This is a genomic window from Pelagibius sp. 7325 (assembly GCF_037652055.1).
GTDB lineage: Bacteria > Pseudomonadota > Alphaproteobacteria > Kiloniellales > Kiloniellaceae > Pelagibius.
The window spans coordinates 1-109,882 of the sequence record NZ_JBBKAH010000008.1 but is presented as its reverse complement, the minus strand read 5'-3'; the positions used below and the strand labels follow the sequence as shown (position 1 = coordinate 109,882).

Annotated in this window: 119 protein-coding genes and 1 riboswitch (1 of these 120 cut by a window edge); of the genes, 49 read left to right on the top strand and 70 right to left on the bottom strand. The window is 67.0% G+C overall.

The window, feature by feature from the left end:
• Together WDC82_RS17830 and WDC82_RS17825 are read left to right on the top strand one after the other, a co-directional pair.
• A protein-coding gene (locus WDC82_RS17830; RefSeq protein ID WP_340118728.1) for a hypothetical protein crosses the window boundary here: on the top strand, positions 1-128 show its final stretch. The gene continues 262 nt to the left of window position 1, outside the view; only the last 128 of its 390 coding nucleotides appear in the window; its start codon lies beyond the left edge, outside the window; its stop codon occupies positions 126-128.
• A gap of 45 nt (positions 129-173) precedes the next feature.
• Positions 174-1,421 (top strand): adenylate/guanylate cyclase domain-containing protein, encoded by a 1,248-nt coding sequence (locus tag WDC82_RS17825; RefSeq protein ID WP_340118727.1) that lies wholly within the window; start codon positions 174-176, stop codon positions 1,419-1,421.
• A gap of 86 nt (positions 1,422-1,507) precedes the next feature.
• Here WDC82_RS17825 and WDC82_RS17820 read toward each other — a convergent pair whose 3' ends face one another.
• From WDC82_RS17820 to WDC82_RS17810, 3 genes are all read right to left on the bottom strand, one after another.
• Positions 1,508-1,885: a cupin domain-containing protein gene (locus WDC82_RS17820; RefSeq protein WP_340118726.1), complete on the bottom strand. Its 378-nt coding sequence runs from the start codon at positions 1,883-1,885 to the stop codon at positions 1,508-1,510.
• Positions 1,886-1,937: 52 nt separating this feature from the next.
• A complete protein-coding gene (locus WDC82_RS17815; RefSeq protein ID WP_340118725.1) occupies positions 1,938-2,123 on the bottom strand; it encodes a hypothetical protein in 186 nt (61 codons plus the stop codon).
• 68 nt (positions 2,124-2,191) lie between these two features.
• On the bottom strand, positions 2,192-2,932 hold the full coding sequence (locus WDC82_RS17810) for a sulfite exporter TauE/SafE family protein (protein WP_340118724.1): 741 nt from the start codon (positions 2,930-2,932) through the stop codon (positions 2,192-2,194).
• Between the two features lie 145 nt (positions 2,933-3,077).
• Between WDC82_RS17810 and WDC82_RS17805 the strand changes: the two genes are divergently transcribed.
• The 5 genes from WDC82_RS17805 to WDC82_RS17785 all read left to right on the top strand — a co-directional run bounded on the left by WDC82_RS17805 (position 3,078) and on the right by WDC82_RS17785 (position 7,941).
• Positions 3,078-3,743: a trimeric intracellular cation channel family protein gene (locus tag WDC82_RS17805; protein ID WP_340118723.1), complete on the top strand. Its 666-nt coding sequence runs from the start codon at positions 3,078-3,080 to the stop codon at positions 3,741-3,743.
• 97 nt (positions 3,744-3,840) lie between these two features.
• A complete protein-coding gene (locus WDC82_RS17800) occupies positions 3,841-4,365 on the top strand; it encodes a hypothetical protein (RefSeq protein ID WP_340118722.1) in 525 nt (174 codons plus the stop codon).
• Positions 4,366-4,581: 216 nt separating this feature from the next.
• Positions 4,582-6,408 (top strand): DNA helicase RecQ, encoded by a 1,827-nt coding sequence (gene recQ / locus WDC82_RS17795; RefSeq protein ID WP_340118721.1) that lies wholly within the window; start codon positions 4,582-4,584, stop codon positions 6,406-6,408.
• Between the two features lie 236 nt (positions 6,409-6,644).
• Positions 6,645-6,932 (top strand): hypothetical protein, encoded by a 288-nt coding sequence (locus WDC82_RS17790; RefSeq protein ID WP_340118720.1) that lies wholly within the window; start codon positions 6,645-6,647, stop codon positions 6,930-6,932.
• Positions 6,933-7,056: 124 nt separating this feature from the next.
• Complete coding sequence (locus tag WDC82_RS17785) at positions 7,057-7,941, top strand: ABC transporter substrate-binding protein (protein WP_340118719.1); 885 nt, start codon at positions 7,057-7,059, stop codon at positions 7,939-7,941.
• A gap of 154 nt (positions 7,942-8,095) precedes the next feature.
• On the opposite strand, the gene WDC82_RS17780 is transcribed toward WDC82_RS17785, so the two are convergent.
• The 3 genes from WDC82_RS17780 to WDC82_RS17770 are packed head-to-tail and all read right to left on the bottom strand — an operon-like array spanning position 8,096 to position 10,554.
• The gene (locus WDC82_RS17780) at positions 8,096-8,791 is read right to left on the bottom strand and encodes an aspartate/glutamate racemase family protein (protein ID WP_340118718.1); all 696 of its coding nucleotides are present in this window, start codon (positions 8,789-8,791) and stop codon (positions 8,096-8,098) included.
• Between the two features lie 29 nt (positions 8,792-8,820).
• A complete protein-coding gene (locus tag WDC82_RS17775; RefSeq protein ID WP_340118717.1) occupies positions 8,821-9,393 on the bottom strand; it encodes a suppressor of fused domain protein in 573 nt (190 codons plus the stop codon).
• A 15-nt stretch (positions 9,394-9,408) separates the two neighbouring features.
• Entirely contained in the window at positions 9,409-10,554 is a 1,146-nt protein-coding gene (locus tag WDC82_RS17770) for an aminotransferase class V-fold PLP-dependent enzyme (RefSeq protein ID WP_340118716.1), read from the bottom strand.
• Positions 10,555-10,830: 276 nt separating this feature from the next.
• Here WDC82_RS17770 and WDC82_RS17765 point away from each other — a divergent pair, with 276 nt between their 5' ends.
• Positions 10,831-11,649, top strand: coding sequence for a PEP-CTERM sorting domain-containing protein (locus WDC82_RS17765; protein WP_340118715.1), 819 nt, complete (start codon positions 10,831-10,833; stop codon positions 11,647-11,649).
• A gap of 66 nt (positions 11,650-11,715) precedes the next feature.
• On the opposite strand, the gene WDC82_RS17760 is transcribed toward WDC82_RS17765, so the two are convergent.
• From WDC82_RS17760 to WDC82_RS17750, 3 genes are all read right to left on the bottom strand, one after another.
• Positions 11,716-12,366, bottom strand: coding sequence for a PEP-CTERM sorting domain-containing protein (locus WDC82_RS17760; protein WP_340118714.1), 651 nt, complete (start codon positions 12,364-12,366; stop codon positions 11,716-11,718).
• Between the two features lie 284 nt (positions 12,367-12,650).
• Positions 12,651-13,331, bottom strand: coding sequence for a PEP-CTERM sorting domain-containing protein (locus WDC82_RS17755; RefSeq protein WP_340118713.1), 681 nt, complete (start codon positions 13,329-13,331; stop codon positions 12,651-12,653).
• A complete protein-coding gene (locus tag WDC82_RS17750; RefSeq protein ID WP_340118712.1) occupies positions 13,328-14,053 on the bottom strand; it encodes a PEP-CTERM sorting domain-containing protein in 726 nt (241 codons plus the stop codon). The genes WDC82_RS17755 and WDC82_RS17750 overlap by 4 nt, the downstream gene beginning before the upstream one ends.
• A gap of 285 nt (positions 14,054-14,338) precedes the next feature.
• On the opposite strand from WDC82_RS17750, the gene WDC82_RS17745 reads away from it, so the two are divergent.
• Positions 14,339-15,145: a class I SAM-dependent methyltransferase gene (locus WDC82_RS17745; protein WP_340118711.1), complete on the top strand. Its 807-nt coding sequence runs from the start codon at positions 14,339-14,341 to the stop codon at positions 15,143-15,145.
• Between the two features lie 139 nt (positions 15,146-15,284).
• Here the strand turns inward: WDC82_RS17745 and WDC82_RS17740 are convergent, their stop codons facing one another.
• Together WDC82_RS17740 and WDC82_RS17735 are read right to left on the bottom strand one after the other, a co-directional pair.
• Positions 15,285-16,115 carry a PEP-CTERM sorting domain-containing protein gene (locus tag WDC82_RS17740; RefSeq protein WP_340118710.1) on the bottom strand — a complete coding sequence of 277 codons (831 nt, stop codon included), beginning with the start codon at positions 16,113-16,115 and terminating at the stop codon, positions 15,285-15,287.
• A gap of 273 nt (positions 16,116-16,388) precedes the next feature.
• On the bottom strand, positions 16,389-16,607 hold the full coding sequence (locus tag WDC82_RS17735) for a DUF2934 domain-containing protein (protein ID WP_340118709.1): 219 nt from the start codon (positions 16,605-16,607) through the stop codon (positions 16,389-16,391).
• 193 nt (positions 16,608-16,800) lie between these two features.
• Here WDC82_RS17735 and WDC82_RS17730 point away from each other — a divergent pair, with 193 nt between their 5' ends.
• Both WDC82_RS17730 and WDC82_RS17725 read left to right on the top strand, forming a co-directional pair.
• A complete protein-coding gene (locus tag WDC82_RS17730) occupies positions 16,801-17,253 on the top strand; it encodes a hypothetical protein (protein ID WP_340118708.1) in 453 nt (150 codons plus the stop codon).
• 273 nt (positions 17,254-17,526) lie between these two features.
• Positions 17,527-17,988, top strand: coding sequence for a hypothetical protein (locus tag WDC82_RS17725; protein ID WP_340118707.1), 462 nt, complete (start codon positions 17,527-17,529; stop codon positions 17,986-17,988).
• A gap of 67 nt (positions 17,989-18,055) precedes the next feature.
• Here the strand turns inward: WDC82_RS17725 and WDC82_RS17720 are convergent, their stop codons facing one another.
• The 5 genes from WDC82_RS17720 to WDC82_RS17700 form a co-directional block, all read right to left on the bottom strand.
• Positions 18,056-18,895 carry a DUF3883 domain-containing protein gene (locus WDC82_RS17720; RefSeq protein ID WP_340118705.1) on the bottom strand — a complete coding sequence of 280 codons (840 nt, stop codon included), beginning with the start codon at positions 18,893-18,895 and terminating at the stop codon, positions 18,056-18,058.
• Between the two features lie 63 nt (positions 18,896-18,958).
• Complete coding sequence (locus WDC82_RS17715) at positions 18,959-19,294, bottom strand: hypothetical protein (RefSeq protein ID WP_340118704.1); 336 nt, start codon at positions 19,292-19,294, stop codon at positions 18,959-18,961.
• Positions 19,295-19,379: 85 nt separating this feature from the next.
• Complete coding sequence (locus WDC82_RS17710; RefSeq protein ID WP_340118703.1) at positions 19,380-19,889, bottom strand: hypothetical protein; 510 nt, start codon at positions 19,887-19,889, stop codon at positions 19,380-19,382.
• A 98-nt stretch (positions 19,890-19,987) separates the two neighbouring features.
• Positions 19,988-22,495 (bottom strand): FAD-dependent oxidoreductase, encoded by a 2,508-nt coding sequence (locus WDC82_RS17705; RefSeq protein ID WP_340118701.1) that lies wholly within the window; start codon positions 22,493-22,495, stop codon positions 19,988-19,990.
• A 298-nt stretch (positions 22,496-22,793) separates the two neighbouring features.
• On the bottom strand, positions 22,794-23,393 hold the full coding sequence (locus WDC82_RS17700; protein ID WP_340118700.1) for an XRE family transcriptional regulator: 600 nt from the start codon (positions 23,391-23,393) through the stop codon (positions 22,794-22,796).
• Between the two features lie 175 nt (positions 23,394-23,568).
• Between WDC82_RS17700 and WDC82_RS17695 the strand changes: the two genes are divergently transcribed.
• The 4 genes from WDC82_RS17695 to WDC82_RS17680 all read left to right on the top strand — a co-directional run bounded on the left by WDC82_RS17695 (position 23,569) and on the right by WDC82_RS17680 (position 27,289).
• Positions 23,569-24,765 carry a fumarylacetoacetate hydrolase family protein gene (locus tag WDC82_RS17695; RefSeq protein WP_340118699.1) on the top strand — a complete coding sequence of 399 codons (1,197 nt, stop codon included), beginning with the start codon at positions 23,569-23,571 and terminating at the stop codon, positions 24,763-24,765.
• Between the two features lie 98 nt (positions 24,766-24,863).
• On the top strand, positions 24,864-25,316 hold the full coding sequence (locus tag WDC82_RS17690; RefSeq protein ID WP_340118698.1) for a GNAT family N-acetyltransferase: 453 nt from the start codon (positions 24,864-24,866) through the stop codon (positions 25,314-25,316).
• Positions 25,317-25,347: 31 nt separating this feature from the next.
• Positions 25,348-26,799: a RimK family protein gene (locus WDC82_RS17685; RefSeq protein WP_340118697.1), complete on the top strand. Its 1,452-nt coding sequence runs from the start codon at positions 25,348-25,350 to the stop codon at positions 26,797-26,799.
• A 112-nt stretch (positions 26,800-26,911) separates the two neighbouring features.
• Positions 26,912-27,289 (top strand): DUF427 domain-containing protein, encoded by a 378-nt coding sequence (locus WDC82_RS17680; RefSeq protein WP_340118696.1) that lies wholly within the window; start codon positions 26,912-26,914, stop codon positions 27,287-27,289.
• 132 nt (positions 27,290-27,421) lie between these two features.
• On the opposite strand, the gene phnE is transcribed toward WDC82_RS17680, so the two are convergent.
• From phnE to phnC, 3 genes are all read right to left on the bottom strand, one after another.
• The gene (gene phnE / locus WDC82_RS17675; RefSeq protein WP_340118695.1) at positions 27,422-28,270 is read right to left on the bottom strand and encodes a phosphonate ABC transporter, permease protein PhnE; all 849 of its coding nucleotides are present in this window, start codon (positions 28,268-28,270) and stop codon (positions 27,422-27,424) included.
• Between the two features lie 67 nt (positions 28,271-28,337).
• Complete coding sequence (gene phnD / locus WDC82_RS17670; protein ID WP_340118694.1) at positions 28,338-29,342, bottom strand: phosphonate ABC transporter substrate-binding protein; 1,005 nt, start codon at positions 29,340-29,342, stop codon at positions 28,338-28,340.
• A 40-nt stretch (positions 29,343-29,382) separates the two neighbouring features.
• Complete coding sequence (gene phnC / locus WDC82_RS17665) at positions 29,383-30,279, bottom strand: phosphonate ABC transporter ATP-binding protein (RefSeq protein ID WP_340118692.1); 897 nt, start codon at positions 30,277-30,279, stop codon at positions 29,383-29,385.
• A gap of 189 nt (positions 30,280-30,468) precedes the next feature.
• Between phnC and WDC82_RS17660 the strand changes: the two genes are divergently transcribed.
• Positions 30,469-31,074 (top strand): HutD family protein, encoded by a 606-nt coding sequence (locus tag WDC82_RS17660; protein WP_340118691.1) that lies wholly within the window; start codon positions 30,469-30,471, stop codon positions 31,072-31,074.
• Between the two features lie 27 nt (positions 31,075-31,101).
• On the opposite strand, the gene WDC82_RS17655 is transcribed toward WDC82_RS17660, so the two are convergent.
• Positions 31,102-31,923 carry a hypothetical protein gene (locus WDC82_RS17655; protein WP_340118690.1) on the bottom strand — a complete coding sequence of 274 codons (822 nt, stop codon included), beginning with the start codon at positions 31,921-31,923 and terminating at the stop codon, positions 31,102-31,104.
• Complete coding sequence (locus tag WDC82_RS17650; RefSeq protein ID WP_340118689.1) at positions 31,920-32,324, bottom strand: helix-turn-helix domain-containing protein; 405 nt, start codon at positions 32,322-32,324, stop codon at positions 31,920-31,922. The genes WDC82_RS17655 and WDC82_RS17650 overlap by 4 nt, the downstream gene beginning before the upstream one ends.
• Positions 32,325-32,482: 158 nt before the next feature.
• Here WDC82_RS17650 and gstA point away from each other — a divergent pair, with 158 nt between their 5' ends.
• From gstA to WDC82_RS17635, 3 genes are read left to right on the top strand one after another with little or no spacing between them, the layout of a single operon-like run.
• Positions 32,483-33,094 (top strand): glutathione transferase GstA, encoded by a 612-nt coding sequence (gene gstA / locus WDC82_RS17645; RefSeq protein ID WP_340118688.1) that lies wholly within the window; start codon positions 32,483-32,485, stop codon positions 33,092-33,094.
• Positions 33,095-33,104: 10 nt separating this feature from the next.
• A complete protein-coding gene (locus WDC82_RS17640; protein WP_340118687.1) occupies positions 33,105-33,500 on the top strand; it encodes a nuclear transport factor 2 family protein in 396 nt (131 codons plus the stop codon).
• Between the two features lie 4 nt (positions 33,501-33,504).
• Entirely contained in the window at positions 33,505-33,723 is a 219-nt protein-coding gene (locus WDC82_RS17635; RefSeq protein ID WP_340118686.1) for a 4-oxalocrotonate tautomerase family protein, read from the top strand.
• Positions 33,724-33,846: 123 nt separating this feature from the next.
• Here the strand turns inward: WDC82_RS17635 and WDC82_RS17630 are convergent, their stop codons facing one another.
• A complete protein-coding gene (locus WDC82_RS17630; RefSeq protein ID WP_340118685.1) occupies positions 33,847-35,019 on the bottom strand; it encodes an SRPBCC family protein in 1,173 nt (390 codons plus the stop codon).
• A 227-nt stretch (positions 35,020-35,246) separates the two neighbouring features.
• Between WDC82_RS17630 and WDC82_RS17625 the strand changes: the two genes are divergently transcribed.
• Positions 35,247-36,221 carry a hypothetical protein gene (locus WDC82_RS17625; protein ID WP_340118684.1) on the top strand — a complete coding sequence of 325 codons (975 nt, stop codon included), beginning with the start codon at positions 35,247-35,249 and terminating at the stop codon, positions 36,219-36,221.
• Positions 36,222-36,286: 65 nt separating this feature from the next.
• Here the strand turns inward: WDC82_RS17625 and WDC82_RS17620 are convergent, their stop codons facing one another.
• Positions 36,287-38,692: a transketolase gene (locus WDC82_RS17620; RefSeq protein ID WP_340118683.1), complete on the bottom strand. Its 2,406-nt coding sequence runs from the start codon at positions 38,690-38,692 to the stop codon at positions 36,287-36,289.
• Between the two features lie 140 nt (positions 38,693-38,832).
• Between WDC82_RS17620 and WDC82_RS17615 the strand changes: the two genes are divergently transcribed.
• The 4 genes from WDC82_RS17615 (at position 38,833) to WDC82_RS17600 (ending at position 40,787) form a co-directional block, all read left to right on the top strand.
• A complete protein-coding gene (locus WDC82_RS17615) occupies positions 38,833-39,309 on the top strand; it encodes an Lrp/AsnC family transcriptional regulator (RefSeq protein ID WP_367576133.1) in 477 nt (158 codons plus the stop codon).
• Positions 39,310-39,470: 161 nt separating this feature from the next.
• A complete protein-coding gene (locus WDC82_RS17610) occupies positions 39,471-39,950 on the top strand; it encodes a hypothetical protein (RefSeq protein ID WP_340118681.1) in 480 nt (159 codons plus the stop codon).
• Between the two features lie 351 nt (positions 39,951-40,301).
• Entirely contained in the window at positions 40,302-40,475 is a 174-nt protein-coding gene (locus tag WDC82_RS17605; RefSeq protein ID WP_340118680.1) for a hypothetical protein, read from the top strand.
• A gap of 84 nt (positions 40,476-40,559) precedes the next feature.
• On the top strand, positions 40,560-40,787 hold the full coding sequence (locus WDC82_RS17600; RefSeq protein ID WP_340118679.1) for a hypothetical protein: 228 nt from the start codon (positions 40,560-40,562) through the stop codon (positions 40,785-40,787).
• A 280-nt stretch (positions 40,788-41,067) separates the two neighbouring features.
• On the opposite strand, the gene WDC82_RS17595 is transcribed toward WDC82_RS17600, so the two are convergent.
• The 14 genes from WDC82_RS17595 to WDC82_RS17530 all read right to left on the bottom strand — a co-directional run bounded on the left by WDC82_RS17595 (position 41,068) and on the right by WDC82_RS17530 (position 53,037).
• Positions 41,068-41,427, bottom strand: a complete 360-nt coding sequence (locus WDC82_RS17595; protein WP_340118678.1) for a DUF1636 domain-containing protein — start codon at positions 41,425-41,427, stop codon at positions 41,068-41,070.
• Positions 41,428-41,440: 13 nt separating this feature from the next.
• A complete protein-coding gene (locus WDC82_RS17590) occupies positions 41,441-42,208 on the bottom strand; it encodes a CbtA family protein (protein WP_340118677.1) in 768 nt (255 codons plus the stop codon).
• 25 nt (positions 42,209-42,233) lie between these two features.
• On the bottom strand, positions 42,234-42,422 hold the full coding sequence (locus WDC82_RS17585) for a CbtB domain-containing protein (RefSeq protein ID WP_340118676.1): 189 nt from the start codon (positions 42,420-42,422) through the stop codon (positions 42,234-42,236).
• Between the two features lie 124 nt (positions 42,423-42,546).
• Positions 42,547-42,764: riboswitch (cobalamin riboswitch) on the bottom strand.
• A gap of 62 nt (positions 42,765-42,826) precedes the next feature.
• Positions 42,827-43,618: a ZIP family metal transporter gene (locus tag WDC82_RS17580; protein WP_340118675.1), complete on the bottom strand. Its 792-nt coding sequence runs from the start codon at positions 43,616-43,618 to the stop codon at positions 42,827-42,829.
• A 55-nt stretch (positions 43,619-43,673) separates the two neighbouring features.
• Positions 43,674-44,330 (bottom strand): dihydrofolate reductase family protein, encoded by a 657-nt coding sequence (locus tag WDC82_RS17575; RefSeq protein ID WP_340118674.1) that lies wholly within the window; start codon positions 44,328-44,330, stop codon positions 43,674-43,676.
• Between the two features lie 313 nt (positions 44,331-44,643).
• Positions 44,644-46,083 (bottom strand): gamma-aminobutyraldehyde dehydrogenase, encoded by a 1,440-nt coding sequence (locus tag WDC82_RS17570; RefSeq protein ID WP_340118673.1) that lies wholly within the window; start codon positions 46,081-46,083, stop codon positions 44,644-44,646.
• Between the two features lie 26 nt (positions 46,084-46,109).
• Positions 46,110-46,922 carry an ABC transporter permease gene (locus WDC82_RS17565; protein WP_340118672.1) on the bottom strand — a complete coding sequence of 271 codons (813 nt, stop codon included), beginning with the start codon at positions 46,920-46,922 and terminating at the stop codon, positions 46,110-46,112.
• On the bottom strand, positions 46,912-47,880 hold the full coding sequence (locus tag WDC82_RS17560; protein ID WP_340118671.1) for an ABC transporter permease: 969 nt from the start codon (positions 47,878-47,880) through the stop codon (positions 46,912-46,914). The genes WDC82_RS17565 and WDC82_RS17560 overlap by 11 nt, the downstream gene beginning before the upstream one ends.
• 13 nt (positions 47,881-47,893) lie before the next feature.
• Entirely contained in the window at positions 47,894-48,943 is a 1,050-nt protein-coding gene (locus WDC82_RS17555; RefSeq protein ID WP_370661564.1) for an ABC transporter ATP-binding protein, read from the bottom strand.
• 84 nt (positions 48,944-49,027) lie between these two features.
• Complete coding sequence (locus tag WDC82_RS17550) at positions 49,028-50,188, bottom strand: ABC transporter substrate-binding protein (RefSeq protein WP_340118669.1); 1,161 nt, start codon at positions 50,186-50,188, stop codon at positions 49,028-49,030.
• 179 nt (positions 50,189-50,367) lie between these two features.
• Entirely contained in the window at positions 50,368-51,267 is a 900-nt protein-coding gene (locus tag WDC82_RS17545) for a LysR family transcriptional regulator (protein ID WP_340118668.1), read from the bottom strand.
• A 66-nt stretch (positions 51,268-51,333) separates the two neighbouring features.
• Positions 51,334-51,468 carry a hypothetical protein gene (locus WDC82_RS17540; RefSeq protein WP_340118667.1) on the bottom strand — a complete coding sequence of 45 codons (135 nt, stop codon included), beginning with the start codon at positions 51,466-51,468 and terminating at the stop codon, positions 51,334-51,336.
• A gap of 163 nt (positions 51,469-51,631) precedes the next feature.
• Entirely contained in the window at positions 51,632-52,102 is a 471-nt protein-coding gene (locus WDC82_RS17535; RefSeq protein WP_340118666.1) for a PAS domain-containing protein, read from the bottom strand.
• A 524-nt stretch (positions 52,103-52,626) separates the two neighbouring features.
• A complete protein-coding gene (locus WDC82_RS17530) occupies positions 52,627-53,037 on the bottom strand; it encodes a flagellar basal body rod C-terminal domain-containing protein (RefSeq protein ID WP_340118665.1) in 411 nt (136 codons plus the stop codon).
• A gap of 217 nt (positions 53,038-53,254) precedes the next feature.
• On the opposite strand from WDC82_RS17530, the gene WDC82_RS17525 reads away from it, so the two are divergent.
• The 3 genes from WDC82_RS17525 to WDC82_RS17515 all read left to right on the top strand — a co-directional run bounded on the left by WDC82_RS17525 (position 53,255) and on the right by WDC82_RS17515 (position 58,267).
• Positions 53,255-53,797, top strand: coding sequence for a PadR family transcriptional regulator (locus WDC82_RS17525; protein ID WP_340118664.1), 543 nt, complete (start codon positions 53,255-53,257; stop codon positions 53,795-53,797).
• A 139-nt stretch (positions 53,798-53,936) separates the two neighbouring features.
• Positions 53,937-55,040 carry an efflux RND transporter periplasmic adaptor subunit gene (locus WDC82_RS17520; RefSeq protein ID WP_340118663.1) on the top strand — a complete coding sequence of 368 codons (1,104 nt, stop codon included), beginning with the start codon at positions 53,937-53,939 and terminating at the stop codon, positions 55,038-55,040.
• A complete protein-coding gene (locus tag WDC82_RS17515) occupies positions 55,037-58,267 on the top strand; it encodes an efflux RND transporter permease subunit (protein ID WP_340118662.1) in 3,231 nt (1,076 codons plus the stop codon). The genes WDC82_RS17520 and WDC82_RS17515 overlap by 4 nt, the downstream gene beginning before the upstream one ends.
• A 6-nt stretch (positions 58,268-58,273) precedes the next feature.
• On the opposite strand, the gene WDC82_RS17510 is transcribed toward WDC82_RS17515, so the two are convergent.
• From WDC82_RS17510 to WDC82_RS17500, 3 genes are all read right to left on the bottom strand, one after another.
• Positions 58,274-58,864 (bottom strand): hypothetical protein, encoded by a 591-nt coding sequence (locus tag WDC82_RS17510; protein ID WP_340118661.1) that lies wholly within the window; start codon positions 58,862-58,864, stop codon positions 58,274-58,276.
• Positions 58,865-59,026: 162 nt separating this feature from the next.
• On the bottom strand, positions 59,027-59,824 hold the full coding sequence (gene pssA, locus WDC82_RS17505) for a CDP-diacylglycerol--serine O-phosphatidyltransferase (RefSeq protein WP_340118660.1): 798 nt from the start codon (positions 59,822-59,824) through the stop codon (positions 59,027-59,029).
• Positions 59,825-59,838: 14 nt separating this feature from the next.
• Positions 59,839-60,531, bottom strand: coding sequence for a phosphatidylserine decarboxylase (locus WDC82_RS17500; protein ID WP_340118843.1), 693 nt, complete (start codon positions 60,529-60,531; stop codon positions 59,839-59,841).
• Between the two features lie 151 nt (positions 60,532-60,682).
• On the opposite strand from WDC82_RS17500, the gene WDC82_RS17495 reads away from it, so the two are divergent.
• Positions 60,683-61,225: a hypothetical protein gene (locus WDC82_RS17495; RefSeq protein ID WP_340118659.1), complete on the top strand. Its 543-nt coding sequence runs from the start codon at positions 60,683-60,685 to the stop codon at positions 61,223-61,225.
• A gap of 39 nt (positions 61,226-61,264) precedes the next feature.
• Here the strand turns inward: WDC82_RS17495 and WDC82_RS17490 are convergent, their stop codons facing one another.
• The 3 genes from WDC82_RS17490 to WDC82_RS17480 form a co-directional block, all read right to left on the bottom strand.
• Positions 61,265-62,398, bottom strand: coding sequence for an Ig-like domain-containing protein (locus tag WDC82_RS17490; RefSeq protein WP_340118658.1), 1,134 nt, complete (start codon positions 62,396-62,398; stop codon positions 61,265-61,267).
• A gap of 131 nt (positions 62,399-62,529) precedes the next feature.
• Positions 62,530-63,486 (bottom strand): cytochrome c, encoded by a 957-nt coding sequence (locus WDC82_RS17485; protein ID WP_340118657.1) that lies wholly within the window; start codon positions 63,484-63,486, stop codon positions 62,530-62,532.
• Between the two features lie 8 nt (positions 63,487-63,494).
• Positions 63,495-64,022, bottom strand: a complete 528-nt coding sequence (locus WDC82_RS17480; protein ID WP_340118656.1) for a cytochrome c — start codon at positions 64,020-64,022, stop codon at positions 63,495-63,497.
• 246 nt (positions 64,023-64,268) lie between these two features.
• On the opposite strand from WDC82_RS17480, the gene WDC82_RS17475 reads away from it, so the two are divergent.
• The 3 genes from WDC82_RS17475 to WDC82_RS17465 all read left to right on the top strand — a co-directional run bounded on the left by WDC82_RS17475 (position 64,269) and on the right by WDC82_RS17465 (position 66,794).
• On the top strand, positions 64,269-64,850 hold the full coding sequence (locus WDC82_RS17475) for a TIGR00730 family Rossman fold protein (RefSeq protein WP_340118655.1): 582 nt from the start codon (positions 64,269-64,271) through the stop codon (positions 64,848-64,850).
• A gap of 120 nt (positions 64,851-64,970) precedes the next feature.
• Positions 64,971-66,185 (top strand): NADP-dependent isocitrate dehydrogenase, encoded by a 1,215-nt coding sequence (locus WDC82_RS17470; RefSeq protein WP_340118654.1) that lies wholly within the window; start codon positions 64,971-64,973, stop codon positions 66,183-66,185.
• Positions 66,186-66,275: 90 nt separating this feature from the next.
• Positions 66,276-66,794 (top strand): peptidylprolyl isomerase, encoded by a 519-nt coding sequence (locus WDC82_RS17465; protein ID WP_340118653.1) that lies wholly within the window; start codon positions 66,276-66,278, stop codon positions 66,792-66,794.
• 108 nt (positions 66,795-66,902) lie between these two features.
• On the opposite strand, the gene alaS is transcribed toward WDC82_RS17465, so the two are convergent.
• Positions 66,903-69,566 (bottom strand): alanine--tRNA ligase, encoded by a 2,664-nt coding sequence (alaS, locus tag WDC82_RS17460; protein ID WP_340118652.1) that lies wholly within the window; start codon positions 69,564-69,566, stop codon positions 66,903-66,905.
• Between the two features lie 295 nt (positions 69,567-69,861).
• Here alaS and WDC82_RS17455 point away from each other — a divergent pair, with 295 nt between their 5' ends.
• Positions 69,862-70,515 (top strand): invasion associated locus B family protein, encoded by a 654-nt coding sequence (locus WDC82_RS17455; RefSeq protein ID WP_340118651.1) that lies wholly within the window; start codon positions 69,862-69,864, stop codon positions 70,513-70,515.
• Between the two features lie 121 nt (positions 70,516-70,636).
• On the opposite strand, the gene recA is transcribed toward WDC82_RS17455, so the two are convergent.
• The 9 genes from recA to flgB form a co-directional block, all read right to left on the bottom strand.
• Entirely contained in the window at positions 70,637-71,728 is a 1,092-nt protein-coding gene (gene recA, locus WDC82_RS17450) for a recombinase RecA (RefSeq protein WP_340118650.1), read from the bottom strand.
• A 237-nt stretch (positions 71,729-71,965) separates the two neighbouring features.
• The gene (locus WDC82_RS17445) at positions 71,966-72,346 is read right to left on the bottom strand and encodes a hypothetical protein (protein WP_340118649.1); all 381 of its coding nucleotides are present in this window, start codon (positions 72,344-72,346) and stop codon (positions 71,966-71,968) included.
• A gap of 21 nt (positions 72,347-72,367) precedes the next feature.
• Entirely contained in the window at positions 72,368-74,740 is a 2,373-nt protein-coding gene (locus WDC82_RS17440) for a PAS domain S-box protein (RefSeq protein WP_340118648.1), read from the bottom strand.
• 243 nt (positions 74,741-74,983) lie between these two features.
• A complete protein-coding gene (flhB, locus tag WDC82_RS17435; RefSeq protein ID WP_340118647.1) occupies positions 74,984-76,069 on the bottom strand; it encodes a flagellar biosynthesis protein FlhB in 1,086 nt (361 codons plus the stop codon).
• An 18-nt stretch (positions 76,070-76,087) separates the two neighbouring features.
• Positions 76,088-76,816 (bottom strand): flagellar biosynthetic protein FliR, encoded by a 729-nt coding sequence (fliR, locus tag WDC82_RS17430; protein WP_340118646.1) that lies wholly within the window; start codon positions 76,814-76,816, stop codon positions 76,088-76,090.
• 40 nt (positions 76,817-76,856) lie between these two features.
• Entirely contained in the window at positions 76,857-77,123 is a 267-nt protein-coding gene (gene fliQ / locus WDC82_RS17425; protein ID WP_340118645.1) for a flagellar biosynthesis protein FliQ, read from the bottom strand.
• 70 nt (positions 77,124-77,193) lie between these two features.
• Positions 77,194-77,502: a flagellar hook-basal body complex protein FliE gene (fliE, locus tag WDC82_RS17420; protein ID WP_340118644.1), complete on the bottom strand. Its 309-nt coding sequence runs from the start codon at positions 77,500-77,502 to the stop codon at positions 77,194-77,196.
• 125 nt (positions 77,503-77,627) lie between these two features.
• A complete protein-coding gene (gene flgC, locus WDC82_RS17415) occupies positions 77,628-78,035 on the bottom strand; it encodes a flagellar basal body rod protein FlgC (RefSeq protein ID WP_340118643.1) in 408 nt (135 codons plus the stop codon).
• Positions 78,036-78,064: 29 nt separating this feature from the next.
• A complete protein-coding gene (gene flgB / locus WDC82_RS17410) occupies positions 78,065-78,469 on the bottom strand; it encodes a flagellar basal body rod protein FlgB (RefSeq protein WP_340118642.1) in 405 nt (134 codons plus the stop codon).
• 191 nt (positions 78,470-78,660) lie between these two features.
• On the opposite strand from flgB, the gene csrA reads away from it, so the two are divergent.
• The 5 genes from csrA (at position 78,661) to fliP (ending at position 81,019) form a co-directional block, all read left to right on the top strand.
• Positions 78,661-78,921 (top strand): carbon storage regulator CsrA, encoded by a 261-nt coding sequence (csrA, locus tag WDC82_RS17405; protein ID WP_340118641.1) that lies wholly within the window; start codon positions 78,661-78,663, stop codon positions 78,919-78,921.
• Between the two features lie 216 nt (positions 78,922-79,137).
• Positions 79,138-79,503 (top strand): EscU/YscU/HrcU family type III secretion system export apparatus switch protein, encoded by a 366-nt coding sequence (locus WDC82_RS17400; RefSeq protein ID WP_340118640.1) that lies wholly within the window; start codon positions 79,138-79,140, stop codon positions 79,501-79,503.
• Positions 79,500-79,826 carry a hypothetical protein gene (locus WDC82_RS17395; protein WP_340118639.1) on the top strand — a complete coding sequence of 109 codons (327 nt, stop codon included), beginning with the start codon at positions 79,500-79,502 and terminating at the stop codon, positions 79,824-79,826. Before WDC82_RS17400 ends, WDC82_RS17395 begins: the two co-directional genes overlap by 4 nt.
• Positions 79,827-79,889: 63 nt before the next feature.
• Complete coding sequence (locus WDC82_RS17390) at positions 79,890-80,267, top strand: flagellar biosynthetic protein FliO (RefSeq protein ID WP_340118638.1); 378 nt, start codon at positions 79,890-79,892, stop codon at positions 80,265-80,267.
• Positions 80,264-81,019, top strand: a complete 756-nt coding sequence (fliP, locus tag WDC82_RS17385; protein WP_340118637.1) for a flagellar type III secretion system pore protein FliP — start codon at positions 80,264-80,266, stop codon at positions 81,017-81,019. Before WDC82_RS17390 ends, fliP begins: the two co-directional genes overlap by 4 nt.
• A 21-nt stretch (positions 81,020-81,040) precedes the next feature.
• Here fliP and WDC82_RS17380 read toward each other — a convergent pair whose 3' ends face one another.
• Positions 81,041-82,246 (bottom strand): patatin-like phospholipase family protein, encoded by a 1,206-nt coding sequence (locus tag WDC82_RS17380; protein ID WP_340118636.1) that lies wholly within the window; start codon positions 82,244-82,246, stop codon positions 81,041-81,043.
• Positions 82,247-82,620: 374 nt separating this feature from the next.
• On the opposite strand from WDC82_RS17380, the gene WDC82_RS17375 reads away from it, so the two are divergent.
• On the top strand, positions 82,621-83,364 hold the full coding sequence (locus WDC82_RS17375; protein WP_340118635.1) for a 1-(5-phosphoribosyl)-5-[(5-phosphoribosylamino)methylideneamino] imidazole-4-carboxamide isomerase: 744 nt from the start codon (positions 82,621-82,623) through the stop codon (positions 83,362-83,364).
• Between the two features lie 104 nt (positions 83,365-83,468).
• Positions 83,469-84,371: a DMT family transporter gene (locus WDC82_RS17370; RefSeq protein WP_340118634.1), complete on the top strand. Its 903-nt coding sequence runs from the start codon at positions 83,469-83,471 to the stop codon at positions 84,369-84,371.
• Positions 84,372-84,377: 6 nt separating this feature from the next.
• Here the strand turns inward: WDC82_RS17370 and WDC82_RS17365 are convergent, their stop codons facing one another.
• The 9 genes from WDC82_RS17365 to WDC82_RS17325 all read right to left on the bottom strand — a co-directional run bounded on the left by WDC82_RS17365 (position 84,378) and on the right by WDC82_RS17325 (position 93,546).
• A complete protein-coding gene (locus tag WDC82_RS17365; RefSeq protein WP_340118633.1) occupies positions 84,378-87,863 on the bottom strand; it encodes a tetratricopeptide repeat protein in 3,486 nt (1,161 codons plus the stop codon).
• Positions 87,863-88,726, bottom strand: coding sequence for a flagellar motor protein MotB (locus WDC82_RS17360; RefSeq protein WP_340118632.1), 864 nt, complete (start codon positions 88,724-88,726; stop codon positions 87,863-87,865). Before WDC82_RS17360 ends, WDC82_RS17365 begins: the two co-directional genes overlap by 1 nt.
• Complete coding sequence (locus WDC82_RS17355; protein ID WP_340118631.1) at positions 88,716-89,390, bottom strand: flagellar motor protein MotB; 675 nt, start codon at positions 89,388-89,390, stop codon at positions 88,716-88,718. The genes WDC82_RS17360 and WDC82_RS17355 overlap by 11 nt, the downstream gene beginning before the upstream one ends.
• 7 nt (positions 89,391-89,397) lie before the next feature.
• On the bottom strand, positions 89,398-90,057 hold the full coding sequence (locus tag WDC82_RS17350) for a protein phosphatase CheZ (RefSeq protein ID WP_340118630.1): 660 nt from the start codon (positions 90,055-90,057) through the stop codon (positions 89,398-89,400).
• Positions 90,058-90,100: 43 nt separating this feature from the next.
• Positions 90,101-90,490 (bottom strand): response regulator, encoded by a 390-nt coding sequence (locus WDC82_RS17345; RefSeq protein WP_340118629.1) that lies wholly within the window; start codon positions 90,488-90,490, stop codon positions 90,101-90,103.
• Between the two features lie 115 nt (positions 90,491-90,605).
• Positions 90,606-91,295, bottom strand: coding sequence for a magnesium transporter MgtE N-terminal domain-containing protein (locus WDC82_RS17340; protein ID WP_340118628.1), 690 nt, complete (start codon positions 91,293-91,295; stop codon positions 90,606-90,608).
• A gap of 26 nt (positions 91,296-91,321) precedes the next feature.
• Positions 91,322-91,864: a DUF6468 domain-containing protein gene (locus WDC82_RS17335; RefSeq protein ID WP_340118627.1), complete on the bottom strand. Its 543-nt coding sequence runs from the start codon at positions 91,862-91,864 to the stop codon at positions 91,322-91,324.
• Complete coding sequence (fliM, locus tag WDC82_RS17330; RefSeq protein WP_340118626.1) at positions 91,864-92,934, bottom strand: flagellar motor switch protein FliM; 1,071 nt, start codon at positions 92,932-92,934, stop codon at positions 91,864-91,866. The genes WDC82_RS17335 and fliM overlap by 1 nt, the downstream gene beginning before the upstream one ends.
• Before the next feature lie 93 nt (positions 92,935-93,027).
• Positions 93,028-93,546, bottom strand: coding sequence for a flagellar basal body-associated FliL family protein (locus WDC82_RS17325; RefSeq protein ID WP_340118842.1), 519 nt, complete (start codon positions 93,544-93,546; stop codon positions 93,028-93,030).
• 322 nt (positions 93,547-93,868) lie between these two features.
• Between WDC82_RS17325 and flgF the strand changes: the two genes are divergently transcribed.
• Genes flgF through flgH form a run of 4 tightly spaced genes read left to right on the top strand, consistent with a single transcriptional unit; the run spans position 93,869 to position 97,241 of the window.
• A complete protein-coding gene (gene flgF / locus WDC82_RS17320; RefSeq protein ID WP_340118625.1) occupies positions 93,869-94,597 on the top strand; it encodes a flagellar basal-body rod protein FlgF in 729 nt (242 codons plus the stop codon).
• Between the two features lie 16 nt (positions 94,598-94,613).
• Entirely contained in the window at positions 94,614-95,399 is a 786-nt protein-coding gene (gene flgG, locus WDC82_RS17315; RefSeq protein WP_340118624.1) for a flagellar basal-body rod protein FlgG, read from the top strand.
• 13 nt (positions 95,400-95,412) lie between these two features.
• Entirely contained in the window at positions 95,413-96,423 is a 1,011-nt protein-coding gene (flgA, locus tag WDC82_RS17310; protein WP_340118623.1) for a flagellar basal body P-ring formation chaperone FlgA, read from the top strand.
• A gap of 14 nt (positions 96,424-96,437) precedes the next feature.
• Positions 96,438-97,241, top strand: coding sequence for a flagellar basal body L-ring protein FlgH (flgH, locus tag WDC82_RS17305; RefSeq protein ID WP_340118622.1), 804 nt, complete (start codon positions 96,438-96,440; stop codon positions 97,239-97,241).
• Between the two features lie 157 nt (positions 97,242-97,398).
• On the opposite strand, the gene dksA is transcribed toward flgH, so the two are convergent.
• Both dksA and WDC82_RS17295 read right to left on the bottom strand, forming a co-directional pair.
• The gene (dksA, locus tag WDC82_RS17300; RefSeq protein WP_340118621.1) at positions 97,399-97,815 is read right to left on the bottom strand and encodes an RNA polymerase-binding protein DksA; all 417 of its coding nucleotides are present in this window, start codon (positions 97,813-97,815) and stop codon (positions 97,399-97,401) included.
• 117 nt (positions 97,816-97,932) lie between these two features.
• A complete protein-coding gene (locus tag WDC82_RS17295; protein WP_340118620.1) occupies positions 97,933-98,346 on the bottom strand; it encodes a flagellar assembly protein FliX in 414 nt (137 codons plus the stop codon).
• A 271-nt stretch (positions 98,347-98,617) separates the two neighbouring features.
• On the opposite strand from WDC82_RS17295, the gene WDC82_RS17290 reads away from it, so the two are divergent.
• From WDC82_RS17290 to fliW, 6 genes are all read left to right on the top strand, one after another.
• Positions 98,618-99,796: a flagellar basal body P-ring protein FlgI gene (locus WDC82_RS17290; protein ID WP_370661563.1), complete on the top strand. Its 1,179-nt coding sequence runs from the start codon at positions 98,618-98,620 to the stop codon at positions 99,794-99,796.
• Positions 99,797-99,799: 3 nt separating this feature from the next.
• Positions 99,800-100,105, top strand: coding sequence for a rod-binding protein (locus WDC82_RS17285; protein ID WP_340118619.1), 306 nt, complete (start codon positions 99,800-99,802; stop codon positions 100,103-100,105).
• On the top strand, positions 100,102-100,563 hold the full coding sequence (locus WDC82_RS17280) for a hypothetical protein (protein WP_340118618.1): 462 nt from the start codon (positions 100,102-100,104) through the stop codon (positions 100,561-100,563). The genes WDC82_RS17285 and WDC82_RS17280 overlap by 4 nt, the downstream gene beginning before the upstream one ends.
• Positions 100,564-100,634: 71 nt before the next feature.
• Complete coding sequence (gene flgK / locus WDC82_RS17275; protein ID WP_340118617.1) at positions 100,635-102,503, top strand: flagellar hook-associated protein FlgK; 1,869 nt, start codon at positions 100,635-100,637, stop codon at positions 102,501-102,503.
• A gap of 15 nt (positions 102,504-102,518) precedes the next feature.
• Entirely contained in the window at positions 102,519-103,439 is a 921-nt protein-coding gene (locus tag WDC82_RS17270) for a flagellin (protein WP_340118616.1), read from the top strand.
• A 95-nt stretch (positions 103,440-103,534) separates the two neighbouring features.
• Complete coding sequence (gene fliW, locus WDC82_RS17265; RefSeq protein WP_340118615.1) at positions 103,535-104,023, top strand: flagellar assembly protein FliW; 489 nt, start codon at positions 103,535-103,537, stop codon at positions 104,021-104,023.
• A 74-nt stretch (positions 104,024-104,097) separates the two neighbouring features.
• Here fliW and WDC82_RS17260 read toward each other — a convergent pair whose 3' ends face one another.
• The 5 genes from WDC82_RS17260 to WDC82_RS17240 form a co-directional block, all read right to left on the bottom strand.
• Complete coding sequence (locus WDC82_RS17260) at positions 104,098-106,248, bottom strand: tetratricopeptide repeat protein (protein WP_340118614.1); 2,151 nt, start codon at positions 106,246-106,248, stop codon at positions 104,098-104,100.
• A gap of 178 nt (positions 106,249-106,426) precedes the next feature.
• Positions 106,427-106,894 carry a flagellar export chaperone FliS gene (fliS, locus tag WDC82_RS17255; RefSeq protein ID WP_340118613.1) on the bottom strand — a complete coding sequence of 156 codons (468 nt, stop codon included), beginning with the start codon at positions 106,892-106,894 and terminating at the stop codon, positions 106,427-106,429.
• Between the two features lie 67 nt (positions 106,895-106,961).
• On the bottom strand, positions 106,962-108,689 hold the full coding sequence (fliD, locus tag WDC82_RS17250) for a flagellar filament capping protein FliD (RefSeq protein ID WP_340118612.1): 1,728 nt from the start codon (positions 108,687-108,689) through the stop codon (positions 106,962-106,964).
• A gap of 80 nt (positions 108,690-108,769) precedes the next feature.
• Positions 108,770-109,120 carry a flagellar protein FlaG gene (locus WDC82_RS17245; RefSeq protein WP_340118611.1) on the bottom strand — a complete coding sequence of 117 codons (351 nt, stop codon included), beginning with the start codon at positions 109,118-109,120 and terminating at the stop codon, positions 108,770-108,772.
• 83 nt (positions 109,121-109,203) lie between these two features.
• Positions 109,204-109,882 (bottom strand): flagellin (locus WDC82_RS17240; protein WP_340118609.1); only part of this gene is annotated, 679 nt, incomplete at its 5' end.

Sequence of the window (109,882 nt, the reverse complement as noted above, 5' to 3'; positions counted from 1 at the left end):
TGGAGCCGGTCGGCAACTGGTTCCTCGACCGCTCCGGAGAGGACCTGACACTCGTCCACTGCTACACGCGACGCTCGACGATGGTCGGCGGCGCGCGGCGGATCCTCTGCACAGCGCGCCGTTTCTAGCGCCCCACGCTGTGCTCCGCCCCGCCGCGTGCTATAGTCTGCTTCATGCTGGAATCGCCCGACCTCGCCGCGCTCCCCCTACCCGCCCTCGCCGACATCGCCGAGTGGCTGGAGCGCGCCGCGCTCTGCGGCGAGTCCTCCGAGGCGCTGGTCGCCGGGCTGAGTGAGCGCCTGGTCGCCGCCGACATCCCCTTGTCGAGGATGACCGCCATGGTCGACACCCTGCACCCGGTGCACGAGGGCTCCGTGTTCCGCTGGGTCGCCGGTGAGAGCAGCGGCGAGGAAGGCACGAGTACCTTCACCTACGACCGCGACTACGACGAGGCGGGCTGGCAGGCGACCACCTACTACCACCTCGACCGCACCGGCCTGCCGGCCTACCGCGAACGCCTCGGCCCGGACAGGGAGCCCGCCCTTGCCGCACTGCGATCGTTCCGCGACGACGGCTACCGCGACTACATCGTGGTGGTCGAGCGCTTCGAGGATGCCGGCAGCATCGGCGAGATGAACTGCATCTATTCCTCGTGGATGACCCGCGCGCCCGATGGCTTCTCCGACGCCGCCATCGCCACCATCCTGCGCCTCTCGCCGGTGCTCGCCCTGGCGCTGAAGTGCCAGGGCCTGCACGGCATCTCCACCACCATCGCCGAGACCTACCTGGGCCGCAACGCCGCCGGCCAGGTGATGCGGGGCAGCATCCTGCGCGGCGTGGCCAGCGAGATCGAGGCGGTGCTGTGGTCCAGCGACCTCATGGGCTTCACCGCCCTCAGCGAAGCGCTGCCGCCGGCCGAGTTGATCCCCTTCCTCAACGCCTACTCGGGCGCCCAGGTCGAGGCGATTCACGGCGCCGGCGGCGACGTGCTGAAGTTCATGGGCGACGGCCTGCTGGCGATCTTCCCCGTGGACGGCGATCCCGCGGCCGCCTGCCACGCCGCCCTCGGCGCCGCGCGCGAGGCGCGCCGCCGCGTCGCCGAGGTGAACCGGGGCCGCGCCGAGGCCGCGCTGCGCACCACCGACTTCTACCTCGCCCTCCACCTCGGCCGCGTCTACTTCGGCAACATCGGCAGCCCCGACCGGCTGGATTTCACGGTGATCGGCCCGGCGGTAAACGAGGCCAGCCGGATCATGGCGCTCTGCGGCTCAGTGCGCCGCCCGCTCCTGATGTCGGCGCGCTTCGCCGAGACGGTGACCGGCCCAGATGGGACGGCAGGCGCCGACCTGCCGCTCGCCTCGGTCGGCCGCTTCGCCCTCAAGGGCGTCTCCCAGGCCCAGCACCTCTATACGCTGGCGTAATCGGCGTCAGCCTGACTGACAAGTTGGCTGTCGTCCCGGCACGGGATGCCGAGATCAAGACCCGCAACGACAACCACGTTTTCGTGCTATGCCACGATCATGTAGAACTTGCGCAGCGTCTCGGTGATCTCCCAAACGCACTTGGTGCCCTTGGCGATGAAGAGGCTGTCGCCGGCGGTGAAGGTCTCGGCCTTGCCGTCCGCCGTGGTCACGGTCACCGAGCCCTCGATGATGGTCATCATCTCGTGAACCGGAAAGCTCTCGATCTCGCAGCGGCAGGGCGCGCAGAGCCACACGCCGGTTGAAATCGTGCCGTCCCCCTTCCCTAGGGGCGTTTCGAAGAAAGTCGCGTTCAGTTCGGTGGTGTCGGCGCCGGTGAACTGCTCCGGCGCGGTGACGTCGGAAGGCGCCATCCCGCCCGCCGTCTCCCCGCCGGCCAGAAGCCTGTACACGGTGTCGTTCATCGCTGACTTGCCTCCTGCGGCCGGAACTCGGGAGCGTTCGGACAGGCCTGGGTTAGGGTTTGCCCTGGCCGAACTTGCCGCGGGTGCGCCGTTCTTCCGGCAGATCCTTGCGGGCACCGCAGGCGGTGACGGCAACGGCCGGGATAACGAAACAGCTGCGCACCAGAAGCCGCAGCAGGCGGCGCCGCCCGCGCAACGGTGAGAGCGCCGCGGGGGCGGCGGAGACGGCAGGGGTCATGACGAACATCTCCATTCAGGGGATCGGCCATTCTTGAGATCGGCTGCGCCCCCCGCCGCCGGCTCACCTCAGGTAACAACACTTAGTACCAGCCTTGCGGCGATCAACGCCAGCAGGACCAGAATCAGGCGGTCGAAGAAGATCTTCGACATGCGCTTGGCGAGGAAGGCGCCCAGCGGCATGCCCGCGATCAGTGGCAGGATCGCCAGGGCGCTGAGCAGCACCCGGGGCGGCGTCAGCACGCCCCAGGCGGCAAGCAGCGGGATCTGCACCAGCGACATCGCCGCGAAGAACACGGAGATGGTGGCGATGAAGGCCAGGCGATCCATCCGCGTCGCGTTCAGGAAACTGATGGAGACCGGTGCGGAGATGCCAACGGCGCCTTGCAGGATGCCGCCGACAAAGCCGGCCGGTGCCGCCAGACGCGCCGCGAGGCCGAGATCCAGGGTCCAGTCGGGCCGCGCCAGGCGAAAGCTGATATAGAGGAAGACCGCGCCGGCGACCCCCAGCATCAGCAGGTCGGAGGAGAGGCTCACCAGGATCGCCGAGCCGACGCCGGCCCCGGCGGCCCCGGCCAGGGCGAAACTCCAGGTCAGCATCGGGCCCAGCTGGTGCGCGCGAAAGCGCCAGCCCTGCCAAAGGTTCGACATCAGGTTCGGCAGCGTGAACAGCGCCACCGCCAGCGGCACGTCGTAGAACATCGCCAGCAGCGGTATGGCGACGATCGGCGCGCCGGCGCCCGTCGCGCCCTTCAGCACGCCCCCGAGGGCGAGGCCGAGCGCGCCCAGAATCAATCCGGTTGGTTCCATGCGCTCCTTATCCGATACCGCGCTGCAAAGGTCTACAAGACCGTTGGCCAGCCTTGTAGCGCCCGCGGCGGGCCATCGGCTAGCATGACGGTCGCGCCCCGGGCCGGGGCGACCCCTGGACTCCAGCCGACGGGACAGGCTCACCATGCCGCTGCCAGACGCCCCTGCCCATCTGATACTCACGACCGACATTCTCGCGGCGGTCGTCTTTGCGGTATCCGGCGCCCTGGTGGCCTCGCGAAAAGGCCTCGACATCGTCGGATTCATGTGGCTCGCCGTGCTCACCGGCGTCGGCGGCGGCACGGTGCGCGACCTGCTGCTGGACGTTCCCGTGTTCTGGATGGTCGACCCGATCCATATCGTTGCCTGCCTGATCACGGCGATCGTCGTCCACTTCACCGCCCATCTGGTCGAATCCCGCTACAAGCTGCTGCTGTGGTTCGATGCGCTGGGTCTCGCCCTGGTGACCGTCGCCGGCACCGCCAAGGGCCTGGATACCGGCACGGGCCCGATGGTCGCCGTCGCGATGGGCGTGATCACCGGCACCGTGGGCGGCATCGTCCGCGATCTCGTCGGCAATGAACCCTCGGTCATTCTGCGCCGGGAAATCTATGTGACCGCCTCGGCGCTCGGCGCCGCGGTCTATGTGCTGCTGACCCTGCTCGCGGTCCCCGGGTTGGCGGCCGGAATCGCCGGGATCCTCGCCACCTTGGCGGTGCGATGCCTGGCGATCACCTTCAACTGGTCGCTGCCGGCCTATCGGCCCAGGCCCGGCCGCAGCATCGAGGAGATCGAAAAGGCCCGGCGGTGAACGCTGCGGCGCCTTGCCGCTTGGCGGGGCCCGACGGCCTGCTTTAGCATTGCCTGAAGCCTTCGGACCCGAAGCGTTCGTGAGAGGATTGGACGTGATGAGCTATACCCTGGAGCAGCTGGCCGCCGACTGCCACGCCGCCATCGCCGCCAACCCCGGCCCGGCCGGGCGCGAAGCGGTGCGCCGCCACCTGGAGCGCGCCCTGAAGGACGCCGAATTCGTCGACGCGCACCTCGGCGACCACGCCACCGCCGCGCGGTCCTTGCTGTACGAGGATCCCGACTTCCACTTCTGCATCATGGCGCACGTCTATGAGGGCGCGAAGGAGGCGCCGCCGCACGACCACGCCGATACCTGGGCGATTTACGGCCAGGCCAAGGGCGTGACCGAGATGACCGAGTGGCGCAAGGTCCGGGCTCCGGAGGGCGAGAAGCCGGGCAAGGTCGCGGCGGAGAAGGTCTACGAACTGAAACCCGGCATGGCGGTCGTCTATAACGAGGGCGTGCTTCACTCCCCGCGCCGCGAGGGCCCGACCCGCCTCATCCGCATCGAGGGCCGCAATCTGGACGGCGTCACGCGCGACCTCTACGAGCCGGCGGCGGACGGCGCCGCGGCGAAATAGGAAACGGCCCAACAAGAACCATTCGCCCTTTTTCTTGCGGCCTTTTCCAAACCGTCCCCCCGGACCGCGCCCGCAAGCTCGCTTGGCCGGGATGATATCCTGGATGGATACAGGCGTTATGTGAGTCCGATGGCCCCGCTGGCGAGATGGCCAGGGCGAGCGGAAATCGACCCTGCCCCCTGGACCCGACTCTGCCCGGCATGGCAGAAACAGCCCATGTCCCTCCCCGCGCCGTCCCTGCCCCCCGATTCCCCCGCCTACCGTATCCTGAAAGAGGTTTTCGGCTACGACAGCTTCCGGCCGGGCCAGGAGCCGGTCATCGCCTCGATCCTGGAGGGCCGCAGCGTCCTTACCGTGATGCCGACCGGCGCCGGCAAGTCGCTCTGCTTCCAGCTGCCGGGGCTGGTGAAGCAGGGCCTGACCCTGGTGGTCTCGCCGCTGGTCGCTCTCATGGAGGACCAGGTGGCGGCCCTGAAGCTGGACGGCGTCGCCGCCGAGACCATCAACTCCTCGCGCGACCGCGCGACCAACGTGGCGGCCTGGCGCCGCGCCGCCGGCGGCGAACTGCGCCTGCTCTACATCTCGCCCGAGCGCCTGATGACCGAGCGCATGCTGGCCGCCCTGGCGCGCCTGCCGCTGGCGCTCATCGCCATCGACGAGGCGCACTGCATCTCGCGCTGGGGCCCCTCGTTCCGCCCGGAGTACGAGGCGCTCGCCCGCCTGCCGCAGGTCTTCCCCGGCGTGCCGCTGGCCGCCTTCACCGCCACCGCCGACGAGGCGACGCGCCAGGACATCGCGGCGAAGCTGTTCCCGCAAGGCGGCCGCAGCTTCGTCACCGGCTTCGATCGTCCGAACATCAGCCTCGCCGTCGCGCTGCGCAACGACTGGAAGCGCCAGCTGCTCGACTACGTGAAGGCGAGGCCCGGCGAGAGCGGCATCGTCTACTGCCTGTCGCGCCGCAAGACCGAGGAAGCCGCCGCCCTGCTGGTGCAGAACGGAATCCGCGCCCTGCCCTACCACGCCGGCCTGGACAGCGCGACGCGCGCCGCCAACCAGAATGTCTTCATGACGGAAGCCGGCGTCGTCATGGCGGCGACCATCGCCTTCGGCATGGGCATCGACAAGCCGGACGTGCGCTACGTCTTCCACGCCAACCTGCCCTCGAACATGGAAGCCTACTATCAGGAGCTCGGCCGCGCCGGACGCGACGGCCGCTCCGCCGAGGCCTTCATGCTCTACGGCCTGGACGACATCCGCCAGCGCCGCATGTTCATTGAGCAGGATGAGGGCGGTGATGAGGATCACAAACGCCGCGAGCACAAGCGCCTCGACGCCCTGGTCGCCTACTGCGAGACGCCGCAGTGCCGCCGCCAGGTGCTGCTGTCGTATTTCGGCGAAAGCAAGGTCCCTTGCGGCAATTGCGACGTCTGCCTCGATCCGCCGGTCACCGAGGATGGCTTCGAGCAGGCGCGCAACGCGCTGGACGCTGTCGCCCTCACCGGCGAGCGCTTCGGCGCCGCCCACATCGTCGACATCCTCTGCGGCGCCGACACCGAAAGAATCCGCACTCTGCGCCACGACCGCCTCGCGGCCCACGGCCGCGGCCGCGGCGAGACCAAGGAGACCTGGCGCTCCATCCTGCGCCAGCTCGTGGCCTCCGGCTTTCTGAGACTCGACATCACCGGCCACGGCGGCCTCAGCCTCACCGAAGCCGGTGCCGCCCTGTTGCAGGGCCACGGCAGCTTCCGCTTCCGCCGCGATGCCGGCAGGAAAGCCACCGCACGGACCCGCAAAGCGCAGGCGGCCGCCGAGCTCACCGGCGCCGAGGGCGAACTGCTCATCGCCTTGAAGGAACTGCGCCTCTCCGTCGCCAAGGAGCGCGGCGTGCCCGCCTATGTTATCTTCGGCGACCGATCTCTCGTCGAGATGGCACGCTTGAAGCCTGCCGATCGTATCGATTTCGCCCGCGTCTTCGGCGTCGGCGAAGCCAAGCTGCGCGACTTCGCCGAGCCCTTCCTGCAAAGGATTGCGCAGTTTCGCTGAAGGTCAGGCGACTCTGCCAAGCACTCGTTTGACACGAAAAATTGCGCCGTCCCCTTCGCCTCTTCTCGTTGAAGCGGGCCGCAAAGTTGTATCTGTACGTAAAGAGTTGAACTTTTAAGGCGAGTGACGCGTTGAAAGCCGGACATTTAATGTCGGCAAACACCAAAGTTGATCCTTGAAGTTTTCAAGTTCACACGCAATAACGCACACCCGTCTAAAAATTCAGAGGTCCTTCAATGGCCAAGAAATCGCCGAAAGTTGATGAAAAATCCCTGACCAAGGGTGAATTGCGCAAGCTGAACGCACTGCGCAAGTCGATCGGGCCGGAGCTTGCCGACGACGCCTTTGCCAAGTGGTACGCGCAGCAGGACAGGTCTAACGGCAGCGAAGATCCCAATGTCGAACTCATCGCGGCTGCGCTCGATCCGCTGATCGACAAGGTCCGCATCCCGCGTGGCAGCGCCTATGCGGTGCGCCGCGGCCGCGGCCGCTTCATTGTCGAACCGATCGAACTGAAAGACTGATTGCCGCGCAGCACACGGCCGGCCTGGGTTATCTCCGGCCCCACCGCTTGAATTGGAACCATCGTCGCGCCTACCCTGACAGCAGCGCCCGCCAGCAAGGCGGGCAATGAACGGGGGATGTGCCGTGGAAAAGATATCGATCCAGTTCACCCTGTTCTCCGCCTTCTACTCGCCGCTGATCTCCACCATGTCCGGCGGCTTTTTGAAGGCGGAGGGCCTGGCCCCGGATTGGTCGGTGTCGCCGCCCGGCGTTTCCGCGATCGAGGCGCTGCAGAACGGCACGGCGCATGTGGTGCAGTCGGCGCTCAGTCAGGCCTTCACCCCGCTGAACGAAGGCCGCAGACCGCCGGCCGTGCATTTCGCGCAGGTGAACGAGATGGACGGCTTCTTCCTCACCGGGCGCGACGCCGACCCGGATTTCTCCTGGAAGAAGTTGGAAGGCGCCGAGGTGGTGATGTTCAAGGGCGGCCAGCCGCGCGCCATGTTCCGCTACGCCTGCCACAAGGCCGGCATCGACTTCGACAGGATCACGCCGATCACCCCGGGCGGCGCCGCCGAGATCGACAAGGCCTTCCGCGACGGCCAGGGCGCCTACGTGCAGCAGCAGGGTCCCTTCCCGCAGCAGCTGGAGGCCGACGGCATCGGCCGCATCGTGGCGCAGGTCGGCAAGCAGATCGGTCCCTGCGGTTTTTCCAGCCTGGCGGCGACGCGCGCGTGGCTGCAGACCGATATGGCCAAGGCCTTCGTGCGCGCCTACGGGAAGACCCGCGCCTACCTGAACGAGACGCCGGCCGCCGAGATCGCCAAGGCGGAAAAACCCTTCTTCCCGAAGATCGGTGAGGCGGTGCTGGCCGACTGCATCGCGACCTACCAGCGGCTCTGCTGCTGGACGCCGCACGTGGAGATCACCAGGCCGGCCTACGAGGCGACCCTCGACGTCTTCGCATACAACGGCCTCATCAAAGAGCGCTTCCCCTACGACGCCGTCTGCGCCGCCCCGCCGGCGTAAGCCCCTCAGCCGGCAGCAAGCTGCCACTTCACCCCCTTCCCTGCCTTCCCCCATCAAGGGGGAAGGGGAACAAACTGAGCTGCCGCAACAAGCAATCCCCTCCCCCTGGATGGGGGAGGGTTAGGGTGGGGGTGGCGCTCGATGACCGCGCCTTTCACGCTCCCAGCGCGAAGTCCAGCGCCGCGCGGGCGTGCAGCTCGGTGGTGTCGAAGGACGGGATGTCGAAATCCTCGGCCGAGACCAGCAGATCGATCTCGGTGCAGCCGAAAATGACGCTGTCGGCGCCGTCCGCCACGGCCTGTTGCACGATCGCCAGGTAGCGCGCCTTGGACGGCGCCGAGACGATGCCCTGACAGAGTTCGTCGTAGATGATGTCGTGCACCAGCTTGCGGCCCGCGGCATCGGGCACCCGCACGTCGATGCCGTGCTTCGCCTTCAGGCGCCCTTTGTAGAAGTCCTGCTCCATGGTGTAGCCGGTCGCCAGCAGCAGCGGCGCCTTCACACCCGCCGCCTTCACCGCCGAGGCCGTGGCATCGGCGATGTGAATCAGCGGCAGGCCCGCCGCCGCTTCGACGGCCTCGGCCATCTTGTGCATGGTGTTGGTGCAGATCACGATGCAGTCGGCGCCGCCGCGCGCCACCGCCGCGGCCGCCGCCGTCATGCGCGCGGTCGCCGCTTCCCAGTCGCCGGCGGCCTGCAGCGCCTCGATCTCCGCGAAGTCGAAGGACCACAGCAGCAGCTCGGCCGAGTGCAGCCCGCCCAGGCGCTCGCGCGCCATGCGGTTCAGCAGCTGGTAGTAGACGACGGTGCTCTCCCAGCTCATGCCGCCGATGAGCCCGATGGTCTTCATGCCCTCTCCTTAGTCAGCCGGCCCCGCCGTTACAGCTTGGTGATTCCTGGCCGGGTCACGCTAAAGGGGTCGAAATTTTCGTGATGCCAGAAGGCCTTGAGGCCCTCAGCCCTGATAACCTTAACTTCGGGGGGATAGATCGGATACATTCCCGCGAGGCTCAAAGTTTGCGGACCGCCCACGTCAATATTCAGGAAATCCTCACGTTCCAGAATGGATGGCGCGAAAACAAAGAACGCTGCCATCTCCGATTCCGGTGAAATGGGCTCACCGAAGTTGATGACATCGCCGTAGGCGAACGGGCAATCTCCCCGCAGTTGGTTGGCCAGTTCGCCAACCGCCAGCGGCCAGCGAGTGTCGGTCGACTCCACCGAGATGATCAGTTCCGGCCGGCCAAGGCGCCACTCCGGATGCTGTACCTCCGACAGGCCGTAGGTAACCCCGGTAATGTAACCGGGTTCCGGGACGTCGTCGTAGACCATGACCGCCACCTTCGGGGCACCTGGGATCAGGGAGTCGAAGGGGTAAAACTTTGGCTCACGCCCGAAGATGCCGTCGAGCCGTGCGAGAAACCGCTTCAGTCGGTCTTTTGATGTCGTCATCGCCGGCGCCGGAAGCTACCGCACGTTCGCGGTGCCGACCACCTTGTCGAGCGCCTTTGCCAGGTTCTGCACGGTGCGCTCGACGTTGTGCAGCTTGTCGAGGCCGAAGAGGCCGACGCGGAAGGTCTGGAAGTCGTTGGGCTCGTCGCACATCAGCGGCACGCCGGCCGCGGTCTGCAGGCCCTCGGCGGCGAACTTGGCGCCGGTCTTGATGCCCGGGTCGTCGGTGTAGCAGACGACGACGCCCGGCGCCTCGAAGCCCTCGGCGGCGACCGACTTGAAGCCGCGCGCGGCCAGCAGCTGGCGCACCTTCTGCCCCAGTTCCTCCTGCTCGGCCTTCACCTTGGCAAAGCCGTAGGCTTCCGTCTCCTTCATGGCGTCGCGGAAGCCGCGCAGGGCATCGGTCGGCATGGTGGCATGATAGGCGTGGCCGCCTTTCTCATACACTTCCATGATTTCCAGCCACTTCTTCAGATCGCAGGCGAAGGAAGAACTGGCGGATTCCTTCACCGCGGCGACCGCCCGCCCGCTCAGCATGACCAGGCCACTGCAGGGCGAGGCGCTCCAGCCCTTCTGCGGCGCGGAGATCAGCACGTCGACGCCGGTCGCCTGCATGTCGACCCAGATGGTGCCCGAGGCGATGCAGTCCAGCACGAAGAGGCCGCCCGCCTTGTGGGTCGCCTCCGCGATGGCCGCGAGGTAGCCGTCGGGCAGGATCATGCCGGCGGCCGTCTCCACGTGGGGCGCGAAGACCACGGCCGGCTTCTGCTTTTCGATGACCGCCACGGCCTCCTCCAGCGGCACCGGCTGGAAAGCCTGCTGGTGACCGGGCGATACCGGCCGCGCCTTCAGGACGATCTCCTGGGCCGGGATCCTGCCGGCCTCGAAGATCTGCGACCAGCGGTAGGAGAACCAGCCGTTGCGGATCACCAGCACCTTCTTGTCCGTGGCCAGCTGGCGCGCCACCGCCTCCATGGCGTAGGTGCCGCCGCCCGGCACCACGGCCACGCCTTCGGCTTTGTATGCCGCTTTCAGAGTGCTTGAGATATCCCGCATAACACCCTGGAAAGCCTGAGACATATGGTTCAGGGCGCGGTCGGTGAAAACCACGGAGTATTCAAGCAGCCCATCGGGATCGACGGTCGGCAGCAGGGCGGTCATGGCGGCTCCGGTTGGATGGCACTCGGGGGGATTTGGAGGCCGCACCTTAGCGGAATATCCCTCGAGGGGAAGGCTGGAAATTCGTCGCAGGCGCGCCCGGCTCGCCCGCCACCCCCGGCGGAAACGTCCCGATGCGCGAATTTCGGACAATCTTGCGCGGATTTCGGACAAACCCGGATTTGCCGTTCAGCGCGCCCGCCGCAGCGGTTCTACTCGGCCCTGACGGGGGGCACGGCATCACCCGGAGAGAACCGACTTATCAAGGGGAACCGAGGCATGAAAATTCTGAAAGCATCCGGCCCGGCGCTCCGGCTCGCCCTGGCGCCCGCCGTCTTCGCGCCTTTCTTCCTCGCGTCCTCTGCCGCCGGCGCCGCGGTCATCTTCACGGACGTCTACATGGACAGCAACGCGACGATCTACGGCCCCTCCGGCGATTCCGACAGAAAGGTCTATCGGGATCCAACGATGCCCGCGCAGACGACCCTGACCGGGTCGGTCGATGACGCTTCCGCGGAACTCCAGGTCAGCTTTCAGCAAAGCGGCCCTGTGGCCAGCCTGTCCTACGCCTTCGATCACCGCTATGCCGGCGACAACGCCGCGTTCCTCTACGGCGGCACCGACTCCACCCTCTTCTCGGTCGACGTCGACAGCACCTACAGCATCTCGGGCCAGTACCAGGTTACCGGTGTCGGGGAGCCGGAATGGGTTGCCTTCACCGTGGGGCTCTTCGACTACACCACCGACGTGTCACTGGTGTACAGCGATCACTACACCGAAAATGCGCTGAACCAGAGTTTCACGTTCGGCGTGCTGGGCGACGGAACGGATGAATCCTTCGAGGGTTCGCTGAGCGGCATTCTGCTGGCCGGCCACGTGTACCAAATCTATCTCGCCGCAATGACCGCGACCGGCGCCACCACCGGCACCACGGCGACGGCCAACACCCTCTTCACGATCACGGATATCTCCGTCACGGCCGTGCCGGAGCCGGCCAGCCTCGCCCTCTTCGGGTTCGGCCTCGCCGGCCTCGGCGCCGCCGCCACGCGGCGCCGGCGCGCCGGCCCCCACCGCAGCAACGGCTCACCCCCATCCTGACCCTCCTCCACCAAGAGCGGTGCCCGAGAGCGGTGGCGAGTCCGTTGCCCGAGAGCGAGGACCGTGTCAGCCGCGCCGGCGGCGCCGCAGGACGCCCAGCCCTGCCAGCCCGGCCGCGAAGAGGCCCAGCGTCGCCGGCTCCGCCACCTCGGTGACGGCGGCCAGGGGGTCGACCAGGCTGTTGATCCACGCGCCGTGCAGCGGGTCCAAGTCGACCTGAGTCTGGTAGCTGGTGTAGCCGATCACCGTCAGATCCGACGCCAGCGGCGTCCTCGTCAGCAGGGTGCCGACGATCCAGCCGTTCGGGTTGGCGACGATGCAGGCCCCCAGCGGGCAGAGGCCGTCGTAAAAGCCGATCCAGCTCCGCCCGACGGCCGCGGTGCCGTCCGCGAAGATCGCCGGCCGGAATTGTTCCCTTCCGATGATCTCGTCCAGCGGCACGCCGCCCAGCGAGATCTGGCCGTTCAGCGCCTGCAGCTGCTGGTAGGAGGCGTATTGCCAGTCCGTGTTGGCGGCGACATAGGCGTCGATCTCCGCCTTCGACTGGTTCACGAAGGCGGCCGGGTCCCACCAGTAGAGCCCGGTCTCGGTATCGTAGAAGTATTCGCCGCCGGTGCCGTGGTTCATCAGCACCGCCTGGGCCGGCGTGGCCAGCGGCACGGCCGCGACCGTCAGCGCGGCGCCGAGCGCCAGCGCCGTCAAACAATTCTTCAGCATGGGTTGATGCCCTCCCCGTTTGTTCCCGGCGGGAAGCTGCGCCAGCGCCGGCCCTGGCGCAACCGCAGATTATGCATCGAAGTCCTTGATCACGCATTCGTTACACGCCGTGAACGGCACGACGCGCCGCGCCCTGTTCTACCGGCGCGTTCGGCAGCGCCGGTGCGTCAGCGCCGCAGCTGACGCCGGCGCAGCGGCCCCGCGCCCCCAAAACCTGCCAAACCCGCCAGGGCCGCCGGCCTCGGCGCCGCCGCCACGCGGCGCCGGCGCGGCGCTTCGAAGTCCTAGGCCCCCGCGGCCCCCGCGGCCCCCGCGATACCGCGCCGCCGCCTCACCCAGACCAGTCCCGCCAGCCCGGCGCCGAACAGCGCCAGCGACGCCGGTTCCGGCACGCGGGTCGGATTGTTCTCGAGGGCAAAGAACAGCGTAAGTCCCTGCAGGGAGTCGCCTGCCGCGTTGCGCGAGACCGACGTGCCGCCGGCTTCGCCAGCCCAGGCCCAACCGGACGGTGGCGCCCCGATGTCTTTGATCGACAACCAGTAGAGGGTGTCCGCGGCGAGGGAGACGGCGCTGCCGAGCTCGGCCGTGAAGTGAATGATGAACGGCAGCACGCTGTCGGGCGCGCCGCCCGGGTTGACCGTGAACTCGAACAGCGGCGCTGCGGCCGGGCCGCCCCCGGCGAAGGCGGCGGGATCGTTGGCGTAAAAGCCGATCCGGAACGGCGACGTCGAGGCGTTGCCGCTCCAGGACACCGCGTTCACCTCGGCCGGCGCCGCGAGCGTGAAATCGTCGAAGGCCGTGAGAGCGCCCTTGCTTTCCGATCCGCTTCCCTTGGGGGTGCCGATCGTCGGCGACTGGTAGACTACCACCGCCCGCGCCTCGGCGGCGAGCACCAGCGACAACGGCACGGACAATCCCAGCGCCAGCGCCGCCGACGACACGACGGTCTTCAACATCCTTGTCATGATTTTCCGTTTCCAGTTTTCCGACGCCGCCGCATCCATCCCAGCCACGGACCGAGCAGTGCCAGCCCGGCGCCGAACAGCGCCAGCGACGCGGGCTCGGGCACCGTCGTCAGCGGGTCGTCGGTCAGCGTAAAGAGCGTTTCGAAGCTCGCCTCGGACCAGACCAATGCGGAGCTGCGCTGGGCCAGGCTGCCGCCGAAGGGAGCCGACCAGGCCCAGGCCAGGGCGGAACCCAAGGGGGTGTCGTTCACGATCGACAGCCAGTAGGTGGTGTCCGCCAGGAGCGACAGCGGCGCGGCGAGTTCGATGGCATAGGCATAGACGTCGTGGGGTGTGCCGACCACGGTGTCGATACCGGTATCGGTGCGGCCGACGGCGTTCCCGACGGCGAATTCGTAGGACGGCGCGGCCGCCGGTTCGCCCGAGCTGTCGGCGAAGAGGCGGATCGTGAAGGCATCGGCGGCCGGCGGCGTCCCGCCCGGCCCGTTGTACAGCCCCCACCATTGGATCCCGGTGATCGTGGCGACACCCGGCTGCAGCGTGAAATCGTTGGCCACCTCGTTCGGCAGGGAAAAGTCGCTCGCAACCCCGCCGAACGCCACCGAGCCGCTCTGCTGGAAGATCACTGCGGCGCCGGCGCCCGATGCCGGCAGCAGCGGCAGCACCAGCCCCGCGCAGAGCACGGCGGCGTGGTGGGCGCCGCGCAAGAATCTTCGATGCATGTTCCCCCTCCTTCGTCTCTTGATGCCCGCAACGGCATGGCCTGCGGACCCGGATCCGGTTCCCCCCGGGGGCAAGCTCTCAGAGTAGTGGCGGCTTCGCAGGGCGATTTGAACGGCGATTCCGGGTTTGTCCGAAATCCGCGCAAGTTTGTCCGAAATTCGGGCAGCGGCCGTGCGCCGGCGGACCGGCGGCCTTCCCCGCGCCTTCCCCCGCCGCCCTCCCCCGGAAGTGCAATGGGCCGCGCGCGCCGGCGGAGGTAGCGTCATACGTCAGGGAGAACCGCAATGGCTGAAGCATCCCGTCACGACGCCTGGCAGGCCGGTGCCAGCTACGAGGCCTACATGGGGCGCTGGAGCCGCCTGTTGGCACCGCGTTTCCTCGCCTGGCTGGGGGCCGCGCCGGCGCTCGACTGGCTCGAGGTCGGCTGCGGCACCGGCGCGCTGTCCACCGCCATCCTCGCCGAGGCGGCGCCGCGCGGCCTTGTCGCCGTCGACGCCTCCGAAGGCTTCCTCGCCAAAGCCCGCGCGGAGTTGCCCGACGTGCGCGCCGAGTTCCGCCAGGGCGATGCCCAGGACCTGCCGGTGGAAAGCGGCGGCCGCGACGTCGCCGTCGCCGGCCTGGTGCTGAACTTCCTGCCCGACCGGGTGAAGGCGCTGCAGGAGATGCGGCGCGCGCTGCGCCCGGGCGGCCTGTTGGGCGTCTACGTCTGGGATTATCCCGGCGGCGGCATGCAGATGATGCGCGCCTTCTGGGACGCCGCCGCGGCGCTCGACCCCGCCGCGGAAGACCTCAGGGAAGCCCGGCGCTTTCCCTTCTGCACGCCCGACGGCCTGACGGCGCTGGCGGCCGAGGCCGGGCTCGGCCCGGTCGAGGTCGCCGCGCTCGGCGTGCCGACGGTGTTCCGCGACTTCGACGACTACTGGCGCCCCTTCACGCTGGGCGCCGGGCCGGCACCCGGCTATTGCACCAGCCTTTCCGACGCGCACCGCGAGCGCCTGCGCCGGCGCCTGGCGGAGACCCTGCCGCGCCGTCCCGACGGCTCGATCGCGCTGTCGGCGCGCGCCTGGGCGGTCAGGGCGCGTCCGGCCTGACCGCGCGGGCTTTCGAAAGAAAACGGCGGCCCCCTCCCGCGGGCCGCCGTTTGCGAGCGACGCTCTCTCCTCGAAGCGCGCGCTCTCTGCTACCGCGCCTTCGACCAGGCGCGAAGCCGCCTTCAGGTCTTGGCGCCCTTCAGGTCTTGGCGAAAGCCCCCCGCTTGCGCGCGAGCACGCCGGGACGCGCGAAGAACGCCAGCCCCGCCAGGGCCAGGCCGAACAGCGCCAGGCTTGCCGGCTCCGGCACCGCGGTGGCGCTGACCGCCGCGTTGGCGACGATGTAGCCGTCGTCGCCGGAGACGTAGTTGGCGAGCGTGTCGCCGAACACCCAGTTCACGCCGTAGGCGACGTTGGTGCCCAGCGCGCGCGGCGCGCCGCTGCCGACGTCCTTGCTCGCATCGGCGATGTAGCTGGGCGGCGGCGGCGCGATCGTGTAGTCGGCGAAGGCGGAGAAGTCGTCGTACTGGATGTAGGCGCCGTTCAGCGTCCCGCCGCTCGGCAGCCAGCCCGTGTCCTCCTGGTCGAACTCGTAGACCTTCACCGACTTGTCGGCGAGGTCGGCGTAGCTGAGGTCGTAGCCGTCGTTATAGAGCGGCTGGAACTCGGGGTTGGACGGCTCGTTGGCCAGCACCGCGTAGCGGCCGGCGCCGTCGGTGATCCAGATGTTGAGGTAGGGCGCCACCGCCGGGCCGCTGCCGGCGGTGAAGCGCGTCTCGTCGTCCAGCCGGTCGATCTTCAGGCCGGAGATGCTGCCGACCGTCGACCCGTTGATGTCGTTGGAGCCGAGCGCCGCCTTCTCGCCGCCCTCGTCGATGATGATCTCGGTCTGCCCGCCGCCCTCGATGATGTCCGGATTGCCGCGGATCTCGTAGTTGACGAAGCCGGCGCTCGCCGGGCCGGCTGCGAGCAGAACGATGGCGGCAGCGCCCACTGCGGGTGCGGCCAATGCACGACGAAGATTTCCCATACGGTACTCCCCCTGTTTTTCCCCCACGGCCGGTCGTTTGCCCCGGCCGCCCGGATGTTTCCTACCCCCAAAGAGCAAGAACCGCGCCACCCCTGCCTGTATCGTTTTGTCTCAGGAACTTAGGTTAATAATCTACCGGCGGTTTGATCCACCGCTGTAAAGCAGCCCGACGATTTGGGGGCGGCCGCCTCCCCCGGCTGTAAAACCAGCCGACAGTTTCAATCGGCCCAAATTCAATTGGCGCGCGGAGTGCTGCGGACGTCCCCGGCGGCGTCACTCGCCGTCGCGGCGCGGCGGCGGCGCGGCCACCTGCTCCGGCGTCGCCGTCGCGCCGTGCGGGTTGCACTCGATGGCGAGGTCTTCGCGCGCCTTTTCCATGTACTCGGCCTCGCGCCCGGTCGGCCGTCCGTCGCTCTCCCAGAGCTGGCGGGCGCGGTCGCGCAGACGCTGCTGATACTGCGCATTATTGCTGGTGGGGTTGCTCGCGGGCATGGGCTGGGCTCCCTTGTCGATTGCGGGTGTCGATGGCGGGTGTCGATTGCGGGCCTCTGCGGCTCTCCTGCGGAAAACCCGCCCGGCCGCGCCCCGGTTCCCCGGCTCACGTTCCTCTTTCAAGGAACCGCGCCTCGGCGCCCCGCGTTTCCCTTTAGCAACACCAAGAACACCCAACGAAGGGAGATGCCCGATGACCCACCGAACCCTCCTCGCGGCGGGAACCGCGATCGCCCTGCTGGGCGGCCCGATGCTGAGCAGCGGCGCCTGGGCGGCCTGCGCCGACGAGACCCAGGCCCTGAATCAGCAGATCGTCGCCGCCGAGACCGGCGCGACCATGCAGGGCGACATGCCGGCCACCGAGCATCAACAGGAGGTAATGTCCGGCTCAGGCCAGACCGGTGACATGCCGGCCGGCGAAGCGCCGCCGATGGAGACCGCGGCCGGTGCCACTGGTACGGGCGGCACGGGTGACGTCGAGGCGACCTCGCCGCATCAGCGCCAGGTCGTCCGCAGCATCGACGAAGACGCCCGCACCGAGGCCGCCCAACTCCTCGCCGAGGCCGAGGATCTCGCCGCCGCCGGCGACGAGGCCGCCTGCATGACCAAGCTGGAAGAAGTCCGCGCGTTGCTGCCGGCCGAGTAAGCCCCGAACCTCAGAGCTTCCGCTTACCCCTGCCCTGAATCCCCTCCCCTCTCCTGAGGAGCCCCGAAGGGGCGTCTCGAAGGATGGGGGAGGGTTAGGGTGGGGGTGCCCCCTTTCCAGCGGCGAGCCGCCGACAGGACAGCCCTAAGCCCCACCCGAGGCAATCCCTCGCCCCTTGCACTATTCCCCGGTACCGCAACCCATAATGGGTGAAATTAACGTTTTTGGCTGCTACGCTGATCCCCAATACAACCAATAATACGGGGCATCGTCATGAAAAGACGGGGAGATTTCGCGCGGGGGGCGGCCGGGCACGCCACCGTTCAGCGTCCTGCCGCGCTCGCGCTCGCGGGCCTGGCGTTCGGGCTGGCGGCCTGTTCGTCCATCGTGCAGGGCACCGACCAGGAGGTCGGCATCAACACCAACCCGCCGGGCGCCTCCTGCATCCTGGAGCGCGAGGGCAAGAAGATCGGCGAGCTGGCCGCTTCGCCGGGCAGCGTGACGGTCAGCAAGACCAAGCACGACATCACCATCACCTGCGACAAGGAAGGCTACCAGACCGCGACCTACATCAACGACAGCGGCTGGGAGAGCGGCTCGGGCGCCGCCGGCATCGCCCTCGACGTCATCCTGACGCTGGGCATCAGCAGCGCCATCGATTCCGCCACCGGCGCCGACAACAAGTACGAAAGCCCGGTGAACATCACGATGGTCCCGGAACTGCCGGCGACGTAGCACGAAGCGGGCGGGCGGCGATGCCGCCGACAACAACATATATGGAGCGACCGAACATCTCCAAAGACTATAGGGGCGCTGCCCGCCACGTCTCGGCCTGAAGGCTCAACACCTGCTCCAATGGAGGCGCCACACTGAAGACGCGTGGCTTCTGTGCGAATAGATGAACCCGATAGAGCCGCCAAGCATCGGCGCGGGCTTCTGCCACTTCGCGTTCATTGCGGGTCAGGAAAAATGGTGTCCGGGCCGAACCGTTCGTGGTCTTCACTTCAATCAGCCGTTCCCGGCCTTCCGCCGTAAACGAAAGCACGTCATATCCGGCCCCATCACCATCTTCCGCAGCAACCCACCTCACCTTACGCGCCAAATCAGCACGGTTAAAAGTGATCAGCTGCCGCCGCTCGACCTCCAGCACGAATTCCTCGCCCGCCTTACCGAGTTGTCGATTGCGGAAGTCACGTGCCACCGGATCGAACTTCTTGACCAGCTTCTCCAATCTCGGCGGCCTCATCGCCACATCAGTCCGCATCGGAGGAGGCTCTATGAAGACCTGTCCTGCTTCTGCAAGATAGACAGGTTGGGAGGGCGTCTGAACAAGCGGTCTTTCCCCACCGTCAGAGAGATAGCGGTCAATAGCACCGAAAATCGCATTCTGGTAGTTCCGCTTGGGCTTATAGCCCTGAATCCATGGCAGACCGAGTTCCTCCAGCACCGCGGATATATTCTGGTGCTTGAACTCGACCGAACGGTGGGTGCGCCCGATCTGCTTCATCAGGATGGCGCTGTGATGGCTCTTCACGTAGGGCTCACCGGCCAATTCTTTGCTGAGCATGACAAAGTAGTCGCTGACGATGACGTCCAGCTCCTCGTCAGTCCAAGTTGTCCCAATTTTCTCTTCGTCTGCCACTGATTGGCCGCAGCTCACTCTAACTTTACAATCAACGATGTTCCACAAGCTGCAGGTTGGCAACTAAAGCTGCGTCATCCTTCCGGCGGCTGACTTTGCCACCGACCTGCTGATTTCGGTAAGAGTGCCCAGGGCAACCGCGAAAAGAAGAGTATATATTCCGTGGTCTATCATCTGTCCGCTTGTACTAAGGCCCAGATAGGCGCCAGGCTCAGGTTCAACGAAGGTTCCAGAGGCTACGCTCCAGCCAACACCGACTTTGACGAGGCCAAAGAGAAAGGTCACAAAGGCGACAACGCGCCCGAGGTTCGTGAAAAGCATCCTTATTTCTCCCCTAAGAACCCGGCTTGTCGCCTGAATAATATCATCCGCAGGCTTCGAAGCTGCTAGCAAGTTCATCCGCGCTCCCCACCATCTCCTCACCCGGGTCATGCATCAGCTTGAGGCTCGCGCCGCTCGTCAGTCCCCCAGCATTGGCCCCACATCAGGCCCCACGCTCCGGCGTTGTAAAGAACATCGCGCGCATGCGCTGCGGGCCGATCTGGTTGGCCAGCTCGCGAAAGCCGGTGTAGACGAGGAACAGGATCGCCAGCCACATCTGGATTGCCGCGAAGCGCCCCCAGGTGAAATGCGCCGCTTCCTCCGCGACGCCGGTGGCGAAGCCGTATTCATTGGTCGCCGCCGACAGCAGCGCTTCGGCAATGCGGATCAGCGTGGTGATGGCGATATAGAGCGCCGCTTTCCACAGCGTGTTGTAGATCAGCGGCTTGTGGGGATAGCGGTTGAAGAAGGGCAGCTTGTCGGCGATCAGCACCGCCTTGCCGACAATCAGCGCGCCGACCGTCGCGGCGCCGTGGGAGACGATGCTGAATCCCCGCGCCGGATCCATGAAGGTGATCGTCAGCACGAGCACATTGAAGCAGACAAAGAAGAAGATCGTCGGCACCAGCATCAGGCGACCTTCGTGCAGGATCACCGCGCCAATGTGTTTCATTCCCTTGTCTCCCCGAACGGGCCTCCCCAAAGCTGTGCTCCCTGCCAGGCGACCCATCCATGCAGGGTTACGGGCGTGCCGCGCGCAATCCGGTCTCCCTACCCCCGCACCCGCTCCCCGCTCGGATCATACATCGGTTTCAGGCTCACTTCCGCCGCCACCTTCTCCCCGGCCACCTCGATCTCGTAGGCTGAGCCGAGCACGTCGCCGGCGCCCTCGTCTACCCCGCAGTGCACGTAGCCGAGGCCGACCGCCGCGCCCAGGTGGTGGCCGTAGGCGCCGCTGGTGAGATGCCCGGCGATGGTGCCGTCGCGCCAGATCGGCTCGTTGTGATAGAGCAGCGGCTCGGGGTCGGTCAGCTTGAACTGCACGAGGCGCCGCGTCAGGCCGGCCTCCTTCTTCCGCTCCACCGCGGCCTTGCCGATGAAGTCGCCGTAGCGGCCGGCCGGCTTGCCGGTCTTCACCGCGAAGCCCAGACCCGCCTCCAGCACGTGGTCCTCGTCGGAGATGTCGTGGCCGAAGTGGCGGAAGGCCTTCTCCACGCGGCAGGCGTCCAGCGTGTGCATGCCGCAGAGGCGCAGGCCCTGGGGGCCGGTGTCGCCGCCGGCCTCCATCAGGCGGTCGAAGGCATGGCGCGCCATGTCGGCGGAGACGTAGAGCTCCCAGCCCAGCTCGCCGACGTAGGAGATGCGGTGTGCGCGCGCCAGCACGGCGCCGAGCTCGATCTCTTTCGCCGTGCCGAAGGGAAAGGCCGCGTTGGAGAGGTCGGCCGTGGTGGCGCCCTGCAGCACCTGGCGCGCCTGCGGGCCCATGACCGCCAGCACCGCCTCGCCCGCCGTCACGTCGGTGACGATGCAGTGCGCGTCCTCGGGCGTGTGGCGGCGCAGCCAGGCGAGGTCGCGCCCGGCGACCGCGGCGCCGGTCACCACCAGGAAGGCGGTCTCGGAAAGGCGCGTCACGGTGAGGTCGGCCTCGATGCCGCCGCGCGCGTTCAGCCACTGGGTATAGACGATGCGGCCCGGCTCCACGGCGACGTCGTTGGCCGAGATCTTCTGCAGCACCGCCTCGGCGTCGCGGCCCTCGACGCGGAACTTGGCGAAGGAGGAGAGGTCGAAGAAGCCGGCCCCCTCGCGCACCGCCTTGTGCTCGCCGGCGGCATAATCGAACCAGTTCTGCCGCTTCCAGGAATAGCGGTAGCGCGTGTGCTCGCCGCGCAGCTGCGCCTCGGCGGGCAGGAACCAGTTGGCGCGCTCCCAGCCCGCCGCCTCGCCGAAGCAGGCGCCGCGCCCGGCCAGGCGCTCGTGCAGCGGGGAGTGGCGCAGGCCGCGCGCGGTGGCGAACTGGCGGTAGGGGAAGTGGTCGGCGTAGAGCAGGCCGAGGGATTCCGTCGCGCGCTGGTAGAGGTAGCTGCGGTTGTTCTGGAACGGCTGCATGCGGCGGATGTCGACGTCCCACAGGTCGAAGGGCGGCGCGCCGCCGTCCATCCACTCGGCCAGCGCCTTGCCGGCGCCGCCCGCGGACTGGATGCCGATGGAGTTGAAGCCGGCGGCGACGAAGAAGTTGTCGAGCTCCGGCGCCTCGCCCAGCAGATAGCGGTCGTCCGGCGTGAAGCTCTCCGGCCCGTTGAAGAAGGTGTGGATGCCGGCGGTCTCCAGGATCGGCAGGCGCTTCACCGCCGCCTCCAGCACCGGCTGGAAGTGGTCGAAGTCCTCCGGCAGCTGGTCGAAGCAGAAGTCCTCGGCGATGCCGTCCATGCCCCAGGGCTTGGACACCGGCTCGAAGGCGCCCAGCAGGATCTTGCCGGCGTCCTCCTTGTAGTAGGCGCACTCGTCGGCGACGCGCAGCACCGGCAGATTGCGCGGCAGCTCGGGGATGTCTTCGGTGACGATGTAGAAGTGCTCGCAGGCCTGCAGCGGCACGCGCACGCCGGCCATCAAACCCACTTCGCGCCCCCACATGCCGGCGCAGTTGACGACGTAATCGGCTTCGATGGTTCCTTTGTCCGTCACGACGCCGGTCGCGCGCTCTCTGCTATTCGCGCCTTTCGCTTTCAGGATGCCGGTGACCTTGGTCTGCTCGAAGATCTTGGCGCCGTTCTGCCGCGCGCCCTTGGCCAGGGCATGGGCGATGTTGGCGGGATCGGCCTGGCCGTCCTTGGGCAGGAAGACGCCGCCGGTGACGTCGGCAAGGTTCAGCAGCGGGTACTTCGCCTTCACGTCGTCGGGCGTCAGCACCTCGACGTCCAGGCCGAAGGTCTTGGCCATGGAGGCGCCGCGCTTCAGCTCCTCCAGGCGCTCGCCCGTCAGCGCGACGGAGACCGAGCCGTTCTGCCTGAAGCCGGTGGCGACGCCCGTCTCGGCCTCCAGCGTCGTGTAGAGCTCCGCCGAGTACTTGGCGAGCTGCGTCATGTTCGCCGTCGCGCGCAGCTGCCCGATCAGCCCCGCCGCGTGCCAGGTGGTGCCGCAGGTCAGCTGCTTGCGCTCCAACAGCACCACGTCGGACCAGCCGAGCTTGGCCAGGTGGTAGGCGACCGAACAGCCGATGACGCCGCCGCCGATGATGACCGCGCGCGCCTTGCCGGGGAGTTCACGGGGAGATTCACTCATGCGTTTCTCTTTCTCGATCTAAGGCCCTCTCCCCCCGTGGGAGAGGGCTGCGAAGCCTTGGCGAGCGCCAACGAACCTGGGCGCAGCTGGGTGAGGGGAAGCCCGCTGGCAGTCAAGCCCCCTCACCCTCCCGCTGCCGCGGGCCCCTCCCTCTCCCACGGAGGGGAGAGGGAAGTCGCGGCCACCGCTTCGCCCTTCTTCCTCTCCCCTCGCGGGAGAGGGATGCGAAGTCTTGCTGAGCGCGCGAGCGCGAAGCTAGACGAAGCTGGGTGAAGGGGGATCTTGGCCATCAGCGCCCTCAATAGATCGGCGGTGCGATGACCCAGATCACCTCGGCGGCGACCTTGCCGGGATTGCGCCAGCGCGCGGGCTCGCGGTTGATGCGGAAGCTGTCGCCGGCCTGCAGGTGGAAGTGCCGCGCGCCGATCCACAGCTCCAGCGCGCCGCGCACCAGGTAGCCGGTCTCCTCGGTCTCGCGCAGCAGCAGGTCCTTGCGCTCGGCGCCGGCCTCGAAGACGCAGCGGATCACCTCGAAGCTGCCGCCGAGGTCCGGCGACAGCAGCTCCTCGGTGTGGCCGCTGACCGGCGTGCCGATGTGGCGCCGCCCGGCGGCGCGCACGACGCAGCCGCGCTCGGCCTCCGGCACGGCGTCGTGCACCAGGAACCACGACAGCGGCGCGCCCAGCGCCTTGGCGATGGCGCGCAGGTCCTCGATGCCCAGCTCGGAGAGGCCGCGCTCGGCCTGGCTGAGGAAGCCGACCGAGCGGTTCACCGTCTCCGCCAGTTCGATCAGGGTGATGCCGCGGTTCTTGCGCAGCGCGCGCAGGTCGCGGCCCAATCGGGAACCGGGACTGGTTCCGATTTCCGCCGCCTCGCCGCTTTCGGCCGCCTTCGCCACGTCCCGCCCCCTTTGTTCGTTTCACAGCCTGCCACGGGCCTTCGTGAAATTTCCAGTGATTTTTTCACCGGCGCCATAGGCCTTTTAGGACGGTTCACCCCCGGCGCGGAAAGCTTTATAACGGCAGCTTGATAGCGCTCCCATCAGCCCGTAAGTCCGATAAGAAGGCCGCCCCATGGATCTCTCGCCCGATTTCATCCTGCCCGACGACAAGACCGCCGGTCTTCTGATCGGCCGTGCCTGGCTGCCGGCCTCGGCCGCCAACGCCGTCGCCGGCCCCAGCCCGGTGCTGCTGGACGGCGACCGTGTTTTCGATCTGTCCGGCCTGGCGCCGACCACCGCGCAGCTGTTCGAGGTGCCGGGGCTTACCGCCACCCTCGCCGCGGCACGCCGCAGCGGCCTGCCGGCGGTCGGCCCGCTCGCGGCGCTGCTCGCCAACTCCGCCTGGGACCGGCGCGATCCGTCGAAGCCCTACTTCCTGGCGCCTGCGGACCTGCAGGCCTTGCGCGCCAGCGGCGTCACCTTCGTCGATTCGATGCTGGAGCGCGTGATCGAGGAGCAGGCCAAGGGCGACCCGCAACAGGCCGATTCGATCCGCGCCGGCCTGCAGAAGGAGATCGGCACCGAGCTGGCAGCGCTGAAGCCCGGCTCGCCGGAGGCCGCGCGCCTCAAGGCCTCGCTCATCGAGCGCGGGCTGTGGTCGCAGTACCTCGAGGTCGGCATCGGCCCCGACGCCGAGATCTTCACCAAGGCCCAGCCGATGTCCGCCGTCGGCACCGGCGCCGAGATCGGCATTCTCAAGTCCTCGGTGTGGAACAACCCGGAGCCCGAGGTGGCCGTGGTGGTCAACAGCCGCGCCGAGATCGTCGGCGCGACGCTGGCCAACGACGTGAACCTGCGCGACGTCGAGGGGCGCAGCGCCCTCCTGCTCGGCCGCGCCAAGGACAACAACGCTTCCTGCGCCCTCGGCCCCTTCATCCGCCTGATCGATGCCGGCTTCACCCTGGACGACCTGCGCAGCGTGGTCATCGAGGTCGAGGTCGCCGGCGAGAGCGACGGCTTCACCATCGCCGACGACTATCCGCTCTCCGCCATCAGCCGCGACATCGAGGACCTGGTGGCCCAGGCCTTAAACGCCGACCACCAGTATCCCGATGGCCTGGTGCTGCTGCTCGGCACCATGTTCGCGCCGATCCAGGACCGCGACAAACCCGGCGAGGGCTTCACCCACAAGCTGGGCGACCGTGTCACCATCCGCGCCCGCCAGCTGGGCGCCCTGGTGAACCGGGTGAACCACTGCGACAGGATCGCGCCCTGGACCTTCGGCAGCACCGCGCTGCTGCGCAACCTCGCCGCCCGCGGCCTGCTCTGAGCGGCCGTATCCCCGGCGGGTTGTTGTCCCGCCGGCTTTGCGGTTAGACTCGGTGCTTCTGCGACCGGTGCGGCCGGCGCGCTGTCTGCCTGGAACAGATGATCCGACCCGCCACGCTCGAGGACCTGCCCGCCCTTATGGAGATCGAGGCCCGCGCCTTCACCCATGATCGCATTTCCCGGCGCAATTTCCGCCACCTGCTGAGCGGGGCCAACGCGGTCTCCCTGGTCGACACCGACCGGCAGGGCCTCTGCGGCTACGTGACCGTGCTGTTCAACCGCCGCTCGCCGCGCGCCCGGCTCTATTCCCTCGCCGTCGATCCGCGCTGCCGCGGCCGCGGCCTGGGGACGAAGCTGCTGGCCGCCGCCGAGAAGGCCTGCCGGGCGCAGGGCCGCAGCGCCCTCTGCCTGGAGGTGCATCCGCGCAATGCGAAGGCGCGGCGGCTCTACAAGCAGACCGGCTACCGCGCGATCGGCCGCTATCCCGACTTCTACGAGGACGGCGCCGATGCCGTCCGCCTGGAAAAGTCCCTCGCCCCCGCCAAGGCCTAGCCCCCTTCCCGACGGAGCACCGACACCCCGCATGGCAAAGCACATCGTCGTCATCGACCAACCCAAGGACTTCAAGTGGCCCGACCCGGCCATCGAGGTGATGACGCCGCGGGAGTACATCACCCGCACCCAGGTCTCCGGCGAACGCGTGCGGGTCATCAACCTCTGCCGCGACACCAGCTACCTCGCCCTCGGCTACTACTGCTCTCTGCTGGCCGAGGCGCGCCGCCAGAAGGTCATTCCCGCCGTCGAGGTGCTGCTGGAGCTGAACTGGAAGCGGCTCTACCGCACCTACCTGCCCGAGCTGGAGGCCGAGTTCGCCAAGGCGCTGCAGGGCGAGAGCGACCTCGACGACCGCACGGTCTACTTCTTCTTCGGGCGCAATCCGGATGAGCGGCTGGCCGAGGTCGGCCGCCGCCTCTTCGACCTCTTCCGCTCGCCGATCCTGGCGGTCGAGCTGCGCTACAAGCGCGACTGGCGCATCCGCGCCCTCGGCACCGAGTCCCTGCGCGAGGTGCCGCCGGAACTCGGCGACGCCTTCGCCGACGCGCTGACCCGTTACACCAAGGCGGCCTGGCGTTCGCCGCGCCACAAGGCGGCCAGCAAGTACGACCTGGCGATGCTTTACGATCCGGAAGAGTCCCTGCCGCCCTCGGACCCCAAGGCGCTGGAGAAGTTCGCCGACGCCGGACGCGCGCTCGGCATCGGCGTCACCATGGTGACGCGCCGCGATCTCGGCAAGCTGGCCGAGTTCGACGCCCTCTTCATCCGCGAGACCACGCGCATCGACAACCACACCTACCGCTTCGCCAAGAAGGCCGCGGCCGAGGGCATGCCGGTGATCGACGATCCCGGCTCGATCCTGCGCTGCACCAACAAGGTCTACCTGGCCGAGTTGCTGCAGGCCCACAAGATCCCGGCGCCCAAGACCATGCTGGTCGACAGCAACACCCTGGAGCAGCTCGACAAGGCCATTCCCTACCCCATCGTGCTGAAGATCCCCGACGGCTCCTTCTCGCGCGGCGTCCACAAGGCGGAGAACCGCCAGGAACTGGAAGCCATCGCCAAGGACCTGCTGAAGCGCTCCGACGTGATCCTGGCGCAGGAGTTCATGTACACCAAGTACGACTGGCGCGTCGGCGTGCTGAACCGCAAGCCGCTCTACGTCTCGCAGTACATGATGGCGCGCAAGCACTGGCAGATCGTGCAGCACGGCCCGGCAGGCAGTGTCGTCGAGGGCGCGTCCAAGACGCTCGCGGTGGCCGACGCGCCGGAGGCGGTGGTGAACACCGCGCTGGCCGCCGCCAACCTGATCGGCGACGGCCTCTACGGCGTCGATTTGAAGCAGAACGAGCGCGGCGTCTTCGTCATCGAGATCAACGACAACCCCAGCATCGAGGCCGGCGTCGAGGACGCGGTGCTGAAGGACGGTCTCTATACCGCCATCGTGCAGGACTTCATCCGCCGCATCGAGAGCCGCTGAGACGGCGGATTTCCGGCGCGCCCCGTCATTTTTCCGGATTTTTCCTGGACCTTCCGGGCCGCGGTCCCTATGTCAGCCGGGAACTCTACGAAAAGTGCAGGAGAAAGCGCCCATGACGGAAAAGACCAGCGTCAAAGAGACCCACAGCGCCACCGTGTCCATGGCCGGAGAGCCCTATGCCGCCAAGGTCGACGGCGTCACCGTCGCCCTCTCCGACCGCGCCATGATCCTGGAGGAGGTGAACGGCGACAAGGCCTATGCGCCGGTGGTCTACTTCCCGCTGGACGACATCGAGCCGGAGATGCTGGAGCCGACCGACCACAGCACCTACTGCCCGATCAAGGGCAACGCGCGCTACTTCACCGTGAAGGCCAACGGCAGTGCGCTGGAAAACGCCGCCTGGAGCTATCCGGAGCCGCTGCGCCAGGTCGGCGCCGTGAAGAACTACGTGGCCTTCTACCCGGACAAGGTGAGCGTCGAGCGGGTATAGCCCTGCAACACATCCTTCGAGACGGCGCTGTCGCGCCTCCTCAGGATGAGGACTCCCATAACCTCATCCTGAGCAGTTTGCGCTGCCAGCGTCTCGGAGCATGCGCCGCCCCTCCCCAGATCAGCCGCTCTCTCAGATCAGCCGCTTGCGCAGCTGGGATGACAGCATGTCGATGATGGAGACCACGGCCACCACGACGACGATGACCGCGGCGGCACGGTCGTACTGGAAGGAGCGGAAGGATTCATAGAAGGTGAAGCCGATGCCGCCGGCGCCGACGATGCCGAGCACCGTGGCCGAGCGCACCAGGGTCTCGAAGCGGTAGAGCGAGAAGCTGCTCCACAGCGGCAGCACCTGCGGGATGACGCCGTAGATGACCTGCTGCAGGCGGCTGGCGCCCGTCGCACGGATGGCCTCGACCGGGCGCGGATCGATGGCCTCGACGGCCTCCGAGAACAGCTTGGAGATGACGCCGAGGTTGTGGATGAACAACGCCATGACGCCGGCGAAGGGGCCGAGGCCGACGGCGGCGACGAAGAGGATGGCGAAGACCAACTCGTTGATCGCGCGGCAGGCATCCATCAGGCGGCGCATCGGCTGCACGACCCAGACCGGCGCGATGTTGTTGGATGACAAAAGCCCGCAGGGCACGCCGACGACGATCGACAGCGCCGAGCCCCAGAGCGCGATCTGCACCGTCTCGATCATCTTCTCGATGAACATGCCGAGGTCGGTGAAATCCGGCTTCAGGAAGTCGCTGATGAAGACCGCCATGTTATCGGCGTCGGTGATCAGGAAGGTCCAGTTGTTGACCTCCGCCGGGTAGTAGGAGAGGCCGAGCAGCACGGTCAGCACCAGGGCGACGGCCGCGTTGCCCAGGAAGGTCGACCAGCGCGGCCGCAGGGCATCGCGCACCTCGGGCGAGAGATCCTGGAGGCCCGGCGTGGCGGTGGCAGTCGCGGGGGCGGTGGCGAGACTCATGGCGGGTTCCGTCTGCAAGGAAAGGAGGCGGGCGGGCACCGCGGCGCCCGCCCGCCGATAGCGGAGATCAGTAGCCGGCCTCGCCGACGATCCCGGCCAGCGCCTTCAGGTCGGCCAGTTCCTTGTCGGCCGCCTGCACGCCGGCCTCGTCGCCCGCGGCCTTGGCCTTCACCTTGGCCTTGAAGGCCTCGATCTGGCGCACGTCGAGCAGCTGGGCATTCGACGACGCGAGGAAGGGGCCCCAGCCGTCGGACATGTTGGCCAGCACCTCACGCTCGTGCTTCACCTTCTCGGCATCGCCGAAGCGGCCGTACTGCATGAAGAAGTAGTAGATCTTCTGCTTGGCGTCCGCGGCCAGTTCCTTGCGCCACACCATCGGATCGGAGGGGATCAGCGGCGAGCGCCAGATCTCCTTGATGTTGGACGCGGCTTCCGGGTTGGTCTTGGCGAGACGCGCGTAGATCGACTCGGTGTTGTTGGTGGCCACGTCGATCTTGCCGTTGGCGACGGCCATGGCGTTGCCTTCGTGGTTGGAGTTCACCACGCGGGCGAAGCAGTCTTCCGGCTCCTTGCCGTTCAGGCCCCACACGTAGTAGCCGGGGATCACGTAGCCCGAGGTCGAGTTCGGATCGCCGTTGCCGAAGGTCAGCGTCTTGTCGCACTTCAGCACGTCGTCCAGCGAGTTGATCTTGCTGTCCTTGTTGACGATCAGCAGCGAGTAGTAGCCCTTGGTGCCGTCGTCCTTGATGGTCTGGGCGAAGACCTCGCCGCCGGCGCGGTCGACCGCCTCGATGGCCGACTTGTTGCCGAACCAGGCCACGTCCACCTTGCCGAAGCGCATGCCTTCGATGACGCCGGCGTAGTCGGAGGCGAAGAACGGCTTCACCGTCACGCCCAGTTCCTTCTCCATGTCCTTGAGGAAGGGGCCGAAGGAGGCTTCCAGCGCCGAGGAGGACTCGGTCGAGATGATGCCGAAGTTGATCTGCTCGGGCATCTCGGCCTGCGCCACGGAGGCGCTGAAGACCGCGGCCGTCGCGATCGCGGCGACTGATGTGGTGAGGGTTTTGAGCATCGTTTACTCCTGTTTGACTGATGCAGAGCGGCAGATAAGGTCAGGCGGTGGCAGCAACCCGGGCGGCTTCCCGAATGCCGTCTCCCGCGCGGTCCGGGCGCTGCGCGCCGTTGCCCGCGGGACGCGGCCCGGCGGCCTTCGCCGCCTTGGCCGGGCGCGCCTTCACGAGGTCGAGGCTGCCGGCCTCGACACCGTAGAGCTCGGCGATATCCTCCGGCGTGATGGCGCCGGTCGGCCCGTTGTGAATCACCCGCCCCTCCTTCAGGGCGATGATGCGGTCGCAGTGTTCGAAGGCGTGGTCGATCTGGTGCAGCGAGACGATCACCGTCGCCTTGTCCTGGCGGTTGATCGCGCGCAGGGTCGACATGACGAGATTGGCCGAGGCGGGATCGAGCGAGGCGATCGGCTCGTCGGCAAGGATGAGGCGCGCCTGCTGGGTCAGCGCGCGGGCGATGGCGCCACGCTGCTGCTGGCCGCCGGAGAGCGTGGAGGCGCGCTGGTGCGCCTGGTCGATAAGGCCGACGCGCTCCAGCGCCTGCAGCGCCATCACCCGGTCAGCCTGCGCGAAGAGGCCGAGCGTGCCGCGCCAGCGCGGCGCACGCCCCAGCCGTCCGGCCAGCACGTTGGTCAGCAGCGACAGTCGGCTGATGAGGTTGAACTGCTGGAAGATGACGCCGACATCACGGCGCAGTTCGGCGCTCTGCGCGCTGAAGCGGCCGTCCCGCTGGGTCTCCTTGCCGAACAGGGCGATGCGCCCGCCGGTGCCCTTGTCCATGCGCTCCAACCCGCAGATCAGGCGGATCAGCGTGGACTTGCCGGAGCCAGAGGCGCCGATCAGGCCGATCATCTCGCCCTCGCCGATCTTCAGGTCGACACCGTGGAGCACGGTCTTCTTGCCGAACGACTTGCGGACACGCGACAGCGTGATGACGGACATGCGGAAGACCCCCTGAGCCTGACGATGGCAGGACGGACTCGCCGCTGAGGGCGGCCCGGCTCGCCCCAAGCTCTACAGGGACCGCGTGACTCTAATATGACAGCGGAGGGTCCCTTTTGTTGCCCGACTCGGCCATGTGAGGGAAAGTTCGGCCGGAATCGGATCAGAATCGGAGCAGACGAGGAAACCATGCCCACCCGAACGACCCGGCGCATTCTGGTGTCGGACATCGCCGCGGCGCCGTGGAAGAACGGCGGCGGCGTCACCCGGGAGATCGCGACAGGCGCCTCGCCGGGCGCCGGTGCGGATCCCGACGCCGATTGGGGCTGGCGCGTTTCCCTCGCCGAGGTGGCGCGGGACGGGCCCTTCTCGCTCTTCCCGGACACCGACCGCGTCATCGCGGTCATCGACGGCGCCGGCATGGATCTGATCCGCCCGGACGGTTCGATCTTGCCGCTCGACCCATTACAGCCCGTCCGCTTTGCCGGCGAAGCGCCGCTGTCCGGGCGCCTGCGCAGCGGCCCGGTGCGCGACCTCAACGCCATGGTCCGGCGCGGCCGGTTCGCGGCGCAGATGGAAATTCTGCAGGGGCCGTCGTCCGTCTCATTCGAGACCGGCGATCACGACTGCCTGCTGGTCCTGACCCTCATCGGGTCATGCGCTGTCCGCTTGGAGGGCGACGAATCCCACGACCTGGCGCCGGCGGAGGTTTTAATTCACGAGGGCACCGTCCGCGCCGATGTCCAACCCGCGGCGAACGGCCGTGCCGCGGTGATCCGCATCGCGGCGCAATAAGACCATCGACGGGAAGCCGCGGCGCCTTCAGTCGAAGCGGACCGTCAGCCCCGCGATCCCGAGGTCGCCGTAGTCCGACGTCCAGGTCTCACCCGGCGCCACCGGCCAGGCATCGGTGAGGGTGCCGGTGGTGACGATCTCGCCGGCGGCGAGCGGCGGAAACTGCGGCTGGCCGCCCAGCACGCGGGCCAGGGTCGCCAGCGCCAGCGCCGGGCTGTCCAGCACGTTGGCGCCGATACCCCGATCGACCACGGAGCCGCCGCGCGACAGCGTGGCAGCGAACACCGGCAGCCGTGCAGCCAGGTCGGCGCGATTGGCGTCGGTCACATCCACAGGCGTGCCGACGATCAGCGCGCCGTGCAGCCCGAAGGCGGCGGTGCAGTCCGGCGCCCGGAACGTCCAGCCGGGAAAGTGGCTCTGCACGATCTCGAAGCCCGGCGCCATCCATTCGACGGCGGCAAGCACCTCCAAAGGGTCCTCCGTCGGCCCCAGCGGCGCCTTCAGCTTGAACACCACCTCGGGCTCCAGGCGCGGCTGCACGAAGCCGCCGAGCGGCAGGCGCGCCTGCCCGTACTCGGCGACCTGCACCGTGTGCGCCCAGACATGCGCCCACATCGGCTGCCAGACACCGTAGCGGTCCCAGATCGTCCGGTTGGTGAATCCGATCTTGCGCCCCACCGGCCGCCAGCCCTGGGCCTCTCGCCGCGCCTCGATCTCCGCCAGCACGGCGTAAGCGTCGTCGACCGAGAAGTCCGGCAGCGACGCGGTGATCGGCTCGACGAAGGCCGCCGCGTCGTAGGCGCCAATGAGCCGGTCGGCGATGGCCTGCAAACGGCCGGTCTGAGTCATTCCGCCGCCACCGCCTGTTTGCGAGTGGCCTTCTGGGGAGCACGGCGCTGCTTCGCCTTGGCCCGTGTCTTCAGCTTGTGACCGACGTCGGCGATGGCGTTGATGGCGGGGATCAGCTGTTCGCCCAGATCGGTCAGGGAATATTCGACCGAGGGCGGCGAGGTCGGCTTCACCGCGCGGTGGATGACGCCCTTGGCCTCCAGGTCGCGCAGGCGCGTTGTCAGCACCTTGGCCGAAACCTTGGGGATGTCGACGCGCAGCTCGTTGAAGCGCCGCGGTCCGCCGCTGAGATTCCAGATGATGTTGGGGGCCCAGGCGCCGCCGAGCACCTCCATGCACTTGCTGAGGGGGCACTCGTTGGGCGGGGGTGGGCTGAGGTTCTTGCGGATCTTCAGGGCCATGGAACTGCCAGCTTTGCCAAGGGTTACCGATCGGAAACCCGATAATGCCATAACCTTTGGTCTGTAGGTATACAAAAGTAACTGCATGGTCTAGTTCTTCGCAACGCCTCCCGCCGCTCCGCCGGCGGGGCCGTTCCTGAAAAATCATGGAGACCGAGATGAAGCTCTACTACCTGCCCGGCGCCTGCTCGCTTGCCCCCCACATCGCGCTGCGCGAGGTCGGCGCCACGTTCGAGCTGGACCGCCTCGACAAGGCCAGCAAGAAGACGGAGAGCGGCGTCGACTTCCTGACAGTGAATCCCAAGGGCTACGTCCCGGCCCTCTCGCTGGACGACGGCGACCTGCTGACCGAGAACGCCTCCATCCTGCAGTTCATCGCCGACGCCAATCCGTCCGCCGCGCTGGCACCGGCTGCCGGCACCCGCGAGCGCGTGCGCCTGCAGGAGCACCTGAACTTCATCGCCACCGAACTGCACAAGTCGTTCAGTCCGCTGTTCGCCCCGGGCAGCAGCGACGAGATGAAGGCGGCTGCCAGGAAGAAGGTCGCACAGCGGCTCGACCTGGTGGAGAAGTGGCTGGCCGACGGGCGCAGCTACCTGCTGGGCGATACCTTCAGCGTCGCCGACGCCTACCTCTTCACCGTCGTCAACTGGACCTTCCCGACCAGCATCAGCCTGGCGCCCTGGCCGCACGTCGCCGCCTATCACCAGCGCGTCGCCGCACGCGACAGCGTCAAGGCGGCGCTCAAGGCCGAAGGCCTTGCGGCCTGAGCCGGACGCCATGGACGCCCGATATGGCGAAGTCGTGGAGGCCCTCGGCATCTACTTCGACGGCCTCTACCACAGCGACACAGAAAGGCTGGGACGGGTCTTCCATCCTCTGGCCGTCTACGTGACGGCGACCGAAGCGGCGGCGAACGGTGGCAGGCCGGTACACCTGACGATGGGGGACTACTTCCCCATCGTCGACGCCCGGCCCTCGCCTGCCGGCCGCGGCGAGGCGCGGCGCGACCGCATCGTCTCCATCGAGTTCGCCGGCCCGATCACCGCCTTCGCCCGGGTGGAGTGCGCCATCGCGCCGAAGGTCTTCACCGACTTCCTCACGCTCATCAAGACGGAGGACCGCTGGCAGATCATCGCCAAGGTCTTTCACTTCGACCTCGAAGAAGGGGACTGAAGCCATGCCCTATGTGAACGTGAAGATCACCCGCGAGGGCGCGACGGCGGCGCAGAAGGCCGCGCTCATCAAAGGCGTTACCGACCTGCTGGTCCAGGTGCTCGACAAGAACCCGGCGACCACCGTGGTGGTGATCGACGAAGTCGACATGGCGGATTGGGGCATCGGCGGCCTGCCGGTGCAGGAGTTCAGACGGCAGCAGAAGGCGGCCGCAAGCCGTTAGCAGTGGCCCGCCTCGCCCTTCGAGACGCGATCCTGCGGATCGCTCCTCAGGGTGAGGCTCATTTCTAGATCCTCATCCTGAGGAGGCGCGACAGCGCCGTCTCGAAGGATGGGCCACAGGCTCCTAGCCGAGCAGCGCTTTCGCCATCCACTGGTGGAAGCAGTGGGTCGGGCCATCCATCACCGGCGAGAACACGCCCCCCGTGAAGGCCGTCGAGGCGCGTCCCGCCTGCATGCCCTGCACGACGCCGAGGTCCTCCTCGAAGACCGTGCGCCACTGGCGCGCGTTGGTGGCGCGCAGGTCGGCGTAGCCGTCGCCGAGCGCCGCGTCGTCGAAGTAGTAGATCTCGAAGTGCTCGCGGGTCGCGGCGGGCCCGAGCGGCTCCAGGACCACCGTGTAGAAGTGGTCGGAGTGCACGCCGAACAGCACGTTGGGGAACAGCGCCAGGTACTCCGCGGCGCCGTCCCACTTGGCGGGCAGGCCCGGATGCTTGGGAAAGGCGCGCCCGTCGGGGCTCAGCGACGGACGGTAGGCGGTGCTGCCCTGCCCCGCCGCGCAGTCCGCCATGGCGATGTTGTAGTGGTCTTCCAACCGCGAATAGCTGTTCAGCGCCGGATGCACCCAAGGCAGATGATAGGCCTCGCAGTAGTTCTCCACCGCCAGCTTCCAGTTGCAGCCGACCTCGATGGAGAACGAAGAGTCCGGCCCGCCGTGGACGAGACGCGCGAAGTCGAAGTCGCCCCAGCGCTGGGTGACCGGCGCCATGAAGTCCTCGAAGGCCGGCGCCTCGCCGGAGAGATCGACGAACACGGCATCGGCCCAGACGGCGCTGCGCACCGGCTTCAGGCCATGCTTGGCCTTGTCGAAACCCTCACAGGTGTTGCTGCCCGGCCCGCCGATGAAAGGGGTCGCCTTTAGGGCGCCGTCCAGCGCGTAGCTCCAGGAATGGTAGGGGCAGCGGATCAGGCCCTTGGACCGGCAGGGCGCGGTCACCAGTTCGAGGCCGCGGTGGCTGCAGACGTTGTGGAAGACCTTCACAGCGCCGTCGCGGTCGCGCAGCAGCAGCAGCGGCAGGCCCTGCAGGCGCAGCGGCTTCAGGTCGCCGGGCTGCGGCACCCAGGCCCCGACGCCGATGCAGGTCCAGGTCCTGGCCAGCACCGCGTCGCGCTCGGCGACGGCGAAGCTCTCGGAAGTATAGGTCTCGTTGGGCAGGCCGCCGGCCTCGGCGATGGGGCGCAGGACGTTCTGCAGCGCGCCGCGCTTGGCCTCGATTTCCCGCGGTAACCAGGTGCTCACGAACGGCCTCCCATCGCGACGGATCAGGAGGAAAATGTCCACCCGCCGGGGCAAGCCCGCGACAGCATCCGCGACAGGGATGGCTTAGGAGCGACAGGAAAAAAACGGCGGGAACCGGCACCCGCAAATTGCCTGCCCCAACCATTTTCTTCTCCGGTCACACAACCCGTGATAGATAAAACCTCAACACGAGCTGCCGAGCAGAACCTGCGGGGAGGACCGAGGAGATGAAGACAGAGGCCACGTCCAGAAGAAGGGTCGACCGCGCTTTGCGGGTGACTGCGTGGGGCCTGCTGGTCTGCCTGCTGCCTGCCGCGCCGCTGCACGCCGAAGACGCCGTCTTCCCTCCCGGCAGTTCGGTCGGCCTCGTGCCCCCCGCAGGCATGACGCTCAGCGGCGATTTCACCGGGTTCATGAACCCGGAGAACGGCGCGTCGATTATGATGGTAGCCATGCCGCCCGTCGCCTACGACGAGGTGAGCACCGGCATGACCGAGCAAGCGCTTGCCAAGCAAGGTATGACCCTGACCGGCACTTGCGAGGCGGCGAGACCCGCCTTCGAGAGCGTGTGTTTCCGCGCCACGCAACAGGCCATGGGTCAGCAGTATCAGAAGTGGCTCCTGGTCGTCAGGTTGCCGAAGGAAACCGGCATGGTGGTGGTGACCGTTCCCGAGGCAGCGCTCCACGCCGGCGCCTACAGCAACACCGATCTTGACGAGGCATTGGCAACTCTCGCCTACAGCAATACGGCGACGGCCGACCCGCTGGCGATCCTGCCTTTCACCATCGAGGAAGGCGAACTGCTGCCGTTCCAGCAGACCTTGGGCGGCAGCGCGGCCCTCTACGCAGCAGCGCCATCCGCGGCGACACCGCAGCCGCTGTGGGTCGTGGCCGGTTCGCTTGGTGCGGAGCCGCTGGCGAAAACAATCGACTACTCTCGCGCGGCCTTTTACGACATTGCCAGCGTGGAGGAACCTGAAATAGTCGAGGAAGGCACCTTCGAGGCCAACCAACTGGCCGGGTACATTCTCGAGGGCCAGGCGAAAGACAAAGAGACTGCGGCTACCCTTTATGTTTTTCAGGCAATCCTGGTCGATGCGGAGGGCAAGTACTACCGCATGGTTGGATTGACGCCGGCCGCGACCAGGGACACCTATCGTCCCGAGTTCCTGCGCCTGGCCCGCACCCTGCAGCCGCGCTGAGAGGGCGCCGGGCGCGAATTGCCAATTGGTCCCGGGGTCAGGCCCCGCGACGACAGCGCAGAAGATTACGGCACCGCCCTGAGATAGCGGATCGGGCGCCCCGCCGAGGCGGCGTTGGCCGCCGCCACGATGGCCGCCGTGTCGATGCGGTGGTGGGCGTAGAGTTCCTCGATGGTGCCGGTCTGGCCAAAGTGCTCGACGCCCAGCGCCTGCACCCGGTGGCCGCGCACGCCGCCCAGCCAGGAGAGCGTGGTCGGGTGGCCGTCCAGCACGGTGACGAGGCCCGCGTCCCGCCCGATCGGCGCCAGCAGGGTCTCGATGTGTGAGCGCGCATTTCTGTCACCCTGCTGCCGTGCGCGTTCGGCGGCGTGCCAGCCGGCGTTCAGGCGGTCGGCGGAGGTCACCGCCAGCACGCCGACGTCGCGGCGGTCCTCGGCGATCAGGCCGGCGGCGGCGATGGCTTCCTCCGCCACCGTACCCTGGTAGGCGATCACCACCTCGCAGTTCGGCCCCGGCGCCCGCAGCCAGTAGGCGCCGTTGATGATGTCGGCGGCGAGCGCGCCGCCGATCTCACGCTTGGGCTGCTCCAGCGGCCGCGTCGAGAGGCGCAGGTAGACCGAGCCGCCCTTCTCGTCGCGCAGCCAGGGCCCCGATGGCTCGCCTTCGCCGTCGCGCTGCAGGTAGTCGAAGGACCACGCCAGGATGGTGGAAAGCTCGTCGACGAAGGCGGGCTCGAAGCAGGCGAGGCCGTCCTGCGCCAGGCCGATGAGCGGCGTCGACACCGACTGGTGGGCGCCGCCCTCGGGCGCCAGCGTCACGCCCGAGGGCGTCGCCACCAGGATGAAGCGGGCGTCCTGGTAGCAGGCGTAGTTCAGCGCATCCAGGCCGCGCATGATGAAGGGATCGTACAGCGTGCCGATGGGCAGCAGGCGCTCGCCGAACAGCGAATGCGACAGGCCGAGGGCGCCCAGCAGCAGGAAGAGGTTCATCTCGGCGATGCCGAGCTCAAGGTGCTGGCCTTGCGGCGACATGGTCCACTTCTGCGCCGAGGGCACCCGCTCGTCGCGGAAGGTGTCGGCGGTCGGCGTGTGCGAGAACAGGCCGCGGCGGTTCACCCAGGGGCCGAGGTTGGTGGAGACGGTGACGTCCGGCGAGGTGGTGACGATGCGCTGGGCCAGCGCCGAGTCCTCGCGGGCGATGTCGTTGAGGATCTTGCCGAAGCCCTCCTGGGTCGACATGACCTCGCCCGCCGGCACCGGCAGGGCGGCCGGCACCGCGACGCGCGCGGCTTCGTAGCGGCGGCGTCCCTCGGCGTTGAACGGCACCTTCTTCAGGAAGGCCTCGATGTCCTGCTTTCGCGGCTGCGTCGCCTCGAAGGGCTCCCACTCGTGGCCCTCGCGCACGCCGAGGCTGGCGCGGAAGCCTTCCATCTGCTCCGGCGTCATCAGGCCGGCGTGGTTGTCCTTGTGCCCCGCCAGCGGCAGGCCGTAGCCCTTCACCGTGTAGGCGATGAAGCAGACCGGGCGGTCGTGGTCGACGGAATGGAAGGCGTCGAGCACGGCCTGCAGGTCGTGGCCGCCGAGATTGGTCATCAGGCGCGCCAGGTCGTCGTCGCCGCGGCTCTCGATGAGCTTTGTGACCTGCCCTTGATCGCCGAGGTCGTCCAGAAGACGCTTGCGCCAGGCTGCGCCGCCCTGAAAGGTCAGCGCCGAATAGAGCTGGTTCGGGCAGCTGTCGATCCAGTCGCGCAGCGCTTCGCCGCCGGGCTCCTTGAAGGCGGCCTGCAGCAGGTGGCCGTACTTGATGGTGATGACATCCCAGCCCATGGAGCGGAACAGCTTGTCGAACTGGCCGTAGAGGTTCTTGGTCGCCACCGCGTCGAGGCTCTGGCGGTTGTAGTCGATGATCCACCAGGTGTTGCGCAGGTCGTGCTTCCAGCCCTCCATGAGGGCCTCGTAGATGTTGCCTTCGTCCAGCTCCGCGTCGCCGACCAGCGCGATCATACGCCCCTCGGTCCTGTTCTTGGACCAGCCTTTCTCGCGGACGTAGTCCTGCACCATGGAGGCGAACGACGTGATCGCGACACCGAGACCGACCGAACCGGTCGAAAAGTCGACGTCGTCGGCGTCCTTGGTGCGCGAGGGATAGGACTGCGCGCCGCCGAAGCCACGGAAGTTCTCCAGCTTGTCGCGGCTCTGGTTGCCCAGCAGATACTGGATGGCGTGGAACACGGGGCTCGCGTGCGGCTTCACCGCGACGCGGTCGGCCGGGCGCAGCACATCGAAGTACAGCGCCGTCATCAGGGTCGCCAGCGAGGCGCTGGAGGCCTGGTGGCCACCGACCTTGATCGCGCCCTTGGGGCGCAGGTGGTTGGCGTTGTGGATCATCCACGAGGACAGCCAGAGAACCTTCTTCTCCAGCGCCTCCAGCATCTTCAGATCGGTGCGATCAGAGGCAACGCGCTTCGCCATAATCTTCTCTCGTGCTCGGGTGGCGGCTGTCCTTGAGATTACGCGAAAACGGGCTGGCATGACCTGCCAATCTCGCCACTTTTCTTGGCATTCTTGGCAGATTACACTGCTGGCATCGGTAATTCTGGCATATTGCACCAATCATGAAACTCGACGTCATCGACCGCAAGATCCTGGGCGCCCTGCAGGACAATGGCCGCCTGTCCAACGTGGAACTGGCCGAGCGGGTCGGCCTCTCGCCCTCCCCCTGCCTGCGCCGCGTGCGCATGCTGGAGGATGCCGGCATGATCACCCGCTACGTGGCGCTGCTGGACCAGAAGGCGGTCGGCCTGCCGGTCTCGGTCTTCATCTCCATCAAGCTGGAGCGCCAGCAGGAGGACGACCTCGACAGCTTCGAGGCCGAGGTGCGCAAGTACCCGGAAGTGCTGGAGTGCTACTTGATGACCGGGACGCGCGACTACCTGCTGCGCGTGGCGACTCGCGACCTCGCCGCCTACGAGCGCTTCCTGAAAACCAAGCTGACCCGGGTGGAGAACGTCGCCTCCATCGAATCGTCCTTCGCGCTCAAGCAGGTGAAGTACACCAACTCGCTGCCGCTGGAGACGGTGGGCGTTTAAGGCAGAGGAGCGGCGCGCCGCCTGAGCCGGAACAGGCGGACGGAAAGAGCGATCACAAAGAGGGGAGCAAGGCCGCTTGCGCCGCCCGCGCCCTTGACGCATTGCGGCGGCGCCCTCACCTCACAGCCCTGCCCGGCGGATCCGGGCTTAAGGAGGCTTCGATGTCCAACAGCGTCCCGCTTCGTCTCGCCGCCGGCTTTGCGGCCGGCTTCGTCTCCGTCCTGATCTATTCCAGCGGCGTCCTGGCGCTTTACCAGGCCGCCGGCGCCCCGGTGCCCTTCGCCGCCTGGAGCATGGCGGCGGTGCCGCCCTTCGGCGTGCCGCAGACCCTCTCGGCGGCCTTCTTCGGCGGCCTCTGGGGCGTCCTCTATGCGGCCGTCGAGCCCTGGCTGACCGCGCGCCTCGGCTGGCTCGCCGGCGGCGCGCTCTACGGCGTCGTCCCCCTGCTGGCCTTGTGGTTCTTCGTGTTCCCGCTGAAGGGCATTCCCGTCGGGGCCGGCTTCACCGCCTACGGCCTGCAGCAGGGCATCGTCCTGCACGTGGCCTTCGGCCTGGGCCTGGCGCTGTTCTTCCGCATCGCCCGGCGGTTCACCGGGCGCAGCGGCGGCCAGGGTCCGCTTGCCGCCGGCATGAGCCGCTGACGCAGACTGGCTTACCCGGCTGCGAAGAATGACCATTCAGCGGGGATCGGGCCGGCGACCTGATTAGCGATGTCTGCGGCCGTGTGAATGAAGGCGCCGCACCGGCCGCACCGGACCGGCGGCATGGGAAACGACAATTCAGCGTTTCAATCCGCTGCAAATGATCTAGGGTGCGGCAATCTCGCAATTCGGGCCCATGATCGGGCCCGGCGTGCCGATTCCGCGACCACCGTCCCGCCATTCTTCGCGGTCTCGTGCATAGAGCCTGGCCAAGAGGGCGCCATTCCTTCCGGAGAGGCACCGAGGCCCCCGACCCCGGGCAGTCCGACACACCCAGCAAAGAGGATAACGATGGCGAGAAAGCCCAACTACGATTTCGAGCGCAAAGAACGTGACCGCCTGAAGGCCGAAAAGAAGGCCAAGCGCCTTGCCGAGAAGCAGGCCGCGCGCGAAGAGAAAGCGCAGCAGAACGAAGCGCCGGGCGGAACCGGCACCCAGGGCGATGGGGGAGCGTCGACGGCCTGACCCTCCCGGGCGGCCGTCCCCAGCCGCACTGCCGCCGCCCGTCCCCGGGCCGCCCCCTTTCCCGGAACCAATGGAGTCCGAGCCATGGCTCGCAAGAAGGCCGACAAGACCGCGGCATTCACGATGTTCAACGTGACCTACGAAGACGGGACCATCACGTCCAACCGGCGTGTCCCGAATGAGCAGCTCGACCAGTCCTTCGGCGATTCCCTGCTGGACCTGGCGCGCACCGCCATTCAGCAGCAGGACAACGAGATCGCCGCGCGCTCGCAGCAGCGGCGCGCCAAGATCAAAGCCATCGTCAAGGCCTGAGCAACCGTTGCGCCGGAGGGTGTCACCACCCTAAGCCGCCGCCATCGCGGTCTAGCGGATTCACACCTCTCGCCTAGCTTTTTCCAATACCGATAAGGAAACCACTGTCGTCCCGGGACTTGCTCCCGGGACGACAGCGGAACTGTGGCTCCCTTGACTACGACACTCACGGATTTCTTTCGGCCTTCTCCCCAACCGTCACCCCGGACAAGCGAGCGTCAGCGAGCGCGATCCGGGGTCTACGGCGGGTCCAGGCTTCCGGCGGTGTGACAGAAGAATTCTAAGGGGCCGGCGGCATCCGCGCGATGACACCCTTGCGGAAGAAGGACGGCCGCTCGGCCATCGCCGGGACACCGTGCGGAGAGGCCGCAACCGCCTTCGCCGCGGAAAGAATGTCGGCGATATCTCGCGCGGCGTCGGCGCCGCCGATGAGATAGCTCCAGCGCTCCCCCTCCATCGCGCTGAACGCCAGCGTGACAGGCCGGTCGCAGACCGCGAAGCAGTCGACCGGCGCGACGCTGATCTCGGGATTGCCGGCGCAGGCCTTCACCAGCGCCTCGTAAAGACGGCGGCCGGCGGAGGGTTCTCCGCCGGCCGCGTCGCTACAGGATACGCAGACCTGCAGGCAGACTGACGCCATGAAGCGTACCGTCTCAGGCGGCGGCCGCCGCTGCCTGCCTGGCCTCGCCGCGCTGCCAGACGTAGCCCGCGACAACGCCCGAGAGGGTCCAGACCACCGCCATGACGACCAGCGAAGCGGCGGCGAAGTGGCCGGCCAGTTCGGCCGGGACCTCGCTGACGAAGCCGCCCGGGTGCGGTGCGCCGACCACGTGCGGCAGCAGCATGAGGACGATGCCGCCGACGATGGCGAGGGGTGTCGAAATACGCAGCGCCAGCCACAGGCCGCCCGCGGTCGCGACCGCCGTGGCGATCCACCACATCTGGCGCAGGTCCAGTTCCGCCGCGGCGGAGCCGGGCAGTTCGGGCGCCAGGCCGAGCGCCGGCGCGAGGCCGGCGGCGGCGAAGCCCGCGAGACCCCACAGCAGGCCGCTGCGCGCGGTGATGCGCGTGTTGGTCAGGACCATGGCCGAGAGCAGGATCAAGGCGAAACCGAAGGCGGTGCCGACGGTCGCCACCGCGGTGTAGAGCGTGCGCTCGATGCCGTCGGCCGGTCCCCACGCTTCGTGATCACCGTCGGCGTGATCGCCGCCCGTGTGGGCGAGGATCAGCCGCGCGCCGCCGTAGGTGGCGCCGTTCAGGCCAGAAGGCGCCAGGCTGGAATGCACCGCGCCGGCCTCGCCGTTCTCGTAGAGCTCGGCCTCCAGGATCAGCGGCGTGGTGGTGAAGTGCTGCAGCACCGCGGTCGCCAAGCCGCCGACGAAGCCGGCCACCAGCGCCGCGAGAAGAATGCGATGAAGCATGTCCCTACCTCCGGAAAATCATGCCTCAGTGGCAGGGGAAGGCAAGGGCGTGACGCGTGTCGTGCGCGGCGTTGTGGACCGCATCGGTGTGCGAGAAACCGGTCAGGAAAACCACGCCCAGGCCGAAGCAGAGCGTCGCCGCGGCGACCATGCGCTTGCTGTTTGAAATGCTCTGAACGGGGGCCTGAACCTGGGTGTCGGATGCCGTGCGCATCAAAATCCTCCAACTGATGTGACCCCTGACGGACTCAGCCGGAAAGACAACAGCACGGCGCAGCCTGGTTTTCTGGAAACCGAAACCGCACGCCCACTTGCCCTTCCGGGCAACCCCGCCCGGAGTGAGTAAGAATCCCGATGGCAGGTATCCTGGCTCGCGGGTCATCGCTCCACCTCGCCTTCCCGGCCCGAGTCGGACCAGTGGCTTGCCGGGTGTCGCTCGCCGCTCACAGTTGCGGGGGCAGCCACGGCTTCGGTCCCTATAGGGTACGCCTCACCGTGTTCCCATTTAATCCGCCGCGCCGTTCGGACTGGCGGAACCATCTGGCGCCACCTTAGGCGATATCGCCGCCGCGCCGCAACACCTCATGCGACCGCGGATGCGCCGCCAGCGACAGCGCCCTATCCCAGGACGACATCCAGGAACATCATGACCACCAGGCCGACCATGAGGCCGGCGGTGCCGTGATTCTCCAAGCCCTTGCGGTGGGTCTCCGGGATGATCTCGTCGCTGATGACGAAGATCATCGCACCGGCGGCAAAGGCCAGTCCCCACGGCAGCAGGGAGGCGGCCACGGTCACCGCGCCGACGCCGATGAGGCCGCCGAGCGGTTCCACCAGTCCGGTGAGCAAGGCCACCAGAAGCGCCTGGGCCTTGCTGTAGTGCAGGGTCAGCAGCGCGACGGCCACCGCCAGGCCTTCGGGCATGTTCTGCAGCCCGATGCCGATCGCCAGCGCGATGCCGTTGTCGAAGTCGCCGCCGCCGAAGCCGACTCCAACGGCAAGGCCCTCCGGGAGGTTGTGCAGGGTGATGGCGATGACGAAGAGCCAGATGCGCCGCACATTCTGGGTGTGCGGTCCCTCGGGACCGGTGATGAAATGCTCGTGCGGTGCGTAGCGATGGATGAGCCAGAGGCAGAGCGCCCCGGCCAGGATGCCGGCAATGACGATGGAGACCGCGCCGACTTCACCGGCGCCCTGGGCCTGCGCCGCTTCCAGGCCCGGCAGGATGAGCGAGAAGAACGATGCCGCCAGCATCACGCCGGCGGCAAAGCCCAGCATGACGTCCTGCACCTCGTCGGAGATCTCACGCAGCAGCAGAACGGGCAGCGCGCCGACCGCCGTCGCGAGGCCCGCGCAGAGGCTCGCCAACGAGCCCACCAGAATCAGGGAAGACGCGGAACTCGACTCCATCGCGCGCAGTCTAGCGTGCGCGCCGCCGGCGCCGCCAGCAAAGCTTCCGGCCTGCCTAGGCGTCCTGCGTCGCTCGGCGCTTCACCTCCGCCTCGCTCGGCTCCTCCAGGGCGAAGGACCCGATGCTGACCTCACCGGCGCGCCGGTAGGTGCTGGCGACCACGCCGGTGGTCGAGGCCCAGCTGTCGGTAAGCGAAAAGCCCGCCGGCATCGCGCCATTGCCGAACAGACGCTTGCCGCCGCCGAGAACGACCGGGAAGACCCACAGCCGCAGCTCGTCGACCAGGTCGTTGGCCAGCAGGGTCTGCAGCAGCTTGCTGCTGCCCTGCACCAGCAGCATCGGCCCCTCGCCCGCCTTGATCTGCTTGAGCGCAGCGACGACATCGCTGCCGAGCGCCTGGGAGTTCTGCCAGGTCAGGCTCGACGGGTCGGAGGTCGCGACGTACTTGGTGATGCTGTTGAACAGCGGCCCCGGCGGCTCGTCGCCGGCATGGGGCCAGTGGGCGGCGAAGATGTCGTAGGTCTTGCGGCCGAGCAGCAGGTCGAAAGGTTGGGCGAAGGACTCGTCCATCTTCTGCCCCATCTTCTCGTCCCAATGAGGGAAGGTCCAGCCGCCGAAGCGGAAGCCGCCTTCGGTGTCCTCCTCGGGACCGCCGGGCGCCTGCATGACACCGTCCAGGGACAGAAAGGTCCCGACCACAATCTCTCTCATCGCCGCATTCACCTCCGATGCCGGGCTTCGACCTCACCGCGCCGACAATAGTCGCGGGCGCGCATCGTGGGAATGGGTCGGCAGAAGACTGCTGACACCCGCTGCCAAACGGGTTTCCGCCGCGCCGCCTCCAACGCTGTCGTCCCGGCACTTGATGCCGGGACCCATTGCCCTCATCGCTGGATGACGCCGATGCGAAGGGCCCTGCGCTTGCGGCCGGCGGGGATGCAAAGGGGGCATGGCATCGCCACGCGCTGACGCCAATGGGCCCCGGGGTCAAGCCCCGGGGCGACAGTGGTGTCTGGTGGCACAGTTACCCGTGTGCGACCATGACATGGCGCACGACGGTGTAGTCCTCCAGCGCGTACATCGACATGTCCTTGCCGTAGCCGGACGACTTGAGGCCGCCGTGCGGCATCTCGTTGGCCAGCATGAAGTGGCAGTTCACCCAGGTGCAGCCGTATTCCAGGCGGGCCGCCGTCGCCATGGCGCGCGATACGTCCTTGGTCCACACCGAGGACGCCAGGCCGTAGTCGGAATTGTTGGCCCAGGCGACGGCGGTGTCGACGTCGTCGAAGCGGGTGACCGAGACCACCGGCCCGAAGACCTCGCGCTGCACGATCTCGTCGTCCTGCAGCGCGCCGGCAACCACGGTCGGCTGGTAGAAGAAGCCGTTCCCGTCGGCGGGGCGGCCGCCGGTGGTGATCTCGATGTGGTTGCGGCTGGCGGCGCGCTCGACGAAGCTGGAGACGCGGTCGCGCTGGCGCGCCGAGATCAGCGGGCCGATCTCGTTCTTGCTGTCGTCCTTGTTGGCGTAGGCGATGCTGGAGACCGCCGAGGTGAGGTCCGCCACCAGGTTGTCGTAGACCTTGGACGACGCGTAGATGCGGCAGGCCGCGGTGCAGTCCTGCCCGGCGTTGTAGTAGCCGAAGGTGCGCACGCCGGCGACCACCGCGTCAATGTCGGCGTCGTCGAACACGATGACCGGCGCCTTGCCGCCCAGCTCCAGGTGGGTGCGCTTCACCGACTTCGCCGCCGCCTGCAGCACCTTCTTACCGGTGGCGACGTCGCCGGTCAGCGAGATCATGTTCACGCGCGGATGGTGGATGAGGGCGTTGCCGACCGAATCGCCGCGGCCCAGCACCACGTTCAGCACGCCTTCCGGCAGCACCTCGGCGGCGACCTCTGCCAGCTTCAGCGTCGTCAGCGGCGTCTGCTCGGAGGGCTTCAGCACCACGCAGTTGCCGCCGGCGATGGCCGGGCCGATTTTCCAGGCCGCCATCATCAGCGGATAGTTCCACGGTGCGATGGAGGCGACCACGCCGATGGGGTCGCGGCGGATCATCGAGGTGAAGCCCTGGATGTACTCGCCCGCCGCCGAGCCGTGCAGGCAGCGCGCCGCGCCGGCGAAGAAGCGCAGCACGTCGACTACCGCCGGGATCTCGTCGTTCAGCACGTTGTTGTAGGGCTTGCCGCAGTTCAGCGCTTCCAGGCGGGCGAACTCGGGACCTTCGGCCTCGATCCTGTCGGCCAGCTTCAGCAGCGCGTTGGCGCGCTGGCCCGGCGTGGTGCGGCGCCACGAGGCGAAGGCCTTTTCCGCCGCCGCCACCGCGCGGTCGATCTGGTCGCTGGAGGCTTCCGGCAGCGCCAGGATGGTTTCCCCCGTCGCCGGGTTCAGCACGGTCTCCGCCTCTTCGGTGCCCGCTTCGAAGGCGGTACCGATCAGCATCGCGGTTTGCAATTGGGGCTGCATGGCGGGTCTCCCTGTTCGAGTTGCGTTTATTTGCCTTCGCCGCCGCTGTGCTGGCCTTCGCGGGTCAGGTAGTAGGCGGCGAGAATGGGAATGAAGGTCACGGCGATGACGAAAACCGCGACGACGTTGGTCACCGGGCGCTGGCGCGGCCTGACCAGTTCGGTCAGCATCCAGATCGGCAGGGTCGACTGCTGGCCCGCCGTGAAGGTGGTGACGATGACCTCGTCGAAACTGAGCGCGAAGGCCAGCATGCCGCCGGCCAGCAACGCCGTCGCCATGTTCGGCAGGATAACCAGGCGGAAGGTCTGGAAGCCGTCGGCGCCGAGATCCATCGAGGCCTCGATGAGCGAGCCCGACGCGCGGCGCAGGCGCGCCACCGCGTTGTTGTAAACGACGACGACGCAGAAGGTCGCGTGGCCCAGCACGATGGTCCAGAAGCTGAAGGGAATCTCCGCCAGGCTGAAGGCCGAGCGCAGGGCGATGCCGGTGATGATGCCGGGCAGCGCGATGGGCAGGATGATGAGCAGCGAGACCGTCTCGCGCCCGAAGAAGCGGCTGCGCGCCACCGCGCCGGCCGCCAGCGTGCCCAGCAGCATGGCGATGAGGGTGGAGATCGCCGCCACCTGCACCGAGAGGCTGAGCGCCTGCCAGATGTCGTCGCGCCCCCAGGCGACGGCGAACCACTTGGCCGTCAGGCCCGGCGGCGGGAACTGGTAGCTCTTCTCCTCCGTGGTGAAGGCGTAGAGAAAGATCAGCAGCAGCGGCAGGTGCAGGAAGGCGAGGCCCGCCGCCGCCGCCAGCTTCAGGCCCAGGGGTGCCCTTTGCGTTCTAGAGCGCATTGAACGCCCCCAGCTTCCTCGCGCCCCACAGGTAGAAGGCCATGATGACGATGGGCACCACGGTAAAGGCGGCGGCCAGCGGGATGTTCCCGGCGGTGCCCTGGTGGGTGTAGACCGCCTGGCCGATGAAGAGGCGCGACGAGCCGACGATCTGCGGAATGATGTAGTCGCCCAGCGTCAGCGAGAAGGTGAAGATCGAGCCGGCGACGATGCCCGGCAGCGCCAGCGGCAGGATCACCGTCGTAAAGGCTTGGCGCGGCGTCGCGCCGAGGTCGCCGGAGGCCTCGATGAGGCTCGACGGCACGCGCTCCAGGGACGCCTGGATCGGCAGGATCATGAACGGCAGCCAGATGTAGAGGAACACCAGGAAGGTGCCGATGTAGCTGATCGACAGCGACGGCCCGCCGATCACCGGCACCGCGAGAACCGCGTCCAGCAGCCAGGTCAGGTGCAGCTCGGCGAAGAGCCAGTTGAGGATGCCTTCCTTGGCCAGGATCAGCTTCCAGGAATAGACCCGCACCAGGTAGCTCGACCACAGCGGCAGCATGACGGCGAGATAGAACAGCGCCTTCCAGCGGCCCCTGGCATAGCGCGCGGCGTAGTAGGCGATGGGAAAGGCGATCGCGGCGCTGGCCAGCGTCACCGCCGCCGCCATGGTCACGGTGCGGATGATGATGTCGAGGTTGGCCGGCTGCAGCAGCTCGCCGTAGGTCTTCAGCGTGAACTCGTACTGGATGAGGCCGGAGAACTCGTCGATCGAGAAGAAGCTCTGCAGCAGCAGCGCGAAGAGCGATCCCAGGTAGACGACGCCGAGCCACAGCAGCGGCGGCGCCAGCAGGATCACCAGCAGCAGACGCGGGCGCGTGACCAGGACGTCGGACAAGCGCCGCAGCGGGCCGCCGCCCCGCTCCACCGCCCCCCCCTCCACTGCCTGCGCCGTCAGCGCCGCGTCCGCCATCACGCACCCTCCCTCACGACGGGTCCATGGCATGCATGGCCGCGCGCGGCCAGGCGAGGCGCACGGCCTCGCCGGCGCGCGGCGGCGTGGCCTGCGCCGACGACAGCATCACCAGCAGCGTGGTGCCGGCGGCGGCCACGGCGAGACGGCGCGTCGCACCATGGAACTGCAGGCTGGCGACGCGCCCCTCGGCGACGATGCAGTCGTCCGGCACCGCCGCGCCCGGCGCCAGCAGCGCGATGCGCTCGGGCCGCAGGCTGACGAGGCCGCGCGTGCCGCAAAGCGTCTCGGCGACGGCCGGCTCCAGCACGTTGGACGAGCCGACGAAGCCGGCGACGAAGCGGTTGCGTGGCGCCTCGTAGATCTCCTCGGGGGTGCCGATCTGCATGATGCGGCCCTCGTTGAAGACCGCCAGGCGGTCGCTCATGGAGAGCGCTTCGCTCTGGTCGTGGGTGACGAAGACGAAGGTGATGCCGAGGCGCTGCTGCAGCTCTTTCAGTTCGACCTGCATCTGCTCGCGCAGCTTCAGATCGAGCGCGCCGAGCGGCTCGTCGAGCAGCAGCACCTTGGGTTCGCCGACCAGCGCGCGGGCCAGCGCGACGCGCTGACGCTGGCCGCCGGACAGCTGCACCGGGCGGCGGTCGTCGTAGCCTTCCAGCCGCACCAGGGCGAGCGCCTGGCGCGCCCTGTCGTGGCGCGCGGCCTTGCCGAGGCCGCGGATGCGCAGCGCGTAGGCGACGTTGTCCAGCACCGTCATGTGCGGGAACAGCGCGTAGTCCTGGAACACGGTGTTCACGTTGCGGCGATAGGCCGGCACGCCCTCGACGGTTTCGCCGAAGATCTCGATGTGGCCGGCATCGGGCTGCTCGAAGCCGGCGATGAGGCGCAGGCAAGTGGTCTTGCCGGAGCCCGAAGGCCCCAGCATGGCGAAGAACTCGCCGGCGCGGATGTCGAGGTCGACGGCGTCGACCGCCCGCACCTCGCCGAAGTGACGTGCCACCCGCTGGAAGCGCACGGCGACGGTTTCAGATGTCACGCCCGCCGCCTCTTTTCTTTCTGTCATGAAATTAGGACCTCATCCTGAGGAGCGCGGCCGGGCAAACGCCCGGCCGCGCGTCTCGAAGGATGTGCCACGCGCAAACGACGACTACCGGCCGCCCAACACGGCGATGTAGTCGGTCACCCAGCGGTAGTAGGGCACGCAGGTTTCCTGGGTCTCGCACTGGGAGACTGGCGTGCGCCAGAAGCTGATCCGCTCGAAGTTGCCGAGGCCGTTGGTCTCGCAGCCCTCGTCGCCCAGCAGGGCGTTACCCTTGCAGGCGTCCAACACCGCCGGCACCGAGCCGAACCAGGCAGCGAGATCGCCCTGCAGCTTCGGATTGATCGAGTGCTCCAGCCACAGGTAGGCGCAGTTCGGATGCGGCGCGTCCGCGTGCATCATGGTGGTGTCGGCCCAGCCGGTGGCGCCTTCCGACGGCACCGTGCTGGCGATGGGCTTGCCGTCGGCGACCAGCAGGTTCACCTGGAACGGCCAGGACGACGAGGCGGCGATGCCTTCGTTGTTGAAGTCGTCGATCTGCACGAAGGCGTCATGCCAGTAGCGGCTGACCAGTTCGCGCTGGCCGCGCAGCAGGTCGAGCGCCGCCTTGTACTGATCCTCGTTCAGCTCGTAGGGATCCACGATGCCCAGCTCGGGATTGTGGGCCTTCAGATAGAGCGCGGCGTCGGCGATGTAGATCGGCCCGTCGAAGGCCTGCACCCGGCCCTTGTTGGACTGGCCGTCCGGCAGGGTGGTCTCCTCGAACACCACCTTCCAGGAGGTCGGCGCCGTGCCTTTGAAGACCTCGGTGTTGTACATCAGCACGTTGGAGCCCCACTGGTAGGGCACGCCGTAGTGCACGCCATCCACCGTGTGCCAGCGCGCCGACTGCAGGCGCGGGTCCACCTTGGACCAGCTCGGCACCAGGTCGGTGTTGATCGGCTGCACCCGCTTGCCGGAGATGAGGCGCAGGCTGGCATCGCCCGAAGCGGTCACCAGGTCGAAGCCGCCCTCGTTCATCAGCGCGACCATTTCGTCGGAGGTCCCGGCGGTCTTCACGCGCACCTGGCAGCCGGTCTTGGCCTCGAAGTCGGTGACCCAGTCGAAGTTCTTGTCGGTCTCGCCGCGCTCGATGTAGCCCGGCCAGGCGACGATATCGACGACGCCCTCGCCGGCGCCGATCTCCGTCTTCATCTCAGCGGCCGCAAGCGGCCCCTGCAGAACGAAAACCGCTGCGACCGCGGTCGCAGCCTGTAGCAATTTGACCATCCGAAAGCTCCCCGTTTGCGGACTTTGCGCGCGGGGCCGCCTTTTCGCAGGCTTTTCTTGGCACGCCTGAAGGCTGTTGCACCGCCGCTGAGGCCGGAAGCATAGCGATGCCGGAAGAGTTTTCGCCAATTCAAAATGTTAAAATGACTTATCGGAAAAACCGATAGCTGCTTCTAGGCTCAGCGCCGTCGTTGCGTCACCGCCAGGTCGATGAAGGTCTCGGCGACCGGTGCCAGCGGCAGGCCCTTGCGCCAGGCGACGCCCACGGTCAGTTCCGGCAGGGTCTCCTTGATCGGCCGCGCCTCGATGCGGTCGCCTTCCAGCGACCACGGCCGGTAGGCGAGATCCGGCAGCACCGCGATGCCGGCGCCGGTCGCCACCAGGCTGCGCACCGCCTCCACCGAACGGGTGCGGAAGGCGACCTTGGGGCGCACGCCGGCCTGGCGCCAGTAGCGCCCCGTAACCTCCTCCACCTCGTCGACCGACAGCACGATCAGTGCCTCCTCGGCCATCTCGGTGAGGCTGACCGGGCCGCTGCGCAGCAGCCGGTGGCCGCTCGGCAGCCACAGGTGATAGCTGGAGGTCTGCAGGGTCTCGGTCTCCAGCGCGACGTTGTCGCGCAGGTTCGAGACGATGATGACGGCGACGTCGATCTCGCCGTTCAGCAGCAGGTGCTCCAGGTAGTCGCGGGTGTCCTCCACGGCGCTCACCTGCACCGCCGGGAAGACCCGGCGGAAGCGCGCCAGCAGATCGGAAAGGCAGTAGCCGGCGACCAGGGTGGTGACGCCGATGTGCAGGCTGCCGGCCAGCGGCGCCTCCTGGTCGCGCAGCGCGCTCTGCGCGTCGGACACCTCGGCAAGGATGCGGTGGGCGTGGCGCAGGAACTGCTGGCCCTTGTAGCTGAGGGCGACGCCGCGCGCCTGGCGTTCGATCAGCTGGACGCCCAGATCGTCCTCCAGCCCCTTGATCGCCTCGGTGACGGTGGACTGCGAGACGGAGAGCTGCTGGGCGGCGCCGGTCACCGAGCCGTTTTCGGCTACGGCGATGAAATAGCGGACCTGTCGAAGGGAAAGAGCCATGGCAGCACAGTAGCATGCGGCGATTTCTTACGCCGCAGCATCATTATGCGCCGCCGCCCTTACGGATCAGAAATTGATCAGCCCGAACAGGAAGGTAACGCCGACCACCACCACGACCGCGACCAGGATGCCCTCGGCCCAGCGCCACAGACGCCGGCGTTCGCTGCCTTCCTGCTCGCTCTCGATCACTGAACGATACATCGCTTCATCCTCCCCTGAACGGGCTCCCGCTGCGCGGCTCCCCGATACGATGCCCGCTGCCACCGGCCCTCTTCCGGGGTCCTTGCCGCGGCGGACACGCTTCCCTGCAGACGACGATACCAAATCGCCGGGCCGGGGAGAAGATGACTCGAAAGGGGAAAGCCTATCCGGCCGGCTCGCGCCAGAACACACCGGCCAGCAGCATGTCGACCTGCGCGCCGTCGCGCGCCAGGGGCAGCAGCAGGCGCTGATAGGGTTGCCGGCGGCCATGGCTGCCCGCCGCAATCTTGCTGACGGTCAGGCAGGGCCGCCGCTCGCGGATGACGTAGCGATAATCTTCAAGAATTCGTTCCCAATCCTTGCTGGAATAGACATCCCCAAGGGCCAGACCCGTGGTGTCGCGACCGAACCAGCCGACCAGTGCGGTCCCCACCAGGCGGAACCGCAAATCATCGGGGGCGGCCACATCCACCAGCATCAGATTGGGCAGCAGCCCTGGAATATCGAGAGGATCGAGGTGCTGGCGGCCCGGCAGCCGCGCGCCCGGCCGGCGTCCGTCCCAGTAGTCGTAGAGGGCGCGCAAGCCGCTATGTGCGATCGCCTGCGGCTGCGGGTCGTAGACCACTTGCGCCATGATATTTCTCTGTTGTGTTCCTGGCTAAATTAATTAGATTTTAGGACAATTCGGAATAGTCTACATGACGCAGAGGGCGTAAATTCGTCATTGCGGTGCAACATTTTTGTTGCATTCAAATGCTGGCCCCGGTATCACCGCGGCCATGAGTGACTCCACGAAAAACTCCAAGCCCAAGTCAGACCGCGCCTACGAGAAGAAGCGTCGGAGCTGCCTGATGTGCAGTTCCGAGTTCGTCTCTTCGTGGCCGGGCGAGCGGGTTTGCCAGTCCTGCAAGTCCACCAGCGCGTGGCGTGAAGGCATCGCCGCCTAAGCCAGCGCCTACCCTACCTGAGTGCTGATGCCGTGGCCGCCGGCCGCGTGGCAGCCGCAGTCCGGTGGCCGCATTCCGGTGGCTGAGTAGCATCGGTAACCAACCGAAAACACTGGCAAATTCCGCACGAGCACGCCCCGGAAGCGGGAGCCGTGCCGCTGCCCCCCTTGGGGCCGCAGCCGTCCGGCACTTCGCCCGCTAAGGCCTGCCGCTACGACTTGATGTCGAGCAGGCTGTCGATGACCTCGTCCTGGGTCCGGAACGCCTTGGCATTGGCCTCGTAGGCGCGCTGTGCCTGGATCTGGGTCACCAGCTCCTCGGCCAGATTCACGTTGGCGATCGCGGCCACGCCGTTGGCGTCGGCGTCGGGATTGCCGGGCGCATACACTTCGACCGAGGGCGGCGTCACCGGGCGGACCTCGGCACGCACGCCGCCGCCGGCGGTGGTGACGTCCTGGGTGCGCTTGGGCACATAGGCGCCAGGCTGCCCGCCTGACTCAACCGGCGGGCCGTCCTTGCGGACGCCGCGGGTGGTCATGTTGGCAACGTTGTCGGCGGATACCGCCAGGCGCTTGCTCTGGGCCATCAGGCCCGACAGCGAAGCCGAAAATGCGGCAATCATGGGCGCCCCTTCCCTCTTCTGATACGACCCGACATTTTACCGCCTTTGCGGCTACCCAATCAAATGTTTGATTTTTATATACTTTTGTCGCAAATCACGAAAATTCCGGGGGCCGGGGGTGGCGCCGGGCCGCGTCTCACCTATATTGGCTTGATATATACCGCTTCGATATATTGAATACACTCCGCGCGCAGCCCCTCTCAGGAGAACACCCGCCATGGACGTTAAGACCCTTTGCCTGGGCGTGCTGTCCCGCGGCGAGGCCAGCGGCTACGAGATCAAGAAGGCCTTCGAGGAAGGCCCGTTCAGCCACTTTCACCAGGCCAGCTTCGGGTCGATCTATCCCGCTCTCAACGCCTTGAGCACCGAAGGCCTGGTCCAGCTGCGCGCGCAGGCGCAGGACAAGCGGCCGGACAAGAAGATCTACTCGATCACCGCCAAGGGGCGGAATGCCCTGATCGCGGCGCTGATGGTGGAGCCGGCGCCGGACGTCATGCGCTCCGATTTCCTTTTCATTCTTTCCTTCGCCCAGTACCTGCCGCCGGCCCGCGTCGACCGGCTGATCGGCGAGCGCATCGCCTGGTACCGCGCCATGCTGGCGCGCATGGAAAGCTGCAGCTGCGCCGAGCGCCCGGCCGGCACCGACTTCGTGCGCGGCATGGGCATCGCCGTCTACCGCGCGGCCGCCGACTATCTCGAGGCCCACCGCGCCGAGCTGGTCGCCGAGATCGGCGACGTGCCGCTGCAGGTCGCCGAGTAGCGGCGAGGACAAAAGCGATGCGACAGCGGACACGAAACCGGCCGACCGTTCGTAGGGATAGCATGACCGGCGGCAAAACCTTTTACCATGTAAACGATCCGGGCCGGCCCCTGGCCGCCCGAAGCAAGAGTCCCGCGCAATGAAACGGTCCCTCCTCTTTGCCGTGCTGCTGGCCATCGGCGCCACGCTCTGGGTGCTCTCCGGCCAGTTCGGCGAGACCGGCAGCGCGCCCGAAGCGCAGAAGCCGCCGGTCGACCTGACCGCGCTCAACGCGCCGCCGCTGGTGCGCGTGCGGCCCTCGACCGCCGAGCCCCACGCGGTCATCGACCTGCTGCGCGGCCGCACCGAAGCCAACCGCCTGGTCGAGATCCGCTCGGAGACCGACGGGCGGATCGTCGAGCTGAGCGTCGAGGACGGCACCCGGGTCACCGCCGGCGAGGTCATCGCCAAGCTGGCGGCCGGCGACCGCCCGGCCCGCCTGGCCGAAGCCAAGGCCCTGCTAGCACAGCGCAAGATCGAGCACGAGGCCGACCGCAAGCTGTCGCAGAAAGGCTTCCGCGCCGAAACCCAGGTGGCGGCCACGCAGGCATCGCTGGAGGCGGCCGAGGCCGCAGTGAAGATCGCCGAGGTGGAGCTCAGCTACACGACCATCCGCGCGCCCTTCGACGGCGTCGTCGACCAGCGCATGGTCGAGATCGGCGACTTCGTCGACCGCGCCGATCCCATCGCCCAGCTGGTCGAGCTCGACCCCATGCTGATCGTCACCCAGGTGAACGAGCGTGACGTGCAGCGCCTCACCCTCGGCACGCCCGGTCAGGCGCGCCTGATGACCGGTGAGACCGTGGCCGGATTCATCCGCCACATCTCCGCCGTCGCCGACGAGGCGACCCGCACCTTCCGCGTCGAGCTGGAAGTGCCGAACCCCGCCCACAGCATCTCCGCCGGCATGACGGCCGAGATCGCGCTGCCGCTCAGCGAGGTCAAGGCGCACCGGGTCTCGCCCGCCGTGCTGACGCTGTCCGATGCCGGCGACATCGGCGTCAAGACGGTCGATGCCGACAGCCGCGTGGTGTTTCATCCCGTCAAGATCGTCGACACCGACGCCGAAGGCATGTGGATCACCGGCCTGCCGGACGAGGCCACCCTGATCACCGTCGGCCAGGAGTACGTCGGCAACGGCGACACGGTGCGCGGCGTGTCGGAATCCGAGATCGAGCAGAACCTGGAGGGGCTGTCGTCGTGAACGCGATCATCGACGCCGCCATCTCCCACAGCCGCACGGTCATCCTGACCCTGGTGCTGATCCTGGTCGCCGGCACCGTCGCCTACCAGACAATCCCCAAGGAAGACTCGCCCGACGTCAACATCCCGACGCTCTACGTCAGCATGGTGCACGAAGGTATCTCGCCGGAGGACGCCGAGCGCCTGCTCATCAAGCCGATGGAAAAAGAGCTGCGCGCCATCGAAGGCGTTAAGGAGATGACCTCCACCGCTTACCTGGGCGGCGCCAACGTGGTGATGGAGTTCGACGCCGGCTTCGATGCCGACATGGCGCTGATCGACGTGCGCGAGAAGGTCGATCTCGCCAAGGCGGAGCTGCCGGAAGACGCCGAAGAACCGACGGTCCACGAGATCAACCTGTCGCTCTTCCCGGTGCTCACCGTCTCGCTGTCGGGCAGCGCGCCGGAGCGCACCCTGCTGCGCATCGCGCGCGACCTGCAGGACCGCATCGAAGGCATCTCAAGCGTGCTGGAGGCCGAGATCGTCGGCGACCGCGACGAGTTGCTGGAGGTCATCATCGATCCCCTGGCGCTGGAGAGCTACAACCTCGACGCCGAGGACATCCTCACCATGGTGTCGAAGTCCAACCTGGTGATCGCCGCCGGCTCGCTGGACACCGGCCAGGGCCGCTTCGCGGTAAAGGTGCCCGGCCTGTTCGAGACCATGGAGGACATCGTCAACCTGCCGGTGAAGGTCAGCGGCGACGCGGTCGTACGCTTCCGCGACATCGCCACCCTGCACCGCACCTTCAAGGACTCCGACGGCTACGCGCGGCTCAACGGCCAGCCTTCCCTCGCGCTCGAGGTGTCCAAGCGGACCGGCGAGAACATCATCGAGACCATCGAGCAGGTGCGCGCGGTGGTCGAGGCATCGCGCGACACCTGGCCCTCGACGGTCAGCGTCGCCTACAGCCAGGACAAGTCGACCGATATCCGCAACAACCTGCTGGACCTGCAGAACAACGTGCTGAGTGCGATCCTGCTGGTCATGGTGGTGGTGGTCGCGGCCCTGGGCATCCGCTCGGCCTGCTTCGTCGGCATCGCCATCCCGGGCTCTTTCCTCACCGGCATCCTGGTGCTGGCGGTGGCCGGCCTGACGGTCAACATCGTGGTGCTGTTCGCCCTCATCCTGGCCGTCGGCATGCTGGTCGACGGCGCCATCGTGGTGACCGAGTACGCCGACCGCAAGATGAGCGAGGGGCTGCCGAAGAAGGAGGCCTACGCCCTGGCCGGCAAGCGCATGGCCTGGCCGATCATCGCCGCCACGGCGACCACGCTGGCCGCTTTCCTGCCGCTGATGTTCTGGCCGGGCACGGTCGGCGAGTTCATGAAGTTCCTGCCGCTGACCCTGATCGCGACGCTGACCGCCTCGCTGGCCATGGCCTTGATCTTCGTGCCCACCCTCGGCTCGGTGTTCGGCAAGGCCGGCGGCGCCGCCGACCCGGAGACCATGAAGGCGCTGGCCGCCGGCGAGAGCGGCGACCTCAACGACATCAAGGGCTGGACCGGGCGCTACCTCAAAGTCCTGAATGCCGCGCTCAACCACCCGGGCAAGATCCTGCTGGCCGCTGTGGCGTCGCTGGTCCTGGTGATGGGTGCCTACGCCACCTTCGGGCGCGGCGTCGAGTTCTTCCCGGACGTGGAGCCGCAGAACGCCGTGCTGCAGCTCCACGCGCGCGGCAACCTCTCGGTCGACGAGCGCGACGCCCTGGTCCGCCAGGTCGAGCAGGTCGTGCTGGCGATCCAGCGCGAGCACGGCGAGTTCCACGCCATCACCTCGCAGTCCATGGCTTCCTCCGGTCAGCAGGGCGGCGATGAGGCGGAAGACGTCATCGGCAAGATCACCCTGGAGTTCACAGACTGGTTCACACGCCGGCCGGCCGACGAGATCCTGGGCGAGATCCGCCGGCGCAGCGAGATCTTCGCCGGCATCTTCGTCGAGGCCCGCAAGGAAGAAGCCGGCCCGCCGGTCGGCAAGCCGGTGCAGGTCGAGGTCTCCTCCTCCAATCCGGCGCTCATCGAGCCGGCGGTCAAGCGCATCGCCCAGGCGATGGCCGAGATGGACGGCTTCATCGACATCGAGGACGGCGCCCAGATCCCCGGCATCGAGTGGGAGCTGTCGGTCGACCGCGCGCAGGCCGCCAAGTTCGGCGCCGATATCAGCTTGATCGGCAGCTACGTGCGGATGATCACCAACGGCATGAAGCTCGGCGAGTACCGACCCGACGACAGCAGCGAAGAAATCGACATCGTGGTGCGCCTGCCCGAGGCTTATCGCACCATCGAGCAGCTCGACCGCATCCGCATGCAGACTTCCGCCGGCCTGGTGCCGATCTCCAACTTCGTGACCCGCTTGCCCAAGCAGAAGGTCGGCCAGCTGAAGCGCACCGACGGCAACCGCGCCATGACGGTGAAGGCCGACGTGGCGCCCGGCCTGCTGGTCGACGACAAGGTGCAGCAGGTTCGCAGCTGGCTGGCGAGCCAGCAGTTCGATTCGCGCCTCACCTTTCAGTTCAAGGGTGAGGACGAGGAGCAGAAAGCCGCTTCCGATTTCCTCGGCAAGGCTTTCGCGGTCGCCCTCTTCCTCATGGCGATCATCCTGGTGACGCAGTTCAACAGCTTCTACAGCGCGGGCCTGATCCTCAGCGCGGTCATCATGTCCACCGTCGGCGTGATGATCGGCCTGCTGGTCACCCACCAGCCCTTCGGCATCGTCATGTCGGGCATCGGCGTCATCGCGCTGGCGGGCATCGTGGTGAACAACAACATCGTGCTGATCGACACCTTCGACCGCCTGCGCGAGACCACGCAATCGGCACGCGAGGCGATCCTGCGCACCGGTGCCCAGCGCCTGCGCCCCGTGATGCTGACCACGATCACCACCATCCTGGGCCTCATGCCCATGGTGCTGGCCATGAACATCGACTTCTTCTCGCGCACGGTGCAAATCGGCGCGCCCTCGACCCAGTGGTGGCGCCAGCTGTCCACCGCCATCGTCTTCGGCCTGACCTTCGCGACCCTGCTGACCCTGGTGGTGACGCCCTCGGCGCTGATGGTGCGCGCAAACCTCAGCGCCTGGCGGGCGCGCCGCCGCGACCGGGGGGCGGCAAAGCGGACGGACGCGGACGCCGACGCCAAGACGCGCGGCAACGACAAGGCCGGCCGCCCGATCTCCGAAGCCGCGGAATAAGGCCTGTCAGCGCGGCGCGCCACCGGCGCCGGGCTGGAGCTTCAGCGCCGGCACGCTCCAGGGCTGCGCGGGGGCGGTATCAGAATGGTCGAAGCCGCGCAGCGTTTCCGGCAGCGCGAGCCCCAGGCCGATCGCATTCAGGTCGATGACGACGAACAATGCCTCGGGCTGGTCGCCGGCGCCGAGCGGCATGACCAGACGCCGATAGGCCAGCCAGCTGTGGTTCGGCCAGGGGAAGCGTCCTTCGTTGTAGGTGCAGCAGCCCTCGCGCGCGGCCAGGCCGTACTCGGAAAAGCAAAAGGTGAAGTCCGGCGAGCTGCCGACACCCCGCAGCAGCTCGCCGACGGTCATGCCGGTGAGATGCTGCCCCGTCGCCTGCTCGACGGCGGTGCCGACATTCACGAAACGCAGGGAATCGAGATCCCGATAGGGCCGGTCGATGCGGCAAAAAGCCGTGTTGGCCGCGGCGCTGCGCAACACGTCCAGCGTGATCTCTTCGCGCCGCGGCCAGGACCGCCGGGCGCGCTGCTGGTTCCAGAATTCGTAGAACGGCCTGAGGCGCCGGTGAGGAATTTGGTGCGAATCGGAAATCTTCATCCGCCGTCCCAACAATCAAAACGCGTACACCGAAAAGCCTAGCACCGCGGGGTTAACGGGAACCACCCCCGACCGCGGGAAGGCTTCTCAACCCAAGATTGCTTAACTTTGGCAGGTATTTGCCTTTCGCGGGGACAACGACGCGCCGCCGCTGGCAGGCTGCTAGATTTCGTCTTCCGGCAACACCGGATCGTCGGGCGTCTCCGCGACTCCGGCGCGCAGATCGCGGCGGTGTTGCAGCACCGAGAAGGGAATGCTGAGGAGGTAAATCACGGTGATCAGCGTCACCGTCACCCAGGTCTCGCTGATCAGCAGGGCGATGAACAGCACCAGCCCGATCAGCACGAAGAGCCGGGCCGGCGCGCGCAGCCTCAGCTTCTTGGCCGAGAAGGTCGGCACCCGGCTGACCATCAGCAAGGCCACCGCCAGCAGGGTGATCGCGTTCAGGAAATCGCTGCGCACCAGGCTGTCGCCGAACACGAAGCTCATGATCAGCGGCAGCATCGCGAGCCCGGCGGCGGCCGGCGCCGGCACGCCGACGAAATAGCGCGAGGCCAGTGGTGTCGGGTTCTCCTCCCCCAGCGCGGTGTTGAAGCGCGCCAGGCGCAGGGCGCAGCAGGCGGCGTAGACCAGGCAAGCGGCCCAGCCGATGCCGCCGGCATCCGACAGCGTCCAGAGATAAATCAAAATGGCCGGCGTGACGCCGAAAGCGATGACATCGGACAGCGAGTCGAGCTGGGCGCCCAACTCGCTGGTTGCCCCCATCAGGCGCGCGATGCGCCCGTCGAGGGCGTCAAACAGCATGGCCACAAGCACCGCCACCACCGCGACCTCCCAGCGGTCCTGCAGCGCAAAGCGGATCGCCGTCAGGCCGGAGCACAGTGCCAGCAGGGTCAAGGCATTGGGAATCAACCGATTGATGGACAGCGCCGTCACCCGGCGGCGGCGGAAGCGCGCCATGTGGAACCTCCTTCCTAACGTTCCTCGCCCTGCCGGGCGGTCTCGTCGGATTGCAGGTCCGCGATCACCGTCTCACCGGCGACGGCGGTCTGATAGGGCACCACCAGCGGATGGACGCCTTCGGGCAGGTAGACGTCCATACGGCTGCCGAAGCGGATGAGCCCGAAGACCTGCCCGGCGCGCACCGGCTCGCCCAGCTTCGCGTGGCAGACGATGCGCCGCGCCACCAGGCCGGCGATCTGCACGAAACCGAGGTCGACGCCGTCGTAAGTGGTCACCTTCAAGGCCATCCGTTCGTTGTCTTCCGAAGCCTTATCGAGGGCGGCGTTGACGAACTTGCCGGGTCGGTAAGACAGCGCCGTGATGGTGCCGTCCAGCGGTACCCGGTTGATGTGCACATTGAAGATATTGAGGAAGATCGAGATGCGGGTGAGCGGCTGGTCGCCCAGCTCCAACTCCGGCGGCGGCACCGCGCGTTCGATCGGCATCACCATGCCGTCGGCCGGCGCGATGACGAGGCCGACTCGCGTCGGGGTGACCCGCGGCGGATTGCGGAAAAAATAGGCACAGTAGGCCGCGGCCAGCAGGCCGAGCCAGAACAGCGGCTCCCACAGCAACCCGAGCAGCACAGCGGCCGCCAGGGCGATTCCGATGAAGGGCCAGCCGGCCCGGTGGATCGGCACGATAACGCTTCGAAACACGCGGATTTCCTGTCAGTTGCGGCGAATCGCTCAATCCCTACTAAAACACGCGGCGGCAGGGCAAGCAGTCGAAAAATCGCCTGAGAATGGTACTTTACCGAACCTTAAAAGCTCGCGTGCTACTCAACGTGTCATTATTCCTAGGGGAGCTAAGCCTTTGGACGACAAGGGCATCGAGGCGAGTGATTCAGCGGGCGCGGCGGGCTCCGGCAAGTCGGCCGTGCAGCAGGTCGCCAGCGCCACACTGCCTCTGGAGGTTGGAAGCGTCGCCCTGGGCGACGACGGCCACATCCGCCGCAGCGATGAAGACCGCCCGCTCTTCTTCCGTTTCAGCGCCTGCGGCATCGGATTCGAGGCCCATCTGGACAACCATGCGGCGCCGCTGCGCGTGCGGGCCAACCTGGGCAAGCTGCCGTTCAGCGCCGAGTCTCCGGAAGCCCGGCGGCTGGCCCGAACCGTCATCGCCGCCACCGACCGCCTGCGCCGCGGCCACATTCTGCTGACGGCGGAGCAGGACATGGTGCTGGAAGGCGAACTGACCCCACCGAGCCCGCGCACGCCGGTGAGCGTCATCGCCACCGCCGTCAGCCTGATCCTCGACTTCAAGCCCTATCTCGACCTGCTGGGCGAGGCCGTCGCCATCCGGCGCAGCCCGCCGCAGTCGAGCGACGACGCCGAACCCGCGCCCGCCAAAGCCTGATCCGCCTGTCGCGGCGTGCGTCGCTTGTGAAAATCAGCGTCAGTTGATCTTGGGAATCTCGAAGACCTGGCCGGGATAGATCAGGTCCGGATCGCGGATCTGTTCGCGGTTGGCCTGATAGATCACCGAGTATTGCAGCCCCCGCCCATAGGTGCGCCGCGCGATGCGCCACAGCGAGTTGCCCGGCTGGACGATGACGATTTCCTCCCCCGCCACCGGCACCCGCGCCGCCTCGCGCGAGAACGGCGTCTCCACGCGGGCGGTGACGCTGCCGCCGCCGTCCACCTGGTCGACGCGCAGGGCGTGCAGGCCTTCGGCCACGGGCTCCTGCGGCGCGTGGCTCCAGCGGCCTTCGGGGCCGGCGACGGTGTCGCCGACCAGCTTGTTGTTGAGATACAGCAGCATGCGGCTGCCCGGTGCCGCGCGGCCACCGATGACCGCCTGCCCGTTCTCGTCATAGTCGACGCTGTCGAGCACGAGGTCGCCCTGGGCGATGCCGTCCTCCTCCTGCGGCAGCACCTTGCTGGCGCCGCCGTCGCGCGGCGTCAGCACCGCCAGCACCTGCTGCTGCGGCTGCGCCGACGCGTCCGCTGCGGCGGCCTGGGAGGGCGATTGCCCAGTCTCGGGCAAAGCAGACTGGGGCAGCGCAGACCGGGGCGCGGCGGCCGCAGGCTCCGGCACCACGACCACGACGACTTCATCCGACAGGCGCGCCTCGCCTTCGACGCCCTGGGCGGCGATGCCGATCTCATGGCTGCCCGGCGCCAGCGGCTTGTCGGCGACGATGGCCCAACTGCCGCTGGCATCGGCCCTCGCGGTGCCGATGGCGGTACCGTCCTCAGTGCTCACCGTCACCTCGCTGTCAGGTGCCGCGCGCCCGGCGATCACCGTCTCGCCGGTCTTTTCGATGCGCACGACGTCGAAGCTGGGCGCCTCGTCCTGCGGCGCGCCCGCCGGGTCCGACGCGGCCGCCGTATTGTCCGGGGTTGCGTTCGGCTCCGCCTTGCGCGGCATGACTTGGATGACCGGACGCCCGCTGTCGGCGCCGCTGTCGCCGGCGGCGGGTGGCGCCGGCGGCGCGGGAGATGTGCTGTCGGCGGCCGGCGCGGCGGGCGTGGTGGCGGCGAGCCGTTCCGTTTCCGACTCATCACCGCCGAGCAGGAAGAACGCCAACAGGGCCGCCCCCATAACGGCGGCCGCACCGATTGCGATCAGAACCCTTTGCAAATCACCTAGCCTCCGCACCCCCAAGCCAGAAACCCTAGTACGCGGGCGGCGCGGGCGCAATGGCAGGCCGTGCGGCCTCAGGGCGTGGCTAGAGCCGGTAAACTCTTGAGATAGTTGGCAATTGCGGCCAGATCCTGGTCCGTCAGCTTGCCCGTGGAGTTTTCGATCACCTCGCCCATTGCCTCTCCGAGGAAGTCGCCATCGGGCGTAATCCCGGATTTCAACGCATAGGCGATGTCCGATTCGCTCCAGTCACCGAGCCCGCCGGGGCCCGGCGTGAGGTTAGGTATCTTGCCCCCCTCGGGACCCTGCGGATTGCCGGCGAGTTCGCGGCTGGTGTCCACCGCGCCGAGAAAGCCGCGCGGCGAATGGCACTCGCCGCAGTGGCCGAGGTGCCGCACCAGGTAGGCGCCGCGGTTCCACGTTGCATCCCTGCCCGCCTCGGGCGTGAAGGCGGCGCTGTCATGGTAGAGCGCCTGCCAGATGCCGAGGGTGAAGCGCAGGTTGAAGGGAAAGCCGAGATCGTGGTCGCGATTACTCTGCGTCACCGCCGGCTGCGCCATGAGATAGGCGTAGAGGTCGGCAATGTCCTGGTCGGTCATGCCGGCGTAGGAGGGATAGGGAAACGCCGGATAGTAGGGATCGCCGTCGGGCGAAGTGCCGTCGCGCAGCGCGCGCGCCAGATCGGCCACGCGCCAGGCGCCGATGCCCGTCGCCGGGTCCGGCGTGATGTTGGGCGTGATGAAGGTGCCGAACGGCGTGACCAGGGCCCGCCCGCCGGCCAGCGGCGCGCCGCCCCCTTTGCTGTCGGTGTGGCAGCCGAGACAGCCGGCGGCCTGGAAGACGTAGCGGCCGCGTTCGACCGCCGGGTCCTCCAGCGGCGCCGCCTCGGCCGCGCTGCCGTCCTGTTGGGCGACACCGTGGGGCACGGCGAGCAGCAGCAGCACGGCGGCAAGGACGGCCGGCAGCAGGGCGGGCCTCGCCGCCCGCCCCCACTGCCATTTCAGAAAGCGCAATCCCGTGCCGTTGAGCACCCCGCGGGCTACTCGACCTTCGGGCCGCGGAAGTCTTCGTGGCACCCGCCGCAGCCGTTCTTGCCCATATCGCCGAAAGCGGCCTGCACGGCCGCCATGTCGCCGCCCTTGATGACGCCCGCCAGGTCGGCGCTCTTGGTCTCGAGGATCTTGGCGTCCTCGACGAACGCGTCCCACATCAGCCAGATTTCCGGCTTGCCGCGGTTCTTGCCGACCGCGTCCATTTCGGAAAGGCTCGCCTCGGTCTCGAAGGCGGCAGGAATCTGTCCGGCGAGCTCGTTGATCTTCATCGCCGCCGTCTCCGCGGCGTCGGCGGTGTGTCCACCCTCTCCCTTCACGTACTCGGTGAGGGTCTTCATGTTGCCGCCGATCGACTTCATGAGTTCCTGGCGCTCCTTCACGGCCGCCATCTGCGCCGCGTCGGCAAGCTGCACCAGGTTGCCCTGGGCGGCGATGCCCAGCGAGTTCGCCCCGACGACAACACCGGCAGCAACCGCGACGACGCCCGCGGCCTTGAGGATGCTCTTGCTTTTCATATGACCCGCTCCTTCCTTGTTTACGCCCGCTGTGCGGTCAGCACGCGGGCATAGCGTTTGTTGGTTTCTCAGCGCGCCAATCCGAGCGGCATTCGGACCTAGCCCCGAGGCGACCTGATCTGGATGGGAGTGACAGGCCTGTGCTACAAGGCGATCACGAGAAGTGACGCGCCCCCAGACTACTGAATGGGTGTGTGAATTCAATGACGTCCTGTTCAGGGACCTGCCGGTAACGAGTTTGTGAACATGACCATCCGAGCGCTCTGCGTCTATTGCGGCTCCTCCAGCCAGGTCCGCCCCAGCCACCTGGAAGCCGCCCGGGAACTGGGCACGCTGGCCGCCCGCGCCGCGGTCGACATCGTCTACGGCGGCGGGCGCGTCGGCATGATGGGGGCGGTCGCCGCGGGGGCCCAGGCAGCCGGCGGGCGGGTCGTCGGCATCATCCCGCAGCACCTGGAGGACCTGGAGGCCGGCAACCGCAGCGCCACGGAGTACCTGGTGGTCGATTCGATGCATGCCCGCAAGCAGCTGATGGCCGAGCGCTCCGACGCCTTCTGCGCCCTGCCCGGCGGCCTCGGCACCCTGGACGAGGCCTTCGAGATCATCACCTGGCGCCAGCTGAAGCTGCACGACAAGCCGATCATCTTCGTCAACCTGGAAGGGTTCTGGGACCCGCTGCTGCGCCTTGTCGAGCATCAGACCGCCGAGGGCTACCTGCGCGGCGGCAGTGCCGGGCTGTTCCATGTGGTCGAGCGCGTCGACCAGGTGCTGGAAGCCGCCGCCAACGCCCCGCGCCCCAGCCTGCCCGACAAGATCGAGCGCATGTAGGCCCATCGCGCTTGCGCAGCCGATCTTGCGCAGAGCGGGCAGCCTGCTATCTTGCGCCGCAAAATCCGGCCGCGGACATGCAGTCCCGGCCGTCCTGGTCAGCACTCCCGGAGGAAAAATATGGGGAAAATCAAGGTCAAGGACCCGATTGTCGAGCTCGATGGCGACGAGATGACTCGCATCATCTGGGCGAAAATCAAGGACACGCTGATTCTCCCCTACCTTGACGTCGACCTGAAGTACTACGACCTCTCGGTCGAAAAGCGCGACGAGACCGAGGACCAGATCACCGTCGACGCCGCCGAGGCGATCAAGAAGTACCGTGTCGGCGTGAAGTGCGCGACCATCACCCCGGACGAGGGCCGCGTCGAGGAATTCGGCCTCAAGAAGATGTGGCGCTCGCCCAACGGCACCCTGCGCAACATCATCGGCGGCACCATCTTCCGCCAGCCGATCATCATCAGCAACGTGCCGCGCCTGGTGCCCGGCTGGACCCAGCCCATCGTCATCGGCCGCCATGCCTTCGGCGACCAGTACCGCGCCACCGACTTCAAGGTGCCCGGCCCCGGCAAGCTGACCATGACCTTCCAGCCGGCCGACGGCGGCAAGGCGACCAGCTACGACATCTTCGACTTCCCCGAAGCCGGCGTCGCCATGGGCATGTACAACCTGGACGAGTCGATCCGCGGCTTTGCCAGCGCGTGCCTGAACTACGGCCTCAATCTCGGCTGGCCGGTCTACCTCTCGACCAAGAACACCATCCTCAAGGTCTACGACGGGCGCTTCAAGGACATCTTCCAGGAAGTCTACGACAAGGACTTCAAGAAGGCCTTCGAGGCCAAGGGCATCCACTACGAGCACCGCCTGATCGACGACATGGTGGCGGCCGCGATGAAGTGGTCCGGCGGCTACGTCTGGGCTTGCAAGAACTACGACGGCGACGTGCAGTCCGACACCGTGGCGCAGGGCTTCGGCTCGCTGGGCCTGATGACCTCGGTGCTGATGACGCCCGACGGCAAGACCGTCGAGGCCGAGGCGGCGCACGGCACGGTGACGCGCCACTACCGCCTGCACCAGCAGGGCAAGCCGACCTCGACCAACCCGATCGCCTCGATCTTCGCCTGGACCCGCGGCCTGCACTTCCGCGGCGAGTTCGACGGCACGCCGGAGGTGGTGAAGTTCGCCGAGACGCTGGAGAAGGTCTGCATCCAGACCGTCGAGGACGGCCACATGACCAAGGATCTGGCGCTGCTGATCAGCCCGGACCAGAAGTGGATGACCACCGACGAGTTCATGGAAAAGCTGGACAAAAACCTGCAGAAGGCCATGGGCTGAGCGTGCCCAGGTGCTGACCCTCACCCCCAATACAAGGGAGTTCTTCGCATGAAGTCCCTGTTTTCTCTCATTGCAATTGGATTACTAGCCATGACGATTCAAACCAGCGATGCCGGCGCCGCGCCGGATCCCGAGAACGTCCTGGTCATGGAGCTGAAAGACGGCATCGTGAAGATCGAGATGCTGCCGGACCTCGCCCCACAGCACGTCGAACGCATCAAGACGCTGACGCGCCAGGGCTTTTACGACGGCATCGTGTTCCACCGTGTCATGGAAGGCTTCATGGCGCAGACCGGTGACCCGACCGGCACCGGGCGCGGCGGCTCCGACCTGCCCGACCTGCCGGCCGAGTTCTCCGCCGAGCCCTTCGAGCGCGGCGTCATCGGCATGGCGCGCACCCAGGACCCCAACAGCGCCAACAGCCAGTTCTTCATCACCTTCGCGCCGGCGCGCTTCCTCGACAAGCAGTACACCGTCTGGGGCCGCGTCATCGAAGGCATGGAGTACGTCGACCAGATCAAGAAGGCGCCGCGCGGCGACCAGAGCGGCACGGTGCGCGACCCCGACAAGATCATTTCGCTGAAGGTCGAGGCCGACATCAAGAACTGAAGCGGCGCCTTCAGGGCAGAGCAAACGAAACGGGCCGCGCGAAAGCGCGGCCCGTTTTCTTTTTCACTTACGCGCGGTTCTTACGAGGCGGCCAGCGCGGCCCAGGGCTTACGACGAAGCCGCCAGCGCTGCTTCGATCGCGGCGATGGCCTGCGGCGCCGCGGCGCCGTCGGGGCCGCCGGCCTGGGCCATGTCGGGACGGCCGCCGCCGCCCTTGCCGCCCAGCGCGTCGGAGCCGACCTTCACCAGGTCGACGGCGCTCGCCTTGCCGGTGGCGTCCTCGGTCACGCCGACGACCAGGGAAGCCTTGCCGTCGTTCACCGCGATCAGCACGACGACGCCGCTGCCGATCTTCTTCTTCAGGTCGTCGGCCAGCGGCTTCAAGTCCTTGGCCGGAATGCCGTCCAGCACCTTGGCGGCGAACTTCAGGCCGGCGACCTCGCGGAAGGTCTCTGCTTCGCCGTTGCCGCCACCGCCGCTCGCCAGCTTGCGCCGCAGCTCGCCCATCTCGCGCTCCAGGCGCTTGCGCTCGTCGAGCAGCGCCGAGAGGCGCCCGGGCAACTGGTCGGGCGACACCTTCAGCGCCGAGGCGGCATCGCGCAGCAGCTCTTCCTGGTGCTCGACGTAGCGGCGCGCCGCCTCGCCGACCACCGCTTCGATGCGGCGCACGCCGGCCGCCAGCGCGGTCTCACCGGTCAACTTGAAGAAGCCGATGTCGCCGGTACGGCGCACGTGGGTGCCGCCGCACAGCTCGGTCGAATAGGGCTTGCCGCCCTTGGTGGGATCGCTGCCGCCCATCGACAGCACGCGCACCTCGTCGCCGTACTTCTCGCCGAACAGAGCAAGGGCGCCGGCCTCGATCGCCTCGTCCGTGGTCATGAAGCGGGTCTCAACCGCGGCATTCTTGCGGATGCGGTCGTTCACCTCCGCCTCGACGGCGTGGACATCTTCCGGGGTCAGCGGCTTGGGATGGCTGATGTCGAAGCGCAGGCGGTCCTCGGCGACCAAGGATCCCTTCTGGGTGACGTGCTCGCCCAGGCGCCGGCGCAGGGCCTCGTGCAGCAGGTGGGTTGCCGAGTGGTGCGCGCGCAGCGCGGCGCGGCGGCGCCCGTCGACGCGCATCTCCACCGCCTGGCCGACCTTCAGGCTGCCATGGGTCAGCTTGCCGATATGAACATGCAGGTCGCCCAGCTTCTTCTGGGTGTCTTGCACTTCCATCTCGCCGCCCCCGGCGCTGAACACCGCACCGTGGTCGCCCTGCTGGCCGCCGGACTCGCCGTAGAACGGGGTCTGGTTGGTGACCAGCTGGACCTCGTCGCCGGCCTTGGCCTGCTGGACCTCCTTGCCGTCCACCACCAGGGCGACGATCTGGCCCTCCGCCTCCTCGGCGTCGTAGCCGAGGAACTCGGTGGCGCCCAGGCGCTCGCGCAGCTCGAACCACAAGGATTCGGTGGCCGCCTCGCCGGAGCCCGACCACGCCTTGCGCGCGGCCGCGCGCTGGCGCGCCATGGCCTCATCGAAGCCGGCGGTGTCGACGCCGCGGCCCTGGCCGCGCAGGATGTCCTGCGTCAGATCGAGCGGAAAGCCATAGGTGTCGTAAAGCTTGAAGGCGACCTCGCCGGGCAGCGCCTGGCTGCCGCCGAGCCTGCCGGTCTCTTCCTCCAGCAGCTTCAGGCCGCGGCCGAGGGTATCCTTGAAGCGGCCTTCTTCCAGCTTCAGGGTTTCGGTGACCAGCGCGGAGGCGCGGTTCAGCTCCGGAAAGGCCGCGCCCATCATGCCGGTGAGGGTCGGCACCAGGCGCCACATCAGCGGGTCCTTGCAGCCCAGCTTGTGGGCGTGGCGCATGCCGCGGCGCATGATCCGGCGCAGCACGTAGCCGCGCCCCTCGTTGGACGGCAGCACGCCGTCGGCGATGAGGAAAGCGCTGGCGCGCAGATGATCGGCGATGACCCGGTGGGAGACCGCGTGCTCGCCGTCGGCCGGCTGGCCGGAGGCCTCCGCCGAGGCCTCGATGATGGCGCGCAGCAGGTCGGTGTCGTAGTTGTCGTGCTTGCCCTGCAGCACCGCGGCGATGCGCTCCAGGCCCATGCCGGTGTCGATCGACGGGCGCGGCAGGTCGCGCCGCGTTTCCTTGTCGATCTGCTCGAACTGCATGAAGACGAGATTCCAGATCTCGATGAAGCGGTCGCCGTCCTCGTCGGGGCTGCCCGGCGGGCCGCCGGGGATGTGCGCGCCGTGGTCGTAGAAGATCTCCGAGCAGGGCCCGCAGGGGCCGGTGTCGCCCATGGCCCAGAAGTTGTCCGAGGTGGCGATGCGGATGATGCGCTCCTCGGGCAGGCCGGCGATCTTCTTCCACAGCGCGGCGGCCTCGTCGTCCTCGGAATAGACCGTGACCAGCAGGCGGTCCTTGTTCAGGCCGAACTCCTTGGTCACCAGGTTCCACGCCAGCTCGATGGCGCGGTCCTTGAAATAGTCGCCGAAGGAGAAGTTCCCCAGCATCTCGAAGAAGGTGTGGTGGCGCGCGGTATAGCCGACGTTTTCCAGGTCGTTGTGCTTGCCGCCGGCGCGCACGCACTTCTGCGAGGTCGCAGCGCGGTCGTAGGGCCGCTTTTCGTTGCCGGTGAAGACGTTCTTGAACTGCACCATGCCGGCGTTGGTGAACAGCAGCGTCGGATCGTTGCGCGGCACCAGCGGCGAGGAGCTGACGACCTCGTGGCCGTTGCGCTCGAAGTAGCTCAGGAAGGCTGAGCGGATGTCATTACCGGTCGTCATGATTAGTAGATATTATCCCTTAGCTTGCATCGCAAGCTGGAACCCTTCTAATTTCTAGCGGCGGCCCGCGGTCCCCGCGGATTGCGGGGCGCGCCAGGCGCGCGAAAGCGCAGCGTTGTAGCGTGCCCCAGGGGGGCTGTCCACTGAAAGGCCCTGCAGGGCCCGGCGGTAAAAACGATGAAAGACCCTGGCATTTTGCCGTCCCGCCCCCTATGTGAGGGCCCAGGACAAGCAACCGGGCAGGGTCACAGACTTAGCCTAGCCAAGCCCCGTCGCAGGAGTTAGTTTCACCCCCATGCCTCACTTCGACATGTCGCTCCGCCCTTCCGGCGGCAGCCTTCATCGTGGCCTCAAGCCCGCGGCGCTGTCCGCCGGCCTGACCGCTCTCCTGCGCGGCGCAGCGCTGACGGCCGTTCTCGCCGCCGCCTTGCAGGGTTTCACCACGGGCGCCCAGGCCCAGACGCAACAGCCCGCGCCGGCGCCGCAGGGCCAGGCGCCGGCCGCGCCGGACCAGCAGTTCGGCGACTGGATGCGGCGCTGCACGCCCAATCCGCCGCCGCAGGCCTCGCCGCCGCCAGCCGGCAAGCAGGAGGTCTGCTTCCTCATCCAGCAGGTCTCGGACCGCAACACGCAGAACCCGATCCTCAAGATCACCATCGGCTTCTTCGGCCCCCAGCGCCAGGCCGGCGCGGTGATCGCCATGCCGCTGGGCGTGCCGCTGACGCAAGGCCTGCAGCTCAGCGTCGACGGCGCGGAGATCCGCCAGGTGCCCTTCCAGGTCTGCCGCCGCGACGGCTGCACGGCTTTCGTGCCGCTGAATGAACCGGCGGTCAGCGCCTTCAAGGCCGGCGCCCAGGCGGTCGCGAGGGTCGACAACGGCCAGGGCGAAGGGCTGAACCTGCCGATCTCGCTGGCGGGATTCACCGCCGGTTACGGATCGATCCAGTAATATCTGAGACAAGCCCCATAAGTAGCTGACTTAGAAAAAGAAAACGGGCCCTTTCGGGCCCGTTTTTTCGTTGGCTTGGGGCACCCACCTCACCTGAGATCTCAGGTGAGGTGCCGCCGGATCAGGAGGCTTCGGCTTCCTCGCCGCTCCCCTCGTCTCCCTCGCCGTCGGGGCCTTCCAGCATCGCTGCCGACACCAGTCCGGCGTTCGCGCGGATCTTCGCTTCGATCTGCTGGGCGATCTCCGGATTCTCCTTGAGGAAGGTCTTGGCATTCTCGCGGCCCTGCCCGATGCGCTGGCCTTCGTAGGAGAACCAGGCGCCGGCCTTGTCGACGATGTTGGCCTGCACGCCGAGGTCCAGCAGCTCGCCGGTCTTGGAGATGCCCTGGCCGTAGGTGATGTCGAACTCGACGACACGGAAGGGCGGCGCCATCTTGTTCTTCACCACCTTCACCCGGGTCTGGTTGCCGACCACGACGTCGCGGTCCTTAATGGCACCGATGCGGCGGATGTCGAGACGCACCGAGGAATAGAACTTCAGCGCGTTGCCGCCGGTGGTGGTCTCCGGGTTGCCGAACATGACGCCGATCTTCATGCGGATCTGGTTGATGAAGATCACCAGGGTATGGGACTTGGAGATCGACGCGGTCAGCTTGCGCAGCGCCTGGCTCATGAGACGCGCGTGCAGGCCGGGCAGCGAATCACCCATCTCGCCTTCCAGCTCGGCCCGCGGCACCAGGGCCGCCACCGAGTCGATCACCAGCACGTCGATGGCGCCGGAGCGCACCAGGGTGTCGGCGATCTCCAGCGCCTGCTCGCCGGCGTCCGGCTGGGAAATCAGCAGCTCCTCGACATTGCAGCCCAGCTTGCCGGCATAGACCGGATCCAGCGCATGCTCGGCATCGACAAAGGCGCAGGTGCCGCCGCCCTTCTGGGCCTCGGCCACGACGTGAAGCGCCAGGGTGGTCTTGCCCGAGCTTTCCGGGCCGTAGATCTCGACGACACGCCCGCGCGGCAGCCCGCCGATGCCAAGCCCGATGTCGAGCCCCAGGGAGCCGGTGGAGATCACCTCGGCCTCGACCACCTGGTCGGCGCCGAGCTTCATGATCGAGCCCTTGCCGAAGGCCCGCTCGATCTGCCCCAGGGCCGCGTCCAACGCCTTCTTCTTGTCCACCGTGTCTTTCTCCACCAACCGTAGTGCGTTCTGAGCCATGGGCTTGAGCTCCCTTATGTCATAGGGGGTGAGGGACTGCAATGCAGCCCATCTGTACCAGCTTTGTTCTCATCGCGTCCAGCAAAAAGCGGATCAAAATGAGAACATTCCCTAAAAGTTGAGACAAATTGCCCTAGTTGGTGATGTCCGGGGCCGGAGGGGAGAACATTCGCGAACCGCTAGTTGCCGAGCACTTCCTTCACCATCTCGGCGAATTTTCCGAGGCCGAACGGACGTCTACGAGCGAGAGTCCGACAAGTAGGTCGCTACCGAGAGCGACAGGCGGAACTCCGAGAGCCGGTGGATCAGCGTTTCGCCCAAGTCTATCGAAACCATCACCTTGTTGTCGTCCAGCATAAGCCCGATATCGAGGATGCGAAACTCCACGTCATCGAGGCGAGACAGGGCCGCCAATCGTTCGGCATGACCTGAAAGAAACTCTTCGATTTTCGAAACGAGGTCATTGGGACTGTCCTCATCCCCCACATTATAATGCAGGCAGACTACCTCGGCGCCATCTTGTCCGGGGGTGTCGACCCGGTAAGGCTCCAGCTTCAGGACGTCTACCACGGCAGCGGGATCAACCGTTGCGCCGCCAATGCGCAGAACACAGATCATCCCAGTTCTTCCCTGACCAATTTATTCGCCGAGCACTTCCTTCACCTTGCCGGCGAGCTGCTTGAGGCTGAAAGGCTTGGGCAGGAAGTGGATGCCGGTGTCCTCGTCGAGGCGCTTTCTGAAGCTGTCCTCGGCGTAACCGGAGATGAAGATGACCTTCAGATCCGGGCGGGTCTGGCGCACCTCCTTGACGAGGCTGGGCCCGTCGAGACGCGGCATGACCACATCGGTCACCAGCAGGTCGATGGGGTCCTGCTGCTTGCTCAGGATCTCCAGCGCGGTCTCGCCGGAATTGGCCTCCAGCACGATGTAGCCCTTGTTGCGCAGGGCCCGCGCCGAGAAGGCGCGCACGGCGTCCTCGTCCTCCACCAGCAGCAGGGTGCCGGCGCCGGTCAGGTCGCGGCGGTCCTGCGCCTCGGCCTCCTGGATGGTGGCGGCGACCTCCTGCTCGGCGACGGCGGGCAGGAAGATGGAAAACGTCGTCCCCTCGCCCAGCGTGCTTTCGACGAAGACGTAGCCGCCGGTCTGCTTGACGATGCCGTAGACCGTGGAGAGACCGAGGCCGGTGCCGGCACCGACCTCCTTGGTCGAGAAGAAGGGATCGAAGATGCGGTCGAGGTTCTCCACCGGAATGCCGCAGCCGGTGTCCGTCACCTCGACGACGGTGTAGTTGCCCGGCGGCATGGTCTCGTCCTTCAGCTTGCGCGCGCGCTCCACCTTCACGCCGGCGGTACGGATGTTGAGCACGCCGCCGCCGTCCATGGCGTCGCGGGCGTTGACCGCCAGGTTGATGATGACCTGCTCGAGCTGGCCCTGGTCGGCCTTGATCATGCCGAGGTCGCGGCCGTGGCTCATCTTCAGCTCGATGTTCTCGCCGATGAGGCGGCGCAGTAGATGCGACAGCTCGGCCAGGATGTCGGTGAGGTTCAGGAGGCGCGGCTGCAGCGTCTGCTGGCGCGAGAATGCGAGCAGCTGGCGCACCAGGTTGGCGGCGCGGTTGGCGTTCTGCTTGATCTGCATGATGTCGGCGAAGGACTGGTCGCCCGGCCGGTGGCGCAGCAGCAGCAGATCGGAAAATCCGATCATCGCCGTCAGCAGGTTGTTGAAGTCGTGGGCGATGCCGCCGGCCAGCTGACCCACCGCCTGCATCTTCTGCGACTGGGCGAACTGGCGCTCGAGGTTCTTCTGCTCGGTGGAATCGATGAAGTGCACCACGAAGCCGGCGAGCGAGCCGTCGCTGCCCTCGGTGCGGTTCACATAGAGAGTGCAGACCGGCCCCTCGGCACTCGCCAGGCGGACCTCCAGCGGCAGCGCCCGGCGGTTCGCCGCTTTGTCCGCGGTGGGCACCAGCGCCGCCTTCAGGGCCTCGACGTCATCCTTGGCCACCAGGTCGAACAGCGAGACCGAGCGCAGCGCCTGGCGCTCGCGTCCGATGAGACGGCCGAGGGCGTCGTTGCACTCCTGGATCGCCCCCTTGGGATCGATGAGGGCGATACCCGCCGGCGCCTTGGCGAAGAGCTGCTCGAAGCGGTGCTCGGATTCCTCCAGCGCCGCGGCCATGGCCATCTCGCGCGAGAGGTCGCGCACCACCGAGCGGGTACGCAGCACCCTGTCGTCCTCGCCGGTCACCACGTCCTGGCGGATCGAGGCGCGGAAGGTCTCGCCGTCGGCGTCCTTCAGCAGCACCTCGCCCTGGGAAGCCCCGGGCAGGCCGAAGGGATCGTAGGACGGCGTGCCCGCCGGCACATTGGCGACCACGTCGTGCAGGCGCACCCGGCCCAGTTCCAGGTCGTTCTGCGCCAGGCCCAGCCATTCGCAGAGCGTGTGGTTGGCGAACAGGAAGCGCCCTTCGGCATCGGCCGAGTAGAAGCCGACCGGCGCGTTCTCCAGCAGGTCGACGAAGCGCTCCTGCTCCTCGCGCATGATCTGTTCCATCTGGCGGCGCGGCGTGATGTCGTCGACCACCCAGTAGACGTAGCCGGGATAGCCGGGCAGCGGATAGGCCGCGACGAAGCGCCAGTCGTAGCCGCTCCTGCGGCCGGCCCCGCCACCCGGGGGCCCCGCGGCGGGGACGCGGATCTCGGCCTGGCCGAGCAGCCCGCGCTGGGCCTGCTGGTCGATCTGCTCGATCTGGCGGCGCGCCTCCGGGTCGCTTTTGACCTGCTCCAGGAGCAATTCGGGAATCGGCCGCTCGTCGCCGCCGAAAAAGGACTCCAGCGCCGGATTGGCCAGGATGCTGCGCCCGGCGGGCGAGACCACCTGCCAAGGCTTGGGCACGGCGGCGAAGACCGACTGGCACAGGCTGGGCCGCCGGCGCTGCCAGTACCAGAGCGCGCCCGCGCCGGCCGCCCCGCCCAGGGCGGCGCCGATGACGAATGTGAGCAGGCTCAGCAAATGGGGGGCCTCCCCGGTCCCTCTTGGTGCCGCTTTCCGATTCGCAAAGTAGCGGCAAATGGTTAACCAAGATTAACCAAGGGGCCAAGACATATCGGTGCTGAGCGGCATCTGTCGCGGGCTGAATTGCCCGCACCCTGCCTCCTGAAGGCTGTCATCCCGGCACTTGATGCCGGGATCCATTGCCCTCTCCACGGGACGACAGCAGTGCACGACGTTAGTGAATGGCCGCATGCACCAGGCCTAGCGCGGACGGCGCGCCGGCAGGCCCTTCTTCAGGCGCATGACGTAGCCGATGATCTCGGCGACCGCCTTGTAGTGCTCCGGCGGGATCTCCTGGTCGATCTCCACGGCGGCATGCAGCGCGCGGGCGACCGGCGGGTTCTCGACGACGGCCACGCCATGCTCCTCGGCGATCTCGCGGATGCGCAAGGCGATGTTGTCGACGCCCTTGGCGACCACGCGGGGCGCCTCCATGGTGCGCTGGTCGTACTTCAGGGCGATGGCATAGTGGGTCGGGTTGGTGATCACCACGTCGGCCTCGGGTACCGCCGCCATCATGCGCTTCCTTGCGCGCTCCACCCGGATCTGGCGCAGCCGGCCCTTGATCAACGGATCGCCCTCGGACTGCTTGTGCTCGTCCTTGATCTGCTGCTTGGTCATGCGCAGCTCTTTCATGTGCATGTAGCGCTGATACATGACGTCGGCCAGCGTGATGAGGGTCATCACCGCCAGCACGCCGATGATCACCTTGACCGCTTCGTCGCGCACCATGGCCAGCATGTCCTCCACCGCCATGGTGGGAATCATCTGCAGGCTGTCGCGGTCCGGCCAGACGATCATCATGACCACGGCGCCGACGACGGCGAGCTTCAGCATGCCCTTCAGGAAGTCGGCCAGCGCGCGGGTCGAGAACATCTTCTTGAAGCCGCTCTTGAACGAGATCTTCGAGAGCTTGGGGCGGATCTGCTCGGTGGTGACGATGATGCCGTTCTGGATCGTGCCGGCGGCCAGCCCCGCCGCCAGGATGATCGCCAGGGGGATCAGCGACACCTTCAGAACGGCGAACACCGTGAGGCCGAGGAGGTCGCGCATGGCGTTGCCCTCCAGCGACATGAGGTGCGGCTGCTCCAGGAAGGGGCGCAGCACCCCGCCGATGTCGGCCGAGAGCGACGGTGAGAAGATGCCGACCACCAGCGCCATGGCCAGGATCATGAACCAGTGCGAGACTTCCTGGGAGCGCGGGACCTGGCCCTTCTCGCGGGCGTCGGACAGGCGTTTGCTTGTCGGGTCTTCTGTTTTTTGTGAGTCGTCGTCTTCGCCGGCCATGCTGGACCTCTCCCCGCCTCAGCGCAGCCCGGCGAAGGGCAGCATGACTTCCTCGAAGCCGGCGATGAACCAGGCCAGCAACGCCGGCAGGGCGATCATCAGGATGCCCAAGCCGACGACGATCTGCAGCGGAATGGCGATGAAGAAGACCTGCATCTGCGGCATCAGGCGCGACAGCAGGCCGAGCCCGAGGTTGAAGATCAGCGCCACGGCGACGAAGGGCGACGCGATCTGAAAGCCGAGCAGGAAGGTCTTGGAGACCACCCGGGTGACCATCTCGGAGAAGTCGCCGACCAGGAGCGGCTGGCCCGGCACGAAGATCTGGTAGCTCTCGATCACGCCGCGCAGCAGCACGTGGTGCAGATCCAGGGTGATGATGATGAGCAGCGCCATCATGGAAAGGAAGGAGCCGGCGATGGAGCCCTGCTGGGCCGCCGTGGGATCGTTGGTGAGCGCGTTGGCAAGGCCGGTCACCATCGCGATCATCATGCCGCCGATGGAGAGCGCGGCCATCAAGATGCGCGACACGGAGCCGAGAAAGAAGCCGACGAAGACCTCGCCGAAGATAAGCAGGAACAGCGCCATGGCGCTGTCGGGCAGCGCCGGCAGCACCGGCGGCAGGATCGGCAGCACCACCACGCTGACGGTCAGCGCAATCAGCAGGCGGATGCGCGGCGAGATGTAGGCCTCGCCGAAGCCGGGCATCAGCATCAGCGCGGCGCCGAGCCGCACGAAAACCAGCAGCAAGGAGAATGCCTGTTGAGGGAGCAGCTCGGCCAGCATGGCGCTAACCGAGGGCGATCATGCGGTCGAAGAGTCCCTGGGAGAAGGTCGTCAGGCTGCTGAGCATGAACGGCAGCATCAGCATGACGCCGAAGAAGATGACGATGATCTTCGGCACGAAGGTCAAAGTCATTTCCTGAATCGAGGTGAGCGCCTGGAACAGCGCGATGGCGAGGCCGACGGCAAGCGCCAGCAGCATGACCGGCGCGCCGATCTTCAGCATGATCCAGATCGTCTCGCGGCCGATCTCGATGGCTTCCGTGCCGTTCACCGCATTCCCCTTTGCACGCTACCGATCCCGGTCGCCCGCAGCGGCCCGTATCCCCAATCGCCGCGGGTCATCAGATCGGCATGCGCAGGATGTCCTGGTAGGCCGCCACCACCTTGTCGCGCAGGGTGACCACGGTCTCCAGGGTCATCTCGGCCTTGGACACCGCCATTACCACCTGGGTGAGGTCGGCGGTGCCGGCAGCGGCCTGGATGGTCTGGCTCTCGCCTTCCAGCATGGTGTCGGCGGCGCGTTCGGCGGCACGGCGCAGCATGGCGGAAAAGTCGCCGCCGCCGCTGTCGCGGGCCTCCATGCCAGAGGAACCGCCCTGGCGCAGCATACGGTCATAGGCCGCAACGGCCCCGGTGATATTGATGCTCATATGGCTCTCTCCGTCGGACGCTCTCTAGGAGCGCCTAAGGCGGCCGTCCTGGCGGGTCGGCGGCGCCGTCCTGGCGCCGCGAAACGGGTTTTCCCTGCGCCTTAACGCAGGATGTCGCCTGCGCCTTAGCGCAGGATATCTATGGTCTTCTGCAGCATGGAGCGCGACGACTCGATGACCTTCAGGTTGGCCTCGTAGCTGCGCTGCGCCTCGCGCAGATCCGCCATCTCCATCAGCGAATTCACGTTCGGGGTCAGCACGTAGCCGTCCTCGTCGGCGGCCGGGTGGCCGGGCTCGTAGCGGCGCTGGAAGGCGCCGCGGTCGGCGACGATGGAATCGACGCGCACCGTCTCCACGCCCAGCGAGCGGTCGAGCTCGTTCTCGAAGGTCACCAGCTTGCGCCGGTAGGGTTCGCCGCCCGGCGTCTGCGCCGTCGAGTTGGCGTTGGCGATGTTCTCCGAGATGACGCGCAGCCGCGTGCCCTGGGCGCGCATGCCAGCGGCGGAGATGTTCAGTGACTTATCGAGGTCCATCGTCTCGTTGTCCTATTCCGCGTGAGGCCTTACTGGCGCCCGCGCAGGGCCATCTTGAACATGGCGACCTGCTTCTTGTAGAGGTTGGTGATGGCGTTGTAGTCGTTCTGCGTCTGCGTCACCTTGACCAGCTGCTCCTCCACCACGACGGCGTTGCCCGAGGGGGCGATCTCGTAAGGGTTCTTGTCTTCGACGCCGCGGTCGTCCGCCTTCAGGCTGGAGCTCTGGATATGCCCGCCCTGGGTCGCCACCGGCTTCAGGTTCGGCGCGAAGCTGCGCTCGACCATGCGGCGGAACTCCTGCGGCTTCAGGTCGTGCGGCACGTAGTCCGGCGTGTCGGCATTGGCGATGTTCTGCGCCAGCACCTGCTGGCGCTGGCCCAGCCAGTCCATCCTTTTGCCGAGCAGGCTGAAGATTCCGGGCTTGGCGTCCATAACGTTCCTGGTTGCTGCATCGACGGCGCGTTGAAAGGCCCGGGTTCCCCCGGCTTTCGGGAGCCTCTAGACTCCATGATCACGGTTGCCTTGTTAAGAATCCGTAAAACGGGCTAAATTGTGTATATTAACCAAGGTCCGGGGGCCTGGAGGCTGGCGGTCCGCGGGTCTGGGGGGAGCCAAGAGGGCAGATGCTGTATCTGACGCGCAAAATTGGCGAGTCTGTCATCATTAATGACAACATCGAAGTGACCGTGGTCGACATCCGCGGCAAGTCCATCAAGCTCGGGTTCACCTTCCCGAGCGATGCGACGGTGCTGCGGCGGGAGATTTTCGAGCGCATCCAGGAAGAGAACCGCGCCGCCGCGGTGGGCGACGACGACGCCCTGGCGGAGGCCCTCAAGGGCCCCGGCATGCCCGCCGGCGACCCCAAGAAGGATACCGGCACTTAACCCGGGCTTAACCCCTCCGGCGTCCGCACAGCCCTTCCCTAATCGCCTCTGATCGCAGGCGTTTTTTTAGCGTCCGCCGCCGCCGGCGCCGCTTTCTCTAACCATTCGTTAAGCATGATCGGTCACCATTGGGGTGGACCCGAAGGATTGCCCGTCGGGTCGCCTGGCGCCGACGCGTGCCGGGTCCTGCAGGGATCGCGCGAAAGTAGACCTTTGGTGACCGAAAAGCCCCGGCCCGGACAGAAGCCCGAACGCAGCCTGGCCATCGCCCTGGAGAACGTGACCGCGGAAGCGATCGCCGGCTCCGCCCAGGGGCAGGCCGGGCGCGGCGCGCCGCGGGTGGTCGCCAGCGGGCGCGGCGCGGTCGCCGAGCAGATCCTGCAGATCGCCTTCGAGCGCGGCGTCAAGGTGCGCACCGACAGCGATCTGGCGGAGATCCTGGCCGCGGTCGAGGTCGACAGCGAGATCCCGCTGGCCGCCCTCGCCGGGGTCGCGGAGATCCTGCGCTACCTATACAGCACCGATGCCCGGGCACAGTCCGCGCGGCCAGCCGAAGATGAGAATGAGGAGTTGAGACCGTGAGTAACACCGCTGCCCTGGAATCGGAGATGCAATCCCTCGCGGCGCGCCTGCGCAAGGCGCGCCAGGGGCTGTCGCGCGGCACCATCGTCGACCTTACACCGATCGAGCAGGACGTGAAGTGGCTGTGCCGCAGCATCGAGACGCTGCCGGCCGAGGAAGCCTCCAGCCTACGCCCGCGCCTCTTCGGCCTGCTGGAGGAGGTGAACCAGTTGGGCGAGAACCTGCGCGCCGGCCTGGGCGAACTGGCCCAGCTGTTGAGCGCGGCCAGCGACCGGCGCAAGGCGCTGAACGCCTACGCCGCCCCCCAGACCGACAAGCCATAGGATGCCTGACGCGCGGTCCGCGGAGAGACTCCCGGGCATGAATGGGGCGATTGGGGACGTTTGATGGATTTCGCCGAGTATCTTCGGTTCTTCGTGGCGCTGGGCTTCGTCCTGGTCCTGATCGCCGGCCTGGCGGCGCTTGTGCGCCGCTCCGGCTTCGGCGGACGGCTGACCGTCGCGCCGAGCGCCGGCAGCGAGCGGCGCCTTGCCCTCGTCGAGGTGCGCCCGCTCGATGCCAAGCGCAAGCTGGTCCTGCTGCGCCGCGACGACCGCGAGCACCTGGTGCTGCTGGGGGCGAGCGGCGACCTGCTGATCGAAAGCGGCATCCCCGCCCGCGAGAACAGGCAGGCGGATGCCGTCCCGGCGCCGCCCGGCACCGCAACGGCACCGGACAACCTCGTCAATCGCATGATCGCCAAGCTGCGGAGGCAGCCGTCATGATGCCGCGACCGCGCCTCGGCCTCTTCGCGGCCCTGCCCGGCCTGCTCGCGCTGGCGCTGCTGCTGCCGGGCGACGCGCTGGCCCAGGCGCTGACCTTCGACCTCGGCGCCGAAACCGTGGGCACCACCACCGGGCGCATCGTCCAGCTGATCGCCCTCATCACCGTCCTCAGCCTGGCGCCGTCGATCCTGGTGATGATGACGTCCTTCACCCGCATCGTCGTGGTGCTGTCGTTCCTGCGCACGGCCATGGGCCTGCAGCAGACGCCACCCAACTCGGTGATCATCAGCCTCGCCCTCTTCCTCACCGCCTTCGTCATGATGCCGACCCTGGAGGCGGTCTATGACGAGGCCCTAGCGCCGCTGATCAACGAGGACATCACCGAGTTCGAGGCCTTCGACCGCGCCCAGCAGCCGGTGCGGACCTTCATGCTGCGCCACGTGCGCGAGAACGACCTGCGCCTGTTCATGGACCTCACCAACACCAGTGAGGTCGAGGGGCCGGAGGCGACGCCGATGCGCGCGCTGATCCCCGCCTTCATGATCAGCGAACTGCGCCGCGCCTTCGAGATCGGCTTCCTGCTGTTCCTGCCGTTCCTCATCATCGACATGGTGGTGGCCTCGATCCTCATGTCCATGGGCATGATGATGCTGCCGCCGGTGATGATCTCCCTGCCCTTCAAGCTGATCTTCTTCGTTCTGGTCGACGGCTGGTACATGGTCGCCGGCAGCCTGGTGCAGAGCTACGGCTAGCCAGGCGGACCCGGAGTCCGCCTACTTGTCCTCGACGATCAGCGTGGCCGGCGGCTGCTCCCACCAGTCGATGCCTTCTCGCGCCATGTCGTAGCCCAGCTGATAAAGCGCGTTCATATAGTGCGGATCGAACATCTCTTGGGGTTCGACAGCGAAGTCGTCCGGCACGAAGGTGAGCCGGAAGTTGCCGCCGTCACGCTGCGTCAGCAGGTAGATGGAGCTGAGGTCACCGAGGCCCTGGGTGCGGATCAGCGATGAGATCGACGTCGCGGTGACCGTGAAGATGCCCGCCTCCACAGGCTTCCATGTCGGTTTCAGCTTGGAATTGCGGATCACGTAGATGTTGAAGGGTTCCGTGATCTCGGCGCGCTCCAGCACGCGGGCAAAATCCAGGGTGCTCGGATAGACGAAGACCTGCGACACCGCACCGCCATCCACGTGAAGCTCGTCATAGGTGGTCCCCGCGACCTCCACCTCGATGAGCACGGGGGGAAAAGCGCCCGGGATCGACGCCGAGGCCAGCAGAATATCGACGATGAGCGCTCTCTTTTCCGGAAAATCGCTGGCGGCGATCGAGGTGATGTTCCAGGCCACCGGCCGTCCGGCATCCAGGTTGGTCGTGCCCACGAACAGGCGCCGCCCGATCCGGTACTCCTCGGACAGCCTGCGGATCATCTCGTCGTCGACGTAGTGCTCGATCACGCCACGCAGCTTGCCATTGCCGAAGGCGGCATCCCCGGTCGCAATGACCGTCCAGGCGCGCATGTCCACCAGATCTTCGGTCGCGTTCGTCGTGTAGACCTCTTTGAGTTCGTCGTCGTAGTCGGGCCCAAGAAAGATGAAAGGCGCCGACAGCGCGCCCGTGCTGACCCCGGTGACGATCTGGAATTCAGGCCGGGTGCCGGAGGCCGTCCAGCCGTTCATCAAGCCAGCCCCGAAGGCGCCGTCCGCGCCGCCGCCGGATACGGCCAGGAAGTTCGCCCGCTTTCCGTACCAGCTCGGCACCAGAGCCTGTAACTGCGCCGGCGACCAGGTCCGCAAGCGCTCCAGCAGCAACGCCGGTGCCTGATCCCCCCAGAAGCGGGCATCCGGCGGAAGGCCCGGAATTTCCGCCAGTTGGTCATCGACCTGGGGGAGCGGGTTCCGGTCGGCGACGCTCCCACAGCCTGCCAAGAGCAGCACAGCGGGAACCTGGGTCAGGCAAGCCCACACCAGCTTCAACGACATCCGGCCCCCTTTTTATAATCAATTCGCTATCATTTTACCGATTAACTTGGAGAGTCCACTCCTTCACCGTCACCTCACAACCGCCTCCACAGGGTGGCGCGCAGGACCAGGGCCACCCTTGCCAGCGCGGCGATAAAGAAGGCGACCGAGGACCAGCCGAATGCGGCCGCGAGAACGCCGGAGACCGCCGGCCCCACCGACGCGCCCCCGGGGCCGGCGGCGCGCGGCTTCCGCGCGGCCCTGCTCGATCAGGTCGGTCCGACAGCGCCGGCATAAGCCGCCCTAGGACCAGACCCCGTCGATTCTCCTTCCCAGCAGGCCCCGACGCTTCCACAATGCGCCCAGGCGCACTCGGAAACGACCGGGAGATTGCCATGATCATCTATCCAGACATCGAACTGCAGAAGGGCCACTGCGTGAACCTGCGGCGCGGCCGCGCGGACGCGCCCGTCGTCTACGACGTCGACCCCGTGAAAGCGGCCCGCGACTTCGCCAAGCAAGGTGCCGAATGGCTGCACGTGGTCGACCTGGACGCCGTCTTCAACGACGGCGACAACGCCGCCGTCATTGAGGAAATCATCCGCAAGGCCGGTTGCCCGGTGCAGGTCGGCGGCGCCATCCGCTCCATGGAGCGCGTCCATCAGTGGATCGAGGCCGGTGCCGGCCGCGTGGTCATCGCCACCGCGGCGGTGAAGTATCCTCACCTGGTGCGGGAGGCGGCGACCGCCTACCCGGGGCAGGTGGTGGTCTCCATCGACGCGCGCGGCGGCAAGGTCGTGGTCGAAGGCTGGCGCGAGGCGACGATCTTCACGCCGGTCGACTTTGCCCGCGAATTCGAGGATGTGCCGCTCGCCGCCATCATCTACACCGACATCGATCGCGACGACGACGAGCCGGAAAGCAGCCTCTCGCACACCACGGAGCTGGCGGCGGCGGTCAAGACGCCGGTCATCGCCAGCGGCGTGGTGAAGTCGCTGCAGGACATCTCGGTGCTGTTGCTGCTGCAGAACATCTCCGGCGCCATCACCAGCCGCGCACTGTTCGGCGGTGCCTTCACCCTGGCCGAGGCGATCGCGCTGGCCCGCGAGCCGGTGCCGGAGCCGGCGCCGTTCCTGTAGCGGCGTCGGCCGGTTTCCGACAGCCGCCCGGTCGCTGCTGACATAGAGCTGTCAGGAGCGGGCGCGTAGGCTTGCGCTTTATTCCCGCAGCGGAGCGCAAGACCTTGAACACCCTTCCCGGCCGTGCGGAGGGACATCTGCTGGGCATCGTCCTGGTGATTCTCTCCACGCTGGCTTTCAGCCTGGCCGGCATCCTCACCAAGGCGATCGCGGCGGATACCTGGACCATCCTCACCTGGCGCGGCCTGGTCGGCGGTCTGCTGATCGCCGCCTACGCCGGCTGGCTCGGCCGCCGCAAGCCGCTGTCCCAGCGCTTTCGGCTCGGCTGGCGAGGTTGGCTGCTGGCCACCGTCGGCAGCCTCTCCAGCATCGCCTTCATCGCCGCCTTCAAGCAGACCTATGTCGCCAACGTCGCGCTGATCTATGCCACGGCCCCATTCCTGGCCGCCGCGCTGGGCTGGCTGGTGATGCGCGAGCGGGTCCGCCAGCGCACCCTGGCCGCGGCCCTCGTCTCCTGCCTCGGCATCGCCGTCATCTTCAGCGGCGGCCTGCAGGTCGGCAGCCTCACCGGCGACGCCCTCGCCCTGGCCATGACCTTCGGCAGCGCGCTCTACATGGTGCTGATCCGCAAGTTCGCCGACACGCCGGTGGTGCTGGCGGGTGGCGCGGCCGGACTGCAGCTCTTCGCCGCCGGCTGGTTGGTCGTCGATCCGCTCGCGGTCTCGCGCCATGACGCGCTGCTGCTGGTGCTGTTCGGCCTGGCCTTTGCCGTCGCGGTGGTGCTGTGGACCGAAGGCACCCGGCGCATCCCGGCCGCCGAGTCCGGCCTGCTCGGCTGTGCCGAGACGCCCTTCGCCGCGCTGCTCGCCTGGTGGCTGCTGGCCGAGCTGCCGCCGGCGGCCAGCTTCCTGGGCGGGGCCGTCGTGCTGGCCGCCGTGCTGATTCATGCGGGGTGGGATATGCGCAGCGGCTATGTCCTGCGCCGGCAGGCGAAGCTCAGGACCTGAAAGGCGCTAGTTGACCTGGCTGAGGTTGCCCTCGGCGAGGCGCTGGCGGTAGTTGGCCATGAAGTCCTGCGCCGCCGCGACCTTGCCCAGCTCGTCGGCGATGGAGCCGACCACGACCTTCTCACCGTCGCCGACCAGCAGGTTGAAGGTGTCGGCATGCGGCCCCTTGGCCATGGCGGCACCGTAGCGGCGGTCGAGGTCTTCCAGCTCGACCTTCTCGTCGGCCAGCATGAGAGCGACCGCCAGGTTGACGACGAGTTGACTTTCCTCCTCCGCCAGCGGGCGGCGCGGCGGCAGCAGGGGAACCAGCTTGGCAAGGGAAACGACCGCCTGCGGCCACTCGCGCTCCTGCCAGTGGATGTCGGCGCGCAGTTGCTCGGCTTCCAGGCTGTCGTCGCCTTCCAGGACCGCCAGCGCCTCGCCGGCGCGGTCGAGGTCGGAGAACGCGCGGGCGCGCAGCTGGCGGCGCTGCGCGACGACCGGACCCTCGAGGCCCTCGACCTCGCTGATGTCGAGTGCTTCCAGTCCGGCGGCGGGATCGCGGTCGAGCAGATGCACGAGGGCAAGGCGCGCGCCGATGCGTGCCTTCTCGGCACCATCCAGCCGGTAGCGCACCTGGCCTTCCAGCAGTTCGGCGGCCCGGTCCAGCAGGTCGACCTCGACCAGGCGGTCGGCGAGACCGGCGATCATCTTGTCGCCCTCGGGGCCGCTCGGGGTCAGCTCCATGAATTCCTGATACAGCGCCAGCGCACGCAACGGCGGCACGTCGGGATCGCCGGGGCCCTGGTAGATCCCGGCAAAGATCTCGCGCATGCGCTGCGCCGAATCGCGCGCCGCCGGGCCGTCGGGGAAGCTCATCACCGCCTCGCGCAGGGCATAGAGCGCGTCGCGGTGGCGGTTCAAACCGACGTAGAGATCGGCAACCTTGCGCAGCAGGGTGAACTCGAAGAGGTCGCCGCGCCAGGCAAAGCGCAGGCGCTCCAATTCATCGATGGCAGCCTCGGCGGAGAGGGTGCCTTCGTCCATGCCCAGCTCGATCAGCGCCAGGCGGGCACGCGCCTGGGACGACCGGTGCGCGCTGTCGCGCGCCTCGCTCCACAGCCGGCGCGCCTCGTCGGGTTCGCCCTTGGCCAGCTGCAGCATGCCCTGCACGACCTTCACCTGCGCCAGTTCGCGGTCGTCGAGAGGCTCGCGCAGCAGAGCAGCGATCTGCAGCGTCCCGGCTTCCACGTCGCCGGCCCGGATGAAGGCCTCCGCCGCGGCGAGTCCGAGCGGCAGGCGGACGTTGCGGGCATAGGGCTCGATGAGGTCGACGGTGGCGGCGAAGCCGGTGGCCGCGGCGGGCCAGTCCTCCGCGTGGGCAGCCAGGGCGGCCTGCCACAGCAGCGCCTCGCGCTCGCCGGCCAGTGCCGGCTGCGCCAGGGTGACGGCGGCACCGCGGTAGTCCTCGATCATCACCTGGCTGGCGGCTTTCATCAGCACCACCTCCGGGTCCTGGGCAAGGCGCGGATGATCGTCCTCGATCACCTGGACGGAGCCGAGCGTCTCGCTGTCGAGACCGTGGGCGAAGTAGAAGCGCGCGAGGTCGAGCCGCGCAAGGCCGAGGCGCGTCTTATCGAGGTTCGCCATGGCGGCCAGCAGGGCCTTGCGGTTGTCCTGATAGGTATCGATGCCGCCGCGGCGCCAGGCCTCGAGGTCGAAGAGGCCCGGTGTATTGACCGCAGGATCGGCGGCGCGCTGGCTGCTGCGCCGTTCCGCCGCCTTCGACACCAGCAGGCCGTCGCGGTCGCGCACCAGCACGCCGTTGCGCACGGTGGCCACCTCGATGCCGGCGGTCAGCGGCTGCAGCACGATGCCCTGGTGGGTCGGCAGGCTGCGGAACTGGGGAAAGCCGTAGGGCAGCGTCAAGCCCATGCCCGAGCCGCGCACCGGCACCACCACCAGGCGGTCGCCCGCATCGGGATCGGTCACCCACAGCATGCGGCCGGTGCCGACCACCGGATAGCGCACGCGCGCCCCGCGCGCCGCCTCCTCTTCGGGATTCTCGACCACCGGTGCGGCCAGCGCGCGCTCCGGCAGCGGACTGCGCGGCCGCAGGTCGACGCTCCAGCTGGTGCCGTCGCGGCTGAGCCGCGGGGCCACCGTCGGCTGGGTGAGAATGAGCAGGATGGTCGCGCCGCCCTCCTCCAGCAACCGCACGTCGCCGAGGTGCGGCGCGCTGGCGGCGATGCGGTTCACCAGATCGGGCGGCGCCGGACGGTCGAACACCAGCCAGAGATGATCGCCGCGGCGGAAGGCCGCCGCCGCCGTCGGCTGTTGCCAGGAGAAGGTCAACTTGACCGGCACGAAGCCCTCGGCCCGCGGTCCCTGCGCCTGCGAGATCAGGAAGTCGGGCATCGGCTCGGTGGCGATGGCGAGCTCGCCGCGTTCGGCATCGGCGATGACGACCGGTGCCGTCGGCGCCGGCTTGTCCGCGACCTGCACGGCCTGTTGTTTCGGGGCCTGTTCCGGCTCGGCGGCGGCGGTGCCGCCCATAGCCTTGGGCACCAGCGGGGTCGGGACCGCTGCCGGGGGCGCTTCAGGGGCCGCTGTCGGGGCCGCCGCCGGAGCCGTCAACTCGGCAGCGGGCGCCGGCTCGGCCTTCGGCGCCACAGGCGCATCGGCGGTTTCGGGCGCCGCGGGGCGCGGCGAGAGGTCCTCCACCGCCGCGGCCTTCGGTGTCTCTTTCGCGGCCACCGCGGGCGCGGCCGGCACGGCCGGCTCCGGCGCCAGGACGTCGAGCACAACCTTGGGGCCCGCGTGGTCGAGACGCAGGCGGTTGCCCGCGGGGAAATCGATGGTCACGCTGTCCGGACCGGCGCTGATCGCGGCGATCTGCGGCAGGCGGTCGACCCGCACGCCGGAGAGATCGAAGGCGGCGGGGCGGTCGAAGACCAGGCGCGCGCGGCCCGGCGCCTCCTCCAGAATTTCGCCGACCGGCGCCGACCAGTCGAACACCAGGCGGCTGAAGTCCGCATGGCGACCGCCGCGCACGGTGACGCGCTCGGCAGCCTCGGCAGCCGGCTTTTCCTCTGCCGTCGAAGCGTCCTGCGGGGCGGGCTGCGGGACAGCCTGCAGATCGATCACGATCTTGGAGCCGAGGCGGAAGTCCTTCAAGGTGACCGCGCCGCTGAGCGGCAGGGTGAGGCTGCGGCCGTCCGCTGCGACCTCGGCCGCCGCCGTGTAGCCCTCAAGCCCGTCGCGCAGCAGCACGCCGTCGAAAGCCGCCGCCTCGCCGAAGCGGACGGTCAGGGCGGCGCCGTCGACGCGCGCCTCGTAGTCCACCGCGCGCGGCCAGTCGAACACGATGCGGCCGTAGCCGTCATGCAGGCCGCCGCGCACGCCCACCGATACCGGATCGGCGGCGGCCAGCGGCGCGGCGACGCCGCACAGCAGCAGCAGGGCGATCAGCAGGCGGGGCAACAGCTGGTGGGGCATTAGGTTGCGGGGCATCAGCGCGCCTCCGCGGCGTAAGCGTGGACGATGATGTCGACGCGCCGCGCCCGCGCCATGCGCGCCTCGTCGGGCAGCGTCGGGTCGACCTCGCCATACCGGGCTGCGCCGTAACCGCGCACCAGGATCTCACCGCGGTAGCCGACCTCGCTCAGCATGCCGGAGAGGACGGCCGCGCGGGCGAGCGACAGTTCCCAGTTGGAGGCATAGCCGGCGCCGATCTGCTGCGGGTCGGCGTGGCCGGCGATCTCGATCACGTTGCGCAGGTTGCGCAGCACACCGCCCAGGGCAAAGGCCGCCTTGCCGCCGGCTTCACCCAGCTCGATCGAGCCCGGTGCGAACAGCAGATCGCCGGGCACCGAGATCACCAGCCGCTCGCCGTCATGCGTCACCCGCACCTGGTTCAGCTGGGCGTCGGCTTCCACCTGTTCCTTCAGCACCGCCGCCAGGTAGCCGAGATCGGTTCCCGGCGCCCGCTCCACCGCCTCGGCGGCCTTCGGGGCCTGCGGCAGGGCGACGACGATTTCCTGCACGCTCTGCAGGTTGGGGTTCAGCGCGTCGACGAGGTTCTGCCATTCGGTGGTCTTGATGGTCGACATCGAGAACAGCAGCACGAAGAACGTCAGCATCAGCGCCGACAGGTCGGTGAAGGTGAGGAGCCAATCCTGCGAGCGGTCGCGGCCGTCGCCGCGATAGACCAGCACCGCGGGAGACACCATCTGCCACGCGGCGCCGGCCCCGGCAGCGCGGGCACTGCTGTCCCTGCCGTCCTTTTTGCCGCCACCCGTCTTGGCGTCGCCGGTTTTGGGGTCGCCCGTATTGGGGGTGCCCGTCTTGAAGGCGTCGGTGTTGTCAGCCGCCATTGCCGGTCCCCGCTGACGGCGGCGCGTCCACCTGGATGGTGAAGTGGAAGCGGACCTGTCCGGGAAAAGCCGGCAACAGACCGGCGGATAGGCTGGCCGGGGGCATCCCCTCGCGCTCCAGCGCGCGCACCAGCGCACCGGCTCGCGCCATCGCCTCCCGATTGCCGTCGACACCGCTGGCGCTGCCGCGCAACCCGTAGAACACGTCGACCTCAAAGCCGGCTCTGGCGAAACGTGGATCGGCCATCACGCTGGCGATCAACCGCAGGGTCTCGGCACCGTCGGGGAGCAGGTCGTTGCTGTCATCGGCAAAGAGATCGGCGACCGGCATGTCGACCTGCAGGATCCAGCGGCCGGCGGCGTCGCGGCTTTCGACCAGCGGCAGTCCGTCGCCGAACAGCTGGCTCAGCGAATCGACGGCCTCCTGTGCGCCTTCGAAGATATCGGCGGCGGCCGGCGTGGCCTGCACGTTGCGATCGGCCGGGACCAGTCCCTGGAACGCCTGGCGCACGCTGTCCATGACGGCGTCGCGGCGCTCCTCCTCGAAGCTGGACAGGGAGTTCAGCAGGATGAAAAAGGCCAGCAGCAGGATGTTCAGGCTGAGCAGCGCAATGATATTGCCATTGCTCTGACCCGTACCCGAACGCGGAATGCCGCCAGCCATTGCGGCCTCACCCGAACAGCGCGTCGATGTCGTCCTGGCTGATCGCGTTCTCGGGCAGCTGCGGGCCGTTCAGCAGATCCTCGTCCGGGCGGGCGGGCTTGCCGCTCGGCGTGGTGGTCTTCTTCTGCGCGCCGCGCGGCGCGCCATCCTTCTTGATGTCATCGCCGAAGGCGTGCAGCAGGGCGTCGACCTTGGACTCGATCTGCTGCAGCGCCGTCACCACCTTGGTGATGCGCTGGCCGGTGATGTCCTGGAAGCCGCAGGCCTCGAAGATCGAGGTGACCGCCGCCGAAACCTGCTCGGCCACGGCCGGGTCCATCTTCTCGGTCAGGGTTTCGATGGTCTCCACCGCCTCGAAGATCTGATGCGTCGCCTGCTCGGTCGAGCCGACGATCGCCGTCAGCTCATCGGTCGCCGCCGGCAGGTGTTCCGAATTGATATCGTCGGGCCGGAGCTCGGCGATTTCGGCGCGGGCGGTGTTGATGTACTTCGCCAGCGCCTCGATGTCGGCGTAGACCTTCAGGCCGACAGCGGAGAGGTCGCCCTCCATGCTGTCGATGACCGATTCGACGATGCCGAGCAGGTCGTCGGGGCTAATCGAGCCGTCGACCTTCTGCAACTCCTGAAGCTGCACCGCGATCTTCTCTTTGACTGCCGCGACAGCCATGACGCGCCTCCTTGCCCAATTACGGGAGTATCGTGACCTGGGCTCAGAAGTTGCCGAGAACGGCAGCGAGCTTGGTCTTCAGGGTCGCTGCATTGAACGGCTTCACGATGTAGTTGCTGACGCCGGCCTGCTTCGCCGCGATCACGTTCTCGGTCTTGCTCTCGGCCGTGATCATGATGAAGGGCAGGTCCTTCAGCTTGGTGTCGGCACGGACCTCGGTCAGCAGCTGCATGCCGCTCATCGGTTCCATGTTCCAGTCGGAAATGACCAGGTGATATTCCTTGTCGCGCAGCTTCTGCAGCGCGGCGCTGCCGTCGGTAGCTTCGTCCACATTGGTGAAACCAAGCTGCTTCAGCAGATTACGAATGATCCGCAGCATGGTCTTGTAATCGTCCACGATAAGGATCGGCATGCTCATGTCGACTGACGACATCGGTTAAACTCCCGTATGTAAACTTGCCTACTAGAGACGCGTGTGAATTCACCGAAAACCTAGCCAATCGGCGTTAATACTCGGTAAAAAACTAAAGAAGATCCTGTCTTTATGCCTATTCCCGCGGGATCGGCAGCTCGCGGCGCTGGGCCAGCTCGAGGGTGACCTCCTTGGCCCGCTCCGGGTTCATCTGGGCCAGGATCGGGGCGGTTTTGCGCTCCTTCATGCGCTCGACCACCTCGAGCAGCACCTCCATGTCCAGTTCCTCGAAGATGCGCGCGGCATCCTTCGGCTTCATGCTCTCGTAAATCCTCACGAGGCTCTGCATCTGCTCTTCGGTCTGCTCGTCGTGCTGGATCAGGACGGCCTCGATGGCGGCCTGGAGACGCTCGAGATCCTTGATCTTCTGGTCGATGCGCTGCTCGGCCGCCTTCAGCAGAATCTCGCGCTCGTCGATGTCGCGGGCACGCTGCTCCAACTCTTCGCGGCGCTGGGAGAGCGACTGCAGCAACTGCAGCTCCTCATCCGTCATCTCGAAGATGTCGGTCGAGAGATTGGTGATCTGGCCCTGCGGGATCGGCCCTTCGGTCCCGGCCTCCGCCGCCCCCTCGCCCGGCATCGCGTCGCCGGGCGCCGCCGGTGCCTCTTCCGCCGCCGGATCGCCGGCATCGGTCTGCAGCGGCTGGGCGTCCGCGGCGGCAAAGGCGGGCGTCGGCCCGCCGAAGCTGTGCCACAGTCCGGCGAGCTTAATGCCGGTGCCGAGCATGGCAACCAGGATGAGGACCGGCAGGAAGCGGAAACGCATGGAAGGACCTTCTTTCCGGCGGCGGGTCAGCGGATCGCCTGCAGGGTGCGCATCAGCTCGCTGTCGGCGCCCGAGAGCTTGCGCTTGGCGAGCTTGGCGATACCGCGCGCGGCCGCCTCGGCGGCGGGATCCTGCGGCGCCTGCGGCTTCACCGTCTCCACCGCCGCGCGCGGCGCCGGCGCGGGAGCTTGCGTGCCGAGGCCGGAGAGGCCGACGGCCGCCGCCTGGTTCACCTTGCGCGACGCGGCAATCTGCACTTCCAGGCGATCGGCGATCTCGTTGCCCTTCTTCACCAGGAAGGCCATCTCCTCGGCCAGGCGGCAGGCGTCGGTAACATTCTTGGCAAGAGAGTCGGAGGCCTGCGCGCTGCCTTCCTTGAGCGCCTGCAGGCCGCCCTCGGCCTGGCCGGTCGCCGCCGCGAAGTCGCCGAAGAGCTTCTCCAGCTCGCCGCGCGCGGCGCGCAGGACGCTGAGCTTACGGTTCAGCGCCACGGCATAGCCGATGGTGGTCACCAGCAGCAGGCAGATGACGATATCGAAGACAAGACCGTAGTCCTGCAGCCAAGCCATCAGGATTCTCCCTCCCGCACGATTTTATCGGAGACCTGCACGGCGATGTGGCCGCCGCGCCGTCCCATCTTCCCGCGAAACATCTGCACGTCGCCGCAGCGCAGCTCGATCTTCGAGTTCGGCGTGGCATTCAGTTCCAGCTGGCTGCCCTCGATCCACTCGAGGACCTTGCCGAGCGGCATCTCAACCTGGTCGAGCACCGCGTCGATGGTGATGTCGGTCTGCCACAGCTCGGCGGTGAGATGGCCTTCCCAGATCGAGTCGCGGCCGAACTTCTCGCCCATGAACATCTGCAGCAGCAGTTCGCGCACCGGCTCCAGCGTGGCATAGGGGATCAGCAGTTCGATGAGGCCGCCGCGGTCTTCCATGTCGACGCGCAGGGTGACCACGATGACCGCGTTGGCCGGCCGGGCGATGGTGGCAAAGCGCGGGTTGGTCTCCAGGCGGTCGAAACGGAACGTGACCGGAGACAGCGGGTCGAAGGCGGCCGAGAGGTCGGCCAGCACCACGTGGACCATGCGCTCAACCAGGTTGCGCTCGATGGTCGTATAAGGGCGGCCCTCGATGCGCATCGCGGCGGTGCCGCGGCGGCCGCCGAGCAGCACGTCGACGATGGAATAGATCAGCGCACTGTCCACCGTCATCAGGCCGTAGTTGTCCCACTCCTCGGCCTTGAAGACCGAGAGCATCGCCGGCAGCGGGATCGAGTTCATGTGGTCGCCGAAGCGCGCCGAGGTGATGTTGTCGAGGCTGACCTCGACGTTGTCCGAGGTGAAGTTGCGCAGCGAGGTCGACATCATGCGCACCAGGCGGTCGAAGACCACCTCCAACATCGGCAGGCGCTCGTAAGACACCAGCGCCGAGTTGAGGATGGCCTGGATGCCCGACTCTTCACCCTCCTCGCCACCGGTGGCGGCGACGCCCAGCAGGCTGTCGATCTCGCTCTGGTCGAGGACGCGGGTGGAGCCGGCCGGGGCGGCTGCGGCCGAAGCGGCAGCGCCGTCGGCGTCGTCGTCGCCTTCGTCGGCCATGGCTTCCCACTCCGCCATCATCGCTTCTTCGTCGGCCATATCAGCCACTAACCCTTTGATCGAAAATACATCTTAAAGTTCGGCTCGGTCCGAGCGCCGGCGTACGGAGGGCTTTGCCCTTCGTCGCCGCCCCTACTGGACCAGCATTTCCTTGAACAACACGTCCTTCACCTCGACAGGGTGAACCGCGGCGTTCACGCGCATCAGCAGCTCTTCGCGCAGGCGCTGCACGCCGGCCGAACCGCGCAGGTCCTCGACCCGCAGTTCGCGCAGGTAGACCTGGAAGTTGTCGATCACGCGCGGCAGCAGGGTCTCCAGCTCGGCGCGGGCTGCCTCGCTGGTCAGCTCCAGGCTGATGGCGATCTTCAGGTAGTTGTTCTTCTTGCCGCCGGTATTGAGGTTCACCAGCATCTGCGGCAGGTCGAAGAACACGGTCACCGGCTCGGGGGCCTTCTGCTCCTCCACCACGGGCTCGTGCTTGCCCAGCAGCGGGTCCAGCAGGCCGGCGAAATACGCGCCCGCGAAACCGCCGAGCAGCAACAGCAGCGGCAGAATGATGAACAAAACGAGCTTCTTACCGTTGAGGCCACCCTTCGGGGTCGCCTCGATCTCCATGTCGCCGAGATCTTGAGTCACCGCCTGATCGGCCATACCAGTCAACCTATTTCTCTTGAGTTTTCGCCCAGTTAGAGCCTAAAGCCCGATGGTTAAGACTTGGTTGAGCGAGGCTGTGTTCCGACCAGAATTTCGCAGCAATTTTGCCCAGCCGGGCCTTGAGGGACGGCCCCCCGCCCGCTGCGCTCCGCCCGCGGCAAGAACTGCCCGGCAAGCTCTGCCAGGATCCGGCCCTGCCGCCCCGAGGTGCACCCCAACGCCTTGGATTTCCTCGCCTCATCGTCTGGCACGGGGCTTGCGTCAGACTGAGCGCCGGGCAGGACGCCTGGCACTGCCCAAACGAGGAATTGTCAGAAAGATGGAAAACGCCGGTTATATCGCGCTATCGCGCCAGATGGTCCTGCGGCGGGAGATGGATGTGATCGCCAACAACATGGCGAACCTCAACACCCCGGCCTACAAGGGCCAGTCCATGCTCTTCGTCGAGTACCTGGAGACCTCCGACAGCGGCGAGAAGATGAGCTTCGTCCAGGACATCTCCCTGGTGCGCAATCTGACCGAAGGCCAGATGACGACGACCGAGAATCCGCTGGACCTCGCCATCGCCGGCGACGGCTACTTCGAGGTCGAGACCCCGGTCGGCACCCGCTACACCCGCAACGGCGTGTTCCAGCTGAACGCCGCCGGCGAGCTGGTCACCTCCAGCGGCCAGCGCGTACTGGGCGAAGGCGGCAATCCGGTCGTCCTGCCGCCCAACAGCCGCGACGTGACGGTGACCCGCGACGGCACCATCTCCACCGACCTGGGCCCGGTAGGCCGTCTCAGCATCGTCCGCTTCGAGAACGAGCAGGCGATGGTGAAGCTGGCCGACGGCCTCTATGACGCCGACGGCCAGGATCCGTTGCCGAACGAGGACGCCGAAGTCATGCAGGGCATGATCGAGGGCTCCAACGTCCAGGGCATCATCGAGCTGACCAAGATGATCGAGACGGTGCGCCACTACACGTCCACCGGCAAGCTGGTCAACGACGAACACGAACGCCTGCGCCGCGCGATCCAGTCGCTCGGCGGCACGTCACAAGCTTAAAGCGAGGGTCTGAGCGATGCGATCTCTGAACATCGGCGCGACGGGCATGCTGGCTCAGCAGCTCAATGTCGAAGTCATCTCGAACAATATCGCCAACATGAACACCACGGGCTTCAAGCGCCACCGCGCGGAGTTCCAGGACCTGCTGTACCAGAACATGCGCCGTGTCGGCTCCGCCTCTTCCGATGCCGGCACCATCGTGCCGACCGGCGTGCAGCTGGGCCTCGGCGTGAAGTCGGCGGCGATCTACCGCATTTCCGGCCAGGGCAACATCCAGCAGACCGAAAACCCGCTGGACCTGGCGATCAACGGCCGCGGCTTCCTGATGGTCGAGACGCCCAGCGGCGAGACCGCCTACACCCGCGCCGGCAGCCTGCAGCTCAGCCCCGACGGCGACATCGTCACCGCCGACGGCTACATCGTGCAGCCGGGCATCACGGTGCCCGACGACGCGGTCTCCATCTCGGTGAACGAGAGCGGCGAGGTCTATGTCGATCTCGACGGCCAGGTCGCCCCGGTCCGCGTCGGCCAGCTGGAACTCGCCAACTTCGCCAACGAGGCGGGCCTCGACGCCATCGGCCAGAACCTGCTGCTGGAGACGGCGGCCTCGGGCAACGCCTCGGTGGCAACGCCCGGTTCGGCCGGCTTCGGCCTGATCATCCAGGGCGCGCTCGAGACCTCCAACGTGAACATGGTCTCGGAGATCACCAACCTGATCACCGCCCAGCGCGCCTACGAGATGAACTCCAAGGTCATCGAGTCCTCCGACGAGATGATGCGCTCCGTGACGCAGCTCAGGTAAGCGGGAGAGCCGAATGCACAGCATGCTCAACAAGGCCATCGCCGCCGTCACGCTCGGCATCCTGCTGGTCCTTGCCGCCGCCGTCCCGGCGCCGGCCGCCGGCAAGACGGCCAAGACGGTCCCCGCGGCCGGCGACATCGTCATCCTGCGCGCCGAAACGCTGGTCGAGGACGCGGTGGTGCGCCTGCACGACCTCTTCGACGGCATCAGCGATCCGGCCCTGGCCGAGACGCCGGTGGCGCGCGCTCCAGAGCCCGGCGTGTCGATCGAGATCGGCACGCGCTGGCTCTACGCCCTGGCCAAGGCGCACGACCTGCCGTGGCAGCCGCGCTCACGCTACGAGCGGGTCAACCTGACACGCGCCAGCCGCGACGTCCCCGCCGCGGAGGTCGAGGCGGCCCTGCGCCTGGCGCTGGCCGAGCAGGGTATCGACGGCGACGTGCAGCTCTCCTTTGACAATCCCGACCTGCGCCTGCGCCTGCCGAGCACCAGCGGCGGCGGCGTGAAGGTCACCCGCCTTACCCTCGATCCCAGCAACGGGCGCTTCCTCGCCCAGGTGGTGGCGCCGGCCGCCGGCGAGCCGGCGGTCAGCCTGGGCGTCACCGGCCGCGCGCTGGCGATGACCGAGATCCCGGTGCTGACACGCAACGTGAAACCGGGCGAGGTCATCCGCGATCGCGATATCGAATGGATGAGCGTGCAGGCCAACCGACTGACCCGCACCGCGGTGCTGGACAGTGCCAGCCTGGTGGGCATGAGCCCGCGCCGGCCGATCCGCGCACAGGATATCGTGCGCTCCTCCGACCTGGAGACCCCGGTGGTGGTGGCCAAGAACAGCCTGGTGACCATCCGCCTGCGCACCCAGCGCATGGAGCTGAGCGTGCAGGGCCGCGCCCTGGAGGCAGGTGCCCAAGGCGACGTCATCCGCGTCATGAACACCAAGTCCAACAACGTCGTAAACGCCGAAGTCGTCGACAGCGGCGCCGTCATCGTGGTGCCCGCCAGCATCACCGCCCAACGCTAAAGGGAGTCAGGCAGATGTCCCGCAGCCAGAAGAGTGCCATGAACCACACCCCGAACACCGCGCACAGCGCAGGCAGGATGGCGCGCAACGCCATTGCGATCGCGCTGATCGGCCTCACCTTGAGTGCCTGCAACATGATGAACCGCCTCGCCTCCGTCGGCGAGGAGCCCAAGCTCTCGGCCATCCAGAGCCCGGCCCCGCTGGCCGCGCCAGAAGCGGTCTCGCTGCCGATGCCGGCGCCGCTGCCGGTCGAGCGCCAGCCCAACTCGCTGTGGCGCCCGGGCTCGCGCGCCTTCCTGAAAGACCAGCGCGCCAGCAACGTCGGCGACATCCTGACGGTGATCATCGAGATCTCCGACAACGCAGCGATCAACAACGCGACGACGCGCAGCCGCACCAACGCGGAGAACTCCTCGGCCAGCGCCTTCCTCGGCTTCGAAACCCAGCTCGGCCGGATCCTGCCGGACGCGGTCGACCCGACCAACCTGGTCGACCTGGACAGCGATTCCTCCAGCGCCGGCGCCGGCGGGGTCACCCGCAACGAGTCGATCAACCTGCGCGTCGCCGCGCTGGTCACCCAGGTGCTGCCGAACGGCAACCTGGTGCTGGCCGGCCGCCAGGAGGTGCGGGTCAACTACGAGAAGCGCGAACTGCAGGTCGCCGGCATCATCCGCCCGGAAGACATCACCTCGGTCAATACCATCGATTACGACCAGATCGCCGAGGCGCGCATCGCCTACGGCGGCCAGGGCCAGATCTCCGACGTCCAGCAGCCGCGCTACGGCCAGCAGGTCTTCGACATCATCTGGCCGTTCTAAGCCTGAGCGAAAGCTTCCTCCCCTGCCCACCCCGCTTCGCACCCGGGACGATGCAGGAAAAACAAAGGGCCGCGTCGTATGACGCGGCCCTTTGGCTATCTGTTTGGGGATCTTTCGCTGCGGCAGTGCCGGCTTCCTGCCCTGGCCGCAGAAGGTCTCAGTCGTCGCGGTGTGTGCGCTCCATGCGCTCGTGCCGCTCCTGCGATTCGATCGACAAGGTGGCGATCGGCCGGGCTTCGAGGCGGCGGAGCGAAATCGGCTCCCCGGTTTCCTCGCAGTAGCCGTAGGATTCGTCCTCGATCCTTCTGAGCGCCGCGTCGATCTTGGAGATCAGCTTGCGCTCCCGGTCGCGGGTTCTCAGCTCCAGCGAACGGTCGGTTTCGAGGGACGCCCGGTCGGCGATGTCCGGCTCGTGCAGTGAGACCTCCTGCAGGTGCTGCAGCGTCTCGCCCGATTCGCGTTGCAGATCCGCCTTCCACTGCAGCAGCTTCTGGCGGAAATACTCACGCATCACCGGGTTCATGAACTCCTCGTCCTCTTTCGGACGGTAGTTCTTCGGCAACTTGACAGTCATCCCTGGTCCCGTAAATGAGTACCAAAACGCGCCGGGAGTATATGGAATTTGCCTAGCCCGGCAAGTGCTTGGAATCGACAATTTTTCCGCGGCCGATTCCGGCCTGCCGGCCGGCGTTCAGCGGCCCCGCTTGGCCAGCTCCACCGCCGCCCGAATCTCAATTTCATTAATGATTTGAGCGAGTTTCGGGTCGTCGGTTGCGGCCTGGCGCTGCGCCAGCAGGCCGGCCAGATTCTCCAACTGAGCCAGCGGCACCTCGCCCAGCATGATGGAGAGCTTGAGATCCTCCAGCTGGTCGAGCAGGTCATCGGCCCGCCGGCGGGCACGCTTGCGCCCGTCGGTTGCATCGTCGACCTCCTGCAGGGACAGCAGGGCGTTCAGGCCCTGCACCGGCGAGGCACCCGAAGGGGCGGCCGTCTGGGACGGGCCGTCGGCCAGGGCCCTGGCGAAGCCGCCACCGCCCGTCGGGGCGCTGGACCCACTGCGGCGGCTGGCGGAGGCCTTCGGGCCGGAGAAACGGTCGATCTTCATACACTACCCTGGCAAACCCTGCGGCAACCCTGCGCGCGGGAAACACCCGGAGACACTGCGCCCGCGCGGTTAATAAGGCGTTAAACCTCTGAAAAAGCGGCAATAATTTCCCAGTCCCCGCCCGCTTTTTGCCGCGCCCCGGCAGCCAGCCCCGGATCCGGCCCGCGGATATCCGCCAATTCCCGCCATTTCGGGAACCCCGGCAGTTGGCACGGCTTTCGCATTGGAAGGACTGAGTCGAAGCCCCTTTGGTCCCCTTGGGAATGTCTTGATGCCGAACGCCCGTCTCCTTCTCGCCCTCGCCGGCGCCCGCCTGCCCCGCCTCGCCGCGGCCCTGATGCTGGGCCTGAGCGTCGCAGCGGGCCTTATGCTGGGTGCTGCTGCCGGCCCCGCCGCCGCCCAGAGCGCCTCGCGCATCAAGGACGTCGCCGATTTCGAGGGTGTGCGCGACAACCTGCTGGTCGGCTACGGCCTGGTGGTCGGCCTCAACGGCACCGGCGACGATCTGGACAGCGCGGTGTTCACCCGCGAAAGCCTGATCGGCATGCTGCAGCGCATGGGCGTCAACGCCCGCGATGAGGATCTGGACAGCGACAACGTCGCCGCGGTGATGATCACCGCCGACCTGCCCCCCTTCTCCCGCCAAGGCACCCGCATCGACGTCCAGGTCTCCGCCCTGGGTGATGCCGAGAGCCTGCTGGGCGGCACCTTGCTGGTGACGCCGCTGCTGGGCGCCGACGGCGAGGTCTATGCCGTGGCCCAGGGCCAGGTGGCCGTCGCCGGCTTCAGCGCCGCGGGCAATGCCGAGACCATCGTCAAGGGCGTGCCGACCGCCGGGCGCATCGCCAACGGCGCCATCATCGAGCGCGAGCTGGGCTTCGAGCTGGAGCAGCTGCGCTCGGTCAAGCTGGCGCTGCGCAACCCGGACCTCACCACCGCGCGCCGCGTCGCCGAGGCGATCAACGGCTTCACCGGCGAAGCCTCGGCCCGCTCGCTCGATCCCACCACGGTGCAGATCAACCTGCCCGACCGCTACAACGGCGACGTGGTCGCCCTGATGACCGACATCGAACAGCTGCGCGTGCGCACCGATCAGCCGGCCCGCGTGATCATCGACGAGGCCTCCGGCATCATCGTGATGGGCGAGAACGTGCGCATCAGCACCGTCGCCATCGCCCAGGGCAACCTGACGATCCGCATCACCGAGACCCCGCAGGTCAGCCAGCCCAACGCCTTCTCCAACACCGGCAACACCGAGGTGGTCGACCGTACCGACATCCAGGTCGACGAAGACGGCGACAAGCGCCTGGCCGTGGTGGCCTCCGGCGTCAGCCTGCAGGAACTGGTCAACGGCCTCAACGCCCTCGGCATCGGTCCGCGCGACATGATCTCCATTCTCCAGGCGATCAAGGCGGCCGGCGCCCTGCAGGCCGAGATCGAGGTGCTCTGAGCCATGAACGCGACCGACATCACCGCCTCGCTCGCCCGCTTCAAGCTGTCTTCGCCCGAGGCCGCCATGTCCGACCAGGCGGCCAAGCGGGCGGCCCAGGAGTTCGAGGCCCTGTTCCTCTCCGAGATGCTGGCGCCGGTGTTCGAGAGCATCGATACCGCCGGCCCGTTCGGCGGCGGCCAGGGCGAGGAAATCTACCGTTCCATGATGGTCCAGGAATACGGCAAGGCGATCGCCCAGTCGGGCGGCGTCGGCATCGCCGATGCGGTGCAGCGCGAGATCCTGAAGATGCAGGAGAAACAGCAATGAGTGACATCCAGCCCGAAGCGGCTCCGCCGACTGCAGAGGAGCTGCGTCAGGTGATCCACATCGTCCAGGACCTGACCGCGGTGATGAGCCGCGAGGTCGAACTGCTGCGCGCCATGCGGGTGCGCGACTTCGGCGAACTGCAGGACCACAAGCTGGGTCTGGTGGAAGCCTACGAGAAGCAGACCGAGGGGATGCGCGCCAACCCGGCCTTCGCCGATGCCATCGATCCGGTGCTGCGCGACGAGCTGAAAGACGTGATGGAGCGCATGCATTCGGTGATGAGCGAGAACGAGGTGGCGATCAACGCCGCGCGTACCGCCAACCAGCGCGTTGCGACAGCCATCGTCAACGCCGTCGAGGAGCAGCAGACCGAGAGCGGGGGCTACTCGAGCAAGGGCGGCCTCGCCAAGCCGACGGCCAAGCCGCCGGTTTCCGTGCAGATCGACCAGCGTTTCTAGGCAGACGTTTCTAGGCAGACCGGGAAAGAGGAACGGCGGGCCTTCCCCGCCCTTCAAGTGAGACGAAAACCATGTCGCTCAGCATCACCCTCTTCAATGCCCTGAGTGGCCTGCAGGTCAACCAGACCGCCCTGCAGGTCACCTCGAGCAACGTGGCGAACGTCAACACGCCGGACTACGCACGCAAGGTCCACGACCAGCAGAACCGCACCCTGGGCGGCATCGGCTACGGTGTCGAGACGGCCCAGATCGTGCGCCGCATCGACCAGTTCCTGCGCCGCGATCTGATGCAGGAAACCACGGCGATGGGCGCCTCCCAGGTGACCGCCGACTACCTGGCCCGGATGCAGACGATGTTCGGCTCGCTGGGCAACAACAATGCCCTCGGCAACTCTATGAACGACCTGGCGACGGCCATCGAGAACGTGGCCAACAGCCCGGAGGTCGCCGCGCACCGCTTCGACGCCGTGAACGAGGCGGTGGAGATGGCTCAGTACTTCAACGACATGGGCAGCCAGGTGCAAGAGCTGCGCAGCCAGGCCGATGCCGAGATCGCCGACGCCGTGGGCGTCATCAACGCCGAGCTGGAGGTGATCGCCGAGCTCAACGCGCAGATCGCCAACAACCTGGTCAAGGGTCTGCCGGTCGGCGATCTGCAGGACCGCCGCGACGTCGCGGTGAAGAGCATCTCCGGATACATGGAGCTGCAGGAATTCACCGACTCCACCGGCCAGATCCGGCTGTTCACCGAGGCCGGCCGCTCGCTGGTCTCCGGCACCTCGGTCAGTAGCCTGTCCTACACCACCACGCCGTACATGACCGCCAACGAGGTCTACCCGGGCACCATCAGCGGCATCACCCTGAACGGCGCCACCACGGACATCACGACGGAGATCAGCGGCGGCAAGCTGGGCTCTCTCATCGAGACCCGCGACGAAACCCTGCCGGCGATGACCGCCCAGCTCGACCAGCTGGCCGCACAGCTGCGCGACGAGGTGAACCGGGTGCACAACCGCGGCGCCAACACGCCCTTCGGCCAGGGCACCGCGGCGACCGACCCGGCAGCGATGTACGGCTCGCGCAGCATCACCAACCCGGCCGACGCCCTCACGCTCGGCTCCGACGTGACCTTTGCCATTCTGGACGCCAACGGCAATTCGGTGACCGCGCCGATGACCATCGCCGCCGGCGGCACCACGCCGAACGCCGTCCTTGCCGCCATCGACGGCTATCTGACCACGGCGCCGGGCTACGGCACCGCGGCGTGGAATACCGATCGCATGGAGATCAAGCTGGAACCCGGCTACCGCCTGGCGATCCTCGACAACGGCCCGGCCGCCGATTCGGGCGATGCGACCATCACCTTCGACGCCGACGGCGACACGGCCACCGAGAACTATCTCGGCTTCTCCAACTTCTTCGGCCTCAACGATCTCTTCGAGACCCCGTCGCTCACCGGCGGCGTCTTGACCTTGGAGAACCAGGGCAGCCAGAGCGGCATTTCGAGCACCGTTCAGGTGCGCCAGTCGATCGTGGACGACCCCTCCTACCTGTCGCGCGGCATGCTGCGCGGAACGGCGCCGAACCTGACGCTCGGCGTCGGCGACAACGAGATCGCCCAGCAGCTGGCGGATGCCTTTGGCGAGAACTTCGACTATGCCAGCGTCGCCAACGGCCCCTCGGCGGTCAGCACCACCTTTTCGGGCTATGCCGGCGTCATCCTGTCATTCAATGCCTCGCAGGCCGCGGCCGCGGACAGCACGCTGGAGTACCAAACTTTCTTCTTCGAAAACCTGCAGGCCCAGTACCAGTCGGAGGCCGGCGTCAACCTGGACGAGGAACTCGCCAACATGACGATCTTCCAGAATGCCTACAACGCCTCGGCCCGCCTGATCCAGGCAGTGGACGAGATGTTCGACACCCTGTTCAGCCTGGCCTGAGGTTAGGAGGCGGTCATGTTTCGCGTTGCCAACTACGCCCAGCATACTCTGACGCAGTCCTTTGCCATGCGTACGCAGAGCAGTCTTGCCGAGCGCCAGATCCAGATCGCCAGCGGCAAGCAGGCGCAGTTCTATTCGTCCATCGCCACGAAGTCGAGCGAACTGGTCAACGTCGAGCGCTCGGTGGCGCGGACCCAGCAGTTCAACCGCAACATCGATACCGCCGTCACACGCCTCAGCATCATGGAGTCCTCGGTCGGAACGATGGTCAATCGAGCCACCGAGGTGCTTTCCATCCTCAGCTCGGCGATGTCTGGCAGCAACATCAGCGACGTGCCACTGGAGGAATTCGCCGCGACCTTCCTGTCCGAGATCGAATCCCTGATGAATACCCAGCACGAGGACCGCTTCCTCTTTTCCGGCTCGCAGACCAACAATCCGGCCGTTGACCTCAGTGACGTCAACTACACGCCGCAGGCGGGTCTGCCCGGCACCTTCACCGCCGATTTCGATTACTATCAGGGCGACACCCTGCAGATGACCGTACGCAGCGCCGAAACCTTCGAGACGCCCTACGGCATCACCGCCGACGAGCCGGCATTCGAGGAGCTGCTGCGCGCGCTCTCCTACATGGACTATGCTGGCGCCAACCAGGACGACGCGGTTCTGGAGCAGGCCTACAGCCTGATGAAGTCGGCCGTCGATGGCCTCAGTGACATCCGCGGCCGCATCGGCGCCAGTTCCAAGGTCCTGGAATCCGCCAAGTCCGGCCACGAGGACTACCTGACCTACTCGACCAACCTGGTCTCCACCCTGGAAGACATCGACGTGGCCGAGGCCACGACGCGCCTGGCCCAGGACGAGGTGCAGCTGCAGGCCTCCTACCTCGCGCTGTCCAGGATCAGCCAGTTGAGCCTGCTGAACTATTTGAGATAAGTCGGCGAAATAGCGATTTCGTAACCAGATTGCGGCGATAATAGGCCGTCAAGAGTAAGGAGTTAACCATGCCCCGTGAGACTCAGGCAGCCAGGATGGCAGCTCCAGCAGCCACCTTCGGCGGGTTCGCCTCGGCGCCTCCCTCCGGTGTGGATCAGAAGAAGACGGTGAAGACCCGCTTCGGCGTCATCGAATTCGACCTTAACCAGGCCTTAACCTTCCCGAAGGCGATCCCCGGTTTCGTCGGCTATCAGCAGTTCGGCCTGGCGATGATTCCCAGCGAGACGCAGTCCAGCTTCATGCTCCTGCAGGCGCTGGAGCCGGACGACCTGTCCTTCATCGTGCTGCCCTACGAGCCGGCAGCCGGGCTGATCGAGGCAAAGGACCTCGCGGCCGCCCTGCAGCATCTCGGTCTCGCGCAGGCGAACTGCGCGATCATGCTGATCGCCACCTTCCGGCGCATGGGCAACAGCTTCGAGACCTCGGTCAACATGCGGGCGCCGATCTTCATCGATACGGAGAACCGCCTGGCCTGGCAGTACATTCTGCCGAACGACCGCTACGAGGTCCGCCACGCGCTGTAAGCCGGCGGATCAAGGAAGCAAAGAGAAAGGGCCGCCCCTGGGGCGGCCCTTTTTTCAATTTCACACTCTGCACCTCAGGCCTTCAGGCGGGCCTCCAGCGCGCGGGCGATGCGCTCCATCAGCACCGACCAGGGTTCGGTCCAGTGGCGCGCCCAGTGGAGGTGGTGCGGCACGCCGTATTCGCCTGTCGGCGGCTGATTCACGCAGCGTCCACCGGCCGTCATCAGCCAAACCTCTTTGCCCACCGCCTCGGCGATGCGGCTCGGCGAGGAGGCGGTCGACAACAGCATGTCCACCTGGGTGGTCAGGGCGAAGGCCGCCTCCATGTCGTTCCTGAGGTCGATGTCGTCCCAGCGGTGGATCTTGATGCCGAAGCGCTCTTCCGCCCGGGCGATCTCCTCCTCGCACTTCTCGTAGAAGAGGTTCACGAAGACGAGACCGGGAATGCGGAAGATCGGCTCCCACATTTCGAGCTTCGTGTAGTGGATGTCGCGGTCACGGTGCGAGAAGCCGCTTCGCCAGCAGATCCCAAGCCTGAAGCCCTCCGGCAGCGCCGCCACGCGTTCGGCCATCTGGGCCACCAGCGCCGGGTCCGGCTGCAGAAATTTCTTGGCATTCCGGCTGCGCACACCGCAAGCCGCAGCCGCCTCGATGTCGTCTGTCGGGTAGTTCTTCTTCATCGCCAGTTCTTCGGCGTCGTAGGGGAAGTACTGCAGCAAGTTGCCGGCCGGCAGATGGACATCGCAATCCTCGCGCGCAGCATCCGTCCTGGAGTCGAGGTGTTCCGGCAGGACGGTGGCCGTCGGAAAGTTGCGCTGGAAGATCGGCACCAGGCGCTTGTCGGCCTCGATCACCATGCCGCCGGACACGCCGATGACATGGCCGTAGCGGCGACTGAAGTCGATTTCGTCACCGATACCCTGTTCGCGCCAAACCAGGATGCGCTTGTCGGAGATATCCTCACCCTGCCAGCGGGGCTTGCGGAAGATACGGAACGGCTTTCTCAGCTTGGCCTTCATGCCGCCGTCGAAGTACTTCCAAGACTCTTCGAACATCTCGTTGCGCCACAAGGAGCGCGCAAGCGAGAACTGCAGGGCCGGCTCGTTCGGCTCCAGCTCAACGGCCTTGCGGAAGCATTCCAGTGCCTCCTTGTGGCGTCCCTGCTCCACGTACACCAGGGCCATGTTGTGGATGAACTCGCCGCGAGCCGGATCAATCTCGATCGCCTTGTCGTAATGGGCCTTGGCCTTGTCGAGCTCATGCAGCAGGCGCATGGCATTGGCGCAGTTGAAATAGCTGGTTGAAAAGCTCGGCTCGAATTCCATTGCCTTGCGAAAGCAGATCAAGGCCTCGCGGTGGCGATGCTGATCCATATAGGCGTTACCCAGATTCGAATGGGCCGCACCGTTCATCGGATCGTACTGTACCGCCTTCTTGCCGTAGTGGACCGCTGCCTCCAGGTCGCCCTCCTGCCGTTTCAGCATGCAGAGGTTGATATGGGCCTGGGGCAGCTTGGGATTAGCTTCCAATGCCTTGAGGCACGACCTCTCGCCCAGATCGTACTTCTTGGAGTCGATGGCGATCTTGGCCAAATTGATATGGGCCTCGGCGAGATCCGGCTTGAGGGCCACAGCCATACTGTAGGCGTCAACCGCCTCCTTGAGTTGCCCCTGCATCTTCTTGATCAGGCCTAGGTGATAGAAGGCCTTGGCGTCGCGCGAATTGAGGCGGACCGCCATGTCGAGCGCCTCCAGCGCCTGATCAATGATTCCGGCATCGATCAGCAGAACCCCGAGTTCACGATAGATATTGCCGTTCTCTGGATCCAGCTGCAGGGCGTGGCTGTAGGCATTGGCCGCCTGGTCCATCTGCCCCATGCCATGAAGCATCTTTCCGTAGACGCAATGCACCTCGGCATTCATCGGCGCCCCCTCCAGCGCCCGCTTCATCAGCTTGTCGCCCTCCTGGAAGCGGCGCTGGCGCATATAGCAGAGCGCCAGCATGGCCGTCGCGACCGGGTTGCCCCGGTCAGCATTGAGCACCCGCTTGAACAGATCAACAGCCACCTTGATCCGGCCGTCTTCATACTTCTCCCAGGCGATCGCAATCGTCTTGCTGACGTCGCGTTTCCCTTTGTCGCGTTTTCCGGCGGACCGGCGCCCCTGGCTGCCCTGCTTCTCAACGGAGACGTTATCGGCGTTGGGAGTAGACTGCTGCTGACTCATGAATTTTCTGCTCGCGGGTGCTGAGAGTGGTGCATGAGCACCCGCCGGACGACCTCGGGCGGGCGCGTCCACCACATTAAGCAGTTATTTACTAAGAGAACCTTTAAGAAGGACCTGGCCGAGCGAGAAAGGCGCGCTGGAGCAGCCTTGCGGCCGCGTTCGGCGAAGCCGCGGCGTCTCAGATCGAAAGAGTGACCGAGGTCGCCACCTGGGGCTCCGAGTCGTCCGACGGCGCCGGCTTTTTCCCCGACCCGTCCGGCGAACCGGTGCGCCGCTCGTTATCGGCCAGTTCGGCCCAACTCGCCCTCACCTCCGAAAGCGCCCGGACGATGTCATCGCAGAGCGCGGACGAGTTCTTCATGTTGACGCTCTGAAGGTCGCGGAAGATCGTGTGGTAGAACTGGTCGAGCATCAGGGACACATCCCCACCTTTTTCAAAATCCAGGTGGGATTGCAGGCCAAGCAGGATCCTGCACGCCTTCTGGGTGGCGTTGAAGCGATCCTCGATACGGCCCTCCTCGACCGCCTCCTTTGCCTTCTTCACCTCCTTGATCATGCCGTCATAAAGCATGACCACGGCGCCCAAAGATGACGTCATCTTCGCGGCCGCCTGGTAGGCGGAAAGTGCATTGTAGGCTTGCGTCACGTTCCCGTATCCCTAGGTCCTGCTGGGCGTCGTCACCATGGCCCCGTCCCCGATCTTGCGATCAAGTCTAGTCGTCGCCGCCCTTGAGGAAGGCTTCGAGCTGGTCACCCATGGCCTCGGCCCGGGCTATAGCCTGCTCCATGGCCGAATACTTGGCGATCAGCATTTCCTGATAGGCGACCAAGCGGATCTCCAGCGACGCAATTTTGTCGACATGCGTTTCGTTCAGGGCCGTCAGGCGGGTCACTTCCTCGGTCATCAGGCCGTCGCCGGAATTGATATAGTTGTCGAGGCGCTGATAGAGGCGCTCAGCGATGCCGGTCGAGGTCGTGATGGTGATGTCTTTGGCCAGAGCACCCGCATCCGAGGCGTTGCGGCTGTAGGCCAGCACCATTCCCTCGTAGATCGTGCCCGCGAGCCCCTTCAGGGTGCTGCCCTGCACGCTGAAGGCATCAACGCCGTCGACTTGCAGGTTGGTGCCGTTGATGACCCCGCCAGGATCGGTAATCGTGAAGGTGCCCACATCCAGAAGGTTGTTGCGGCTGATCAAGCGGATCTCCGGCGATGAGCTCTGGAAGCTGAACTCGAACACGCCACGCACTTGGTCCAACTTGTCCACCAGGTTGGTGTCCAATTTCCCGGAGTCGATGGTGAGCAAGCCCTCAGAAGTGAGCGTGATACCAACACCGCGCAAAGTCGCCAGGGCACCGCTGTCCAGGCCGTCCACCAGGTTTGCGATGTCGTTGCCGAGGTCGCGGCCCAGCGACCGTACCAGGTTGTCGCCAAAGAGAATGGCTGAGGCGTCGACCTCGCCGTCTTCGGAGACCTGCTGCTGGGACTGTATGAAGGACTTCACGTCGTTATAGGCGGTAACGAAAGCCTCAATCTGCCCGCGCGCCGCGGAGAGGTCGTTCTCGATCTCCAGCGTGATGGTCGTGCCGATATCGGCCTTGTAGAGATCGATCGTGACGTTATCGATCAGGTCGTCGATTTCGTTGGTGTCGCGCTCGATCATCGTGCCGATATTGTCGAGCTGAATCCGCGCTGGCTGATAGGCTGTGAGCTCGGTGTCGAAGGTTGCGCCGTTGTCGGCGGAGACGTTCAGTCCTGCCGCGCCCAGAGTGGCGCCGCCGCTGTCGCCGGTGATCTGGATCGCCTTGTTGGTCTCTTCCGCCGTGAAGACGATGCGGTAGTCGCCGTCGGCGATCTTCAGGGCGGAGGCCCTGACGCCCGTGGTGCCGGACACCGCGTTGATCGCATAGACCACGTCGGCCGCGCTCATATCCGAGGTGACTTCGACTTCGGCCGTGGTGCCGCCGTCCAGGCCAACGGTCAGCGTCTCGGTCACCCCCAAGGCTGTGCTGGTGTCGGCCAGCGTCCCGCCGGAGACCTTGTGGGCCTGGGCGAGTTGGTGGACGACGATGTCATACTTGCCCGCCAAGGCATTGTTGGTTGCCGTGGCCCCCAGGATCTCGGTCGCCGGCGTCGAGGTGCTGGAGGAGACGAAGGCCGACTTCTGCTCGAATACGTTGTTCAGGATGCCGGTGGAGCCCGGCGGATTGCGCAGACCGTTTACTGCCGACTGCAGGCTGCTCAGCAGGCCCTTGAATTCGTTGAAGGCCGTTATGCGGGTGGTGTTTTCGGAGATCTTCGCATCCAGCCGATCAATCGGAATGCGCTTGACGGCAATGGAGGCTTCGATGATGGCAGCCGTGTCCAGACCCGAAAACGAGCCGGTCAGCAGCGGGGAGTTTCCGACGAAGGAAACCGAACCTGTTGTTCCTGCCAGAGGCATTGGACTTCTCCTAATCCCCGAAGACTACTGCCGATTTCGCTTCAAATTCGTTAAGAAATAATGGTTATCAATAGGTTAAGCTAAACCGAAATGACCTTCTTCGGGTTCTTTCCGACGCCCCGCATCACCTCCTCGACGCTGCGGAAGGCCTTCTCCGGGGGAAATTCGACCAGGATGTCGCCGTTCTTGCGGTCGTAGACCCGCACGATCAGGCGGCCGCTGTCATGATCCTTGTAGGTGGTCAGCGCGGCGTTCGGCGCCGCCTGCTGCATTTCCGGCTTGCTGGATCGTCCGCTGGCCTGGACGGCCTGGGTCGTTTCGACCGATTCCGGGGCTGCGGCCTGAGTATCCACCGGCGGCACCTTCGCCGACGCAGATTTGGCATTCGCAACCACCATTGTCGTGGCGGCATTCTTGATTGTCGTGTCCATCGCTCAAAGCCCTCCTCAAGCGGGGCTTGCCGGACCGGGTGGGAGGGTAGGCCCGAGAGCCCACCCTCCCAGACAATCCGGGCTTACTGCAGAACGCGCAGCAAGGACTGCGGGATCTGGTTGGCCTGGGAGACCGCCGAGACGGCCGCCTGGACCAGCACCTGGTTGGAGACCAGCTTGCTCTGCTCGGCCGCCAGGTCGACGTCCATGATAGACGACTTGGCCGCGTCGATGTTCTCCAGCGAGGTCGCGATCTGCTGACCACGGAACTCGAAACGGGAGATCAAAGCACCGGCCGTCGCACGCGCCTCGGAGACGCTGTCGATCGCCGCGTCGATCAGCGACATCGCGGAAGCGGCGTCGGCGGCCGTGTCCACAGAGGCGCTGTTCACGCTGAGGGCGGCAGCCGTGAAGGCGGCAACGCCCGCACCGTTCGCCAGATTCGTGAAGTCGACGGTGATGTTGTCGCCCACGTTGGTACCGACGAAGTACTCGGTCGTCGCGACGGTGCCGTTCAGCACGGAATCGCCGTTGAAGCGAGTCGTGTTGGCGATACCGTCGATTTCGCTCACCAGCTGCTGGAACTCGGCGTCGATGAACGCACGCTCGTTGTCCGTCGGCACGCCCGACAGGGACTGGGCCGCCAGCGCCTTCATACGCTGCAGCACGTCACCGATACGGGAAAGACCGCCGTCGGCGACCTGCACCACCGAGGCACCCTGGGCGGCGTTGATGCCGGACTGGGTGAGCGCGGTGACGTCG

Coding starts and splice junctions, on each gene's coding strand:
- WDC82_RS17825 (WP_340118727.1), top strand. CDS start 174: ATGCTGGAATCGCCCGACCTCGCCGCGCTCCCCCTACCCGCCCTCGCC.
- WDC82_RS17820 (WP_340118726.1), bottom strand. CDS start 1,885: ATGAACGACACCGTGTACAGGCTTCTGGCCGGCGGGGAGACGGCGGGC.
- WDC82_RS17815 (WP_340118725.1), bottom strand. CDS start 2,123: ATGACCCCTGCCGTCTCCGCCGCCCCCGCGGCGCTCTCACCGTTGCGC.
- WDC82_RS17810 (WP_340118724.1), bottom strand. CDS start 2,932: ATGGAACCAACCGGATTGATTCTGGGCGCGCTCGGCCTCGCCCTCGGG.
- WDC82_RS17805 (WP_340118723.1), top strand. CDS start 3,078: ATGCCGCTGCCAGACGCCCCTGCCCATCTGATACTCACGACCGACATT.
- WDC82_RS17800 (WP_340118722.1), top strand. CDS start 3,841: ATGAGCTATACCCTGGAGCAGCTGGCCGCCGACTGCCACGCCGCCATC.
- recQ (WP_340118721.1), top strand. CDS start 4,582: ATGTCCCTCCCCGCGCCGTCCCTGCCCCCCGATTCCCCCGCCTACCGT.
- WDC82_RS17790 (WP_340118720.1), top strand. CDS start 6,645: ATGGCCAAGAAATCGCCGAAAGTTGATGAAAAATCCCTGACCAAGGGT.
- WDC82_RS17780 (WP_340118718.1), bottom strand. CDS start 8,791: ATGAAGACCATCGGGCTCATCGGCGGCATGAGCTGGGAGAGCACCGTC.
- WDC82_RS17775 (WP_340118717.1), bottom strand. CDS start 9,393: ATGACGACATCAAAAGACCGACTGAAGCGGTTTCTCGCACGGCTCGAC.
- WDC82_RS17770 (WP_340118716.1), bottom strand. CDS start 10,554: ATGACCGCCCTGCTGCCGACCGTCGATCCCGATGGGCTGCTTGAATAC.
- WDC82_RS17765 (WP_340118715.1), top strand. CDS start 10,831: ATGAAAATTCTGAAAGCATCCGGCCCGGCGCTCCGGCTCGCCCTGGCG.
- WDC82_RS17760 (WP_340118714.1), bottom strand. CDS start 12,366: ATGCTGAAGAATTGTTTGACGGCGCTGGCGCTCGGCGCCGCGCTGACG.
- WDC82_RS17755 (WP_340118713.1), bottom strand. CDS start 13,331: ATGACAAGGATGTTGAAGACCGTCGTGTCGTCGGCGGCGCTGGCGCTG.
- WDC82_RS17750 (WP_340118712.1), bottom strand. CDS start 14,053: ATGCATCGAAGATTCTTGCGCGGCGCCCACCACGCCGCCGTGCTCTGC.
- WDC82_RS17745 (WP_340118711.1), top strand. CDS start 14,339: ATGGCTGAAGCATCCCGTCACGACGCCTGGCAGGCCGGTGCCAGCTAC.
- WDC82_RS17740 (WP_340118710.1), bottom strand. CDS start 16,115: ATGGGAAATCTTCGTCGTGCATTGGCCGCACCCGCAGTGGGCGCTGCC.
- WDC82_RS17735 (WP_340118709.1), bottom strand. CDS start 16,607: ATGCCCGCGAGCAACCCCACCAGCAATAATGCGCAGTATCAGCAGCGT.
- WDC82_RS17730 (WP_340118708.1), top strand. CDS start 16,801: ATGACCCACCGAACCCTCCTCGCGGCGGGAACCGCGATCGCCCTGCTG.
- WDC82_RS17725 (WP_340118707.1), top strand. CDS start 17,527: ATGAAAAGACGGGGAGATTTCGCGCGGGGGGCGGCCGGGCACGCCACC.
- WDC82_RS17715 (WP_340118704.1), bottom strand. CDS start 19,294: ATGAACTTGCTAGCAGCTTCGAAGCCTGCGGATGATATTATTCAGGCG.
- WDC82_RS17710 (WP_340118703.1), bottom strand. CDS start 19,889: ATGAAACACATTGGCGCGGTGATCCTGCACGAAGGTCGCCTGATGCTG.
- WDC82_RS17705 (WP_340118701.1), bottom strand. CDS start 22,495: ATGAGTGAATCTCCCCGTGAACTCCCCGGCAAGGCGCGCGCGGTCATC.
- WDC82_RS17695 (WP_340118699.1), top strand. CDS start 23,569: ATGGATCTCTCGCCCGATTTCATCCTGCCCGACGACAAGACCGCCGGT.
- WDC82_RS17690 (WP_340118698.1), top strand. CDS start 24,864: ATGATCCGACCCGCCACGCTCGAGGACCTGCCCGCCCTTATGGAGATC.
- WDC82_RS17685 (WP_340118697.1), top strand. CDS start 25,348: ATGGCAAAGCACATCGTCGTCATCGACCAACCCAAGGACTTCAAGTGG.
- WDC82_RS17680 (WP_340118696.1), top strand. CDS start 26,912: ATGACGGAAAAGACCAGCGTCAAAGAGACCCACAGCGCCACCGTGTCC.
- phnE (WP_340118695.1), bottom strand. CDS start 28,270: ATGAGTCTCGCCACCGCCCCCGCGACTGCCACCGCCACGCCGGGCCTC.
- phnD (WP_340118694.1), bottom strand. CDS start 29,342: ATGCTCAAAACCCTCACCACATCAGTCGCCGCGATCGCGACGGCCGCG.
- phnC (WP_340118692.1), bottom strand. CDS start 30,279: ATGTCCGTCATCACGCTGTCGCGTGTCCGCAAGTCGTTCGGCAAGAAG.
- WDC82_RS17660 (WP_340118691.1), top strand. CDS start 30,469: ATGCCCACCCGAACGACCCGGCGCATTCTGGTGTCGGACATCGCCGCG.
- WDC82_RS17655 (WP_340118690.1), bottom strand. CDS start 31,923: ATGACTCAGACCGGCCGTTTGCAGGCCATCGCCGACCGGCTCATTGGC.
- WDC82_RS17650 (WP_340118689.1), bottom strand. CDS start 32,324: ATGGCCCTGAAGATCCGCAAGAACCTCAGCCCACCCCCGCCCAACGAG.
- gstA (WP_340118688.1), top strand. CDS start 32,483: ATGAAGCTCTACTACCTGCCCGGCGCCTGCTCGCTTGCCCCCCACATC.
- WDC82_RS17640 (WP_340118687.1), top strand. CDS start 33,105: ATGGACGCCCGATATGGCGAAGTCGTGGAGGCCCTCGGCATCTACTTC.
- WDC82_RS17635 (WP_340118686.1), top strand. CDS start 33,505: ATGCCCTATGTGAACGTGAAGATCACCCGCGAGGGCGCGACGGCGGCG.
- WDC82_RS17625 (WP_340118684.1), top strand. CDS start 35,247: ATGAAGACAGAGGCCACGTCCAGAAGAAGGGTCGACCGCGCTTTGCGG.
- WDC82_RS17620 (WP_340118683.1), bottom strand. CDS start 38,692: ATGGCGAAGCGCGTTGCCTCTGATCGCACCGATCTGAAGATGCTGGAG.
- WDC82_RS17610 (WP_340118681.1), top strand. CDS start 39,471: ATGTCCAACAGCGTCCCGCTTCGTCTCGCCGCCGGCTTTGCGGCCGGC.
- WDC82_RS17605 (WP_340118680.1), top strand. CDS start 40,302: ATGGCGAGAAAGCCCAACTACGATTTCGAGCGCAAAGAACGTGACCGC.
- WDC82_RS17600 (WP_340118679.1), top strand. CDS start 40,560: ATGGCTCGCAAGAAGGCCGACAAGACCGCGGCATTCACGATGTTCAAC.
- WDC82_RS17595 (WP_340118678.1), bottom strand. CDS start 41,427: ATGGCGTCAGTCTGCCTGCAGGTCTGCGTATCCTGTAGCGACGCGGCC.
- WDC82_RS17590 (WP_340118677.1), bottom strand. CDS start 42,208: ATGCTTCATCGCATTCTTCTCGCGGCGCTGGTGGCCGGCTTCGTCGGC.
- WDC82_RS17585 (WP_340118676.1), bottom strand. CDS start 42,422: ATGCGCACGGCATCCGACACCCAGGTTCAGGCCCCCGTTCAGAGCATT.
- WDC82_RS17580 (WP_340118675.1), bottom strand. CDS start 43,618: ATGGAGTCGAGTTCCGCGTCTTCCCTGATTCTGGTGGGCTCGTTGGCG.
- WDC82_RS17575 (WP_340118674.1), bottom strand. CDS start 44,330: ATGAGAGAGATTGTGGTCGGGACCTTTCTGTCCCTGGACGGTGTCATG.
- WDC82_RS17570 (WP_340118673.1), bottom strand. CDS start 46,083: ATGCAGCCCCAATTGCAAACCGCGATGCTGATCGGTACCGCCTTCGAA.
- WDC82_RS17565 (WP_340118672.1), bottom strand. CDS start 46,922: ATGCGCTCTAGAACGCAAAGGGCACCCCTGGGCCTGAAGCTGGCGGCG.
- WDC82_RS17560 (WP_340118671.1), bottom strand. CDS start 47,880: ATGGCGGACGCGGCGCTGACGGCGCAGGCAGTGGAGGGGGGGGCGGTG.
- WDC82_RS17555 (WP_370661564.1), bottom strand. CDS start 48,943: ATGACAGAAAGAAAAGAGGCGGCGGGCGTGACATCTGAAACCGTCGCC.
- WDC82_RS17550 (WP_340118669.1), bottom strand. CDS start 50,188: ATGGTCAAATTGCTACAGGCTGCGACCGCGGTCGCAGCGGTTTTCGTT.
- WDC82_RS17545 (WP_340118668.1), bottom strand. CDS start 51,267: ATGGCTCTTTCCCTTCGACAGGTCCGCTATTTCATCGCCGTAGCCGAA.
- WDC82_RS17540 (WP_340118667.1), bottom strand. CDS start 51,468: ATGTATCGTTCAGTGATCGAGAGCGAGCAGGAAGGCAGCGAACGCCGG.
- WDC82_RS17535 (WP_340118666.1), bottom strand. CDS start 52,102: ATGGCGCAAGTGGTCTACGACCCGCAGCCGCAGGCGATCGCACATAGC.
- WDC82_RS17530 (WP_340118665.1), bottom strand. CDS start 53,037: ATGATTGCCGCATTTTCGGCTTCGCTGTCGGGCCTGATGGCCCAGAGC.
- WDC82_RS17525 (WP_340118664.1), top strand. CDS start 53,255: ATGGACGTTAAGACCCTTTGCCTGGGCGTGCTGTCCCGCGGCGAGGCC.
- WDC82_RS17520 (WP_340118663.1), top strand. CDS start 53,937: ATGAAACGGTCCCTCCTCTTTGCCGTGCTGCTGGCCATCGGCGCCACG.
- WDC82_RS17510 (WP_340118661.1), bottom strand. CDS start 58,864: ATGAAGATTTCCGATTCGCACCAAATTCCTCACCGGCGCCTCAGGCCG.
- pssA (WP_340118660.1), bottom strand. CDS start 59,824: ATGGCGCGCTTCCGCCGCCGCCGGGTGACGGCGCTGTCCATCAATCGG.
- WDC82_RS17480 (WP_340118656.1), bottom strand. CDS start 64,022: ATGAAAAGCAAGAGCATCCTCAAGGCCGCGGGCGTCGTCGCGGTTGCT.
- WDC82_RS17475 (WP_340118655.1), top strand. CDS start 64,269: ATGACCATCCGAGCGCTCTGCGTCTATTGCGGCTCCTCCAGCCAGGTC.
- WDC82_RS17470 (WP_340118654.1), top strand. CDS start 64,971: ATGGGGAAAATCAAGGTCAAGGACCCGATTGTCGAGCTCGATGGCGAC.
- WDC82_RS17465 (WP_340118653.1), top strand. CDS start 66,276: ATGACGATTCAAACCAGCGATGCCGGCGCCGCGCCGGATCCCGAGAAC.
- alaS (WP_340118652.1), bottom strand. CDS start 69,566: ATGACGACCGGTAATGACATCCGCTCAGCCTTCCTGAGCTACTTCGAG.
- WDC82_RS17455 (WP_340118651.1), top strand. CDS start 69,862: ATGCCTCACTTCGACATGTCGCTCCGCCCTTCCGGCGGCAGCCTTCAT.
- recA (WP_340118650.1), bottom strand. CDS start 71,728: ATGGCTCAGAACGCACTACGGTTGGTGGAGAAAGACACGGTGGACAAG.
- WDC82_RS17445 (WP_340118649.1), bottom strand. CDS start 72,346: ATGATCTGTGTTCTGCGCATTGGCGGCGCAACGGTTGATCCCGCTGCC.
- flhB (WP_340118647.1), bottom strand. CDS start 76,069: ATGGCCGGCGAAGACGACGACTCACAAAAAACAGAAGACCCGACAAGC.
- fliE (WP_340118644.1), bottom strand. CDS start 77,502: ATGAGCATCAATATCACCGGGGCCGTTGCGGCCTATGACCGTATGCTG.
- flgC (WP_340118643.1), bottom strand. CDS start 78,035: ATGGACCTCGATAAGTCACTGAACATCTCCGCCGCTGGCATGCGCGCC.
- flgB (WP_340118642.1), bottom strand. CDS start 78,469: ATGGACGCCAAGCCCGGAATCTTCAGCCTGCTCGGCAAAAGGATGGAC.
- csrA (WP_340118641.1), top strand. CDS start 78,661: ATGCTGTATCTGACGCGCAAAATTGGCGAGTCTGTCATCATTAATGAC.
- WDC82_RS17390 (WP_340118638.1), top strand. CDS start 79,890: ATGGATTTCGCCGAGTATCTTCGGTTCTTCGTGGCGCTGGGCTTCGTC.
- fliP (WP_340118637.1), top strand. CDS start 80,264: ATGATGCCGCGACCGCGCCTCGGCCTCTTCGCGGCCCTGCCCGGCCTG.
- WDC82_RS17380 (WP_340118636.1), bottom strand. CDS start 82,246: ATGTCGTTGAAGCTGGTGTGGGCTTGCCTGACCCAGGTTCCCGCTGTG.
- WDC82_RS17375 (WP_340118635.1), top strand. CDS start 82,621: ATGATCATCTATCCAGACATCGAACTGCAGAAGGGCCACTGCGTGAAC.
- WDC82_RS17365 (WP_340118633.1), bottom strand. CDS start 87,863: ATGCCCCGCAACCTAATGCCCCACCAGCTGTTGCCCCGCCTGCTGATC.
- WDC82_RS17360 (WP_340118632.1), bottom strand. CDS start 88,726: ATGGCGGCTGACAACACCGACGCCTTCAAGACGGGCACCCCCAATACG.
- WDC82_RS17355 (WP_340118631.1), bottom strand. CDS start 89,390: ATGGCTGGCGGCATTCCGCGTTCGGGTACGGGTCAGAGCAATGGCAAT.
- WDC82_RS17350 (WP_340118630.1), bottom strand. CDS start 90,057: ATGGCTGTCGCGGCAGTCAAAGAGAAGATCGCGGTGCAGCTTCAGGAG.
- WDC82_RS17345 (WP_340118629.1), bottom strand. CDS start 90,490: ATGTCGTCAGTCGACATGAGCATGCCGATCCTTATCGTGGACGATTAC.
- WDC82_RS17340 (WP_340118628.1), bottom strand. CDS start 91,295: ATGCGTTTCCGCTTCCTGCCGGTCCTCATCCTGGTTGCCATGCTCGGC.
- WDC82_RS17335 (WP_340118627.1), bottom strand. CDS start 91,864: ATGGCTTGGCTGCAGGACTACGGTCTTGTCTTCGATATCGTCATCTGC.
- fliM (WP_340118626.1), bottom strand. CDS start 92,934: ATGGCCGACGAAGAAGCGATGATGGCGGAGTGGGAAGCCATGGCCGAC.
- WDC82_RS17325 (WP_340118842.1), bottom strand. CDS start 93,546: ATGGCCGATCAGGCGGTGACTCAAGATCTCGGCGACATGGAGATCGAG.
- flgF (WP_340118625.1), top strand. CDS start 93,869: ATGGAAAACGCCGGTTATATCGCGCTATCGCGCCAGATGGTCCTGCGG.
- flgG (WP_340118624.1), top strand. CDS start 94,614: ATGCGATCTCTGAACATCGGCGCGACGGGCATGCTGGCTCAGCAGCTC.
- flgA (WP_340118623.1), top strand. CDS start 95,413: ATGCACAGCATGCTCAACAAGGCCATCGCCGCCGTCACGCTCGGCATC.
- flgH (WP_340118622.1), top strand. CDS start 96,438: ATGTCCCGCAGCCAGAAGAGTGCCATGAACCACACCCCGAACACCGCG.
- dksA (WP_340118621.1), bottom strand. CDS start 97,815: ATGACTGTCAAGTTGCCGAAGAACTACCGTCCGAAAGAGGACGAGGAG.
- WDC82_RS17295 (WP_340118620.1), bottom strand. CDS start 98,346: ATGAAGATCGACCGTTTCTCCGGCCCGAAGGCCTCCGCCAGCCGCCGC.
- WDC82_RS17290 (WP_370661563.1), top strand. CDS start 98,618: ATGCCGAACGCCCGTCTCCTTCTCGCCCTCGCCGGCGCCCGCCTGCCC.
- WDC82_RS17285 (WP_340118619.1), top strand. CDS start 99,800: ATGAACGCGACCGACATCACCGCCTCGCTCGCCCGCTTCAAGCTGTCT.
- WDC82_RS17280 (WP_340118618.1), top strand. CDS start 100,102: ATGAGTGACATCCAGCCCGAAGCGGCTCCGCCGACTGCAGAGGAGCTG.
- flgK (WP_340118617.1), top strand. CDS start 100,635: ATGTCGCTCAGCATCACCCTCTTCAATGCCCTGAGTGGCCTGCAGGTC.
- WDC82_RS17270 (WP_340118616.1), top strand. CDS start 102,519: ATGTTTCGCGTTGCCAACTACGCCCAGCATACTCTGACGCAGTCCTTT.
- fliW (WP_340118615.1), top strand. CDS start 103,535: ATGGCAGCTCCAGCAGCCACCTTCGGCGGGTTCGCCTCGGCGCCTCCC.
- WDC82_RS17260 (WP_340118614.1), bottom strand. CDS start 106,248: ATGAGTCAGCAGCAGTCTACTCCCAACGCCGATAACGTCTCCGTTGAG.
- fliD (WP_340118612.1), bottom strand. CDS start 108,689: ATGCCTCTGGCAGGAACAACAGGTTCGGTTTCCTTCGTCGGAAACTCC.
- WDC82_RS17245 (WP_340118611.1), bottom strand. CDS start 109,120: ATGGACACGACAATCAAGAATGCCGCCACGACAATGGTGGTTGCGAAT.